The organism is Streptomyces sp. WAC00040, assembly GCF_056835925.1.
The window spans coordinates 803,951-917,192 of sequence record NZ_JAKQZE010000004.1 but is presented as its reverse complement, the minus strand read 5'-3'; the positions used below and the strand labels follow the sequence as shown (position 1 = coordinate 917,192).

Annotated in this window: 107 protein-coding genes, 6 pseudogenes and 1 riboswitch (2 of these 114 cut by a window edge); of the genes and pseudogenes, 63 read left to right on the top strand and 50 right to left on the bottom strand. The window is 71.3% G+C overall.

The features are described from left to right. A protein-coding gene (locus MDN94_RS34815; protein WP_482729801.1) for an acyl-CoA dehydrogenase family protein crosses the window boundary here: on the bottom strand, positions 1-452 show its 5' portion. 727 nt of this gene lie to the left of the window's left edge; 452 of the gene's 1,179 nt are visible here — the first part of the coding sequence; its start codon is at positions 450-452; its stop codon lies beyond the left edge, outside the window. Next, positions 452-1,309, bottom strand: a complete 858-nt coding sequence (locus MDN94_RS34810; RefSeq protein WP_482729800.1) for an enoyl-CoA hydratase — start codon at positions 1,307-1,309, stop codon at positions 452-454. Before MDN94_RS34810 ends, MDN94_RS34815 begins: the two co-directional genes overlap by 1 nt. A 103-nt stretch (positions 1,310-1,412) precedes the next feature. On the opposite strand from MDN94_RS34810, the gene MDN94_RS34805 reads away from it, so the two are divergent. The 6 genes and pseudogenes from MDN94_RS34805 (at position 1,413) to MDN94_RS34780 (ending at position 8,200) form a co-directional block, all read left to right on the top strand. Continuing rightward, positions 1,413-2,579: an acyl-CoA dehydrogenase family protein gene (locus tag MDN94_RS34805; RefSeq protein ID WP_482729799.1), complete on the top strand. Its 1,167-nt coding sequence runs from the start codon at positions 1,413-1,415 to the stop codon at positions 2,577-2,579. Continuing rightward, complete coding sequence (locus tag MDN94_RS34800) at positions 2,576-3,364, top strand: SDR family oxidoreductase (RefSeq protein WP_482729798.1); 789 nt, start codon at positions 2,576-2,578, stop codon at positions 3,362-3,364. Before MDN94_RS34805 ends, MDN94_RS34800 begins: the two co-directional genes overlap by 4 nt. Before the next feature lie 45 nt (positions 3,365-3,409). Further along, on the top strand, positions 3,410-3,997 hold the full coding sequence (locus MDN94_RS34795) for a TetR/AcrR family transcriptional regulator (protein ID WP_482729797.1): 588 nt from the start codon (positions 3,410-3,412) through the stop codon (positions 3,995-3,997). A gap of 28 nt (positions 3,998-4,025) precedes the next feature. Next, complete coding sequence (locus tag MDN94_RS34790) at positions 4,026-5,183, top strand: acetyl-CoA C-acetyltransferase (RefSeq protein WP_482729796.1); 1,158 nt, start codon at positions 4,026-4,028, stop codon at positions 5,181-5,183. Positions 5,184-5,484: 301 nt separating this feature from the next. Further along, on the top strand, positions 5,485-7,119 hold the full coding sequence (gene abc-f, locus MDN94_RS34785; RefSeq protein ID WP_482729795.1) for a ribosomal protection-like ABC-F family protein: 1,635 nt from the start codon (positions 5,485-5,487) through the stop codon (positions 7,117-7,119). Positions 7,120-7,197: 78 nt separating this feature from the next. Then, positions 7,198-8,200 (top strand): annotated as a pseudogene (locus MDN94_RS34780) (ATP-binding cassette domain-containing protein). Positions 8,201-8,210: 10 nt separating this feature from the next. On the opposite strand, the gene MDN94_RS34775 reads toward MDN94_RS34780, so the two are convergent. Genes MDN94_RS34775 through MDN94_RS34760 form a run of 4 tightly spaced genes read right to left on the bottom strand, consistent with a single transcriptional unit; the run spans position 8,211 to position 11,720 of the window. Beyond that, on the bottom strand, positions 8,211-9,344 hold the full coding sequence (locus MDN94_RS34775; RefSeq protein WP_482729794.1) for an NAD(P)H-dependent flavin oxidoreductase: 1,134 nt from the start codon (positions 9,342-9,344) through the stop codon (positions 8,211-8,213). Continuing rightward, on the bottom strand, positions 9,341-10,108 hold the full coding sequence (locus MDN94_RS34770; RefSeq protein WP_482729793.1) for a CoA-transferase subunit beta: 768 nt from the start codon (positions 10,106-10,108) through the stop codon (positions 9,341-9,343). The genes MDN94_RS34775 and MDN94_RS34770 overlap by 4 nt, the downstream gene beginning before the upstream one ends. After that, positions 10,105-10,968 carry a CoA transferase subunit A gene (locus MDN94_RS34765; protein ID WP_482729792.1) on the bottom strand — a complete coding sequence of 288 codons (864 nt, stop codon included), beginning with the start codon at positions 10,966-10,968 and terminating at the stop codon, positions 10,105-10,107. Before MDN94_RS34765 ends, MDN94_RS34770 begins: the two co-directional genes overlap by 4 nt. After that, on the bottom strand, positions 10,965-11,720 hold the full coding sequence (locus MDN94_RS34760) for an enoyl-CoA hydratase family protein (protein ID WP_482729791.1): 756 nt from the start codon (positions 11,718-11,720) through the stop codon (positions 10,965-10,967). The genes MDN94_RS34765 and MDN94_RS34760 overlap by 4 nt, the downstream gene beginning before the upstream one ends. Positions 11,721-11,797: 77 nt before the next feature. On the opposite strand from MDN94_RS34760, the gene MDN94_RS34755 reads away from it, so the two are divergent. The 10 genes from MDN94_RS34755 (at position 11,798) to MDN94_RS34710 (ending at position 22,839) form a co-directional block, all read left to right on the top strand. Then, positions 11,798-12,574 (top strand): SDR family oxidoreductase, encoded by a 777-nt coding sequence (locus MDN94_RS34755; protein WP_482729790.1) that lies wholly within the window; start codon positions 11,798-11,800, stop codon positions 12,572-12,574. A gap of 122 nt (positions 12,575-12,696) precedes the next feature. Further along, the gene (locus tag MDN94_RS34750; protein ID WP_482729859.1) at positions 12,697-13,608 is read left to right on the top strand and encodes an SDR family oxidoreductase; all 912 of its coding nucleotides are present in this window, start codon (positions 12,697-12,699) and stop codon (positions 13,606-13,608) included. Positions 13,609-14,188: 580 nt separating this feature from the next. Further along, positions 14,189-14,629, top strand: a complete 441-nt coding sequence (locus MDN94_RS34745; RefSeq protein ID WP_482729789.1) for a hypothetical protein — start codon at positions 14,189-14,191, stop codon at positions 14,627-14,629. A gap of 376 nt (positions 14,630-15,005) precedes the next feature. Continuing rightward, positions 15,006-15,437: an NfeD family protein gene (locus MDN94_RS34740; protein ID WP_482729788.1), complete on the top strand. Its 432-nt coding sequence runs from the start codon at positions 15,006-15,008 to the stop codon at positions 15,435-15,437. A gap of 3 nt (positions 15,438-15,440) precedes the next feature. After that, entirely contained in the window at positions 15,441-16,481 is a 1,041-nt protein-coding gene (locus tag MDN94_RS34735; RefSeq protein ID WP_482729787.1) for an SPFH domain-containing protein, read from the top strand. A gap of 1,146 nt (positions 16,482-17,627) precedes the next feature. Beyond that, complete coding sequence (locus tag MDN94_RS34730) at positions 17,628-19,025, top strand: alpha/beta hydrolase domain-containing protein (RefSeq protein WP_482729786.1); 1,398 nt, start codon at positions 17,628-17,630, stop codon at positions 19,023-19,025. Positions 19,026-19,477: 452 nt separating this feature from the next. After that, positions 19,478-20,182, top strand: a complete 705-nt coding sequence (locus MDN94_RS34725) for a hypothetical protein (RefSeq protein ID WP_482729785.1) — start codon at positions 19,478-19,480, stop codon at positions 20,180-20,182. Continuing rightward, positions 20,136-20,732, top strand: a complete 597-nt coding sequence (locus MDN94_RS34720) for an ankyrin repeat domain-containing protein (protein ID WP_482729784.1) — start codon at positions 20,136-20,138, stop codon at positions 20,730-20,732. The genes MDN94_RS34725 and MDN94_RS34720 overlap by 47 nt, the downstream gene beginning before the upstream one ends. Continuing rightward, on the top strand, positions 20,729-21,892 hold the full coding sequence (locus MDN94_RS34715; RefSeq protein WP_482729783.1) for a YncE family protein: 1,164 nt from the start codon (positions 20,729-20,731) through the stop codon (positions 21,890-21,892). The genes MDN94_RS34720 and MDN94_RS34715 overlap by 4 nt, the downstream gene beginning before the upstream one ends. 275 nt (positions 21,893-22,167) lie before the next feature. Further along, entirely contained in the window at positions 22,168-22,839 is a 672-nt protein-coding gene (locus MDN94_RS34710; protein ID WP_482729782.1) for a hypothetical protein, read from the top strand. A gap of 150 nt (positions 22,840-22,989) precedes the next feature. On the opposite strand, the gene MDN94_RS34705 is transcribed toward MDN94_RS34710, so the two are convergent. Continuing rightward, positions 22,990-23,268, bottom strand: coding sequence for a hypothetical protein (locus MDN94_RS34705; protein ID WP_482729781.1), 279 nt, complete (start codon positions 23,266-23,268; stop codon positions 22,990-22,992). Between the two features lie 197 nt (positions 23,269-23,465). Next, complete coding sequence (locus tag MDN94_RS34700; protein WP_482729863.1) at positions 23,466-23,720, bottom strand: hypothetical protein; 255 nt, start codon at positions 23,718-23,720, stop codon at positions 23,466-23,468. Here MDN94_RS34700 and MDN94_RS34695 point away from each other — a divergent pair. Together MDN94_RS34695 and MDN94_RS34690 are read left to right on the top strand one after the other, a co-directional pair. Further along, positions 23,696-23,964 (top strand): annotated as a pseudogene (locus MDN94_RS34695) (hypothetical protein). The gene MDN94_RS34700 and the pseudogene MDN94_RS34695 sit on opposite strands and share 25 nt — an antisense overlap. 426 nt (positions 23,965-24,390) lie before the next feature. Then, the gene (locus MDN94_RS34690) at positions 24,391-25,980 is read left to right on the top strand and encodes an ABC transporter substrate-binding protein (protein WP_482729780.1); all 1,590 of its coding nucleotides are present in this window, start codon (positions 24,391-24,393) and stop codon (positions 25,978-25,980) included. A 760-nt stretch (positions 25,981-26,740) separates the two neighbouring features. Here MDN94_RS34690 and MDN94_RS34685 read toward each other — a convergent pair. Further along, positions 26,741-27,316, bottom strand: a complete 576-nt coding sequence (locus tag MDN94_RS34685) for a TetR/AcrR family transcriptional regulator (RefSeq protein WP_482729779.1) — start codon at positions 27,314-27,316, stop codon at positions 26,741-26,743. Positions 27,317-27,400: 84 nt separating this feature from the next. Between MDN94_RS34685 and MDN94_RS34680 the strand changes: the two genes are divergently transcribed. From MDN94_RS34680 to MDN94_RS34670, 3 genes are all read left to right on the top strand, one after another. Beyond that, positions 27,401-27,823, top strand: coding sequence for a DUF1707 SHOCT-like domain-containing protein (locus MDN94_RS34680; RefSeq protein ID WP_482729778.1), 423 nt, complete (start codon positions 27,401-27,403; stop codon positions 27,821-27,823). Between the two features lie 145 nt (positions 27,824-27,968). Next, positions 27,969-28,373 (top strand): ASCH domain-containing protein, encoded by a 405-nt coding sequence (locus MDN94_RS34675; protein ID WP_482729777.1) that lies wholly within the window; start codon positions 27,969-27,971, stop codon positions 28,371-28,373. Between the two features lie 508 nt (positions 28,374-28,881). Further along, positions 28,882-29,442 (top strand): GNAT family N-acetyltransferase, encoded by a 561-nt coding sequence (locus MDN94_RS34670; protein WP_482729776.1) that lies wholly within the window; start codon positions 28,882-28,884, stop codon positions 29,440-29,442. Between the two features lie 3 nt (positions 29,443-29,445). Here the strand turns inward: MDN94_RS34670 and MDN94_RS34665 are convergent, their stop codons facing one another. Then, positions 29,446-30,591: a carboxylate-amine ligase gene (locus MDN94_RS34665; RefSeq protein ID WP_482729775.1), complete on the bottom strand. Its 1,146-nt coding sequence runs from the start codon at positions 30,589-30,591 to the stop codon at positions 29,446-29,448. A 301-nt stretch (positions 30,592-30,892) separates the two neighbouring features. Between MDN94_RS34665 and MDN94_RS34660 the strand changes: the two are divergent. The 6 genes and pseudogenes from MDN94_RS34660 to MDN94_RS34635 all read left to right on the top strand — a co-directional run bounded on the left by MDN94_RS34660 (position 30,893) and on the right by MDN94_RS34635 (position 35,793). Continuing rightward, positions 30,893-31,583, top strand: a pseudogene (locus MDN94_RS34660) (LLM class flavin-dependent oxidoreductase). A 199-nt stretch (positions 31,584-31,782) separates the two neighbouring features. Beyond that, positions 31,783-32,766 (top strand): BtrH N-terminal domain-containing protein, encoded by a 984-nt coding sequence (locus MDN94_RS34655; RefSeq protein WP_482729774.1) that lies wholly within the window; start codon positions 31,783-31,785, stop codon positions 32,764-32,766. A 305-nt stretch (positions 32,767-33,071) separates the two neighbouring features. Beyond that, positions 33,072-33,620 (top strand): DUF1062 domain-containing protein, encoded by a 549-nt coding sequence (locus MDN94_RS34650; RefSeq protein WP_482729773.1) that lies wholly within the window; start codon positions 33,072-33,074, stop codon positions 33,618-33,620. A 102-nt stretch (positions 33,621-33,722) separates the two neighbouring features. Continuing rightward, positions 33,723-33,921 (top strand): annotated as a pseudogene (locus MDN94_RS34645) (ABC transporter permease); the annotation flags it as partial. Positions 33,922-34,094: 173 nt separating this feature from the next. Next, positions 34,095-34,286, top strand: coding sequence for a DUF1272 domain-containing protein (locus MDN94_RS34640; protein ID WP_482729772.1), 192 nt, complete (start codon positions 34,095-34,097; stop codon positions 34,284-34,286). Positions 34,287-34,515: 229 nt separating this feature from the next. Continuing rightward, on the top strand, positions 34,516-35,793 hold the full coding sequence (locus MDN94_RS34635) for a wax ester/triacylglycerol synthase domain-containing protein (RefSeq protein ID WP_482729771.1): 1,278 nt from the start codon (positions 34,516-34,518) through the stop codon (positions 35,791-35,793). A gap of 44 nt (positions 35,794-35,837) precedes the next feature. On the opposite strand, the gene MDN94_RS34630 is transcribed toward MDN94_RS34635, so the two are convergent. Then, positions 35,838-36,227, bottom strand: a complete 390-nt coding sequence (locus tag MDN94_RS34630; protein WP_482729770.1) for a VOC family protein — start codon at positions 36,225-36,227, stop codon at positions 35,838-35,840. Between the two features lie 538 nt (positions 36,228-36,765). Between MDN94_RS34630 and MDN94_RS34625 the strand changes: the two genes are divergently transcribed. The 3 genes from MDN94_RS34625 to MDN94_RS34615 all read left to right on the top strand — a co-directional run bounded on the left by MDN94_RS34625 (position 36,766) and on the right by MDN94_RS34615 (position 38,326). Beyond that, on the top strand, positions 36,766-37,068 hold the full coding sequence (locus MDN94_RS34625; protein ID WP_482729858.1) for an ArsR/SmtB family transcription factor: 303 nt from the start codon (positions 36,766-36,768) through the stop codon (positions 37,066-37,068). Beyond that, on the top strand, positions 37,065-37,457 hold the full coding sequence (locus MDN94_RS34620) for a VOC family protein (protein ID WP_482729769.1): 393 nt from the start codon (positions 37,065-37,067) through the stop codon (positions 37,455-37,457). The genes MDN94_RS34625 and MDN94_RS34620 overlap by 4 nt, the downstream gene beginning before the upstream one ends. Before the next feature lie 152 nt (positions 37,458-37,609). After that, a complete protein-coding gene (locus MDN94_RS34615) occupies positions 37,610-38,326 on the top strand; it encodes an N-acyl homoserine lactonase family protein (RefSeq protein WP_482729768.1) in 717 nt (238 codons plus the stop codon). Positions 38,327-38,770: 444 nt separating this feature from the next. Here MDN94_RS34615 and MDN94_RS34610 read toward each other — a convergent pair whose 3' ends face one another. The 3 genes from MDN94_RS34610 to MDN94_RS34600 all read right to left on the bottom strand — a co-directional run bounded on the left by MDN94_RS34610 (position 38,771) and on the right by MDN94_RS34600 (position 41,830). Then, entirely contained in the window at positions 38,771-40,465 is a 1,695-nt protein-coding gene (locus MDN94_RS34610) for a multicopper oxidase family protein (RefSeq protein WP_482729767.1), read from the bottom strand. 291 nt (positions 40,466-40,756) lie between these two features. Then, positions 40,757-41,053, bottom strand: coding sequence for an antibiotic biosynthesis monooxygenase (locus MDN94_RS34605; protein ID WP_482729766.1), 297 nt, complete (start codon positions 41,051-41,053; stop codon positions 40,757-40,759). A 438-nt stretch (positions 41,054-41,491) separates the two neighbouring features. After that, positions 41,492-41,830, bottom strand: coding sequence for a YciI family protein (locus MDN94_RS34600; protein ID WP_482729765.1), 339 nt, complete (start codon positions 41,828-41,830; stop codon positions 41,492-41,494). Between the two features lie 315 nt (positions 41,831-42,145). Here MDN94_RS34600 and MDN94_RS34595 point away from each other — a divergent pair, with 315 nt between their 5' ends. The 3 genes and pseudogenes from MDN94_RS34595 to MDN94_RS34585 form a co-directional block, all read left to right on the top strand. Continuing rightward, the gene (locus MDN94_RS34595) at positions 42,146-43,558 is read left to right on the top strand and encodes an NF041680 family putative transposase (RefSeq protein WP_482729764.1); all 1,413 of its coding nucleotides are present in this window, start codon (positions 42,146-42,148) and stop codon (positions 43,556-43,558) included. A 573-nt stretch (positions 43,559-44,131) separates the two neighbouring features. Next, positions 44,132-44,536: a hypothetical protein gene (locus tag MDN94_RS34590; RefSeq protein WP_482729763.1), complete on the top strand. Its 405-nt coding sequence runs from the start codon at positions 44,132-44,134 to the stop codon at positions 44,534-44,536. A gap of 181 nt (positions 44,537-44,717) precedes the next feature. Then, positions 44,718-45,223: pseudogene (locus tag MDN94_RS34585) on the top strand (chloramphenicol efflux MFS transporter); the annotation flags it as partial. A gap of 151 nt (positions 45,224-45,374) precedes the next feature. On the opposite strand, the gene MDN94_RS34580 reads toward MDN94_RS34585, so the two are convergent. The 18 genes from MDN94_RS34580 to MDN94_RS34495 form a co-directional block, all read right to left on the bottom strand. Next, entirely contained in the window at positions 45,375-46,253 is an 879-nt protein-coding gene (locus tag MDN94_RS34580) for an energy-coupling factor ABC transporter ATP-binding protein (RefSeq protein WP_482729762.1), read from the bottom strand. Then, positions 46,250-46,999 carry a cobalt ECF transporter T component CbiQ gene (cbiQ, locus tag MDN94_RS34575; protein WP_482729761.1) on the bottom strand — a complete coding sequence of 250 codons (750 nt, stop codon included), beginning with the start codon at positions 46,997-46,999 and terminating at the stop codon, positions 46,250-46,252. Before cbiQ ends, MDN94_RS34580 begins: the two co-directional genes overlap by 4 nt. A 3-nt stretch (positions 47,000-47,002) precedes the next feature. Further along, entirely contained in the window at positions 47,003-47,410 is a 408-nt protein-coding gene (locus MDN94_RS34570; RefSeq protein WP_482729760.1) for an energy-coupling factor ABC transporter substrate-binding protein, read from the bottom strand. Beyond that, on the bottom strand, positions 47,407-48,096 hold the full coding sequence (locus MDN94_RS34565) for an energy-coupling factor ABC transporter permease (RefSeq protein WP_482729857.1): 690 nt from the start codon (positions 48,094-48,096) through the stop codon (positions 47,407-47,409). Before MDN94_RS34565 ends, MDN94_RS34570 begins: the two co-directional genes overlap by 4 nt. 30 nt (positions 48,097-48,126) lie before the next feature. Beyond that, positions 48,127-48,322, bottom strand: a riboswitch (cobalamin riboswitch). Positions 48,323-48,416: 94 nt separating this feature from the next. Next, positions 48,417-48,827 (bottom strand): PTS-dependent dihydroxyacetone kinase phosphotransferase subunit DhaM, encoded by a 411-nt coding sequence (locus tag MDN94_RS34560; RefSeq protein WP_482729759.1) that lies wholly within the window; start codon positions 48,825-48,827, stop codon positions 48,417-48,419. Continuing rightward, on the bottom strand, positions 48,824-49,450 hold the full coding sequence (gene dhaL, locus MDN94_RS34555) for a dihydroxyacetone kinase subunit DhaL (RefSeq protein WP_482729758.1): 627 nt from the start codon (positions 49,448-49,450) through the stop codon (positions 48,824-48,826). Before dhaL ends, MDN94_RS34560 begins: the two co-directional genes overlap by 4 nt. A gap of 55 nt (positions 49,451-49,505) precedes the next feature. Next, positions 49,506-50,498 (bottom strand): dihydroxyacetone kinase subunit DhaK, encoded by a 993-nt coding sequence (gene dhaK, locus MDN94_RS34550; protein WP_482729757.1) that lies wholly within the window; start codon positions 50,496-50,498, stop codon positions 49,506-49,508. 247 nt (positions 50,499-50,745) lie between these two features. Continuing rightward, positions 50,746-51,564, bottom strand: coding sequence for an endo alpha-1,4 polygalactosaminidase (locus MDN94_RS34545; protein WP_482729756.1), 819 nt, complete (start codon positions 51,562-51,564; stop codon positions 50,746-50,748). Beyond that, positions 51,561-52,223, bottom strand: coding sequence for a spherulation-specific family 4 protein (locus MDN94_RS34540; RefSeq protein ID WP_482729755.1), 663 nt, complete (start codon positions 52,221-52,223; stop codon positions 51,561-51,563). Before MDN94_RS34540 ends, MDN94_RS34545 begins: the two co-directional genes overlap by 4 nt. Further along, positions 52,220-53,140 carry an NAD-dependent epimerase/dehydratase family protein gene (locus tag MDN94_RS34535; RefSeq protein WP_482729754.1) on the bottom strand — a complete coding sequence of 307 codons (921 nt, stop codon included), beginning with the start codon at positions 53,138-53,140 and terminating at the stop codon, positions 52,220-52,222. Before MDN94_RS34535 ends, MDN94_RS34540 begins: the two co-directional genes overlap by 4 nt. Before the next feature lie 6 nt (positions 53,141-53,146). After that, the gene (locus MDN94_RS34530; RefSeq protein WP_482729753.1) at positions 53,147-53,860 is read right to left on the bottom strand and encodes a nucleotidyltransferase family protein; all 714 of its coding nucleotides are present in this window, start codon (positions 53,858-53,860) and stop codon (positions 53,147-53,149) included. Between the two features lie 33 nt (positions 53,861-53,893). Next, entirely contained in the window at positions 53,894-54,895 is a 1,002-nt protein-coding gene (locus MDN94_RS34525) for a GDP-mannose 4,6-dehydratase (RefSeq protein WP_482729752.1), read from the bottom strand. Positions 54,896-54,982: 87 nt separating this feature from the next. Continuing rightward, positions 54,983-56,386 (bottom strand): hypothetical protein, encoded by a 1,404-nt coding sequence (locus tag MDN94_RS34520; RefSeq protein WP_482729751.1) that lies wholly within the window; start codon positions 56,384-56,386, stop codon positions 54,983-54,985. After that, positions 56,383-57,939: a GT4 family glycosyltransferase PelF gene (gene pelF / locus MDN94_RS34515; protein WP_482729750.1), complete on the bottom strand. Its 1,557-nt coding sequence runs from the start codon at positions 57,937-57,939 to the stop codon at positions 56,383-56,385. The genes MDN94_RS34520 and pelF overlap by 4 nt, the downstream gene beginning before the upstream one ends. 88 nt (positions 57,940-58,027) lie before the next feature. After that, on the bottom strand, positions 58,028-60,160 hold the full coding sequence (locus MDN94_RS34510; RefSeq protein ID WP_482729749.1) for a hypothetical protein: 2,133 nt from the start codon (positions 60,158-60,160) through the stop codon (positions 58,028-58,030). A gap of 394 nt (positions 60,161-60,554) precedes the next feature. Beyond that, entirely contained in the window at positions 60,555-61,067 is a 513-nt protein-coding gene (locus MDN94_RS34505) for a hypothetical protein (protein WP_482729748.1), read from the bottom strand. Between the two features lie 374 nt (positions 61,068-61,441). After that, positions 61,442-61,897: a DUF6463 family protein gene (locus MDN94_RS34500; protein ID WP_482729747.1), complete on the bottom strand. Its 456-nt coding sequence runs from the start codon at positions 61,895-61,897 to the stop codon at positions 61,442-61,444. 6 nt (positions 61,898-61,903) lie between these two features. Further along, on the bottom strand, positions 61,904-62,518 hold the full coding sequence (locus MDN94_RS34495; RefSeq protein ID WP_482729746.1) for a DUF2867 domain-containing protein: 615 nt from the start codon (positions 62,516-62,518) through the stop codon (positions 61,904-61,906). Between the two features lie 94 nt (positions 62,519-62,612). On the opposite strand from MDN94_RS34495, the gene MDN94_RS34490 reads away from it, so the two are divergent. Then, complete coding sequence (locus tag MDN94_RS34490) at positions 62,613-63,170, top strand: TetR/AcrR family transcriptional regulator (protein ID WP_482729745.1); 558 nt, start codon at positions 62,613-62,615, stop codon at positions 63,168-63,170. A gap of 150 nt (positions 63,171-63,320) precedes the next feature. Here MDN94_RS34490 and MDN94_RS34485 read toward each other — a convergent pair whose 3' ends face one another. Next, positions 63,321-63,854 carry an ArsR/SmtB family transcription factor gene (locus MDN94_RS34485; RefSeq protein ID WP_482729744.1) on the bottom strand — a complete coding sequence of 178 codons (534 nt, stop codon included), beginning with the start codon at positions 63,852-63,854 and terminating at the stop codon, positions 63,321-63,323. 162 nt (positions 63,855-64,016) lie between these two features. On the opposite strand from MDN94_RS34485, the gene MDN94_RS34480 reads away from it, so the two are divergent. Then, positions 64,017-65,276: an MFS transporter gene (locus tag MDN94_RS34480; RefSeq protein WP_482729743.1), complete on the top strand. Its 1,260-nt coding sequence runs from the start codon at positions 64,017-64,019 to the stop codon at positions 65,274-65,276. Positions 65,277-65,377: 101 nt separating this feature from the next. On the opposite strand, the gene MDN94_RS34475 is transcribed toward MDN94_RS34480, so the two are convergent. The 3 genes from MDN94_RS34475 to MDN94_RS34465 all read right to left on the bottom strand — a co-directional run bounded on the left by MDN94_RS34475 (position 65,378) and on the right by MDN94_RS34465 (position 68,100). Next, positions 65,378-67,066, bottom strand: coding sequence for an alpha/beta fold hydrolase (locus MDN94_RS34475; RefSeq protein WP_482729742.1), 1,689 nt, complete (start codon positions 67,064-67,066; stop codon positions 65,378-65,380). 220 nt (positions 67,067-67,286) lie between these two features. Continuing rightward, positions 67,287-67,844 carry a TetR/AcrR family transcriptional regulator gene (locus tag MDN94_RS34470; protein WP_482729741.1) on the bottom strand — a complete coding sequence of 186 codons (558 nt, stop codon included), beginning with the start codon at positions 67,842-67,844 and terminating at the stop codon, positions 67,287-67,289. Between the two features lie 94 nt (positions 67,845-67,938). Beyond that, positions 67,939-68,100, bottom strand: a complete 162-nt coding sequence (locus tag MDN94_RS34465) for a hypothetical protein (RefSeq protein WP_482729740.1) — start codon at positions 68,098-68,100, stop codon at positions 67,939-67,941. A gap of 307 nt (positions 68,101-68,407) precedes the next feature. Between MDN94_RS34465 and MDN94_RS34460 the strand changes: the two are divergent. Continuing rightward, positions 68,408-69,022 (top strand): annotated as a pseudogene (locus MDN94_RS34460) (ATP-binding cassette domain-containing protein); the annotation flags it as partial. Between the two features lie 113 nt (positions 69,023-69,135). After that, positions 69,136-69,399, top strand: a complete 264-nt coding sequence (locus tag MDN94_RS34455; RefSeq protein WP_482729739.1) for a hypothetical protein — start codon at positions 69,136-69,138, stop codon at positions 69,397-69,399. Between the two features lie 75 nt (positions 69,400-69,474). Here MDN94_RS34455 and MDN94_RS34450 read toward each other — a convergent pair whose 3' ends face one another. Continuing rightward, positions 69,475-70,011 carry a Dps family protein gene (locus MDN94_RS34450; protein ID WP_482729856.1) on the bottom strand — a complete coding sequence of 179 codons (537 nt, stop codon included), beginning with the start codon at positions 70,009-70,011 and terminating at the stop codon, positions 69,475-69,477. Positions 70,012-70,296: 285 nt separating this feature from the next. On the opposite strand from MDN94_RS34450, the gene MDN94_RS34445 reads away from it, so the two are divergent. Together MDN94_RS34445 and MDN94_RS34440 are read left to right on the top strand one after the other, a co-directional pair. Further along, positions 70,297-70,917 carry an L-threonylcarbamoyladenylate synthase gene (locus MDN94_RS34445; RefSeq protein ID WP_441264479.1) on the top strand — a complete coding sequence of 207 codons (621 nt, stop codon included), beginning with the start codon at positions 70,297-70,299 and terminating at the stop codon, positions 70,915-70,917. 750 nt (positions 70,918-71,667) lie between these two features. After that, positions 71,668-72,240 (top strand): transglycosylase SLT domain-containing protein, encoded by a 573-nt coding sequence (locus MDN94_RS34440; protein WP_482729738.1) that lies wholly within the window; start codon positions 71,668-71,670, stop codon positions 72,238-72,240. A gap of 220 nt (positions 72,241-72,460) precedes the next feature. Here the strand turns inward: MDN94_RS34440 and MDN94_RS34435 are convergent, their stop codons facing one another. The 6 genes from MDN94_RS34435 to ctaD form a co-directional block, all read right to left on the bottom strand. Further along, positions 72,461-72,943 carry a nucleoside deaminase gene (locus tag MDN94_RS34435; protein WP_482729737.1) on the bottom strand — a complete coding sequence of 161 codons (483 nt, stop codon included), beginning with the start codon at positions 72,941-72,943 and terminating at the stop codon, positions 72,461-72,463. A 69-nt stretch (positions 72,944-73,012) separates the two neighbouring features. Continuing rightward, the gene (locus tag MDN94_RS34430) at positions 73,013-74,059 is read right to left on the bottom strand and encodes an MASE1 domain-containing protein (RefSeq protein WP_482729736.1); all 1,047 of its coding nucleotides are present in this window, start codon (positions 74,057-74,059) and stop codon (positions 73,013-73,015) included. Positions 74,060-74,147: 88 nt separating this feature from the next. After that, on the bottom strand, positions 74,148-74,972 hold the full coding sequence (locus MDN94_RS34425; protein ID WP_482729735.1) for a PP2C family protein-serine/threonine phosphatase: 825 nt from the start codon (positions 74,970-74,972) through the stop codon (positions 74,148-74,150). A 143-nt stretch (positions 74,973-75,115) separates the two neighbouring features. Beyond that, a complete protein-coding gene (locus MDN94_RS34420; RefSeq protein ID WP_482729734.1) occupies positions 75,116-75,997 on the bottom strand; it encodes an oxygenase MpaB family protein in 882 nt (293 codons plus the stop codon). A gap of 52 nt (positions 75,998-76,049) precedes the next feature. Continuing rightward, positions 76,050-76,412, bottom strand: a complete 363-nt coding sequence (locus MDN94_RS34415) for a hypothetical protein (protein ID WP_482729733.1) — start codon at positions 76,410-76,412, stop codon at positions 76,050-76,052. Further along, positions 76,409-78,169 (bottom strand): aa3-type cytochrome oxidase subunit I, encoded by a 1,761-nt coding sequence (ctaD, locus tag MDN94_RS34410; RefSeq protein WP_482729732.1) that lies wholly within the window; start codon positions 78,167-78,169, stop codon positions 76,409-76,411. The genes MDN94_RS34415 and ctaD overlap by 4 nt, the downstream gene beginning before the upstream one ends. Positions 78,170-78,446: 277 nt before the next feature. Between ctaD and MDN94_RS34405 the strand changes: the two genes are divergently transcribed. The 4 genes from MDN94_RS34405 to MDN94_RS34390 all read left to right on the top strand — a co-directional run bounded on the left by MDN94_RS34405 (position 78,447) and on the right by MDN94_RS34390 (position 84,379). Further along, entirely contained in the window at positions 78,447-80,933 is a 2,487-nt protein-coding gene (locus MDN94_RS34405) for a molybdopterin oxidoreductase family protein (RefSeq protein ID WP_482729731.1), read from the top strand. Beyond that, a complete protein-coding gene (locus MDN94_RS34400; RefSeq protein WP_482729730.1) occupies positions 80,930-81,421 on the top strand; it encodes a hypothetical protein in 492 nt (163 codons plus the stop codon). Before MDN94_RS34405 ends, MDN94_RS34400 begins: the two co-directional genes overlap by 4 nt. Next, positions 81,337-82,194, top strand: a complete 858-nt coding sequence (locus MDN94_RS34395; protein WP_482729855.1) for an SDR family NAD(P)-dependent oxidoreductase — start codon at positions 81,337-81,339, stop codon at positions 82,192-82,194. The genes MDN94_RS34400 and MDN94_RS34395 overlap by 85 nt, the downstream gene beginning before the upstream one ends. 718 nt (positions 82,195-82,912) lie before the next feature. Further along, positions 82,913-84,379: a membrane-associated oxidoreductase gene (locus MDN94_RS34390; protein WP_482729854.1), complete on the top strand. Its 1,467-nt coding sequence runs from the start codon at positions 82,913-82,915 to the stop codon at positions 84,377-84,379. Positions 84,380-84,418: 39 nt separating this feature from the next. Here MDN94_RS34390 and MDN94_RS34385 read toward each other — a convergent pair whose 3' ends face one another. Beyond that, on the bottom strand, positions 84,419-85,531 hold the full coding sequence (locus tag MDN94_RS34385) for an MGDG synthase family glycosyltransferase (RefSeq protein ID WP_482729729.1): 1,113 nt from the start codon (positions 85,529-85,531) through the stop codon (positions 84,419-84,421). A gap of 310 nt (positions 85,532-85,841) precedes the next feature. On the opposite strand from MDN94_RS34385, the gene MDN94_RS34380 reads away from it, so the two are divergent. The 8 genes from MDN94_RS34380 to MDN94_RS34345 all read left to right on the top strand — a co-directional run bounded on the left by MDN94_RS34380 (position 85,842) and on the right by MDN94_RS34345 (position 95,711). Continuing rightward, positions 85,842-86,702, top strand: coding sequence for a DMT family transporter (locus tag MDN94_RS34380; protein ID WP_482729728.1), 861 nt, complete (start codon positions 85,842-85,844; stop codon positions 86,700-86,702). Beyond that, complete coding sequence (locus MDN94_RS34375) at positions 86,696-87,442, top strand: polysaccharide deacetylase family protein (protein ID WP_482729727.1); 747 nt, start codon at positions 86,696-86,698, stop codon at positions 87,440-87,442. Before MDN94_RS34380 ends, MDN94_RS34375 begins: the two co-directional genes overlap by 7 nt. Before the next feature lie 113 nt (positions 87,443-87,555). Further along, positions 87,556-88,317, top strand: a complete 762-nt coding sequence (locus MDN94_RS34370) for a DeoR/GlpR family DNA-binding transcription regulator (protein ID WP_441266163.1) — start codon at positions 87,556-87,558, stop codon at positions 88,315-88,317. Then, positions 88,314-89,261: a 1-phosphofructokinase gene (pfkB, locus tag MDN94_RS34365; protein WP_482729726.1), complete on the top strand. Its 948-nt coding sequence runs from the start codon at positions 88,314-88,316 to the stop codon at positions 89,259-89,261. Before MDN94_RS34370 ends, pfkB begins: the two co-directional genes overlap by 4 nt. 129 nt (positions 89,262-89,390) lie before the next feature. After that, positions 89,391-91,385, top strand: a complete 1,995-nt coding sequence (locus MDN94_RS34360) for a PTS fructose transporter subunit IIABC (protein ID WP_482729725.1) — start codon at positions 89,391-89,393, stop codon at positions 91,383-91,385. A 269-nt stretch (positions 91,386-91,654) separates the two neighbouring features. Next, entirely contained in the window at positions 91,655-91,933 is a 279-nt protein-coding gene (locus MDN94_RS34355) for an HPr family phosphocarrier protein (protein WP_482729724.1), read from the top strand. Further along, the gene (gene ptsP, locus MDN94_RS34350; protein ID WP_482729723.1) at positions 91,930-93,651 is read left to right on the top strand and encodes a phosphoenolpyruvate--protein phosphotransferase; all 1,722 of its coding nucleotides are present in this window, start codon (positions 91,930-91,932) and stop codon (positions 93,649-93,651) included. Before MDN94_RS34355 ends, ptsP begins: the two co-directional genes overlap by 4 nt. 242 nt (positions 93,652-93,893) lie before the next feature. Next, positions 93,894-95,711 carry a PP2C family protein-serine/threonine phosphatase gene (locus tag MDN94_RS34345; protein ID WP_482729722.1) on the top strand — a complete coding sequence of 606 codons (1,818 nt, stop codon included), beginning with the start codon at positions 93,894-93,896 and terminating at the stop codon, positions 95,709-95,711. 58 nt (positions 95,712-95,769) lie between these two features. On the opposite strand, the gene MDN94_RS34340 is transcribed toward MDN94_RS34345, so the two are convergent. Next, on the bottom strand, positions 95,770-97,098 hold the full coding sequence (locus MDN94_RS34340) for a PP2C family protein-serine/threonine phosphatase (RefSeq protein ID WP_482729721.1): 1,329 nt from the start codon (positions 97,096-97,098) through the stop codon (positions 95,770-95,772). Positions 97,099-97,434: 336 nt separating this feature from the next. On the opposite strand from MDN94_RS34340, the gene MDN94_RS34335 reads away from it, so the two are divergent. Beyond that, positions 97,435-98,325 (top strand): HAD family hydrolase, encoded by an 891-nt coding sequence (locus tag MDN94_RS34335; protein ID WP_482729720.1) that lies wholly within the window; start codon positions 97,435-97,437, stop codon positions 98,323-98,325. A 2-nt stretch (positions 98,326-98,327) separates the two neighbouring features. Further along, positions 98,328-100,745 (top strand): glycoside hydrolase family 65 protein, encoded by a 2,418-nt coding sequence (locus MDN94_RS34330; protein ID WP_482729719.1) that lies wholly within the window; start codon positions 98,328-98,330, stop codon positions 100,743-100,745. A 97-nt stretch (positions 100,746-100,842) separates the two neighbouring features. Here the strand turns inward: MDN94_RS34330 and MDN94_RS34325 are convergent, their stop codons facing one another. After that, the gene (locus tag MDN94_RS34325; protein ID WP_482729718.1) at positions 100,843-101,328 is read right to left on the bottom strand and encodes an ATP-binding protein; all 486 of its coding nucleotides are present in this window, start codon (positions 101,326-101,328) and stop codon (positions 100,843-100,845) included. 213 nt (positions 101,329-101,541) lie between these two features. Here MDN94_RS34325 and MDN94_RS34320 point away from each other — a divergent pair, with 213 nt between their 5' ends. Beyond that, complete coding sequence (locus tag MDN94_RS34320; protein WP_482729717.1) at positions 101,542-101,781, top strand: DUF397 domain-containing protein; 240 nt, start codon at positions 101,542-101,544, stop codon at positions 101,779-101,781. Between the two features lie 90 nt (positions 101,782-101,871). Further along, complete coding sequence (locus MDN94_RS34315; RefSeq protein WP_482729716.1) at positions 101,872-102,774, top strand: helix-turn-helix domain-containing protein; 903 nt, start codon at positions 101,872-101,874, stop codon at positions 102,772-102,774. A gap of 135 nt (positions 102,775-102,909) precedes the next feature. On the opposite strand, the gene MDN94_RS34310 is transcribed toward MDN94_RS34315, so the two are convergent. Next, positions 102,910-103,719: an SAM-dependent methyltransferase gene (locus MDN94_RS34310; RefSeq protein ID WP_482729853.1), complete on the bottom strand. Its 810-nt coding sequence runs from the start codon at positions 103,717-103,719 to the stop codon at positions 102,910-102,912. Between the two features lie 165 nt (positions 103,720-103,884). Next, a complete protein-coding gene (locus MDN94_RS34305; protein ID WP_482729715.1) occupies positions 103,885-104,790 on the bottom strand; it encodes a LysR family transcriptional regulator in 906 nt (301 codons plus the stop codon). A gap of 119 nt (positions 104,791-104,909) precedes the next feature. On the opposite strand from MDN94_RS34305, the gene MDN94_RS34300 reads away from it, so the two are divergent. The 3 genes from MDN94_RS34300 (at position 104,910) to MDN94_RS34290 (ending at position 107,457) form a co-directional block, all read left to right on the top strand. Continuing rightward, positions 104,910-105,614: a type 1 glutamine amidotransferase domain-containing protein gene (locus MDN94_RS34300; RefSeq protein ID WP_482729714.1), complete on the top strand. Its 705-nt coding sequence runs from the start codon at positions 104,910-104,912 to the stop codon at positions 105,612-105,614. 317 nt (positions 105,615-105,931) lie between these two features. Then, positions 105,932-106,753 carry a VOC family protein gene (locus tag MDN94_RS34295; protein WP_482729852.1) on the top strand — a complete coding sequence of 274 codons (822 nt, stop codon included), beginning with the start codon at positions 105,932-105,934 and terminating at the stop codon, positions 106,751-106,753. A gap of 23 nt (positions 106,754-106,776) precedes the next feature. Next, positions 106,777-107,457, top strand: coding sequence for an HAD family hydrolase (locus MDN94_RS34290; protein WP_482729713.1), 681 nt, complete (start codon positions 106,777-106,779; stop codon positions 107,455-107,457). A 196-nt stretch (positions 107,458-107,653) separates the two neighbouring features. Here MDN94_RS34290 and MDN94_RS34285 read toward each other — a convergent pair whose 3' ends face one another. Beyond that, positions 107,654-108,691, bottom strand: coding sequence for an NAD-dependent epimerase/dehydratase family protein (locus MDN94_RS34285; protein WP_482729712.1), 1,038 nt, complete (start codon positions 108,689-108,691; stop codon positions 107,654-107,656). 176 nt (positions 108,692-108,867) lie between these two features. On the opposite strand from MDN94_RS34285, the gene MDN94_RS34280 reads away from it, so the two are divergent. The 5 genes from MDN94_RS34280 to MDN94_RS34260 all read left to right on the top strand — a co-directional run bounded on the left by MDN94_RS34280 (position 108,868) and on the right by MDN94_RS34260 (position 112,510). Next, positions 108,868-109,551, top strand: coding sequence for a HemK2/MTQ2 family protein methyltransferase (locus MDN94_RS34280; protein WP_482729711.1), 684 nt, complete (start codon positions 108,868-108,870; stop codon positions 109,549-109,551). Between the two features lie 52 nt (positions 109,552-109,603). Then, a complete protein-coding gene (locus MDN94_RS34275) occupies positions 109,604-109,750 on the top strand; it encodes a CDGSH iron-sulfur domain-containing protein (protein ID WP_364596112.1) in 147 nt (48 codons plus the stop codon). Positions 109,751-109,753: 3 nt separating this feature from the next. Beyond that, positions 109,754-110,767, top strand: a complete 1,014-nt coding sequence (locus tag MDN94_RS34270) for an iron-containing redox enzyme family protein (RefSeq protein WP_482729710.1) — start codon at positions 109,754-109,756, stop codon at positions 110,765-110,767. A 195-nt stretch (positions 110,768-110,962) separates the two neighbouring features. Then, positions 110,963-111,208: a DUF5133 domain-containing protein gene (locus MDN94_RS34265; RefSeq protein WP_482729709.1), complete on the top strand. Its 246-nt coding sequence runs from the start codon at positions 110,963-110,965 to the stop codon at positions 111,206-111,208. A gap of 99 nt (positions 111,209-111,307) precedes the next feature. Next, a complete protein-coding gene (locus MDN94_RS34260) occupies positions 111,308-112,510 on the top strand; it encodes an FUSC family protein (protein WP_482729851.1) in 1,203 nt (400 codons plus the stop codon). 54 nt (positions 112,511-112,564) lie between these two features. Here the strand turns inward: MDN94_RS34260 and MDN94_RS34255 are convergent, their stop codons facing one another. Further along, positions 112,565-113,242, bottom strand: the 3' portion of a protein-coding gene (locus MDN94_RS34255; protein WP_482729708.1) for a cytochrome P450. Its footprint extends 570 nt past the window's final position; 678 of the gene's 1,248 nt are visible here — the last part of the coding sequence; its start codon lies beyond the right edge, outside the window — the gene reads right to left on this strand; the stop codon is at positions 112,565-112,567.

Genomic DNA, 113,242 nt, shown 5'->3' with positions numbered 1-113,242 from the left:
AGCCAGCCGCCGTCGGCGCGTACGGCCGTGGAGCGCAGGCTTGCGAGGTCCGAGCCGGACTCCGGCTCGGACCAGGCCTGGGCCCAGACCACCTCGCCGCTCGCCATCGGCGGCAGGATCCTGGCCAATTGCTCGTCCGTGCCGTGCTCGAAGAGGGTGGGGGCGAGGAGATTGATGCCGTTCTGGCTGACCCGGCCGGGTGCGCCGGCGGCGTAGTACTCCTCCTCGAAGATCAGCCACTCGAGGACCGAGGCGCCCCGGCCGCCGTGCTCTTCGGGCCAGGAGACCACCGACCAGCGGTCCGCATACATTGTCCGCTCCCATTCCCGGTGGGCCGAGAAACCTTCGGCGGTCTCCAGGGAAGGCAAAGGCGCGGCCGGGACACGGGCGGCGAGCCATGCGCGTGCCTCGGCACGGAACGCCTCCTCCTCCGCGGTGAAGTCGAGGTCCATCAGGAGGAGGCCTCCTTCATCGCGCGGACGTCCATGCCGGCGAGCGGGTCGCTCGCGGTCTCGGCGTTGTGCGCGTGCGCCAGGTGGTGCAGCCCGAAGACCGAGTCCAGTCCGGCGTGCAACCCCTGAAGGTCCTCGGCCTGGTTGACGGCCCGCTTGGCCAGCGCCAGCCCCAGGCGCGGCATGTCGGCGATCCGGGCCGCCAACTCCATGGTGCGGTCGACCAGTTCGGTGCGGGGTACAACCCGGTTGACCATCCCGACCTCGTACGCGCGCTGCGCGCTCATCCGGTCGCCGGTGTAGAGGAACTCCTTGGCGATGCGCGGCGGCATCACCCATGGGTGGGCGAAGTACTCCACGCCGGGGATGCCCATGCGCACCACCGGGTCGGCGAAGAAGGCGTCCTCCGAGGCGATGATCAGGTCGCAGACCCAGGCCAGCATCAGTCCGCCCGCGAGGCACGCGCCCTGCACGGAGGCGATCAACGGCTTGGGCAGTTCGCGCCAGCGGCGGCACATGCCCAGGTAGACCTCCGACTCGCGGGCGTAGCGGCTCTCCGCTCCCTGCTTGTCCGAGTGGTCCCACCAAAGACCCGCCTTACGGTCGAACGGCAGGTGCGCGTCCCGCTCCGGGGTGCCGATGTCATGGCCGGCCGAGAAGTGCTTCCCCGCTCCCGCGAGGACCACGACCTTCACCGCATTGTCGTCGGCCGCGCGGTAGAGGGCGCGGTCCAGGGCGTAGGTCATCGCGGAGTTCTGGGCGTTCCGGTGATCGGGCCGGTCCATGGTGACCACGGCGACGGCACCGTGGCGTTCGTACCGGACGGGTTCAGCCGGTTCGGTGCGGGCAGCGGACATCCGCCCCCTCCTTCCCTAACAAGTGTTTGGTAGGTTAACGTACGAGCCATCGGCCGTCGAGAAGTCGGGCCGCCCCTTCGCCGCGAGCCGCCCGGAGCCGCCCATGAGCAGCGTCGAGGAGTTCCGCACCGGTTTCCGCGACTGGCTGCGAGCCAACCTCACGGGGGAGTTCGCGCATCTGCGGCGGCGCGGCGGCCCGGGCCGGGAGCACGAGGCCTTCGACGAACGCCTCGCCTGGGAGCGGCACATGGCCGCCGCGGGCTGGACCTGCGTCGGCTGGCCCAAGGAGTACGGCGGCCGGGGCGCCACCCTCGAGCAGCAGGTCGCCTTCCACGAGGAGTACGCCCTCGCGGACGCACCCGCCCGCGTGGGCCACATCGGGGAGCAACTGCTCGGCCCCACCCTGATCGCCTTCGGCACGCCCGGGCAGCGCGAGCGGTTCCTCCCCCGGATCGTCGCGGTCGAGGAGCTGTGGTGCCAGGGGTACAGCGAGCCGGACGCCGGATCGGACCTGGGAGGCGTGCGGACGCGGGCCGAGTTCGACGGCGAGGAGTGGACGGTCACCGGCCAGAAGACCTGGACCTCACTCGCGCACCGGTCCGACTGGTGCTTCGTCGTCGCCCGCACCGAACCCGGCTCCACCCGCCACCAGGGCCTGTCCTATCTGCTGGTGCCGCTGGACCAGCCGGGTGTGGACGTGCGGCCGATCACGCAACTGACCGGCACCTGCGAGTTCAGCGAGGTCTTCTTCGACAGCGCCCGCACAGCCGCGGCGAACATCGTCGGTACCCCCGGCGACGGCTGGAAGGTCGCCATGGCCACGCTCGGCTTCGAACGCGGTGTGTCCACCCTCGGCCAGCAGGTCGGCTTCCGCCGGGAGCTGGAGGCCGTCATCGACCTCGCCAGGCGCAACGGCGCGGCGGAGGACCCGCTGATCCGTGACCGGATCGCCCGGGCCTGGATCGGCCTGGAGATCATCCGGGGCAACGCACTCCGGATGCTCGACGGCGTATCGGCCGGCGCACCGGGCCCCGAGTCGTCCGTCGGCAAGATCTTCTGGGCGACCTGGCACCGGGAACTGGGCGAGCTCGCCATGGATGTCCACGGCGCCGACGGAATGCTGGCGGCCGGCGAGCCGTACGACCTCGACGACTTCCAGCGGCTGTTCCTCTTCTCCCGCGCCGACACCATCTATGCCGGATCGAACGAGATCCAGCGCAACATCATCGCCGAGCGGGTGCTCGGCCTGCCCAAGGAGGTTCGCCCATGACCTCGGCCCCGCCGCCGTACGTGCCGGGCCACCATCTGCTCGCCGGGCGTACCGCCGTCGTCACCGCCGCAGCGGGCGCCGGCATCGGCGGCGCGACCGCCAGGCGGCTCCTGGAGGAGGGGGCGAACGTCGTCGTGTCCGACGCGCACGCCCGCAGGTTGAAGGAGTCAGCGGCGGAACTGACCGCCCGATTCGGTGCGGACCGCGTGACGTCACTGCCCTGCGACGTGACCGACGAGACCCAGGTCACGGCACTCTTCGACCTCGCGGAGGAGCGGCACGGTCGCCTCGACATCGTGGTCAACAACGCCGGACTCGGTGGCACGGCCGATCTCGTCGACATGCCCGACGAGCAGTGGGAGAAGATCCTCGACGTCACCTTGAACGGCACCTTCCGCTGCACCCGCGCCGCTCTGCGCCGCATGAAGGCAGCGGGCGGGGGAGGCGTCATCGTCAACAACGCCTCGGTGATCGGCTGGCGGGCACAGAAGGGTCAGTCGCATTACGCCGCTGCCAAGGCCGGCGTCATGGCACTCACCCGCTGCGCCGCGCTGGAGGCCGCCGACTACGGCGTACGCGTCAACGCCGTCTCGCCCAGCCTCGCGATGCATCCGCACCTGGTGAAGGTCACCACCCCCGGACTGCTGGAGGAACTGACCTCCCGCGAGGCGTTCGGCCGCCACGCCGAGCCGTGGGAGGTGGCCAACGTCATCGTGTTCCTGGCCAGCGGCTACTCCTCGTACATGACCGGGGAGATCCTGGCCGTCAGCAGCCAGCACCCATGAGGCGAGAATGGCCGTGTGCCGAAAAGCAGCAGTAGGAAGACCACCATGAGCCCGTCGCCCGACCGGCGCGAGGAACTCCTCGCCACCGCGGCCGAGGTGTTCGCCGCACAGGGGTACAACGCCACCACCGTCCGCAAGATCGCCGACGCGGCGGGGATGCTCGCGGGCAGCCTCTACTACCACTTCGACTCCAAGGAGTCGATGCTCGACGAGATCCTCTCCACCTTTCTGGACGACCTGTGGGCCCGGTACGACGCCGTCCTCGAGGCCGGACTCGGACCCAGGGAGACGATCGAGGCCCTCGTCACCGAGTCCTTCCGGGAGATCGACCGGCACCGTGCCGCGGTCGCGATCTACCAGAAGGAGTCCAAGCACCTCCGCACCCAGCCGCGCTTCGGCTATCTCGCCGAGTCGCAGCAGAAGTTCGAGAAGGCGTGGCTCGGGACGCTGGAGCGCGGCGTCGCCGACCGTGTCTTCCGCGCCGACCTCGACGTCCGGCTCACCTACCGCTTCGTCCGCGACACCGTTTGGGTCGCCGCGTCCTGGTACCGGCCGGAGGGACAGCACAGCCCGGAGGAGATCGCCCGCCAGTACCTGTCGATGGTGCTGGAGGGGATCGCCCTCCGCGCCTGACACCGCAGACATCGGAGAAGGAGTGGCCATGGCCGAGGCATACATCGTCGAAGCGGTCCGTACCCCCGTCGGGAGGCGGAACGGCGGGCTGTCCGCCGTCCACCCGGCGGACCTCGGAGCACACGTCCTCAAGGCGCTGATGGCACGCTCGGGCGCCGATCCCGCGGCCGTCGAGGACGTCGTGCTCGGCTGCCTGGACACCGTCGGCCCCCAGGCCGGTGACATAGCCCGCACCTGCTGGCTGGCCGCCGGGCTGCCGGAGGAAGTGCCCGGTGTGACGGTGGACCGGCAGTGCGGCTCCTCGCAGCAGGCCGTGCACTTCGCGGCCCAGGCGGTGCTGTCGGGCACCCAGGACCTGGTGGTCGCGGGCGGCGTGCAGAACATGTCGATGATCCCGATCGCCTTCGCCACCCGCCAGGCCGCCGAGCCGCTCGGCCTGACCCAGGGCCCCTTCGCCGGCTCCGAGGGCTGGCGGGCCCGCTACGGCGACCGGCCGGTCAACCAGTTCGCGGGCGCCGAGACGATCGCCGCCAAGTGGGGCATCTCCCGCCGGGACATGGAGGAGTTCGCGCTGCGCTCCCACCAGCGGGCGATCCGCGCCATCGACGAGGGCCGCTTCGAGCGCGAGCTCGTCCCGTACGGAGATGTCACCACGGACGAGGGTCCGCGCCGCGACACCGGTCTGGAGAAGATGGCCGGCCTGAAGCCGGTGATCGCCGGCGGCAGCATCACCGCGGCCTGCTCCTCCCAGGTCTCCGACGGCGCGTCCGCCGTTCTGCTCGCGAGCGAGCGTGCCGTACGGGAGCACGGGCTGACGCCGCGTGCCCGCATCCACCACCTCTCGGTGCGCGGCGAGGACCCGATCCGCATGCTGACGGCGCCGATCCCGGCGACGGCGTACGCACTGAAGAAGGCCGGGATGACGCTCGACGACATCGACCTGGTCGAGATCAACGAGGCGTTCGCGTCCGTGGTGCTGGCGTGGCTGAAGGAGACCGGGGCCGACCCTTCGCGCGTCAATGTCAACGGCGGGGCGATCGCCCTCGGCCACCCGCTCGGCGCCACCGGCACCAAGCTGATGACCACCCTGCTGCACGAACTGGAGCGCACGGGCGGCCGCTACGGCCTCCAGACGATGTGCGAGGGCGGCGGCCAGGCGAACGTCACGATCATCGAACGGCTGTAGCGCCGAGACACGAATGCGTGGGCGGCGACCAGGACGACGCCGCCGTCATCGACCCCTTCCGACGTGCGACGTCCTCGCAACCCGGCCTCCACTGCTAGGCTGCGAGCGACGTAGATCGTGTATCGAGGAGAAGCAGACGTGGTGGGTGAAGACGACATCTCCGGGTGAGATCCGGATCTGACGGCCACCGGCCGGCGCTCAGGAGCGCTGCCGACGTGGTCCGTTTCGTCGTTCCCCTTTTCCCACGTCTGCCCAGGGCAGAGGTCCAAGCTCTGCCCTCAGTTCCTTCGAGGTCGCTTCCATGTCCGACGCAGCCGTCGTCTGCTCGAACCTCTCCTTCGCCTGGCCCGACGACACCCCGGTCTTCCACGACCTGTCCTTCACCATCACCACCGGGCGCACGGGGCTGGTCGCTCCCAACGGCTCCGGCAAGAGCACCCTGCTCCGACTGATCGCCGGCGAACTGAAGCCCACCACCGGCTCGGTGTCCGTCGGCGGCACACTCGGCCACCTCCCGCAGAGCCTCCCCCTGACCGGCAACCTCACGGTCGCCGAGGTGCTCGGCGTCGCCGCCGTGATCCGCGCCCTGGACGCCGTGGAGTCCGGGGACGTCAGCGAGGAGCACTTCACCACCATCGGCGACGACTGGGACATCGAGGAACGCACCCGCGCCCAACTCGACCGCCTGGGCCTCACCGAACTCACGCTGGACCGCGGCCTGAGCACGCTCAGCGGCGGCCAGGTCGTCTCGCTCGGCCTCGCCGCCCAGCTGCTCGAGCGCCCCGACGTGCTGCTGCTCGACGAGCCCACCAACAACCTCGATCTGCAGGCCCGGCACAAGCTCTACGACGTGCTGTCCGACTTCAACGGGTGCCTGCTGCTGGTCAGTCACGACCGCGCACTGCTCGACCGAATGGAGCGCATCGTCGAGCTCGGCAGCCACGAAGTGCGTTCCTACGGCGGCAACTTCACCGCGTACGAGGAGGCCGTACGCGCGGAGCAGGAGGTCGCGGAGAAGAACGTCCGCAACGCCGAACAGGAACTGAAGCGGGAGAAGCGGGAGATGCAGCAGGCCCGTGAGCGCGCCGAGCGGCGCTTGAGCAACGCCTCCCGCAACCTCAAGAACGCCGGCCTGCCCAAGATCTTCGCCGGCAACATGAAGCGGGGCGCGCAGGAGTCCGCGGGCCGGGCCGGTCAGATGCACGCCTCACGGGTCGGCGAGGCCAGGGCCCGCCTCGACGAGGCCGGACGCGCACTGCGCGACGAGCAGCGCATCACCCTGGACCTGCCCGACACCTGGGTACCGGCCGGCCGCAACCTCTTCCTCGGCGAGGGGATGCAGGTGCGCCTCGGGGACAAGGCCGTGTTCGCCGCGGGCGGTGTCGACCTGACCGTCCGGGGCCCCGAGCGCATCGCGCTGACCGGCCCCAACGGCGCCGGAAAGACCACCCTGATGCGGCTGATCACCGGCGAACTCGCCCCGTACAGAGGGGAGATCAAGCGCAGCGACGGCCGGATCGCCTATCTCTCGCAGCGCTTGGACCTGCTGGACCTGAACCGCACCGTGGCGGAGAACTTCGCCGCGTTCGCCCCCGAGCGACCCGAGGCGGAGCGGATGAACCTGCTCGCCCGCTTCCTGTTCCGGGGCGCGCGGGCGCACCTGCCCGCCGGCGTGCTCTCCGGCGGCGAACGGCTGCGCGCCACTCTGGCCTGCGTGCTGTGCGCCGAACCGGCCCCGCATCTGCTGCTCCTGGACGAGCCGACCAACAACCTCGACCTGGTCAGCGCGGGCCAACTGGAGAGCGCCCTCAACTCCTACAAGGGCGCCTTCATCGTGGTCAGCCACGACGAGCGGTTCCTCGCCGAGATCGGCGTGAACCGCCGGCTGCGGTTGGCAGACGGAAAGCTCACGGAGACGGGAGCCCCGGCGGTGTGATCCACCGCCGTGCGCAGTGGCCCGCGTCCGAGGTTGCGCCCCGCGGGCCGAAACACCGCTCACATCGGACGGATCCCCATGCCCCGGCCCGCTCTGCTCGCCCACAACCTCGTCCGCATCCTGGGCGGCCGTCGCGTCCTCGACGGAGTCTCCCTGACCGCCGCCCCGGGCCGCCGCATCGGCCTGATCGGGGAGAACGGCGTCGGCAAGTCCACGCTGCTGCGCGTCCTCGCCGGCGTCGACGAACCCGACGCGGGAAGCGTCACCCGCCTGCCCGGCCTCGGCTTCCTCCACCAGGAGATGCCGTACGACGCCGACTCGACCATCGCCGCGGTGCGAGGAACTGGAGCGCATCCAGGTCGCCGAGCCACCGCGCCCGCTGCGGTTCGCGGTCGCGGAACCGGCCACGACCGCCTAGGAGGGCCCGGAGCCCCTGGTGTCCCTCCTCGACGTGCGGGTGCCCGGCCGACTCGCGCTGGACGGCCTGAAGGTCTCGGCGACGGAAAGGCTGCTGATCACGGGCGGCAACGGGGCGGGCAAGTCGACGCTGCTCGCCGTGCTCGCCGGACGTCTCCCGGCCGAGGGCGAGGTGCACCGGCGGCGCGGGCTGACGACGGGGCTCCTCGCCCAGGACACCGCGTTCGAGCGGCCCGACCGCACGGTCCGGGACACCTACGAGCTGGCGCTGGGCGCGCAGCGGGCCGAGAAGGTGCCGCTCGGCTCGCTCGGCCTGATGCGCGAGGCCGACCTTGACAAGCCGGTGGGGCAGCTGTCGGTGGGGCAGCGCCGACGGCTCGCGCTGGCCCTCCTGGTGGCCCACCCGCCGCAGCTGCTGCTGCTGCTCGACGAGCCCACCAACCACCTCTCCCCGCGGCTGTGCGACGAACTGGAGGCCGCCCTGGGTCCGGGCCCCGGCGCGATCGTCGTGGCGAGCCGCGACCGCTGGCTGCGGCGACGGTGGCAGGGCCGCGAATTCCGCCTCGGACCGGGACCCGCCGCCGCGGACACGGCCTGGGGCGGCGTTGTCGCTCCGGGCCGAAGACGCGGAGGACAGGGTGGCCCGGTCGGCGGATCGGCGTGAAAGGAGCCGTTCATGGGAGTTCGACAGGGCTGTCCGTCCCGGTCCCGGCAGTGCGCTCCGTCCGCTTCACGCGTGCGCCGGTGCCCGCGAGGGGCAGGGAGCGGAGGACGGCGTGCGCCTCGGTCATCACGGACTCCACGAGTTCGGCGCAGGACGGCAGGTCGTCGATCAGCCCCGCGACCTGGCCGGCCGCCATCACACCGGCGTCGGCGCGACCTTCGACCATCGAGGCCTTCAGCATCATGGGGGTGTTGGCGGCCAGCAGCACCTGGCTCCAGGACAGCTGCCTGCCGTGCCTCATCGCCAGGCCGTCGCGCACCATCCGAGCCCAGCCAATGCCGCTCTCGCGCCGGAAGGCCGCGGCGTGGCGGGCCGCCCGCAGCAGCGAGGCGGTCCGGCCCGAGCGTTCCAGCGCGTCGACCAGCTCGGTGCGCAGCATCCGGTGGGGCAGGCCGTCCACCTTGGTGGTGACGGTGACGTCTTCGACGGCCGCGGCCAGGTATCTGGCCTTGACCGCGTCGGGGACGGTGCTGTCGGAGGTCAGCAGAAAACGGGTGCCCATGGCGATTCCGGCGGCGCCCAACGCCAGCGCCGCGACGAGACCGCGCCCGTCACGGAAGCCGCCGGCGGCGATGACCGGGATGTCGACGGCGTCCACGACCTGGGGGAGCAGAACGGTGGTGGCGACGCTTCCGGTGTGCCCGCCGCCCTCCGCGCCCTGTACCACCACCGCGTCGGCGCCCCACGCGGCGACCTTCTCGGCGTGCCGCCGGGCGCCGATGGACGGGATGACGACGACCCCCGCGTCCTTCAGCCGCGCGATCAGCTCCCGGGAGGGCGCGAGCGCGAACGAGGCGACCGCGACGCCCTCGTCGGCGATGATCCGTACCCGCTCGGCCGCGTCCGCCGCGTCCGCCCGCAGATTGACCCCGAACGGCGCGTCCGTACGGGACTTGACCTCGCGTACGGCCGAGCGGAGCCGGTCCGGGCTCATGGTGGCCGAGGCGAGGATCCCCAGCGCACCCGCGTCGGCGGCGGCCGAGACCAGACGGGGGCCGGCCACCCAGCCCATGCCCGTTTGCACGACCGGGTGCCGGACACCGGCCAGTTCGGTGAGCGGGGTCCTGATCGTGGCGTCGCTCATGAGGCAGGCACCTCCCGATCGCGCAGCGCCGCCGGGTCGACGACCTCCCGGATCAGCCGCAGCTCCTCGGCGGTGGGCTCGCGCGTGTACAAGACGCCGTCCGGGACGGTGAGCGCGAAGCCGGTGGCCCGGGCGACCTGCTCGACCGTGACGCCGGGGTGCAGCGAACGCAGGCGCATCGTCCGGTCCGGTGTCTCGAAGTCGAACACACCCAGGTCGGTGATGACGTCAGGGACGCGGTGGAAGCGGGTCGCGGCGGGGCCGGCCGCTGCGGCGCGGTCGTAGCCGACCCCGGACACCATGTCGACCCGCTCGACGAAGACCCTGGGGGAGTGCCGAGGAACCCAGTAACTCGTCGGGTTGTTCAGGGTGTTGACGGGGGCGCCCCGCACGCCCAGCAGCTGTTTCTTCGGCCGGGCCCAGTCGCCGATGCAGGAGATGTTCTGGTTGCCGTGCCGGTCGAGCTGGCTCGCGCCCATCATCACGTGCCGTCGGCCGGTGGCGACCAGGGCCAGGTGCTGCCGGTAGGGCAACCAGCCCTCCACCACCTGTGCCTCGGCGCCGACCGCCGGTACGTCGCCGACGAGCAGCGCTTCCCCGTCCGTCAGCAGCAGATCGGGGGAGAAGGTGAGCTTCGCGAGCCGGGCGCCGATCGTGGGGACGGTGCCCATCGGGGCGGCCAGGACCTCGCCCGCGCCCCGCCATGCCTCGGCGCACGCCACCACGCAGTACTCGGCCCGCGTCGCCGTCGTCCCCCCGCTCATGCCTGCTCCTCGTGGAAGGCTGCCACCGCGGCCCGGTACGCGTCCTCGTCGCCCGACAGGAACCGCTCGCCGAAGGCATGCCAGGCCTCGGGGTCGCGCGCCGCCCCGGCGTAGGCCCGCTGGAACGCCTCGTCCCGGTCGTGGTCGGGGACGCAGGAGGTGAAGTGCGCGCCGTTCGGGGCCTCGACGACGCCGTTCACGAACGCGCGCTTGACCAGCAGCGACTGCGGACCCGAGTCCTTGAGCAAGTCGGCCGTCTCGACGATGCGCTCGCAGGAGACGTACGCCGCGTCGGCGGCCTCGCAGAACAGATCGTCGAAGTACGGGTCCGGGCCCAGGTACTGGGCGTTGCCCTGCGCATCGGCCCGGTTGAGGTGGACGAGCGCGGCGTCCAGCCGCAGCGCCGGGACCGCGACCAGCTCCTCGCCGTCCGAGTACGGGGAGGTGACCGTGCGCAGCGACGGGTTGACGTTCATCACGTCGGAGGCGAGACCGGACCGGACCGGCATGAAGGGCAGCCGCTGAGCGGCGGCGGTGAGGCCCCACATGACCATGGCCTCGTCCAGCTCCACCATCTCGAACGCGGCGCGCTGCCGTGCCGCCCCGAAGTGCGGTTCGAGGGGGACGGAATCGAGAGTGGCGAATGCCGCGACCAGTTTGCGTATCTTCCCGGCGGCGGCGAGCAACCCGACGTCGGGGCCGCCGTAGGACACGACGGTCAGATCGGTGACGTCCGAGCGCAGCAGCGCGCGCACCAGAGCCATCGGCTTGCGCCGCGAGCCCCAGCCGCCGATGCCGATGGTCATCCCGCTCTCGAGACGGCCGGCCACCTCCTCGGCGGTCATCGTCTTGTCGCTCACCGTTCCTCCTCCTTGGACGAGACGAACGCTTCACGGTGGCGGTCGGCCACGCCGCCGAGGTTGGCCTCGAAGGTGAAGCCTTGTTCGAAGCGGTAGCTGCGGCGGACGTCCACGGGGTCGATCCCGTTGATCGCGGCCTTCGCGAGGCGGATCAGGGAGCCGTCCTTGGCGGCGATCTCCCGCGCCAGATCGAGCACGGCGTGGTGGAGACGCTCTCGCGGGACGACCCGCCACACCGAGCCGTGCCGGTGCAGCTCCTGGGCGGTGACGGTGCGCGAGGTGTAGTACAGCGCCCGCATCAGGTGCTGGGGGACCAGCCGGGCGAGGTGGGTCGCCGCGCCGAGCGCGCCCCGGTCCAGTTCGGGCAGTCCGAATGTCGCGTCGTCGGCGGCGACGATGGCGTCGGCGTTGCCGACGAGGCCGATGCCGCCGCCCAGGCAGAACCCGTGCACGGCGGCGACCACCGGGACCTCGCAGTCGTAGACCGCGGCGAACGCCTCGTAGCAGCCGCGGTTGGCGCCGATCAGGGCGTCGTACCCGGCCGAGCGCTGCATCTCCTTGATGTCGACGCCCGCGTTGAAACCGCGGCCCGCGGCCGTCAGTACCACGCAGCGCACCGTCGGGTCGGCCCCGGCGGCGCGCACCTCGGCGGCCAAGTCGTACCAGCCCTGTACGGGAAGGGCGTTGACCGGGGGGAAGTCCACGGTGATGACGGCGATGCCCTCTTGCGCGGCGGAGGTGGAGACACCCATGGGCACATCAGCTACCTTCCCACCAAACGTTTGTTAGGCGAAGGTAGCAGTGGATCCCTCGCTACGGGAGGTGTCAATTGGCAGCGATCACCGACCTGTCCGGTTCCGTCGCCGTCGTCACCGGCGGAACCCGGGGCGTCGGCGCGGGTGTCGCGCGCGCCCTGCTCGAAGCCGGTGCGCAGGTCGTGACCTGCGCGCGACGGGCACCGGAGAGGCCTGTCGAGGCGGCCGGGCGCACGGCCCGCTTCGTCCCGGTCGACCTCCGCGACCCGGACGGAATCGGCAGATTCTTCGAACGGGTGCGGAGCGACTACGGGCGGCTGGACACCCTGGTCAACAATGCCGGGGGGACGCCGTTCCGGATGCTCGACGACGGCGGTGCCGAAGACCACGCCCGCGTCGTCGAGTTGAACCTCGTCGCGCCGCTGACCGCCTCACTCGCCGCCTACAAGGTGATGCACCGTCAGGACAGGGGCGGGTCGATCGTGATGGTCGGCAGCGTCAGCGGCACCCGCCCGTCCCCGGGGACCGCGGCGTACGGAGCCGCCAAAGCGGGCCTGGAGAACCTCGCCCGCTCCATGGCCGTCGAATGGGCGCCCCGGGTCCGGGTCAACACGCTCGTCCTCGGCATGGTCCGCACCGAACGGGCCCATCTGCACTACGGGGACGAGGCCGGCATCGCCGCCGTCGGCCGCACCGTGCCGCTCGGCCGGCTCGCCGACCCCGCCGAAATCGGCGACGCCTGCGTCTTCCTCGCCTCCGACCGCGCCGCCTACATCAGCGGCGCCGCCCTGCACGTCCACGGCGGAGGTGAACGCCCCGCGTTTCTCGGCGCCGCCACGGTCAACAACTGACGCCCGCCAGGGGCGAGGCGTGCGTCAAGCGACCGCGGTCGCCGTCTCGCCATCGCTGTCGTGTAGTCCGCGCACCTGGCCAGGCGGCAGCAGGACAAGCTCACCGAAAGGACACAGCCATGATCACCGGAATCTGCGCGGGGCGCGTCGCCGTCGTCACCGGGGCCGGCCGCGGGCTGGGCCGTGCGCACGCCCTCGCCTTCGCCGCCGAGGGGGCGAAGGTCGTCGTCAACGACCTCGGCGTCGGCCTCGACGGCACGGGACGGGCCTGCGGCCCCGCCCAGCACGTCGTCGACGAGATCCGCGCACTCGGCGGGGAGGCGGTCGCCCACGACGGGGACATCGCCACCACCGACGGCGCGGCCTCGCTCGTCACCACCGCTCTGGACACCTTCGGCCGCCTCGACACCCTCGTCAACAACGCCGGGTTCCTGCGCGACCGCATGCTCGTCAACCTGGACGAGGACGACTGGGACGCCGTCATGCGGGTCCACCTCAAAGGCCACTTCCTGCCGCTCAAGCACGCCGTCGCGCACTGGCGCGCCGAGACGAAGGCCGGCCGTACACCCGAGGCCCGCGTGATCAACACCAGCTCCGGGGCCGGCCTGCTCGGCAGCGTCGGCCAGGGCAACTACGCCGCCGCGAAGGCCGGGATCGTCGGGCTGACACTCGTCGCCTCGGCGGAGACGGCGCGCTACGGCGTTCAGGTCAACGCGATCGCCCCGGCCGCCCGCACCCGGATGACCGAGCAGAGCTTCGCCGACACCATGACCGCCCCCGGTGACGGCACGTTCGACGCCATGGCCCCGGAGAACGTCTCCCCGCTCGTCGTCTGGCTGGGTTCCTCCGACTCTGCGGGGGTGACCGGCCGGGTCTTCGAGGCCGAGGCCGGCCGGATCACCGTCATGGAGGGCTGGCGGCCGGGTCCCACCGCGGACAACGGCGCCCGCCGGACCCCGGCCGAGGCGGGCCGGACCGCCCTGAAACTGCTGGCCGCGGCCGTGGCTCCCCAACCCGTGTACGGGGCGAGGTAGCCGCCGCCGTACCCGCCGTCGCCCCGAGCAGAATCGGTAATCCGGCATTCGGCGTGCCGGCCCACGGCGTCGAAGCGCCGGGCCCCGTCCTTGCTGATCTGGGCGGAACCCGCACCGGACTCTTCGTGCCCCGCGGCACGGCGGAGCACTGGGTCGTGACCGGAACACGCCCGGCAGGTGCGGGAACATGGATCGTCGTCCCCCGTCCTGGACGGGCGGCAGGCGGAATGCGCCGGCTCGTACCGCCCGACGGGACAGGGACCTTCAACGACCCCGTCCTGCTCGAACTCGCTCTGCATGAGGACGCGGCCCGCCCGGCGGAGAGAAACCTCCGATCCTGAACCGCTTCCGCTCCTGCGCCGGCCGCCACGCGTCGGACTGGACGCCCGGTGGGGCGAGCGTCCGCGGCCGAGCCGTCGTAGCCCTCGCCCGCGCCCACGGCTGCGACGTACCACGGACCTTGACAGTCCGGTGGACCGGAGCGCCGGTCGGCCCAGCGTCCGCTGCGCAGGAGGGGCCAGTCACGTCCGCATGCTGCCGTGAGAGAACGGGTGTCAGAGCCGCGTCGGACAATGCGTGCGTGAGCCTGTACTACGAAGTGGTCTTCGCCTGTTTCCTCCGGGACGCGACACCCGAACCGGTCCTCGCCGCGCTGCGGTGGCACACAGGCGAGAGCACGGACCGTCCGTCGCACCTCGATGCGGACGAGCACCCGTACCCGCTGCTCGTCCCGAGTCCGGACAGCCGTCTGCCGGGTGGGGAATCCGCGTCCCTCCAGCGACAGTGCCGCGGGAACCAGGATGCCTGGGGACTGTTCACCCGTAACCGCTGGCTGGACGACGACATAGGTGAGCTGGTCACGGTCCTGAACCTCCTGGCGCCCCACGTCGAAGGCTCCGGATACGGCGGATACATGCGAGAGGAGGGCGACGTCACGCCGTCGGTCTTCGCGTTCCGCGACGGGGCGTACGGCCTGGAGACCGGCGGAGAGCCGGCACGGGATCCGGCGACACCGAAGTGAGCCACCACGCCGCTCCGGTCGGTGACGGTGCGCGGAGCGGCGGGGAGCCCGCCCTCGTCCCCCACCACCGGTGCGCCGGGCGAGCCCGGTCGGCCATGCCCGTCCGCTCTCCGACGCAGCAACTCCACTCGGGCCGCCCGTCGCCCCTTCAGCGCACGCGCGACGCCGGCACCGACTCAGAACCCGGCGCGCCGCATGCGGCCGTCACGATCAAGGGCCGGACCCGTCCCATCGAAAGAAGCCAACCACCCAGAACGGGTAAAATAATCCTAAAGCGGCAAAGTTGATTCGAGTGCCGCTCGCTCACCCGCCATGACGCGGCCAAGGGGCAACGGATCGTCCCTTCGAACACCCGCACTCGTCAGGAGGGCTGCTGATGGAGCTGTGGCTCATCTGGTTGATCATCGCAGCGGTGTTGGCTGTGGCGGAGATCTTCACACTCACCGCAGCCCTCGGAATGCTGGGTGGAGCGGCATTGGTCACGGCGGGATTCGCCGCCGTCGGACTTCCGCTGCCGTGGCAGTTCCTGGTGTTCACCGCTGTCGCCACGGTCAGCCTGCTGTTCGTGCGCCCCCTCGCGTTGCGTCACGTGCGTCGGCCGCAGGCGGCGCGGTTCGGCGTGGACGCTCTGGTCGGCAGGGCCGCTTATGTGGTCTCGGAGGTGACGGCCCTGGGCGGCAGGGTGCGCATCGGCGGCGAGGAGTGGACGGCCCGCCCCTATGACGAGACGCTGGTGATCCCTTCCGGAACGACCGTCGACGTCATCGAGATCAGCGGCGCCACCGCGCTCGTCCACCCCCGGGAGTGAAACATGGAAGTCTCGGCGCTCCTCGTCGCCGGCCTGCTCGTCGCGCTCTTCGCCGTCTTCACCGTGGTGCGGGCCGTGCGCATCGTGCCCCAGGCGCGCGCACGCAATGTCGAACGGCTCGGCCGCTACCATCGCACCCTGCAACCCGGTCTCAACGTCGTCGTCCCCTACATCGACCGCGTCCATCCACCGATCGACCTGCGGGAACAGGTGGTGTCCTTCAGACCGCAACCGGTCATCACTGAGGACAACCTGGTCGTCGAGATCGACACCGTGATCTACTTCCAGGTCACCGACCCACGGGCGGCTGCCTATGAGATCGCCAACTTCCTGCAGGCGGTCGAGCAGCTCACCGTCACCACTCTGCGCAATGTGGTCGGGTCGATGGACCTGGAGAAGACCCTCACCTCGCGTGACACCATCAACAACCAGCTTCGTGGCGTGCTGGACGAGGCAACCGGCAAGTGGGGGCTGAGGGTCAACCGGGTGGAGATCAAGGCCATCGACCCCCCGCAGTCCATCAAGGACGCCATGGAGAAGCAGATGCGGGCCGAGCGCGACAAGCGGGCCGCGATCCTCGGCGCAGAAGGACAGCGCCAGGCACAGATCCTCACCGCTGAGGGCGACAAGCAGTCCGCCGTCCTTCGCGCGGAAGGCAACCGTACCGCCGAGATCCTCAAGGCCGAGGGCCAGTCGCGAGCCATCGACGAGGTGTTCCAGGCTGTGCATCGCAACGATCCCGACCCCAAACTGCTGGCCTACCAGTACCTGCAGACGCTGCCCCAGCTCGCTCAGGGCCAGGGCAGCACCTTCTGGATGATCCCCAGCGAGGTCACCTCCGCGCTCCATGGTGTGGCCCGTGCTTTCGGCGAAGCGCTGCCCCAGTCGCCGGCGACCCGGGAGAAGACCTCCGACGACAAGGCCGCCGGCGATGCCGCTGCCGACGACGCGGCACGGGCCGCGGAGGCGGCTGCCGAGGCCCTCGCCGACGCAGCGAAGGCGGATGGCGCTTCCGAAGGCCTCCACCCACCCGGCCCTCGCTGACGGCCGGCAGCACCGCTCGAACAGGTCCGCGATCAGGGCCCCGGCTGTCCAGGTATGACCGGACTTCGGCGGGCCGGTCCACGGCGTCACGCCCGAGGCGGCCGCCCGTCCGGGAAGCCACAGGAGAGCGCTCGCCCGACGTGCGGCGCGGCCTTCAGCCGCCGTCCCGGCCGCGGTCGGGCTCGTGGATGTCGGGGATGGCGTTGGCGTTCTCGTCCCGGTGCTCCCACCCAAAGGCTGCGGTAGGTGTCGTCGCGGCGTTTGAGGAGCAGTGCCGGCCGGCGGCGATCAGTGGTCATGTACCGAGTCGCCGAGGGCTTCGCACCGGGCCACGGGCGACTGCCCCGCCGTGGCCTGTCCATCGGCGGAGACCGTGCTTCGGCACGGACGGAACGCTCTGGATCTCCACCGGCGTCTCGGGCCACGCCCTCAGCGGTCCCGCCGACGTCCACCGCACGGCCGGAACGACGCCCTGCCGGCCGCCGACCCCACGACCGCGAAGGCCCGCCGCTACCCCACCCCGCGCGGCGCCGAGTCACCGGAGTCACCAGCCCCCCGGACGGACAGACACTCTTCCACTCTTCGTCAAGATCCAGCATCCCAGGGAGCGCACCGCACGGGGCCCCTCAGCGGAGGACCCCCGCGCCGTCAGCCCCTGGCCGGACCACAGGCCCGGGCGGCCGCCCACGATCCGCCACTGTCGCCGTCCAGCCACACGCTCACCAACCTGCGGAGAGCGAGTCGGTGGGGGAGCACCGGGCGCGTGCGCCCTCCACGGATTCCAGAATCAAGTGCCCTGCTTCCAGAACGACTTCTCTGCGCATCGATCGCCGGTACGACGAGCTGTTCGACCACGCAGACGCCGCGCAGTGCGCCACCGGGCCGGCGAAGTCGCCCGTCGACCGGACGGCGCTGCCCGAACACCCGTGCCGGCGCACGCGTTGCGGTCGCGCCCAACCACGATCGCGACGTCGACGACCGGCACCTCCCGCCTGCCGTTGCCGCGCCTTCAGAACCGCCGCGTGAAGAGCGCGGCTCGCTCTTTCGGGCCACGCCGGAAGGCCGACGCGGACAGCAAGTGATCGGCTGACTCCAGCGCCAGTGCACCGAACGAGTGCTCCCCGGCGCAGACGGAGGAGTACCCCGATGTTCAGGCTGTGTTTCCGAGACAATGATCCCGCTCCGGGCCGCGGGCGAGCGCGTGTCCTCCAGGTGGGTGCGCTGCTGCTGGCCGCCCTGTCGCCCGCCCTTCCGGCTTCCGCCACCCAAACCTCTCCCGACACCTCCCTGCCCGCCCAGGCTCCCCAAGCTGTCGTGAGCACGCCGCCGGGCGAGGCCGAGGACCGGCTCGGCACCCCCGTGGCCACGCCCCTCGGGAAGTTCGGTGGAATCCGCTACGTCCAGTACGACGGTGTGTTCGAGGGCGAGACATCGACCGGGCGGTTCCGAGTGCCCTACCGGATCAGCGCTCCGGCCGACCCCCACCACAACAACGGCACCGCTCTCGTCGAGCCGCCGCACTTCGTGGTCGGACTCGGCATGCTCGACGTCTACCTGCGCAGGGACTTCCTCTTCCGGCAGGGATTCGTGCACGCCGGCGTCGGCTGGAGCACACTCGGCAACCGCATCCTCGACCCGTCGGTGCCCGGCACATTCATCGACGGCGGGTTCGAAGAGGACGGCGCGAGGGTCGACGACGAGATCATCGCGGACTTCTCGAAGGCGCTCTCCTCCCGCGCTTCCGACGCGCGCCCGCTGGTCGGAACAGTGCACCGGCGCTACGGCACCGGCTTCTCCGACAGCTCGTACCCGCTCCTTCGCCTCGTCAGTTCCGGTGACGCCACGCGCGCTTTCGACATGGTGCTGCCCGTCACCACGGAAGGCTTCGACCCCCAGGCAGACATCGCAGCGGGCCGCTACAAAGGCAAGGTCCTCATCGTGAACTCGGAGGCCGACGATTCGACGAACCTGACCGACCGCGGCGTCGTCCCCAAGCGGTACCGCTACTACGTCGTCGCGGGAAGCCCGCACATTCCGGATCCGCTCGACGCGCCGCTGAACGTGCCGTTCCCGGTCAGGGGATCCACACCGGCCGGCTTCGTGCCCGCGCTGCGCGCACACTTCCTCCAGGGCCACGCCTGGGTCCGCAAGGGATCACCGCCGCCGACGAGCACCCAGCTGCGCACCGAGGGCGGCGGCATCGTCCGGGACGCCAACGGCAACGCCATCACCGAGGATCGCACCGGCCGGCGCGTGCCCCGGCTGCCGTTCGTCGAACTCGGCGAGGCCCGCTACATCGCCGGCTTCATCGGCAGTTACGACAACGTGCGCACGGTGGAGCAACTCGGCTTCAGCAGCCACCGCGCCTACCTCAGAGCCTTCGCCGACAAACTCCGGGACTACCGGAGAGCCGGCTTCATCCTGCGGGAGGACGCCGACGACATGCGCCGCCGCGCCCAACTGTGCCCTCCTTCGACGTTCACCGAGACCTACCGCGACCACTACGCCCAGTTCGTGGCGATCCAACCCTGCACCGCACGCTGAACCCCGCCGGCCCTCACCCGGCCGGCGACACGGTGCGGACACCGGCTGCCCTGCCCGGTGCCGAGAACCGTCACAGGAAGCCGCAGGCCGGATCCCGCGTGGATGCGCGCGATCCGGTCTGCCGGTGTGCACACGCTGAACCCGCCGCCGGCCCGGGAGCCGGCGAGGCAAGGGGAACGCCCAGCGGCCTGGTTCCAGGGCCTGCCCTGTCCCCGTTCCGGCGTCCCGCTACAACGTGTCGGGCCCTGCTGCCGGACCTGCCCTGCGGGCGCTCGTGGCCGAGGGCCTGCTGACGCCGCGGTCGCGGTCCTGGGCGCTCGTACCGGAGTTCACCCCCAGCGACATCGCCGACCTCGACGCGGACTCTAAGCCGCTCGCGCCGGTGACGCGGTGCGCGCCGGCGTGCGGCGGCGGACTTCCATCTGACGGTCGCCTCGCTGGCCGCCAGCGAGTTGCTGACCGAACTCGAACCCGGCCTGCTCAGCAGGTTGCGCCGGCTGCTGGGCCGGCACGACGACCGGCTGGCCATCGCGCGGGAACACGAGGAACTCTGCGACGCCATCGCCGAACGGGACGTACCGCGGCTCGAGGCTGGTGGCGCAGCACCTGGTGAGCAGCCGGACCGCGGCCATGGCACACCCGAAGCAGAACAGGTCCGAACAGGACCCACCGCATTCGTCCGTTGCCGGAGCCCGCCAGGCATCCTGACCAGCCCTGCCAACAGGACCCGGCGAGGAGTCCGGCCAACCGGTCGCGCGCGTGGTCGCCCGGGTCGGTTCTCTGTCCGGCATGGTGCCGACCGTCCCGACGGGCCTCGCGGGGTCAACCGATCGGATGACCCCGACATCCGCCGCTCGGCGCGCCGCCTCCAGCCGGTCCGTCGAGGGGGCGGGACCGGTCCCGCGCCCAGGATCGATGTAGAGCGGGACGCCGGGAACCGGGAACCACCGGGCAAGCCGAGCCTCCTCGACAAGCACCGCCGACCGGTGTCCCAGCCACCTTCACCGGATCCACCTCGCCGCGGTCACCGCGGCCGGGATGTACAGGACCCGATCGACCCTGGCCGGACTTCCCCTGCCCGGGGAGCCGACCGCCACCAGGAAAGCCGCCATGAATCCGCACAACCGCGCTCTGCTCGACGCCGCCGCGTTCGGTGACGCCGACGCCGTAAGGGCCGCCCTCGCCGCAGGCGCCGAGACGGAGGCCCGCGACCCGAACAAGCGCACGCCGCTGTTGCTCGCCGCCCTCCATGACCACGTCGCCGCCGCCGAGGCACTCGTCGCCGCCGGCGCCGACCCGGACGCCCAGGACGACCGCGACGACAGCCCGTGGCTGGTCACCGGCGTCACCGGCAGCGTCGCCATGATGCGGGCGCTGTTCCCGGCCCACCCCGACCTGAAGGTCACCAACCGCTTCGGTGGCATCTCCCTCATCCCCGCCGCCGAGCGCGGCCACGTCGACTACGTACGGGCGCTGCTGCGCGAGACCGACATCGACGTCGACCACGTCAACCGGCTCGGCTGGACCGCCCTACTCGAGGCCGTGATCCTCGGCGACGGCGGCCGCACACACCAGGAGATCGTGGAACTGCTCATCACCGCGGGCGCCACCCCGGATCTGCCCGACGGCGACGGCAGCACCGCCCTGGAGCACGCGGAGCGCCGCGGTTTCCAAGACATAGCGGGTCTGCTGAGGGCCGTACGGTGAGGCGCCCCACGGCCCTGGGGCGTCGCGCCACGGGACGCGCCGCCCGCGGCGGCGCCCTGGCGCTCGCATCCGCCGCCCTGCTCGCCGGCTGCGTGACCGCCGGCGAGACCCCGGACGGGGCTACCAAGCAGGAGAGTTCGGCGTCGGCGCCCGCGACGCCCGGTCCCGGGCCGACCGGCAGAACCCCCGAAGGCACCCTCCTGGTCGCCGACTTCGGTGCCGACACCGTCACGTTCGTCGACCCGGACCAGGGCCCGGTCGACTCGGTGACGGTCGGTGAGGCACCCTACGGCCTGGTCGTCGGCGAGGACGGCCGCGCCTGGGTCGCTACCGGCGAGGGTGTCGCCGTCGTCGACACGCACCGGCGCGAGCGCCTGGACCTGATCCCGTACGGGACGAAGAACCTGGGCCCGGCCACCGACGGCGACTACCGCGGCGGCGGCATGGGCATCGCCCTCGCTCCCGACGGAAAGCACGTCTACGTCGGCGTCAACGTGCCCTCCGCCCACGGGACCCTGGAGACCATCGACACCAACACCCGTCAAGTCACGGACACGACCGAGGTGGGCCGGCGGCCTTTCGACGTGGACGTCTCACGCGACGGCCGAGAGGTCTACGCGACCGGCCACGACTCCTTCGACGTCACGGTCGTCGACGCGCGCTCGAACGACGTCCGCCGCATCGAGGTCGCGCCGTACGGCACCGAGGGCGGGCTCGGCTCCTGGCTGAAGCCGCACTACGCGGCCGTGCGCCCTTCGGACGGCAAGCTGCTGCTGCCGTTCGAGGGCGAGAGGCTCATCGTGCTCGACCCGGAAACCGGCCGCTCGACCATCGAACCGATGACAGCCAACACCCACCAGCACGGCGTCACCGTCACCCCCAGTGGCACACTCCTGGCCGTCGGCACGGGTCCGATCGACCCCTCCGAGGGCGGGGGCCCGTCACTGACCGTCCGTACGAAGGACGACAAGGAGAAGGTGATTCCACTGGAGGGTCCTCACGAGTACGTCGCCGTCTCCGCGGACCAGCGCACCGCTTACGTCACCGGTGGCTTCACCCGCGACGGCTACTGGAACGGCATGACCGTCGTCGACCTCGACACCGGCGACACCCGCCGACTGGCCGCTGGGGAGCGGCCGTTGGGCATCGTCGTTCTCTAGTGCCGTCACCGGATGGGACTACGGTGGCCGACCGCCCCTGTCCGGCGGCGAGCCGGTGCCTCGCACAGCCGCTCGACGAACCGGCTCGAAGGGATGACCACGGTGATCTTCACGCCGTTCCGGCGAGTACGGTGCGCCGGCCGGACCGGCGCTGACCACGTCCGTGCAGCCGGCACCGTCTTGCCCATCGGCTGGATCGCCGTCGGGGATCCCCGGACGCCGAGCGGGTAACGCGCGTCTGTGTCCAGCCTGGTACCGCTTCTACAGTGCTCCCCATGCCGATATCCGTACACGCCCTCGCTCACCGGCCGTTGACCGCAGCGGCGGTCGCCGAACTGGTCGCTCTACCAGCCGTACCGACGCCCCCCGACGACGAAGCACTCGACGCGGAGATGCGGCAGCGAGGGTGGAGCTGGGAGCACGAGCTGGTCTGCGACTCCATCCGCACCAGTCACGCACACGTCCTGTGCACCGACACCTACGTCCCGTTCGGCTGTCCCGACGCCCGGCACTTCCTCGTCTTCGGCGAGCTCTACCCGGTGGACGCCGAAGACGAGAACATGACCAACGGTCCATGGCTGTACCGCCTCATGGACGGCTGGCAGCAGTTGCCCGGCTGGATCGGCCGCCGAGCTTGCGGGACCGAGGACTGCGAGGGCATCCTGGCTCAGGCGACGCAGGCGGTGACCGAACACGTCGGCACAGCCCCTGAGCGGACGATCCTGTCAGCCGCGGCGGTGCTGGAGTCCGCGCCCGCGCTCACATACCGCGTCTGGCGTACACACACCCACGCTCTCGTTCTGGGGCCGGCGTCCGACAATGGACCCTACGGCTACCTCACCCACCTCCAGCTGTCCTACACCCCTCTTGGCTGCGCGTCCGAGCTGCCCCCTGAAGGGGACGACGACGGCTTGGCCAAATGGATCAGCGCTCACGTCGACTGGTAGGAGCCGGAGACGAGAGGGGCAGCGCCTGACCGCCGGCCAGGGCAACTCCTGTCGGGAGAACTCCGGTTCGCTGCGGGCACGGGGAGGTCCGGCGCAGTCGTCGCTGATCAGCCCGCATTCGCGCGCGGGGCTGTGCGGCACGACGGCTGATCAAAACAGAGCCATCTCGTCGTCGGGCGCCAGTGCGGGCACGTCGATCTCGATCTCGAGCTGGACGCTTGGAAGCGGCAGATCCACGATGGTCAGCGAATCGGCGCAGGACACCAGGACACCTTCAGCGTCGCGACGCGCGCCGGGTGCGTCATGCCGCCACAACCGGCCCTTCGACATCCGGCCGGCGACAGGCCCGGCCGCGATCGCACGGCCGCAACGCGGGCACTCCACACGAGGCAACTTCTTCACCTGGCCAGTGTGGTCGAACGCTGCCACGCGTGCACAGCGGACCGCTTCGTGAACTCCGAGACGCACCGGCCCCTCGGCACCCGCAACGGCGAGAGAGAACGCAGGTACTCAGCCGGCCGCGTGGGAGCTCGTCGAGGCGCTGCGCCATGGGCACAGCGCGGAGCCGCCCGGTCGACCGCGGCCCCGCCCGCTGCCCACCGGAAGAGGTCTCGGCAGTCGCCTGATCACGTGCGCTCCACCAATCGCGCGGCCACGGACCGCGCCGTGTCCAGCGCTGTGCCGCCGTCCACGCCGTGCTGGCCGAGGACGACGCGGGGGCTCGGCCCGTCCACCAGGGAAAGGAGGCGGACGCCCTGGCCGCCGCATCGGGGCCCGTGGCGAAGCGGCCCTGCCGCGAGGAGCGATTCGAGGTCCTCCTGCCGGCTCCGGTCGATCTCGGCCTGGGCCTCGCGCAGTGCCATCTGTCTGGCGGACCTCACGTCGCTGGCATCTTCCTTTGGACCTGTCCGAGGACGCCCTGTTCATGCTGATCGACGACCTCAACGACACGGACAACACCTTTGTCGTCATCCAACCCGGCCAGGACGACCCTGTCTGGTTCGCTCCCTTGCCGTCCTGGAAAACGGCGGATACGAGATCGTCCGCCGCGACACCACCCGCCACGAACACGACGTCGCCGCCACCAGCACCGACCACATCGCGGGCGACCTGACCAAGGGCTGACCGCCCGCGCTTCCCAAAGGCCCGGTCTCGGCGGTCCCTTTCGCCTTCCGTGGCCGATGTGGGTCATCACGCTCCGCTGGAGCCGAACAACGGCCGGACACCGGGCGAGCAGGCGCCCGACCTTCCTGCGTCCGCCAGTGCGGCCACCGAACCCGGTCCCTCCACGGCCGGTGCCGGCACCACCGACCCCGATGCCGCTGCCGTGGCCGCCACGGCGGGTCTCGGGGAGCGGACATCGGCCCCGCCGAGCACGACCTGCCCGGCCCATTCGCCACCGGCAGGACTTCCGTCGACAGGCAGGGCGCCTCCCAGGTCGTGCGTACGTTCTTCGTCCGGACCGGACGGCCGAAGCACTCGCGTCCGACTTGTAGCATTCGGCGGGGCATATCACCGCCCTATGGCACAAGAGATCAGAGGCACGGTTCTGTGAAGGCACGTAACAAGTGGCTGACCATCCCGCTCGCGGCGGGGCTGGCGGCCGGCCTGTTGAGCGGCTGCGGCAACCAGGAGGGCGGTGCCGGTTCCGACGGCAGCGACTCGCTGGTCATAGGAATGTCGGACGAGATCCTTGCGACCGATCCGGCGGCAGGCTACGACCCCGGTTCCTGGCTGCTGTTCAACAACGTCTTCCAGTCGCTGCTCAGCTTCCCCAAGGGCAGCTCCACCCCACAGCCCGAGGCGGCCGAGCGCTGCACCTTCGACGAGGGTGGCAGCACCGTATACCGCTGCACACTCCGCGACGGTCTGACATTCAGCAACGGCAACACTCTGACGTCGGAGGATGTGAAATTCTCCTTCGAACGTGTGCGGAAGATCGCCAGCGAGGCGGGACCCTTGCCTCTGCTCTCCACCATCGACAAGATCGAGACCCCGGACGAGAAGACGGTCGTCTTCCGGCTCAACGCCCCCGACGCCACCTTTCCGAGCAAGATCGCCTCGGGCGCCGGCTCCATCGTCGACCACCGTGAGTACGATGCCGACGCGCTGCGCACCGACGGCAAGGCAGTAGGCTCGGGGCCGTACAAGCTCGACTCGTACGGCAAGGACGAGGCGGTCTTCTCGCTCAACTCCGGATACCAGGGCACCGCCAAGGTGCAGAACTCGGGCATCGTCCTCAAGCTCTTCCACAGTGACCAGAAGGCGCTGGCATCGGCGCTCGGCGAGGGGCGGGTCGACATCGCCTACCGAGGACTGACTGCGGACGACATATTCGGGCTGCAGGGCTCGGCGTCGGCCGACGCCCAGGGGATCGAGGTCATCGAGGGCACCAGCGCAGAGGTGCAGCACCTCGTCTTCAACCTCAACGACCCGGTCGTCGGCAAGCTCGGCGTACGCAAGGCCATCGCATATCTCATCGACCGCGACGCCCTGGTCCGGGACGTCTACCAGTCCACGGCAACCCCGCTGTACTCGATCGTCCCGGCCGGCATCACAGGCCACAACACCGCCTATTTCGACATGTACGGCGGCACTCCGCAGCCGGAGCGGGCGAGGCAGGCACTGCGCTCGGCAGGTATCAACGACAAGGTGAAGCTCACCCTCTGGTCCACGCCGAGCCGCTACGGCCCCGCCACCGACCAGGAGTTCAAGGCGATCGCCCAGCAGCTCAACGAGAGCGCCCTGTTCGATGCGACTGTCCGGTCGGTCGGATTCGAGCAGTACGAGAAGGACATCACGGCCGGGAAGTACGGCGTCTACGCGAAGGGCTGGATCCCCGACTACCCCGACCCCGAAAACTTCACACAGCCCTTCTTCGGCCGGGACAACGTCCTCGGCAACCACTACCAGAACACGAGGATCACCGGCTCGATCCTCCCCCGGGCCGCCGCCGTCGCCGACCGGGCCGCCACCGAGCAGCAGTACGGGGAACTCCAGGATCTCGTCGCGGAGGAACTGCCCATCCTGCCGCTCTGGCAGGGCAAGCAGTACGCGGTCGCCTACCGCAACATCACAGGTCTGGAGTGGACCCTGGATGCGTCGACCGTCTTTCGCTTCTGGGAGATCAAGAAGGCCTGACATCTCTCTAGGCGGTTTGACCTGCACTTTCGCGGGTCGCGCCGCTCAGCCGTCCGCACCCGGTCCGCAGTCCGCCGAGCACGGCGTCCGTGACGGCCCGGGTGCGCACCGCCGACGTTGACCGGCGGTACCGACTGACCATGGCTGCGGCTCCTCCCGGCGGAGGGGCCGCTGCTGTCGTTGCCACCTCAGGATCGAGCGTCCGGCCGGCCAGCGGAGCCGCCCGGTCAAGGGGCAGGTAGCTGAGGGTGGACACTCCGGCGCTCGAAGTGTCGCCGCGCCGCGTAGGGCAGTCGGCCGGACCGGGGACGGCGTGCAGGCACTGCCCGCGGCCCCTGCGGCAACCGTGCGCCGCGGCTTGGTCCTCTGCCGATTCACCGGACGAGCCGGCGGCGGCCGGGGGACGGTAAGCGTTTGGGGGCGCGGGCCAGGCGAGCGTGCTCGACAGGGTGGGGTGTTCACGAACAGGTCAGTCCAGGCATGCTGCTGGCGAAAGTACGGGGCCCTCCTGCTCGATCACACGCCACGCAAGGACTTCGTTTCCCCGAGCAGAAGCCACGAAATCCCTGTCGCCACGTGGTCCAGCGCGTGACATGTCAGCAGCATCTCCGCGCCGGCGGCATCGCACAACAAGAAGTTGGTGGACTGTGCCGGCGTGATCACTTCTGTCGGCGCCACGGGCATCGGAAACGGCTCGAGCGGTACGACAGTACCGAGGGCCGGTCGAGAACCAGCTGCCTTCGGGCAGTGTGACGGCTTGTCACTCATGCGCCGGGACCAGCGTGTCCAGCGCTCGGCCCAGGACGGTGAGCAGGTGCTCGCACTCCTGCGGGGAGTACAGCATGCGCAGTGCCAGGCCGTCGGACAGTGCGATGACGGTGTCGGCGACGGCCACCGCGTGGGCCTGGTGACCCGTCGAATCCAGCCAGGTGACGAGTGCCTGGCGGACCTCCTGGTCGACCTGTCGGCGGATCTCGGCGAGGCGCGGGTGGTGCGCCGCATGGACGGCGAAGGCCAGTTGCACGGTGGCCTCTGCGCGTCGCTCTGCGTCCACGGGGAGCGTGGTCAGAATCAGTTCGAGCAGCGCGTGGCGGAGCGGCAGTGCGGTGTCCACGTCGGCCATGCGGCGCTCGATGCGTTCGCCGGCCAGTTCGGCGGCGAATGTGAGCATCTCGTCCTTGGTGCGGAAGTACTTCTGTACGGCTCCGGGAGAACGGCCGGCGGCTGCGGCCACGGTGCGCACACTGACCTCGTCGAGGCCGCGGTCGGCGACCAGTTGGAGCAGGGCAGCGCCGATCTGCCGGCGCTGTTCCGCCCTGTCGACGGTCTTGGGCATGGGACACAACTCCCGTCTTAGGAATACGATCGTATTCTATAACTCATCGGTTCAGGCGCTCCACAGCGCCGAAGGGGGAAAGTGATGGACCACCGACAGGAATCACCCGGAACTGCTGTGCGGGTCGCCGACCACGACCGCGATGACGTGCTCGCTGTGCTGGCGGCGGCCTTGGCCGAGGGACGTATCGACCCGCACGAGCATGCCGTCCGTTCGCAAAGCGCCCTGCGGGCGCGTACCGCCGATGAACTGGCCGTGCTCACGTCCGACCTGCCCGCACCGTCGCCGACCCGGGCGGAGCTGGACCGCAAGGACCTCAGGGAATGGCTGGCCGAGTGGCGCTACTGGCTCGGCGGGGCAGTGATCATGTCCGGGATCTGGGGTGTCCGCTGTGCGCAGAAGGGGGAACTGACGTCCTACTGGCCGCTGACCCCGCTGGGCGTGTGGGCGGCCGTTCTGATCGCCGTCGCCATCTGGCCGCGTGATGCGGACGAGGCCCGTGAATAGGGCGGCGACCGCATTGTCCTGGTGAGCCGCGGTCCGAGCGTCCCGCGCGCGGGAGCTCCCGTCGAGCGGAAGGCGGTCGGGGCGCCCGTCGCCGTGTGCGCACTGCGGCTGCTGGTCCGGCCGGACACGTCGTAGGCTCGCGATCATGTGGACACGAATCGACGGACTGCGGGCGCTCGATCTCGGCACGCCCGGCGAAATGCGTGACCGGCTCAACGCGTTGGTGCTCTCCGGGGCGAAGCGGGCGACGGCGGGACTTCTGGAGCCCGACTACCGTGCGGAGGGCGAGGAGCCGGAGTACGCGGGCGAGCGTCTGGTGCTCATCGGCAACGCCGATGAGCGCATCGCTGAGGTGGTCGTCGAGTCGGTCGAGATCGTCCCGTTCCGCTCGGTGACATGGGACTTCGCGCAGGCCGAGGGTGAAGGCTTCACGAGCCTCGCGCACTGGCGCGAGGCGCACGCCGACTTCTGGCAGAGCGCGGCGCACACGGTGACCGACGACACGCAGGTCGTCTGTGTCCGCTTCGCCCTCGCGCCCCCGGCTCCCTGAGCCGGGGGGACCGGTACCAGCCGTGGAGTGCCATGCGCGCACTTCCTCGGCGATGCGCACGGCGGGAAGCGTGCGCCCGGCGCTGCCCGGCGCTGCCCGGCCGTGCCGGTCGGCACGCAGATATGTGCCGCCGGACGCGGTGTCGTTGCCGGCGCGGAGGGGAGGCTCGTGCTTATCTATGGGGGACACAAGCGGTGGCCCAGCCCTGGCGGGTGACCACGGTACGGTCCTGGGTCCTCTTCTCCCCAGGGCCGTTCGTCGTTCCAGGCACGCGGCTGTGGTCGCTGTGAGCACCGGAGCCGACCCAGGGCTGCTTCGCTCGTGGAGCCGCCCGCAGCAGTGGCAGGCTGCGCACGCACGCCACTCCCGTCGCCCCCGTCCGCGCCGGCGCACGCTTCGAACGCGGTCGGCTCGTCGAACGCCCCGATGCGGGCTGCTCGGACGGTCGCCCGCCGGCCCGCTGCGAAATCCGGTGGCGGACCCTGTGGCCGGTGGCGAAGATCGCGACATGCATGTCTTCCTGGAGACCGAACGGCTCGTGCTGCGCCCGTTCACCGACGATGACGCCGACCACCTCTTCGCACTGGACAACGACCCCGAGGTCGTGCGCTTCATCACCGGCGGCAAGCCGACAAGCCGCGAGACGATCCGGACGCGAACCCTGCCGCGGCTCATGTACGACTACCGGTGCTTCGGCACCCGCGGCTACTGGGCCGCTGAGGAGAAGACCACTGGAGTCTTCCTGGGCTGGTTCGAGTTCCGGCCGCTGGACGAGCACAGCGCCGCCGTGGTCGAGCTCGGCTACCGGCTGAGCAAGGCCGCCTGGGGCAAGGGGTATGCCACAGAAGGAGCGCGGGCCCTGATCAGCAAGGGGTTCACCGACCTCGGGGTGGAGCGAGTCACCGCGAACACCATGGCGGTCAACACCCGGTCCCGTCGGGTGATGGACAAGGCAGGCCTGACCTTCCTGCGGCACTTCACCGGGGACTGGTCCGAAGCGATCGAAGGGTCCGAGCACGGTGAGGTCGAGTACGACCTCACCCGGACCGGCTGGGCGCAGCGCCGGTAGCCGTCAACTGCCGTACTGGTCGTTACACTCCGGCACAGGTCCGGCTCCAGATTTCGTTTCGCTGAGCAACGCGTCGACGACGTCTGCCAGTTGCCTGGTGCGATTCAGCACCTCGTACTGGCGACGGGCCGACGTTCCATGGCGCTGCGCGTTTTCCAGGAGCGCCACCACTTCATCCCAGTCGCCCGATTCCTCGAGGGCGTCACGCAGGTATTCGAGCAGTCGCGTCAGCAGCACCGTCGACGGCACGCTCTCCCCTCGGGTCGCGTCGACCAGCTTGCCTTCGAGCCCACTGCGTGCCGCCCGCCATGTCGCGGCACGCAGCAACTCGGGATGCAGAGAAGGCAGCGGCTGACCGCGTTTTGTTTCCTCGATGCACGTGAGAACCAACGCCCGGCACAATCCCGCCTGCAGGACGGTCTCGTCGACAGTGGTGCAGGCATCTGCTATCCGGAACTCCAGCGTCTTGTATCTGACACCCAGGCGGGCGTCCCAATACACGTTGCCTTCGTCGAGGATCGCCCCTGTTTCGACAAGCCGCTGAACTGTTGCCATGTACTCTTCGTAGGATTCGTGGAGCACAGGAGAGCCCGCCACCGGAAATCCTCCCCAAAGCAGACTTCGAGAACTGTGATAGCCCGTATCGGCTCGCTCGTAGAACGGCGAACTGGCCGAGAGGGCGAGCAGGACCGACAGCCACGGCCGGACCCGATTCAGCACCTGGACGGCAAGGTCCCGGTCCTCGATGCCGATGTGGACGTGACAGCCGCAGGTGATCCGCCTTTGCACCACCTCGCGATAGTGCTCGGAGATTTCCTTGTAACGAGGCTTGTCTACGATACGAGCAGTACGCCAGTCGGCAAGCGGCATGGTCCCGGAGGATAGGACGGCCAGCCCGTGATGCGATGCTGCCCGGGTCAATGTGCATCGCAGTTCGTTCAACTCGGTGCGCAGTTTTCCCAGACTTTCACAGACCCCGGTCCGGCTCTCCACTACGGCTGACTGAAACTCGTGATCGAACCCCTGAATTCCACTGTCTTCGTGTGATCGGTTCTGCTGCGGTGAAAAATCGGGAAGACCGTCAGGGGCAAGGTCTCGTCCCACAGGATCAACAACGAAGAACTCTTCTTCGACCCCAATTGTCAGCATCCCTCTACTCTACCGGTGGAGGCAACAGCGCAATTGAGCCATGCACAGCAGCTGATTGTGCGGGGGATCCCGGACACACCGGCCCGGGCTCGGGATCAGGCGTTCACTCGCTCCAGCGGCACTCTTCGAGGAGCAGGGGACGCGTGCGAACGCCACACGCGTGGCGCGATTGCTTCCGGCGTAATTGTCCAACATGCCATGGAGTATCGGGACAGTTGTCGCACTGGCTCACATGATCGAGAGCGGTCGAGCACAAACATGTCCAGGACGCCGCTCTCGCCTCCATCGGAAGGTGGCGCCCGTGAAGTTCAGCTACGCCATGCTCCCCGACCACCCGCTCACCGGGTCACTGGTGTCCATCCGGCTCGCCGATGCACTCGGCTTCCACGCCTGTTACGCCGCCGAGAGACCTGGCACAAGGACCTCTGGCTCCTGTTCGCCGCCGCGGCCGGGCAGACCAGCCGTATCCGGCTCGGCCCGAGCGTCTCCCCGCTGACGCTGCGCGAGCCGACGCTGATCGCGCAGGCCCTCTCAACACTGGACGAACTGACCGACGGACGCGCCGAAGGCGTCCTGTCCGGCGGCAACTTCGGCCTCCTCGCCCAGTACCGCATCGACTGGGCCCGCCGCACGCACGCAGCATGGTGGGCATCTACGCCTCCTCCATGCCGGAGGAGCAGTTGCGCCGCAACGGCGTGGACCCGGCGGAGCTGAAGCCGGTGAGCGACGCGATCGCCGCGGGTGACCTGGCCCGTGGCATCGAGCTGACGTCGCCGAGGTCGCCGAGCGGCTGTCCCTGTCGGGGACGCCCGAGGAGTGCCTGGAGAAGAATTCGGCGGGACATCGCGCCCAGCGGTGTGAACCACATGATCTGCGCGATCACGGACCGCGCGCTGGTGAAGTCGTTCACGGGCCGCGACCTCACGGACGCGGCGGATGTGAACACGCAGCCGCGCCTGATCAGTGAGCGGATCATGCCGGCGTTCGTCTGACCCTGTCCGCTCACTGGTCCTGGCCACCGTCCTCGGCCAGGAGCGGAATCGTACGAGCTGTGCGGGGCGCTTCGCTGCGTGGGCCGGGAAGCCTGATGCCCGTCGAATCGTCGCTCGCCCGCTTCGGCAGGGACAGAGGTTCCCACGGTGGTTGGGGAAACCGGCGCATGGGTCCGACCTGCCCAGGAGAATGAGCGACATGACCATGGTGAAAGACATCGATCTCCGCGGCATGCAGCACTGTGAGACGACGGCGCTGGGCGTTCTTCTGCGGCACGAGGGAATCGACCTGTCCGAGCCCATGCTGTTCGGGCTCGGCTCCGGGCTGTCCTTCATCTACTGGGACAGCAAAGGCATGGACTTTCCCTTCGTGGGAGGCCGGGTGAAGCCGTTCGAACTCACCAGGAACCTCGCCGCCGTACTCGGTCTCGAGCTGCTCGTCGAGGAGACGACCTCCCCGCGCAAGGCGTGGCGGAACGTGACGGCGCCCATCGACGCCGGTCGGCCGGTCGGCCTTCAGCTGGACAGCTACCACCTGGACTACTTCAGCACCAAGGTGCACTTCGGCGGGCACGTCGTGGCCATGTACGGCTACGACGAGGAGGATGCCTACCTGGTTGACACCGCCCCGCAGGGCGGAGCCGTCTCCACCAGTCTCGACGCCCTGGCCAGGGCCCGGGCCGAGCGCGGCCCCATGACTGCCAAGCACCGCTCCTTCACCGTCACAGCGGCCGGCAGCCTGACGCCCCCGCAGGACCGGATCGTCCCCGCGATCAAGTCCTGCGCCGACGCCTTCCTGAACCCGCCCATCGCGAACCTGGGCCACCGGGGCATCGAGAAGACCGCCAAGCACGTGACGAAGTGGCTGGAGCGCAGTGACAATCCGCAGGAGGATCTGCCACGCGCTGCCGTCCTCATGGAGAGGGCAGGCACCGGCGGCGCCCTGTTCCGCAATCTCTACCGGGACTTCCTCGCCGAGTGTGCCCACCTGATCGACAGCGGCCTTCTGCGCACCGGCCACAGCCTGTACACCGAGGCCGCTGCCCTCTGGACACAGGTGGCCGCGCTCGTAACGGCAGCAGGCGAAGCCGGCGACGCGGAGAACCTCGTGCAGGCCGGCGCAATCCTCCACGAGCTCTCGCGCATCGAGCACGATGCGATGCGGGCGCTCAGCATGCTCTAGGGGCCTGTCCGGCGCGTCCTGGTGCGAAGCCGGAGCCGGTACGAGGCCGGCGCCGCGCGCCGTCGCCGCGACCGGCTCCGGGTGCGTCCGTGACCCCGTTGGCCGGCACCTGGCGTTGAGACGTCAAAAAACCGGTGGAGCAACGCCGTTGTGCGCCACTACCGTGCTGTCGGACCGAGTCGCCCGAACAAGGATGTGCCGTTGTACACCGTGTGAGACCTCCCGAGAGCTGATTTGTCGCGCGTCGCGCATCTGCGCCGCGCTCCTTTTTGCTGCGGACTTCTCACTGGAAACGGTGTACCTCTGTGCTCAACAACTGGGTGGTCATGCCCACCTGCCTGCCGCTCGTTCTCCGCCGCTGCCACGCGTGCGCGTCCGAGCGCTTCAGGACGACCGGTAAATTTCGCGTCAACGCAAACCACAAGCTCATCGACGCCTGGCTCCTCGCGCTCTGTACCGGATGCGGGGAAACTTCCAAACTGACCGTCCTGGAGCGGATGAACGTACGCTCCGTCCGGCCTGAGCTGCTGGACCGGCTGCATGACAACGACCCTGGCCTGGCAGCCGAGCTGCTCCAGGATCCGTTCATGCGGCGCCGTAATCGCATCGCCCTCGACTGGGACAACGCCTGGCGCCTCGACACCGGCGGGTGGGATCACCTGGACTGCGAGGTGATCGACGTCGCGGTCCGCTTCGCGGCGCGGATCCCTGTACGGCCGGTGCGACTGATCGCTGAAGGCTGTGGTCTTTCGCGGGCCGAGGTCGAGAGACTGATCAAGGACGGGAAGCTCGTTGCCGCGGTCCGGCTGAGCGGCAAGCTCTCCGGCGACTTCACCTTCACGCTCAAGCGCTGAGCCCTGCTCAGCACCAGGGCCTGTCCGGCGATTTCAGCCGGACAGGCCCTGGTGCGAAGACGTTGGCGACTTCGGTCCCTTGCAGCACGCGACACGAGCACCATGCTGCTCCGCAACCTCCCGCACGGCGCCGCTGCCCGTCCCTTACCCTGAATCTGCTGCTCACGCCGATGATTCTGCTGCTCTTCGTCTACATCTTCGGCGACGTGATGAGCGCCGGCATCGGTGGCGCCGACCGCTCGGCGTACATCGCCCAGACCTCGTGCCGGGCCTCCTGCTGATGACTGTCGGCAGCACCGTGCCGAGCCGGAGCGGGCGCCGAGGCACGCCGGATGCCGGGCCCGGGCGGGGCAGCGGCGGCCGGATCCTGTGCGGGGTTGTCCCTCATGACGCTGGCACGCCAAGATCCCCGTGCGGAGAATCGAGTTCCTCGTGCCCCCTTGGGCACTGGGTTCCCGAACAGTTAGGAAAGCCATGGCTCTGGAGATGCGCGACCGCTGCGAACGGTGCGAAAGCACGATGCTGCCGCCGGACTCGTCCGCCGCCCGCATCTGCTCGTACGAGTGCACGTTCTGCGTCTGTTGCAGCCGCAGCATGCAGGACACCTGCCCCAACTGCCGCGGCGAACTCGTGGCACGCCCCCGCCGCGGCACCCCTGCCACATAGGAAGGGCTCGGTCGGCCTCGCATGCCCAAGCCGATCTCCTGCAAGGAGCTACTCCGATCGCCGCCTTTGCAGGCGATCACAGTCGCGTCGACCTCGCCGCGACGCTCGTTCTTGACTGCTTCCTCCCGGCTCGTCGTCGTGGGGGAGTCTCGTGCTGTCGAGTGATCGCCCGCCCCCGCCGAGCGCCGCAATCCAGACCGATGGACGCGCTGCGGCGTAGGGTCGGCGCGTGGACGGATCGAATCGACTCAGTGCCGACGACGCCCGGCTCCTTGCGCTCGAGTCGGCGGCGATCGCCGGTCATACGCTGAAGATGATCGTGCTCGAGCCGAGCCATGTTCCGCTCGACCTCGATCGATTTCGTGAAGGCGTCGACGCGAGGCTCCGGGCCGGATCACGCGGCCGCGAGCGGGTGGCGCTCCCCGAGGCCCACTGGGTCACCGACGACGAGTTCGACATCGCCGCTCATGTCCGCCGCCGCGACGGCACCGCCGGCATCGACGAGCGGGGCGCCTGGGCCGTGGCGGGCGAGCTGATGGCCGAACGCCTCGACCACCGTCGCCCGCTGTGGGCGTTCGACGTCCTCGGTCCGCTCGCCGACGGCCGCGAGGCGGTCGTCGCCCGCATCCACCACGCGATGGCCGACGGGATCAGCTGCCTGCGCTTCCTCGACGAAGTCATGTGGGAGCCGTCGGGCGACGTGGCGTCACCCCCTCGTGGGGGTGCCCCCCTCCCCGCGGCGGCCGGTTCGCGCGGCCACGAACTGCGCCGGCTTCCGGCAACGCTCCTGCGCGAGCTCGGACACCGGGCGGGAGGTTCGGTGCTCGACCGCAGGATCGGCACGACCCGCGAGCTCGCGTTCGCCACCGCGCCGCTCGTCGAGCTGAAGGCGATCGGTGCCTCGCGACCCCGCCGGGCCACGGTCAACGACGTCCTGCTCGCCTCCGTCTCCGGCGGCTTGCGCGCCTGGCTGGCGGCCGCCGGCGAGCGCGTCGGCAGGCTGCGGGCCCAAGTGCCGGTCAGCCTCCACCGTCGCGACGAGGGGCCGGCCGAACTCGGCAACCGCGACTCGTTCCTGAACGTCGACCTGCCACTCGCCGAGGCCGATCCGCTGGCCCGCCTCGATCGGATCAGCGCCGGGACCGCCGCCCGCAAGGCGGCGGGCGACGCACAGGAGCTCTACGACCTCTTCCACGCGCTCGCCCGCTGCCCGCCGCTCGAGCGCGCGGTCGAACGCATCGCCGCCGGCCCCCACGAGTTCAGCCTCGCCATCTCCAACGTGCCCGGCCCGCGCGCGGCGCTCGCGGTGGCCGCCCGACCGGTTGAGAGGCTCCACTCGGTCGCCGAACCGGCGCAGCGCCATGCGCTTCGGGTCTCGGCGATCTCCTACGCGGGGACGGTCGGCGTGGGGATCTGCACCGATCCTGAAGCGCTGCCCGGGATCGCCGGGCTGGCCGACGCGATCAGCGGCTCGATCGCCGAGCTGCGGCGGGCCGCGATCGGATAGCACCCACGCGGGCGAGGTCCAGGCGCGGGGTGTGGCGCCTCGGGTCAGTGGCGGCGGCTCGCAAGGACGCAGAACTCGTTCCCCTCCGGGTCGACAAGGGTGACCCAGCTCTCATCACCCGTTTGGCCCACGTCGGCGTGCCGGGCCCCCAAGGCGAGCAGTCGGCGGACCTCTTCGTCCTGCTCCCTGTCGGTCGGGTTGACGTCGATGTGCAGCCTGTTCTTGACGATCTTTCCCTCGGGTACCTGTGCGAAGGTCAACACCGGCGGCACCGGACCCAGTTGATTCATGCGTTCAGGCGCCACAGGGGGGCCGATGGTGACGATCTCGTCGTCTTCGTCCTGCACCTCGTAGTCGAGGACGGAGCACCAGAAGAGGGCGAGACCTCTGGGATCGGCACAGTCGATGGCAAGCTCGGTCAACTTACTGGCCATGTGTCAGGACCTCCCGGTCGGGTAACGGGTTCGCCGAAGGCCACGCTAGTCGCTGCGGAGGTGTTGCCGTTGCCGATGGGTACGCACGACCGGGCGGTCCCACGCGCCCCTGCCGAGCGTGCCCGGAGGGGCGTGGATCCTTCAATATCGGCCCGCCTCCCGAGCCAAGGCGGGCCGGCCGGCGGGCGCTGTGGGGGTCGGCCTCACCAGAGGCCCAGGAAGCTCCGGACATCATCGAAACCGTGGAGTGCTCGCCCGTCCACGTCCGACGGATCCGCCCGCGAGACCACGCATTCGACCGCGGCACCCGGTCCCCATGCGTGCGCGCACCCGCGGAGGTGTCGCCGTCGGCGACGATCCGGCACAGCGTTCGCGACGACCGGGTGCACTGACCGAGCGGGTCCGCATCGAGGCCGCCCGGCAGCGGCACGAGGGTGCCTTCGGCGTGCGGGACCAGGGCACGCCCGGACCTGGGCCGCCACGGTTCACGGCGGGTTTCGACTTGATAGGCAAGTGGCTGCTTGCCTATGCTGTGGTTGTGGCCGACGACATCTTCAAAGCTTTGGCCGACCCCACCCGCCGTACCATCCTCGACGAGCTGGCGGAGAAATCCGGACAGACACTGTTCGAGATCTGCTCCCGCCTGAGCATGAAGCACCAGCTCGGCATCTCGCGGCAGGCGGTCTCCCAGCACCTCGCCGTGCTGGAGGCCGCCGGGCTCGTCGGGACCAGGCGGGAGGGCCGCTACAAGTTCCACGACCTGAACACGGCCCCGCTGCGGCAGATCGCCGAGCGATGGCTCGTGTCGGACACGCCCGGACCGGAAGAGAGCACCCCATGAAGATCCATCTGACCAGCGTCTTCGTCGACGACCAGGCCAAGGCCGAACGCTTCTACACCGAGATCCTCGGCTTCGTGAAGAAGCACGACGTCCCCGTGGGCGGGGAGGACCGGTGGCTGACCGTCGTCTCGCCCGACGAGCCCGACGGCACCGAACTCCTCCTGGAGCCCGCCGGCCACCCGGCCGTCAAGACCTACCGCGACACGCTCGTCGAGGACGGCATCCCACTCGCCCAGTTCGCCGTCGATGACGTGAACGCGGAGTACCAGCGCCTGCGCGACCTCGGTGTCCGCTTCACCCAGGAGCCCCTGGAGATGGGCCCCGTCACCACCGCGGTCTTCGACGACACCTGCGGCAACCTGATCCAGATCGCGACCAAGCCGCAGTAGCCGTGGCCGTGTGCGCAGCTCGGCCGCCGCGGCGACCGGCGCTGCGCCGCCCGGCGGCGCATCACCCGCGCCGTCGCGCCACGCGTCGCGGTCGCGGTTCTGCTGTCGGCAGACCGGCTGGACAGTACGTCGCGGACTGTCAGAGTGGCCGTATGGGGATGAACACGGCAGTGCGCCGACTCGACCTGGGCTACTTCGTCCGACCGGCTTCGGAAACAGGCGGGCCGCAACCGCGAGTTGAGCCCGTGCTCGCCTATCTGGTGCAGCACGACCAAGGACTGATCCTCTTCGACACCGGCATCGGCAGCGCCGACTCCGGGACCGAAGCGCACTACCGGCCCCGGCGGCGTCCGCTGGAAGAGGCGCTGGCGGGAGCAGGAGTCACCCTCGGCGACATCTCTCTGGTAGTGAACTGCCACCTGCACTTCGACCACTGCGGCGGGAATCCTCTCCTCCGCGGCAAGCCGATCCTGGTGCAGGACGTCGAGCTGGCCACCGCCCGCCGGGGCGACTACACGGTTGACGAGCTTGTCGACTTCCCCGGCGTGACCTACGAGGAACTCTCCGGTGAGGTCGAGATCAGGCCGGGCGTCTGGATCGTCCCGACCCCCGGGCACACCCCAGGACATCAGTCGCTGGTCCTCCGACAGGGCGACGGCACGGTGATCCTCGCCGGCCAGGCGCACGACTTCGCATCCCGGTTCGCGTCCGACCACCTGGCCCGCCGGGCCGCCCTTCACGGCGTTGAGCAGCCACTGCCCGACTACGAGCCTTGGTTGGACCGGCTCGCGGAGTTCGACCCGCGGCGTGTGCTCTTCGCCCACGACTGCTCGATCTGGGAACCCTCGCACAGCAACTCCTGGACCTGACCGAGCGATTTTGACCCGCCGGTTCTCCGTTCCACAGGTCACCCGTGCCCGCTGGGCGGCGGTGGGGCAAGCACTGCGCGCCGTCGGGTGAGCATCACTTGCCGTTGCTTCCAGGGCTCCGCGTCGACCGGGTTCGAGGCCGGTCCATCCTGGTCGCCGGCAATGCTGGCGAGGGCTTCGTCGGCGATCGTCCCAAGGTCGTCGGGAAATGTGGGCATGGGTGCTTCCGGGGCCGTGGGCGGTGTCGACCGATTCCCCTCCGGGGCATTGCGCCGCGATCAGGCCGCGGCACCAACCGCCTCGTCTGCCTCCGCGAGGTGGCCGGTGGCGTCGATCGCCCGGGTGCGGGCGCCTCCGATCAGGGCTTCCGGTCCGGGGCCCGCCCGATGCCCGGCCCCGGCCCTCCTCGGACGCCGGACACGGCAGCCGGCGCCGGCGGGCCGGTCACGGACGGTAGGTCAAGGTGGTCATCATGCCGGATTCCGAGTGGTAGATGTTGTGGCAGTGGAGCATCCACAGACCGGGATTGTCGGCGTCGAAGTCGAGGACCAGTTTGTTGTGGGGCAGGACGGTGGCCGTGTCCTTGCGGGCCCCCAGGGAGTCGATGCCGGCGAGGGCGTACGTGTGGCCGTGGAGATGGACGGGGTGCCACATGTCGGTCGCGTTGATGACGACGAGGCGTACGCGTTCGCCGCTTTCGATGTGGTGGACGCGGTCGGGTGAGTAGGGGAGGTGGTCGCTGCCCCAGTCGTAGTCCTTGATGCCGCCGGTGAAGGTGATTTTGACGATCCGGTCGGGTCTGCGCCGGCCGAGCTCGACGGATTCGTGGGGCCGGAGCCTGCGCGCCGAGGGCAGAACGTCGCGCCGCAGTTCGGCGGGGCGGGCGGCGGGGCTGGGCAGTGCGCCTCCTGCCGTGCGCAGGACGGCCATGGCAGCGCCCTTCTTGCCTTCGGCGAGCGCGGTGAGCGGGAAGACGCCGTCCTTCGCGGTGATGAGTACGTCGTACCGTTCGCCCATCCCGAGGAGCAGGGAGTCGGTCCGGTGGTGGCGCACGGGGAAGCCGTCGCTGTGGGTGATCGTCATGCGGTGACCGCCGAGTGCCACACGGAACGGTGTCTCGGCGCCGGCGTTGATGATGCGCAGCCGGATCCGGTCGCCCGCTCTGGCCCTGAACTGGGACGGGTCGTCGGGTGTGCGCCCGTTGATCAGGTAGTGCGGGTAGGCGACATCGCCGGCGTGACCGCCGAGCAACGGGCTCTCGGCGCCCGTCATCAGACGGCCGGGTCCCTTCCTCTTCCGAGCGGGTGACGCGTCGTCCCGCTCCGGCGCGCGGGCCGCCGGCGGACCGTACCCGGCCGCGATTCCCCCTGAGGGCCTCGACGGTGCGGCCCCGGATCCGTGGCCGCCCCCACGCCCGTGCGGGGAGCCGTGTCCCATGGCGGGCTTGCCCTTGCGGAGCTGGTCGAAGACGTCCTCCGGGCTTGAGCCGTCGATCCCGTCGATCCAGTCGTCCAGCATGACGATCCACTCCGCGTCGTAGGCGAGAGGCTCGTTGGGGTCGTCCACGATCAGCGGTGCGTACATCCCGCGGTCGATCTGCAGGCCCATATGCGGGTGGAACCAGTACGTGCCGGGGTGCGGCGTCCGGAAGCGGTAGGTGAACGAGCCGCCCGGCTTGATGGGCGGCTGCGTCAGCTCGGGTACGCCGTCCATGTCGTTGCGCAGGGCGATCCCGTGCCAGTGCACCGTGGTGGCTTCGGGCAGATGGTTGGCGAGCGTCAGCTCGAGTGTGTCGCCGGCGGTGACCCGGACCTCCTTGCCCGGCAGTTCGCCGTTGTACGTCGAGGTCCTGACGGTGCGTCCGCCGCCGATCCCGACCGTGGCCGGTGTGGCCGTGAAGGTGAGGCCGCGGAGCTTGCCTTCGGGGCTGGGTGTCCATGTGGGCCGGAGCTTCTTGCCGTCCGCGACGGCGGATCCTTCGGCGCCACGGGCCGCGGCCTCCCGTCCGGCGCCGCCTGCGTGGTCCGCGCCGCTCCCCGAGCAGGCAGTGGACAGCGCGGATCCCGCCAGTGCGATCCCGGCGCCGAGCACGGCGCGCCGGGTCGGACAGGCGGGACGGGTGTGATCCTGGCGGTACATGGTCCTCCGTGGGTCGGATCCGCGGGTCCCGCCCCGGCCGAGAGGGACGGTGCCCCGGGCGGGGCCTGACGCGGCACGAACCAGCATGGAGCATCACGCCGAAAACATGCTGTAAGTCCGCATATGTCCTCTCTGTGGTGCCGCCGGGAATCCCTGTGTGACCGCGCGTCGCACCATGGACGGCAGATCGGCTCACGCCCGTGGCATCACCGACGAGGGCCGCGGGCGAGCGCCTGCGAGCTCTGCGCCGCTGTGCGCAGGTGCCGACAGCCGAAGTCCCGGCGGGAGAAGTCAGCTCAGAGACGCGAGCGTGAAGTGCCGCACCTGGAGCGGTGCAACCAGATACTCGTCCTCGCCCGGCAGGACCACGGCCTGGTCACGCCAGTTCTCGCCTGCGTATCCGACCAAGTCTTCTTCGCCGCGCCAGCGGCTGACGTACAGCAGTGAGCCGGGCGGCGCGAGCAGCACCTCGTGGTCCACCAGCCCCGCGTATCGGCCGGGGAACTCCCTCACGGCGGAGACGACCATGTCGCGGAATGCTTCGAAGCGTTCAGGACGTACGTGTGCCTCACTCACCCTGACGATCACGGCCAGAAGAGTGGCACACAAGCAGACCGGACGAAAGTGATTTGACCGGCTGCCTCGATGATTGGTTGTGAGGTCCGGCTGGGGCCCGTTTCTGCGCCGGAGAGTGTTCGGCCTCGCGACGGTGCCCTCACCTGTGGCGGACGACAGGCTTGCTCCGCCGTCGATCGACCCGACGCCAAGCCGCGGCGCCTTGGACGGGAGCGGTCGGGCCACGTGGCGCGCAACGGGCCCTCGCCGTCCTCGGCCCCGGACTTCGCGCGGCCGCGGAGCCGAATGATTCGACCGCTTGGCACGAGAGTTGATCAGGTGCACCAGGACGTGCATCGAAACTGGACACGCGACCGTCACGCGGCGGGATCCACGTTCCACGCTCCGCAGATCACTGCCGCAGAAGACGCAGACGAGAACCGGGCCCCGGCCGCAGCACGTCGTCCTCGATCAGACGGTCGGGTCGGGCATGATCTCCCGGACCTCTTGCGCGCAGCGGCACGCAGCAGCGATCTTGGCAGCCCACTCCAGCGCCGCCTCACGTGAGGGCACATCGATGATCGAGAACCCGCCGAGCACTGCCTTGGTCTCCGGGTACGGGCCATCGGTGACGGTCCCGTCAGTGAACACGACGCTCGCCTGCTGCCTTTCCAATCCACCACCGAAGACCCATACACCGGCGTCCTGAGCCTCACGCACCACCTCCCGCGAGGCCTCGGCCACGTGGGGCAACTCCTCCTCCGGGAAGGTCATCGCACCGTCATCGAACGAGATCAGATACCGCGTCATACAAGGCTCCCGTGGTCGTCGGCCCGTTTCGGGCGGCCCTCACCATATGAGGAACGCCACCCCTGAGAACCGGCACTTTCACCGGCTTCCGAAACAGGCGCTGATCTTGTCGTTTAACCTGCGACGTCGAACGCGGGTCGAACTTGATCAGTGTTTCCGCTGTTCACAGGACATGAGAGCGGCCTTCGTCTGATCCTTTGCTCCGTCACAGAGACAGAGGAAACAGTACGAAGGCCGTGGTTATGAGTGTGGGGATCAGGGTGTCCTGCGGGATGCGTTCGTGGAAGTATCACGCCTCCGGACGGAGTTGTACGCGTGTCTGACACGAGGAGCGACGCGCTGTTCGGCCTCACCGACGCGTTGCTGCGCACGGACGGGCCGGTGCGGACACTGGTCGACCTGGCGCTCGCGCCGGAACACCGTCGCGGGCATGGTGCCCTCTACGGGGGCGTCAACGAGGGGCGTATCGATGTTGCCCGGTTGCGACGCGCGCTGGCCTCTCTGCCGTTGCCCCGGACCGTGGACGGTCGGATCGTGCTGGCCGCGGACGTGTCGCCGTGGCTGCGGCCGGAGGCTAACACCTCTCCGGACCGGTCCTTCTGCCACACCTTCGGCCGTGGTGAGGGCAAACATCAGATGGTCCCGGGCTGGCCGTACTCGATCGTGGCCGCGCTAGAGACCGGCCGGACCTCCTGGACGGCAGTGCTGGATGCGGTCCGCCTGGGGCCCGGCGCAGACGTCGCCGCAGTGACCACGGTCCAGATCCGTGAGGTCGTCGAGCGCCTCGTTGCCGCCGGCCAATGGAAGCCGGGCGACCCCGAGGTCCGGGTTGAGCTGGACGCCGGATACGACGCACCCCGCCTCGCCCACCTACTGGGCGACCTGCCTGTGCAGATCCTCGGCCGGCTCCGCTCCGACCGCGTCATGCGTCGGTCGACGCCGCCACGGGTCTACGACCCGAAGGGTGGCCGACCGCCCAAGCACGGCGGCGAGTTCATCTTCGGTGACCCGGCCACCTGGCACACCGAGCAGGCCGTCACCGTCACCGACACACGCCTCTATGGGAAGGCCACCGCGCAGGCCTGGGACCGGCTGCACCCGAGGCTGACCCGCCGGGCGGCCGGGCTCGAGCACGACGGACCGCTGCCCATCATCAAGGGCACCGTCAACCGGCTGACCGTGGAGAAGCTGCCCAGCGGCGGGGTGAACAAGCCGGTCTGGCTGTGGTGGTCCGGCACCGGCGCCACGTCCACAGACGTCGACCGCTGCTGGCAGTCCATCCTCCGCCGCTTCGACCTGGAGCACAAGTTTCGCCTGTTCAAGCAGAGGCTCGGGTGGACCAAGGCGCGGCTGCCTAGCTCGGAGGCGGCCGACCGGTGGACGTGGCTGGTGATCGCAACCCATGCCCAGCTGCGGCTTGCCCGCCCCTTGGCCGCCGACCTCCGCAGGCCCTGGGAGAAGCCGGCAGAGCCGAACAAACTCACGCCCGCCCGGGTCCGCAGGGGTTCAGAAACCTGCGCACGAAGGCCGGCTCACCGGCTGGTGCACCGAAACCCGCGCGGTCGGGCCCCGGGAGGCCAGCGGGCTCGAAGAACCGCCGCACGGCCATCCGCCACGACGTGGGCCGCGTCCTCGCCACCGGAGAGGCCTTCAGTCGCCCCGCCCACCACAAGAAGGGCACCAAGCCCAGGCGCATCCGCACCACGCTGCCGGATGAGACGCCTATGACCGAGTAGCTACGGCAGCGATGCCAGATGCCCGCAACTTCCGGGCCAGCAGTTCCGTCTCAGGAAGGGTCCCTGAGTAGTCACCGCTCAGCACGTGGCGCAGCACAGCCTTCGCGTTGACCAGGTCAATGCCAAGTTCAACTCGCAGCACCCGCATGATCACGACATTGTTCGCCGACGGACTGACCACCTGCAGCCTCGCCGGCCCATGCTCGGACAGCATCTGATCCCGTCGTTCGCTCGGCAGGTCCCCACCACACACGGCGACCGCGAATCCACAGGCGGAACACGTTGACTCGACATCCCACCGCAAGCGGCCGTCCACGAGGGCCTGGACACCGCAGCACTCCAGCTCCGCACCACAGTCCTGACACATCGAGGAGTACCCAACGGATTCGAAAACGGCCTGCTCCATCCCACCCCCAACGGGGACGAGGTTAAACGACAAGCTGATCGTGCCCCTGAAAAGGCAACGGCCATCGTGCAACGCTTCTGGCAACGGCTGAGAACTCCTGACGGAATGACTCTCTGGGTCGGCTCCTCATCGCGGGGCCCTGTCAGGCAGCATGGGGCGATGCACTCCGATCAGCCACTGCCTCGCGAGGTGAAAGTCATCGATTCGGCCTGGCTGTTCAGGCTGGAGGAGCGAGCGTATGACCTCCGCCTGAACGCGCGACTGGACCCGGTGTGGGTGCAAACGAACGCGGCGCCCGACGGCACCCACTACCTGTGGCCGGCCCTGTGGAACAGCCTGTCCCACCGCCCGGATGTCCCGCGTCATCTGCGGTGCGAGGTGTTGATCACTCTACGAGCGGGAGAGCACGTGGTGAGCTGGCTGGACGTGCTTCCGGACGACTTCACCCCGCTGCCCCGGGTGACCTCGCGCGAAGAAGGCATGCAGGTCAGCCGGGCCCTGGACCAGGCTCCTTCGGTCAGGGAATGGCTACTGCAGGAGGGCGAGGGTTCGGGTCGGCTGTGACAGGTGTCGCCAGCGCGGACAAGGCGGCGGTACCTGTTGTGGTCGTAGCCGCGGTCGCCGAGCACGATGTCGGGGCGGTGCCGGGGCCGGCCGCGCTTGCCCCGCACGGGCGCCATTGCCTGGAGCAGTGGGACGAGCTGGGTGACGTCTGCGGTTGCCACCCGTCAGAGTGACGGCGGGTGGGATGCCGGTGGCAACGGTGACCTATCTGAGCTTCACCTCCCCGCCCCCGTCGTCACCGACACGGCCGGGCTGGGAAAGCTGTGGATCTCCGTCGCCCTGATGCTCTTCTCCTCGCCCTGCTGGACCTCGGCGGCTCGCGCACCGCCTTCGCGTTTTCGGTGCCGGCGCGTTCGCCGGGGTCACCGTCGCCGGACGGCTGTCCGACCGACCCCGGCCGTGTCGTCGCGATCGGCGTTCCGTTGCTCCTCACCGGCTGGCCGGCCCTGGCCGCGCTGGCCGACAGGCCGGTCGCTCTGTTCACCCTCATGTTCGTCCAGGGCACGCTGTCGTTCGCTCTGGGCAGCACGCTGATCACGCGGGTCCTGTACGAGGCCGCGGGAGCCCCCACCCATGGCCGGCTCCTGCGCGACCGCCGCACTCGACGCCGGTGCTGCCGCCGGCCCCGTCGTCGCCGCGACCACCCTCGGCACCACGGCCGGGGACCTCGGGCCGCTGTGGGCGAGCTGACTCCCCGTCCTGGTCGCGCTGCTGGTCGCGATCCCCCTGCGTCGTGCGATCGCAGCCGGCCGCGGCAGCGAGGTGCTCCACTGACACCCGCGAACGCCCCGTGAGTGTCGGCGGGTGGCAGCTTCCGGACCTCCGCATCACGCCCGGATCAGACCTGCACCCCGCCGTGCCCCGGCGTCGTGGCACCCCGGCTCCACGCCGCCAGGGCCTCGGGCGTGCTGGGTCCCTCGTCGGAGGGGCCCAGCAGCCCATGGGCGCGGAGCACCTCCGCGACCGCCGTGCCCCACGGTCTGCGCAGCCGTGCCGAGTCCAACAGGGGCTGATCGGAGAGGAGTTCACCGACCGGACCGGTGCGCAGGCCGTCCGGCGAGAGTACGGCCGCGTCGTCGGCCCAGCGCAGCGCCAGGTCCACGTCGTGCGTCGCCATCACGACCGTCGTCCCGGAGCTGCGCAGCCGGCCGAGGACCTCGAGCAGCCGCTCCTGGCCGTGCGGGTCGAGTCCGGCGGTCGGTTCGTCCAGGATGAGCACCCTCGGCCGCATCGCCACGGCGCCGGCGATCGCGGCCCGCTTGCGCTGACCGTACGAGAGGAGATGCGTGGGCCGGTCCCGCAGCGCCGCGATGTCCATCGCGGCCAGCGCCTCGTCCACCCGGGCCCGTACCTCGTCCTCGGTGAGGCCGAGGTTCATCGGGCCGAACGACACGTCCTGCTCGACCGACGCCGCGAAGAGCTGGTCGTCCGGGTCCTGCACCACCAGCTGCACCGTCGTACGGAGCCGGGTCAGACCGGCCCGGTCGTAGGCCACCGGCTCACCGTGCAGGCGCAGTCGGCCCGTCGCGGGCCGCAAGCCGCCGCTCAGCAGCCGCAGCAGGGTCGTCTTGCCGCTGCCGTTGCGACCCAGCAGCGCCGTGGAACGGCCCTCCGGGAGACCGAGATCGACGCCGCTGAGCACGGAGGGCCCGTCCTCGTACGCGTAACCCGCGTCGACGAGCTCCACGACGGCGGGGCCCGCGGGGGAGTGGTTCATGGCAGACACCTTTCGAGCACGAGAGTGAGGGCGACGATCCCGGACAGCAGCGCGGCGACCATGGCGAGGAACGGTCGCGACACCGCTGCCCGCGGTACCAGCACCCGCAGCGTGCCGTCGTATCCGCGGCCCGCGAGCCCGGCCTGCAGCCGGCCGGCCCGGTCGAAGGCGCGCACGAAAGCGGTCGCGCCGAGGCCGGCCAGCGACCGCCAGGCGGCCGCCCTGCTCGTATGGCCGAGACGGGCGGCCTGCGCCTGGCGGATGTTGGACACGGCGTCCAGCAGCAGGAAGCTGATCCGGTACATCACGAGCGCCACGTCCACCACGGCCGGTGGCACGCCGGCGCGCACCAGCCGCGGGAGCACGTCCGACACGGGTGTCGTGAACGCGAACAGCAGCACACCCAGCGACGCGGCGGAGGTGCGCAGCAGCAACCGCGCCGCGTCCCCGGGCCCGCCGGGCGCGAAGGCCACCATGCCGTCCGGACCGCCCACCGCGAACAACAGCGGTACGGCTCCGGTGACACAGAACCCGAGCGGGATGCGGAACGCCCGCCACAGTTGGCGCGGTGCCACACCGGCCGGTCCGAGCAGGATCACAACCGTCGCGGCGGCGACGAGGACGGCACCCGGCCAGGGCGGCAGACAGACGGCCGTGACGGTCAGACCGAGGCCGAGGACGGCCTTTTCGCAGGGGTGGCGGCGGCGCCAGCGACTGCTGTGCGCCGCCGCGTCGATCGGCAACATCCGCTAGGGCGCCGTCGTCGCGGGGTCCGGGCCCTCGCTCCGCGAGCCGGGGACCGACGGGGCGGGTGCCGCGCCGTCCGGCGTCCTGCTCGCGGCCCGCTCGGCCGCCGCCCGCTCCTCGCCCTGCCGGCGGCCCTTGCGCAGCCCGAAGTAGTACGCCAGGACGCCCGCGCCGAGGGCCGCCTGGAGGGAGAACAGCGCCGACTCGATCTCGCCGGACGGCGGTTCGTACAGGGGGGTGAACCACGGCTCGTAGTCCGGCTCGAGTTCCGTGATAGCCGCCTCCGCCTCGCCGTCGGCGCCGGTGAACGGCTCCTCCTTGTGGTCCCCGAGCCCCAGGACGAGCGGCAGCACGGCCAGCGCCGCGACGGCCAGCAGCAGCAGGGTGTTGATCCTCGCGTTACGGCTCATCGGGCCGACGCCTCCTTCTTCGCACCCGTGACCAGCACACCGAGCCTGGTCAGTTCACCCTTGCTGGACCGGCTGAGCAGCCGCATCACCAGTACGGTGAGCAGTCCCTCGCTCACCGCCAGTGGAAGCTGCGTGACGGCGAAGATGCCGCCGAACTTGGCCAGCGCGCCGGGGATGCCACTGCCCGGGTCGGGGAAGGCGAGCGCCAACTGCACACTGGTGACGCAGTACGTGGACAGGTCGGCGACGAACGCGCCGAAGAACACGCTCACCATCAGCGGCACGTCGAAGCGGCGCAGCAGCCGGTACACCCCGTACCCCGCCCACGGCCCGACGACCGCCAGGGAGAAGACGTTGGCGCCCAGCGTTGTGAGTCCGCCATGGGCCAGCAACAGGGCCTGGAACAGCAGCGTGATGGTGCCGAGCACCGCCATGATCGGCGGTCGGAACAGAATGGCCCCGAGGCCCGTGCCGGTCGGGTGCGAGCAGCTGCCCGTAACCGACGGGATCTTCAGTGCCGACAGGACGAACGTGAACGCTCCGGACGCGCCGAGCAGCAGCGTCGACTCGGGATGGGACTTGACCTCGCGTTTCAGGGCGCGTACGCCGTGGACGACGAACGGGGCGGACGCGGCGCCCCAGGCGACCGCGTGCAGCGGGGGCAGATACCCCTCGGCTATATGCATGATGTGGGAGACCCTCTCCAGCACCTCGTGGATGGACAACGCACCTTGGCCGGTCTCCTGGCTGACGGGTCATGCCGCCCGGACTCCGCCTTCCCGGGCACCGCGCGTACACGCGGTGACCCAGTGGCTCCCCGTGAGGGGGTGGAGCCGGACTTCCCGATCACAGTGGCGAGGGCCGCACCGGTACCGCACCGGTTTCCCGAACACCAAGGCCCCGTGACAGTAATGCTCCGACCAGTGACATCACAAGCCGCGCACGGGCGCACCGGCCGGCGGCGGGGTGAGCCGTTCGCCACACCCGCCGCCGCGCCGCCCGTCCGTCACTGCTTGCGGTAGCCGTACGCCTCCGACGCCGCGGCCTCCACCGCGTCCAGGTCGGCACCGGCGGAGGCCGTCACCACCGCCGCGACAGCGCCCTCCACGAACGGCGCGTCCACCAGGCGGGTACCGGCGGGAAGTTCGTCACCCTCGGCCAGCAGCGCCTTGACCGTCAGGACGGCGCTGCCCAGGTCGACGAGGACGGCGACGCCCGCGCCGCCGTCGACCTGCTCCGCCGCGGCCGTGATCAGTTCGGAGCTGGTGCCGAGGCCCCCGTCGGGTGTGCCGCCCGCGGCCGCCACCGGGGCCGTACCGCCGCCGCCCGCGAGCCCTTTCGCCATTTCGGCGACCGCGGTGGCGACCTCCCTGCTGTGCGAGACCAGCACGATGCCGACCTGCTTGCCGTCGCTCATCCGGCCGCCCCCTCCGCCGGGTCCGCCGTCTCGGCGAGCGCCGCTAGCAGCAGCGCCGACGACGTGGCGCCCGGGTCCTGGTGGCCGATGCTCCGTTCACCGAGATAGCTCGCCCTGCCCTTGCGCGCCTGCAACGGCACGGTGTCCGAAGCTCCTTGCTCCGCAGCCTCGCGGGCCGCCGCGAACGACTGCGTGCTGTCGCCGAGCGCCGCCACCGCCGGCTCGAGAGCGTCCAGCATCGTCTTGTCACCGGCCTTCGCCCCGCCGAGCTGGGCCACCGCGGCGACGCCGGCCCGCAGTGCTTCGGCGAGCTGCCCCGGTGTCACCTGGGCGTCGTCACCCAGCGCTTTGCCGGTGCGCCGCAGCAGCGTCCCGTACAGCGGGCCCGACGCCCCGCCGACCGTCGACACCAGCTGCCGTCCGGCGAGCATCAGCACGGCGCCCGGTGTCGCCGGGGGCTCCTTCTCCAGCACCGCTGCGACGGCCGTGAACCCCCGTTTGAGGTTGCTGCCGTGGTCCGCGTCGCCGATCGCCGAGTCCAGCTCGGTCAGTCGGTCCGCCTCCCGGTCCACCGAGACGGCGACCGCGGCCAGCCAACGGCGGAAGAATTCGGCGTCGAGCACAAGCACTCCCTGGAATCGGTCGGTTCGAACGGTGTGATCTCGAGGCCCCAGGCTCTCAGCGTCCCCATCGCAGCGCCGGAGTCTGCACCGGCGCGTCCCACAGCCTGAGCAGCTCCTCGTCCACCTGGCAGAGCGTCACCGAAGCGCCGGCCATGTCGAGAGAGGTCACGTAATTGCCGACGAGGGTGCGGGCCACCGCCACGTCCCGCTCCGCCAGCACGCGCTGGACCTCGGCGTTGAACCCGTACAGTTCCAGCAGTGGCGTCGCGCCCATCCCGTTGACCAGGGCGATCACCGGGCCGGAGGGCCGCAGGTCCTCCAGAACGGCGTCGACGGCGAAGTCGGCGATCTCCCGCGAGGTCATCATCGGGCGCCGCTCCCGCCCCGGCTCGCCATGGATGCCGATGCCCAACTCCAGCTCGCCAGGGGGAAGATCGAATGTGGGGCCGCCCTTCGACGGCGTGCTGCACGCGCTGAGCGCCACGCCGAAGGTGCGCGAGGAGTCGTTCACCTGCCGGCCGATCGCCTCGACCCGCTCCAGCGGTGCCCGCTCCTCCGCGGCGGCCCCGGCGATCTTCTCCACGAACAGGGTCGCCCCGGTGCCGCGCCGCCCGGCGGTGTACAGGCTGTCGGTCACCGCGACGTCGTCGTTGACGAGAACCTTCCCGAGCCGCACCCCCTCGTCCTCCGCGAGCTCGGCCGCCATGTCGAAGTTCAGCACGTCACCGGTGTAGTTCTTCACGATGAACAGCACGCCCTCGCCGCTGTCGACGGCGGCGGCGGCCCGCACCATCTGGTCCGGCACCGGGCTGGTGAACACCTCTCCGGGGCAGGCGCCGTCGAGCATCCCGTGCCCGACGAAGCCGCCGTGCAGCGGCTCGTGCCCCGAGCCGCCGCCGGAGACGAGCGCCACCTTCCCCGCGACGGGCGCGTCACGCCGCACGATGACCCGGTTGTCCACGTCCACGGCCAGATCGGGGTGGGCCGCAGCCATCCCGCGGAGGGCGTCCGCGACCACGGTCTCGGGAACGTTGATCAGCATCCTCATGGGTATCTCCTGGGAAGCTCGGCAGGGGTGGGTGCCTGCGCCGGCCGTCTGCGTATCGGAGGGAGCCCTGCAGGGGCAGTATCGACCTTGCCGCTGCGAAGGTCACGTCGGGAAACATCCGCGTGTGCCGCCCGCTCCGCCGCCGTGCGGTGGCACGGCCGGGCTGCCGGCGGCCACCGAGACCGTGGGCGCCAGGGCCGGCGGCGGCACCGGGCCGCGTCTGGTCCTGTGCGCCGGATCCGCCTGGTCAGCAGGGCTCACGCCAGGTGCCCAGTTCCGGCTTCTTGAGCATCGACGACAGCCGCAGCCCGCGGGCCGCCGGGCAGAAATCGGCCGTGCGCTCCGCGTACTCCACGTGGAAGACCGCCTTGCCCGCCGCGATGAAAGGCTCGAGCAGCGCGCATTCGCCGTACTGTGCGCACTCCTCGTTGACCGCGAAGTCGAAGTCGTCCAGCAGGTGCGGAATCTGCGCCAGGTCGTTCTTGAGGCCCACGGCCAGACCCCGCTCGTGCGCGATGTCCGCGATCATGCGGTTGTACCGGAGCTGGTCGTGCGCCGTGAGCGGGAAACCGGTGTCGTTGCCGTAGCCCTCGACCAGATCCGGTTCCACCGCGTCGAAACCCTTGTCCCGGCACATGTCGAACCGGCGCTCCATGACGGGCCGCAACGCCGACACCTGGCGGATGTCCAGCCAGCGCTCGCCGTGCCATCCGTTGGGCCTGCCCAGCACCTCGCGCGGGAAGGCGTGCCGGTCGGGGCGGAAGTCCTCCCAGGCTCCCACGTTGACGTAGCAGATCACCTTGCGGCCGTCCCGGTGCAGACCGGCGACGTCCGAGGCGGTGTTCTCGAAGCCGTCGATGTCGTAGACGGGCACGTCGACCGACGGGTCGACCCTGCCGTCGAGCTGCCACTGCCAGGCCAGTCCCGGGTGCGGCTGCCACACCGGGCCGGCGCGCCTGCCGGCCGCGCCGCCGTGGCCGCCGGAGCATACGGCCAGAGCGGCAACGGCGGCCAGCGCGGCCATGACGGCCACAGCGGCGACGAGGGCCGGCGGGAGCCGCCTCATCGGTCCGTCGCGCTCAGCGCGGGCGTCAGCCGGGACCAGGGGTTGGGCGGTTCTCCCGTCACGGGACCGCACACGGCCGCCCCCCGCTCGCGGGCAGTGCGCACGGCGAGCGGCACGAGCAGTTCGGGCACGCCGTAGACGAGGTGGCACAGCCGCTCGGGCGGCTGTCGCGCGGTCCACGAGGGGCGGTTGAACGCCGACACGTAGGTGGACCAGTGACCCTCGAAGGTGACGGTCAGGTCGGCGAGCCGCGCGTAGCCGGGAGCGGGATGCACGCCCGGGTTGAGGACGACGGTCGACGCGCCGAGGCGGCGGACGGACCGCACCAGCCGGCGGCAGGCCGGCAGCCCGTGCGGCCCGGCGGTCACCTGGTCCAGGAAGCAGCCGTCGATGGCGTACCACTCCTGGTGCCTGCGGACATCGGCCGCGACACGGGCCGGGTCGCGTGCGCCGTAGTCCGTGTCGACGTAGCCGAGCAGCCGGGCCCCCGCCGTGCGCAGCGCGGCGGCCGCGGCGGCGAACGCCGGATCCAGGACGTGACCGGGCCCGCTGGCGGGGTTGAGCACGACGGCCCAGGTGCGGGCGGCCCGGGTGATGAGCCGGTGCCACGCGGCCGGGTCCTCGGCCGGATGGACGTACAGGGGAATCAGCAGGCTCACCGCGCCGAAGCCCTCTCCTCGCTGCGGGAACCGGCCGCCCACAGCGCCGCCAGCGATGCGTCGAGGGAATACGACGGCCCCCAGCCGAGGGCGTCGCCGGCGGCGGTGATGTCCGAGCACTGCCACGACACCCGCGGGGACCGCGCGGAGCCGCCCGCGCCGCCCTCCTCGACGATCCGCCCCCCGAAGCCGGCCACGCCGGCCAGCGTCCGCACCAGCTCACGCACCGGGACCGCCTCGCCGCCGCCTATGTTGAGGACCGGCGGCAGCGGTCCAGGCGTGGTGGCCGCGAGCTCCGCCGCCCGGGCCACGTCGCGTACGTCCACGAAATCCCGGTGGGCGGACAGGTCACCGAGCCGCAAGGTCGCGTCCGGATCGCGCCCGGCGTTCGCGAGCAGGGCGGTGACCCGGCCGGGCAGCCCGGTCCGCGGCGCTCCCGGACCTACCGGGTTCCCCACCCTCAGCACTACCGCGTCCAGGCCCGATGCGCCCACAGCCACCGTGCCCGCCAGCTTCGTCGCACCGTACGGGCCGGCCGGGCGGGTCGCCGCCGACTCCGCCACCCGCCGGCCGGGAGTGCCGGGGCCGTACTCGGCGGCCGACCCCAGATGCACCAGGCGGGCCGCGGGAGCGGCGTGACGCAGCGCCGCGCACAGCACGGCGGGGCCGCGGGCGTTCACCTCGGCGAGGGTGACGGCGTCGGCGCCCGTCTCGCCCGCGCAGTTGACCACGGCGTCGGGCTCCGCCGACGCCAGCGCCCGCGCAAGCTGCCGCGGGCTGTCCGACGCGAGGTCGACGGCGACGTCGGCGGCGGGTGAGCGGCCGCCGACGAGCACCCGGGTGCCCGGCAGGGCGCGCAGTCGCTCGGCGACGTGGCCGCCCAGGTAACCGGTCGTGCCGAGAACGAGGATGCGCATGTGTGCTCAGGCTCCCTTGAGCAGAAGCGACTTGCGGCTTGTGAACTCCGCGTTGGCACGGTCGTAGTCGTCGGGGCGGCCGATGTCCAGCCAGTAGCCGTCGAACTCGTAGGCGTGCGGCGGCCGTCCGGCGGCCAGCAGGTCCAGCACCAGTTCGTCGAAGCCCAGCGGCAGACCGGGTGTGTAGCCGTCGAGGGTGGCGCGTGAGACGCCGTAGACCCCCATGGACACCCGGTAGTCGATGCTGGGCTTCTCCGTGAAGGCGACGACCCGGCTGGCATCCGTGGTCAGCACACCGAAGTCGATGTGCACCTTGCGGGCGTAGGTGGCGATCGTCAGGGGCGCGCCCGACGTCTCGTGCCGGCGCAGCACCTCGGCGTAGCAGAGGTCGGTGAGCACGTCGCCGTTCATGACCAGGAAGTTCTCCGGCAGACGGTCGCGGAGCGTGAGCAGCGGGCCCATGGTGCCCAGCGGGCTCTCCTCGGTGGCGTAGTCGATGCTCATGCCCCACTGCGAACCGTCGCCGACGTAGGCGCGGATGATCTCGCCCAGGTGGCCGATGGCGATCGTGCAGTGGGTGAAGCCGGCCGTGGACAGTTGGCGCAGCACGATCTCCAGGATGGTGTGCTGGTCGCCGATGGGGACGAGCGGTTTGGGGAGCGCCGTGGTGTACGGACGCAGCCGGACGCCCTTTCCTCCGGCCAGGATCACTACGTGCATGGGAGTACCTCCTGCGAGTGGGAGCCGGTCGGGTCAGATGTTGTAGATGCCGGTCTTGTAGCGGGCCAGGTTGGCCGGATCGCCGAACCACTTCACGGTCAGGGCGATGCCTTCCTCCAGCGTGTGGCGGGGCTGCCAGCCCGTCGCCGCCGTCAGCCGGGTCGCGTCCGCGACGAGCCGCATCACCTCGGAGCCGGCGGGCCGCAGGCGCTCGGGGTCCTCACGTACATCGAGCGGGACGTCCATGACCTTGCCGATCAGCGCGACCAGGTCGCCCACCGAGATCTCCCCGCCGGTCCCGGCGTTGAGGGTGCGGCCCACGACCTGCTCCGCCGGTGCGGTGCCCACCGCGAGGAACGCCCGCGCCGTGTCCTCGACGAAGGTGAAGTCCCGGGTGGGGCGCAGGTCGCCGAGGGTGATGGTGCGCTGCCCGGCCGCCACCTGCCCGATGACGGTGGGGATCACCGCGCGCATCGACTGGCGCGGCCCGAACGTGTTGAAGGGCCGCAGTGTGACCACGGGCGTGCCGAAACTGGCGTGGTAACTGTCGGCCAGCCGGTCCCCGCCGGCCTTCGAAGCGGCGTACGGCGACTGGGTGTTGACGGGATGCTCCTCGGTGATCGGCACGGTCTGCGCGGTGCCGTACGTCTCGCTGGTCGAGGTGTGCACCAGGCGCGGCGTCCCCAGCGCGCGCACCGCCTCCAGCACGTTGAGGGTGCCGGTGACGTTGGTGTCCACGTAACTGTGCGGCGCCTGGTAGGAATACGGGATCGCGATGAGCGCGGCGAGATGGTACGCGCAGTCGGCGCCGTCGAGCAGGCCGCGCACCGAGCCGGGGTCGCGTACGTCGCCGAGGACGATCTCCACGTGGTCGAGGACGTCGGCCGGCAGGGTCTCCAGCCATCCGTAGGAGGAGAACGAGTTGTACTGGGCCATGGCTCTGACGCGGTGGCCGGAGGCGACGAGCGCCTCCGTGAGGTGCGAGCCGATGAATCCTTCTGCCCCGGTGACGGCGGCGAGCGGTGCGGAGGTCAACTCATGGGTCCTTTCGTCCGGTTGGGCGGGATGGCTGGATGACCGGTGTACTTCGCGTCTGCGGGACGCATCGTGCGTGAGCGGTGGTCAGGCGTGCGGGGAGGGTCTGCCGAGAAGGCGGATCGCGCAGGCCGCGAGACAGACCGCGGCCACGCCGCACGCAAGCGGCAGCACGGCCGGGCCCGGCGGAAGGTCCAGCCAGGTGACCGCTCCGGCGCTGCCCGCGGCCAGCAGGCAGAGCACGGCCGGCGGCCAGGCGACACCGAACGCCTGGAGGAGCAGAGCGGTCCACAGGGCCGCCGCGAGGAGCAGCAGCGCGGCCGGGTCGGAGCCGGTCAGGAGCGCCGCCGGCAGCAACAGCAGGAGATAGCCGGTCAGGCACAGGCCCAGCACGGCGGCCGAGCGCAGCCCGAACGCCGCGGGCGTCGCGCTGACCCGCAGGGCGGCCACGGACCAGCCCCGGTAGCGGTACAGCAGCCACTCCGCCGGGCCCATGCTGAGCGTCAGCGCGATCACCGCGTAGGGGTGCCGTCGGCCCTCCAGCACGACGAGCACCGCCGCCGCCAGCCCGAACAGGCCGTACGGAAGCGAGGAGTTCAGGCTTGGCCGCGGACCGTCGGAGGCGGCCGGGGCGGCCAGGCCGGCCCACAGGACCCGTGCGCAGGCGGCGAGCGTGGCCAGCACCGCCAGCAGGGGCAGGCCCGTGCGCAGCAGGGGGCCGGGCTCCCACCACGGCAGCACCGCGGCGCCGGCGATCAGCGGACCGAGCGCCGCCAGCAGCAGCCGCTCCCGGCCCAGGACGAGCAGTACGCCCGCCGCGGCCAGATACAGCGACTGGGCGGCGGCCACCGCGGTCACCGGACCGCCGCCGGCGGGCAGCGCGGCGAGGCCCGTCGCCACCGCCGCGCCCAGCACGGAACCGGCCAGCAGGGTGCGGGCCGCCTCCCGGCGTCCCGACACCACCCGCAGGTGCGCCCGGTGGCCCAGCGCCTGCCCCCACGCCCAGGAGGCGACAGCCGCCACGATCAGGACGGGGGCGTGCCGGTCGACGCGCCACAGGGGAGCGGTGAGGAGGTACGCCAGGGACGGCAGCGCGAACAGCACGCCCCGCAGCAGGCATCGCACCGTGTCCGGCCGCCAGGGGTCGGCGGCGGCCGGCGGTTCGGGAAAGGTGCGGGGCACCCTTTCGTACAGCGCAGAGGCGAGCGAGAAGACATTCTCGTGTCCGTACCGGTGGCGGAGCACCTCTGCGGAGAGCCCTTCGGCCTCCAGCAGCGCGGCCACCTCGTACGGGTGGACGGCCGGGCCGACGCGGTCGGCGAGGTCGGCGGCGAGCCGGTTGACCGCCTCCTCGTCGGGGCCCTGTTCGGGCAGCCGCAGGGTGAGTGTGCTGTCGTCTCCCCGGCCGAAGAGCCGGCTGGATCCGGCGAGCCGCAGGGCCAGCGTGTCCTGCTCCGCGCCGCCCGGCTCCAGGGCCATCGGTCCGCTCACAGCGCCACACTCCGTGTCTCCGTGCCGGCCGGCGACCGCGGGTCCGGCGGGGCAGGGGCGGCGGTCCAAGGTCGCTCGGGCGCTACGACGGCGGGCTGCTGCACGGCCGCCGGCGCGGCCGACAGCTCCTGATAAATGGAGCGGAAGGTGTCGATGGTCCGGCGAAGGGTGAACTGCTCCATCACCCGCAGCCGGGCCGCCTCACCCATCGCCCGGCGTCGTGCGGGGTCACCCAGCAGCTCCAGCGCGGCGGCGGCCATCGCGGCCGGATCGCGCGGCGGCACCACGAGACCGGTGTCGCCGACGGCCTCCCGCACTCCGCCCACGTCGGTGGAGACGGTCGCCCGCCCGCACGACATGGCCTCGATCAGCGTGAAGGGGAAGCCTTCACTGATGCTGGACAGCATCACCACGTTCCCCGCCGCGTAGGCGTCCTTGATGTCGTCGACGCGCCCCTCGAAGGTCACGGCGTCCGCATGTCCCAGCTCGGCGGCCAGCGCCTCGCAGCGCTCCCGGTAGCCTTCCCCGCCCCGGGGCGTCCCGCCGAACAACCGCAGCCGGACCCCGGGAAGCTCTGCACTGACGAGGGCGAACGCACGGATCAGCGTCTCCAGGTCCTTGATCGGGTCGACGCGCCCGGCCCAGCTGAGGGTGGGAGTCTCCGGCTCGGGTCCGGCCGGCGGGAAGGCGGCGGGGTCGACGCCGTTGTACACGGTGCGGATCGACGCCGGGGCGGCACCGCCCCGTTCCTCCCAGAGCCGGTTGTAGCGGTTGCCCGGCGTGATCAGCGCGGCCCGGCGGTAGGCCTCCTCCGCCAGCAGCCGGAAGAATCCCAGGACCACCGCCTTGACCGGCCAGCGGTAGGGGGCGGTGCGATAGCCGAGGTAGCGCTCGCGCAGGTAGACGCCGTGCTCGGTCAGCAGCAACGGAACACCGTGCCGCTCGAGGGCGGCCAGCCCCGGCAGCACGGCGACGCCGCCGCTGACGGCGTGCGCGACCCCGTCCTCGGGCGGTGGCGCGGCCAGCGGGCGCAGGGCGTGCTCGAGCAGCGAGGTGGCGGTGAGCGCGTCGTGCAGGGTCGGCCCCGCCTCGCGCACGGCCGTACCGGGGCGCGTCCACACGGCGGTCAGGATCGCGATCGCCGTGTCGCCGCGCAGGAAAGGGCCGAGCAGGCCGTCCGCAGCCGCCCGCGCCATGGTGTGCAGGGCGGGTGCGAAGCCGTCCTCGGCGCAGGGGTCGACCAGCGAGGTCAGGAACCGTTCGTACGCGCCGGCGAGCCGGCGGCGGGTACGGCCGCGGGGCGGCCGGCCCGGCGGCGCCTCGCCCCACATGGGGACGGAGAGCACGCCCGAGACATGGCCCGGCAGATCCCATACGAGCGGCTCCCGCCCGGTGCCGGTGACGGCGATGACGTCGAAGTCGATGTCGGGCATGCCGGTGACGAGCTGGTCGCACCAGACGCTCACACCGCCGTGACTGTGCGGATAGGTGCCTTCGGTGAGCAGGGTGACGCGCGTGGCTGCGGAGCGTCGCGCGCCGTGGTGAAGGTGCATCGGTGTGCTCCACGGCCGAGGTGTGGGGTGGTCGTGCCGGCCCCGGCCGCGCGTGTGCGGCCGGGGCCCCGCTGCCGGGTCGCGCCGGTCAGCTTCCCGCGGCGGGGGAGACCGGCTCGGCCACGCCCTCGGGCACTCGGGTGTCCGGTGCGGGGCCGGTGACCGGTGCGGAGGCGCCCGCGTCGGTGGCGGTGGCCGGGGCGGCGGACGGCGGCAGCGTGAGGGTGAGCGGTGCGGGAGCGGAGGAGGTCCACCCGGAGCGTTCGCCGGCGTAGGCCTCGCCGAAGGGGGAGGCGGCCCGCGTGGTGCCCTCGGGCATCGTCGCGGGGACAGCCACCCCGTCCGGGCCCTCGACGGTGACGGTGCCGCCGACGCGGTAGGCCGTGATCTGTCCGCTCTGCACGGCCACGCGCCAGGCGGCGCGCCGCCGGAGTTCGCTGCCGATGTCCTTCATCCGCGGATTGACCACCGGGGTGTTCTCCGCGAAGAGCGCGTCGTACGTGTGCAGGACGCCGTCCAGGACCGGGTAGGCGATCCGGTCCTCCGCCAGGTTCGACTGGTGGATGAAGTGCGGCTTGGGGTCGTTGGCGAGGACGTGCCCGACGGCGATCCGCCGCTCCAGGGGAACGATGTGGTCCGTGTAGCCGGTGGCGGTGTCGAGCGGGGCGGGCAGGCAGGTGGTGGTGGCCGGATTGTCCTCGCAGATGCCGCTGCCGCCCTGCGCGCGGCTGGTGTAGATCCAGTTGTACTCGTCGACCTGCTCGGCCGCCCGCCCGGCGTTGTAGAAGATGTTCATCGGGTGGCGCGGAACGGTCGTGGCCGCTCCGACCCGACGCTGGCCGGGCTCGCGGGAGTTGTCCGAGGCCAGCCAGGTGATGCCGTTGTCGGCGAGGGCGGGCGCCAGATTGGGGTTGTCGGCGGACTGCTGGGGCAGGACCCGCAGCCCGGAGTGCTCGCCGGTGACCAATTCGCCGTCGTCCAGGGGCAGTCCGGCGATGCGGCCCCAGACGCGGTTGTGGGCGATCTCGTCGGAGAGGTCGTCCCTGCTGACCCACTTGGTGCTTCCGTCCGCTTCAGTGGCGCACCGCCAGGGCACCACCGTGGTGTCCTGCTCGCAGCCGAGGAAGGCGTGCGTGTAGGTGTGGTTGATCCAGCGGAACGCGCCGCGCTCGGCGATGAACCTGTCGGCGAGCGGGTCGGCGCCGTTGTTGTCCTCACGGTGGTCGACGCTGCCGGCGCCGTTGTAGGCGAGGTCGAGGGTGAAGTCGTGCTCGCGCTGCCAGGCGGCGGCGTGGTCGACGTCGGCGGGCGTCATCCGGATCGGGTCGGGAGCGGCGTTCGGATCGGTGCAGTCGACGTCGCCGGGTGTGCAGTTGAGGGTGGAGTTCCAGCGGTCGTCGGCGGCGAACACGTCGTCGACGTGCACGGCGAAGTAGTTGCGGGAGAGGCCGAGGTGCACGCCGCCGGTCATCCACTGCACGATGCCTCGTGCCAGCAGCCGGAACTGCTGCTGGTACCGGTTGTAGACGAAGGTGACGACGAGTTCCCGCCGTCCGTCGTGCCGGTATTCGCCCACCAGGGAGCCCCGCCGGGCCGTTCCCGGGATCGGGGCCTCGATGTACGGGGTGAAGTCGGCGCCGGCGACCGGCGTCGACAGGTACGCGTAACTCTCCCCCACGGTAGGCGAGTTGTCCTCGAACGGCACCGTTCCTTCGAGGTACCCGAACGGTCCGGAACGGCCGGCGTCGGTCACCTCGGCGCGGGTGCCGTCGACGCTGCCGGAGTAGCCACCGTACACCGGGTACTGGAGCCCGGCCTCGGGGCGGGCGTAGGTGTACGCGTCGACCTGCGGGATGTCGTAGGTCTGTTCGTAGGCCACGAGCGCGGCCATCTCCGGCGAGTTCGCCGGAAACGGATTGTCGTTGGGCAGGACGACGGCCTGGAACCGGGCGCGCTGTCGGCCGTCCACGGTGTCCGCGAGATATTCGGCGTCGATCACGGGCCGGTCGGCCCGGGCGAGGTCGATCTCCGTGTACGGCGTTCCGGCGGTGTCCAGTTCGGCCGCGATGGCGTCGGTGGACGGGCCACCGTCGCTCACGATGAGCACCCGCAGATCGATGCGGGGAGCCGGGGCGTCGGCGTGTGCCGCCGTGGTCGGTACGCCGAGTGCGGCGATGAGCGCGCCCGTCGTGAGCAGAGTGGTGCGTATGGTCCGCTTCATGCGGTGCTGTCCCCTCCCAGGGCAGGGGTGAGCACTGCTCCGCGGAGCGGACGCACCCCCTTGCGCGACGCCGGCTTCCCCCTCAGAGGCCGGTCGTCGACGCATCCGTCGCGTCACATCGTGAGGTGTCTGTGTAGCTTTTGTGGTCATGCTGCGAAACCTGACGGAAAAGTGCAGGTGTGCAACGGGCCTCATTGCGAGGCGAGTTGCGCGTGCGGCGACCCGCCGCGGACGCCCGCCGGCGTCCGGCTTCAGCGGGTGCCGCCCCAGGCTGGAGGGGATTGCGCCGCGCCGGCGGGCCGATGGGACCCCCCGGCGCGAACGCAGTCGGTACAGACCGGTCTGCCGGGCGGGCGTGGGCCGGTTTCCGGTCACCGCCCTGCCCGGGGCGAGGTCAGGAGCAGAGGATGCGGGTCTCGGGTGTGTGGACCGGGCCGCCGCTGGTGTTGGTGCTGTCGCTGAACTCGGCGTAGAAGTACGAGTAGAAGCCGATGTTGCCGTTGCAGCCGGAGTCGGCGGCGATCTGGAGCGTCAGCGTCACGGTCCGGCTCTGGCCGGGCGGGACGGGGGCGCCGTAGTTGGTACCGAGGTTCGCGGGGCCTGTGCCGGAACAGGCGGAGCTGCCGCTGGCCGTGGCGAGGCTGCAGCCCGCGACGGAGTACTTGAGGTCGGGGCGCTGCGTGGTCAGCCAGGTGGGGTCGATGGTCTGGTAGACGAACCAGATGTCGTAGGTCTTGTTGTTCGTCAGCGTCATCGACAGGTTCACCGTGCCGCCCGGCGTGGTGGTTGCCGTGTCGGTGGTGAACGTCAGCTCGGCGGGGCCGGGGGCGGCGGCGCTCGCGGAGGGCGCCAGGCCGAACACGGCGAGGAAGAGGGCGAGTACGGCGGGGAGACCGAGACGTCTCATCAGAGGTGATCGCATGGCCCGGGAGGCTAGGCAGGGGGCGGGCGCGCCGTCTGCCCCGCTCCGGCGGCGCGGTACCGGGAACGACCGAAAGTGTGCCTCGTGTGAAGGATGTGCGGCGAAAGTGTGGCGGACGGTCGCCGATCACATACGTGCACGGTGGAGCCGGTGCGGCGGGCCGGCCGGCGCGGAGGCGGCGCCCGACGCCTCGACGGGACGGCGGTGCAGCTATTGGCGCGTACCTGTTGCGCCCCTCCCGCGCACGGGCACCACCCCGTGTGCGGCAGCTGCGTCAGCCGATACGAGATGCACTGCCCGGTCCCCACGGCCCGCCGCGGGCTCCGGCCGACGCCGCGCTGTTCATGGCCGGGCGCGGTTCACACTGGTTCGTCCTCCCGGCCGCGGGCCGTCCCCGAGCGGGCCTCCTTCCGCGCCGCCAGGATGACGAGCGCACCCGAGACGACGCCCACGAAGTACGGGGACGGCACGAGCAGGACGCCGCCGACGAAGCACCACGCCGCGAGGCCCCAGCCGGCCCAGGCGGGCACGGTCACCCCGCGGCCCGCGAGGTGCCACGTCAGGCAGCCCAGCAGGATCAGGGGCACGGCGAAGCTTCCCGGACCGGCCCAGAAGGTGACCTCGTTCTGCAGGGACTCCACCGTCCGGTCGGCCGACCCCTCGTTCGCCGCGAGCGGGACGGCTGCCCACACCCCGCGGTCCGCCCAGCCGCTGATGTCTTTCCAGGCGAACAGGGCCAGCAGCGACAGGTGCCCCGTCCCCAGGCCGACCATGATGCCGCTCGCCCAGCGCAGCAGCCGCTTCTCCGCGTTCATCGTCGGTCAGCCCCGTTCCCCGTGCCGCACCGCAAGGTTGTCGCGGTCGCGCCAGGCCCGTTCCCACTGCCGGGCCAGCGCCGGGTAGACGATGAGATGCCGGAAGGGTGCGATGGCGGCCATGTAGAGCCGCCCGAACCGTCCGTTGGGCTTGACGAGTACGGCCATCCGCAGCTCGTGGTCACCGTCCGCCCCCTCCACCCAGCTGAGGTGCATCACGGTGTGCACGGTCTTGTTCGCCAGCTCACGGGCGGACTCCGTGGGGAGTTCGTAGAGCGCCTTCAGGGGCATGCTGTCGTTGTCCTCGCCCCGGGGTGCGTCGCGGAGGTCGCCGGGAAGGCGGTCGCTGAGCGAGGCGACCCGCGCACCGACGCCCGCCGCCGGGTCGTCCCAGCCGAGGAGCGCACCGAGCTTCCACCGGACGGCGAACAGGAACCGCACCGGCCAGGCCTGTTCGGTGAGGCTGCCGGCCGTCCGCATCGCCATCAGCATCGTGGGGAAGTCGTCGGGCCCGGCTCCGGGGGTCCGGAACGCCCACACGTCCTCGACCTCGAAGTCGGAGGTGAATTCGTGGATGCGCCACCGGTGCTTGGTAAAGGTGGATTTCGCGAGTCGTGCCACGCCTCGGCCTCTCGTTCTGTACGGAGCCGCACATTTCATCTGTACGGTACCGTACAGAACCCGTGGAACGACACCCCCGAGAGCAGGTGAGCAGGTGCCCCCCGTCGCCCGAACCCCACGAAGTCGCTGGATCGAAGCGGGACTTGACGCCCTTGCCCGGGGCGGACCGGACGCTGTCCGGGTAGAGGCGCTGGCTGCCGGGATCGGCGTGACGAAGGGCGGCTTCTACGGGTACTTCGACAGTCGTGCCGCGTTGCTCGCCGAGATGCTCGACGAGTGGGAACGCCGTTGCACGGACAGCGTCCTCGAGCAGGTCGAGTCCGAAGGCGGGGACCCTGCGGAAAGGGTGCGGCGGGCCGGCCGGCTGACCTTCTCGGACGACCTGCACCGGATCGATCTCGCGGTCCGCGAGTGGGCCCGGCAGGACCCGTCGGTCGCCGAGCGACTGCGGCGGATCGACAACGTCCGCATGGAGTTCCTTCGTTCGATGTTCCGCAGCTTCGTGGCGGACCCGGACGAGGTCGAGGCGCGCTGCACGCTGGCCTTCGCGCTCGCGATCGGCCGCCACTTCATCGCCGCGGAACATCCCGGACGCACCAGGCGTGAATCGATCCACCTGGCCGGAGAGTTCCTCCTGCGCCCCGGGCCGTGAACGCCTGAGGCTTTCGGGACCCGTGCGCCGGGCAGTGAACGGTTCAGGCTTTCCGCTCCTGGCGCGGGCGTCCACCGTTGCGCAGCCCTGGCGTCTCCGCCGCACGCCCCGCCGACGCGCACGGCGCTCCGGCGTCGGCCCGTGCGTTGCTCAGGACGGATCCCGGTCGGGGGCGACGCCCGGCGCGTCCTGCAAGGGAAAGGCCATCAGGCTCAGGCCCACGGGCAGCGTTCCGGGCGTGCGGGGCGGGCGCGCGGCGTCGTGGAGCTCGGCCGCGATGCCGGCGAGCTGCCGCCTTGCCGCTTCCCAGACTTCCGGTTCCACCCACAGTTCGGCATCGACGGTCACACCCTCGCTCTCCGGCGCCCGGCGCACCGCGCGTTCCTGGAGGGTGTGGGCCAGGGTGGCGGCCAGCAGTTGGGTCCCCTCGCGCTGGTCGGACAGCGGTGATCCGTGCACGGTGCGGTAGCGGCGCTCACGGCCCCCGCGTCGAGTGCGCTCCTCGGCCAGTTCGACCAGCCCTGCGGCGTCCAGGCGCCGCAGGTGCCCGCTGGCCAGGGCGTGAGAGACGCCCAGCTCACGCGCGAGTTCGGCGGCGGACATCGGCCCGGGCCACATGAGCGTGAGCATCCGCAGCCGCAGGGGATGGGCGAGCGCCCTCAGAACGGGGTCCGGATCAGTCACACCGGCAAGTAAAGCGCATCCCGGCGAGCGGATCCCTACCCCCAACCAAGTGATTGGGGGTAGGGTGCCGCGCAACCCGGACCGAGACATCGGAACGGGATGTCGAAGCAAGGGCAACCAGGCAAGGCGTCGAACGAGGCACGGAGTCAAGGGGGTTCGCGCATGGCCGCGGGCGTGTTCACGGTGCTGCGGAATCGCAACGCCCGTGTCTACCTGGCGGGAGTGATCATCTCCGGCTTCGGCGACTCGGCCATGCTGCTTGCCTCCGCGGTCTGGGTGAAGGAGCTCACCGGCTCCAACAGCCTTGCCGCCCTCGTGACCTTCTGCGCCTGGGCACCGGCCCTGGCCGGACCGTTCATCGGAACCTTGGCCGACCGCATGCGCCGCCGCACACTCCTCATCGTGACGAGCCTGGCGCTGGCGGTCGTGATGACCGTGCCGGTCGCCGTGCGCTCTCCCGAGGACGTCTGGCTGCTCTTCGCCGTACTGACCCTGGTGGGCACGGGAACGGTGCTGATGGACGCCGCCGAGACCGCGCTCATCACCTCCGCCGTGCCGAGCGACCTCCGCGGGGACTTCAACGGCCTTGCCAGGACCGCGATCGAGAGCACGAGCCTGCTCGGCCCTCTGATCGGTGCGGGCCTGTTCACCGTACTCGGCGGACCCACCGTCGCCCTGCTGAACGCCATGTCCTTCCTCCTGGGCGCAGCCGCGTTCAGTCTCATCCGCGCGCGTGAATGCGCGCCCGCCGCCCGGTCGCGGCAGAGCTGGACCGCCGCCTCCGCGGAGGGAATCCGCCACCTCTGGCGTCACCCGACGCTCCGCCCCTTGGTGGTCGCGGGCGGCTGCGCCATGACGGCGTCGAGCCTCAGCAGCACGGCCACCTTCGCGCTCCTCGACATCGGACTGGGCCGGGCCGCCGCGTTCGCAGGCGTCCTCAGCTCGATCCAAGGGCTCGGATCGGTCGTCGGTGGTCTGGCGGCCGGCGCACTCCTGCGCCGCATGCCGGCACGCGTCCTTTCGGTGATCGGCCTCGTCGTCTTCTCCGTCGGCGTGCTGGCCCGGATCAGCGGATCGGTGCCCGTCGTGTCGGTCGGCAGCCTGCTCATCGGCCTGGGCCTGCCGTGGCCGCTCATCAGCGCTTTGACCACCGTCCAGAAGGAGACACCGGGCGAACTGCTCGGCCGGGTCGCAGCCACCGCGAACACTCTGGTCTTCGCGCCGACCGGCCTGGCCCTCCTCGCCGGCACAGCCATGGTGGCCACCCTCGACCACCGGGTCCAGCTCCTCGCCGCCGGCTTCCTGGGTCTTGCGGCGGCCGCGCGGCTAGCGGTCGGCGGCCGTGCCCCGCGCGGTACGGATCCCGCCGAGGAGCGCGAGGCCGCTCACCGACCGCGCGAAGCCGACGCCGTGGACAAGTGATGCCTACGCCGTGGACCGGTGACGAGGAGGAAGGGTGCTCCGGGCGTCTTCGCCCGGAGACCGGCAGCAGGCCCAGATCCACCGGCCGGCCCCTCCGAGTGTCACTCGCCGACCGGAGTGGCGGCAGCGCCGAGGTGGCCGGTGAGCTCGGCGGGGTGGGTGAGTTGGGGGTAGTGCCCGGCACCGTCGATCCCGGTCACCGGGTGGCCGGCGGCCACCAGCGACGGCTCGGTGGAACCCGCGACGATCCGGACGGGGACGCCGACCCGGCTCAGCAGTGTCCGCGACCGTTCGCGCTCGGCGGCGTCCGCGCGCAGAGCCGCGACGACACGGCGGGCCACCCCGGGGCGGCGCAGGTCCGCCGCGGCGCTCGCCACCTCCGCGCCCTCGGGCACGCCCAGTGCCCGTGCCAGCCGGGCGGCGGACACGCGGCGCAGCATCGCCACGGCAAGACCGGACCGGGCGAGCCACGGGCCGGGTCCTGCCTGCAGGAACGACGGCGAGACGAGGACGAGTCCGCTGACGCGGTCCGGATGCTCGGCGGCGAAACGCACCGCGGGGGCGCAGGCCAGCGAGTGCGCGACCAGCACCGGGCGGGTGCGCACGGGGCTCATGAGGCCCTCCAGCCACACGTCCACCGACCCGGTCGCGGTGGCCGAGCGCCCGAGGCCCGGCAGGTCGGCGGCGAGGAACGGGCCGGGCAGGCGGGCGGCGACGGGGGCCCAGGAGTCGGCGTTCAACGGCAGCCCGTGCAGCAGGACATGACGGGGGCGGCGCCGCTCCCCGGTCACCCAGGTACGGCTGCCCGCCACGTCCTGGAAGCCGTAGGGCCTCGACCAGGGTGACGCCGTCCCGAAGCGGGCGGCCACCAGGTCGTCGGCCCATGTGCGCAGGGCGTCGGCGGCCGGCGGCATCGTCAGGCCGGCGCTTGCCGCGAAGGCGTGGGCGGAGGCGGTGGGATAGCGGTCTGCCGACAGGAACGACAGGGTCTCGGGATCGGCACGCGTCAACGCGCGCGGCAGGCGCCGCAGCAGGGCGACGGGTACGGTCCGGCGGGGCGCCCGAACACCCATGTGGTCGGCGATCGTCCCGATCAGCTCGGGCAGCGGGGGAGTGGTGTCATCGAGCACCCAGTGGCTCTCGCCCGGCGGCGACGCGGGGACCTCCGCCAGGAACCGCGCGAGGTGACCGACCGTGACGATCGGGACGAACGTGTCGGGGCCGCCGGGCACGGCGGGGAGCCTCCCGTTCCACAGGTCGCCGACGAGACCTGCGAGCCCGATGTACTGCCCCGGCCCGATGACGGTGCTGGGATTGACGACGGTCAGCGGGACGCCCAACTCCCGTGAGCGGGCGCGTACCGCGAGATCGCCCTCCTGCTTCGACGCCTCGTACGCCCCCGGCGCGTTGTCACGGTGGTGGCCGCCGGCCGCGCTCACCCGGTACCCGCTGATGTGCACCAGCCGTCGCAGCTCAGGTAGCGCGGCGGCCCGTTCGAGGACGTTGAGCGCCCCGGTGACGTTGACCGCCCGTGCCTCCCGGCTGTCGAGGCCGAAGGCGAAACGTGCCGCCGTGTTGTAGACGTCCCGCGCTTCGGGCAGCTTCGGAAGCGGTCGAGTGACGTCGGCGGTGACGATCTCCAGCCGGTCGATGTCGACGCCCTGGGAGGTGAGCCACGGGGTGAGGGTGTCGTTCCGTACGGCTGCCGCCACCCGTTGCCCCCGGGTGAGCAACTCGGCCACCAGGGAACGGCCGATGAAGCCGGTCGCACCGAAGACGATCGCGTCCATGATGAGACTCCTTAATAGATCGGTCTACATATTTTCGAGACAGAAGGGAGCCCGCCGACCGCGGCGGGCACGTCGGTTCTGCGGTCAGGGCCGGTCGTTCGGCAGCAGGGGCGTCCGCCGGGCGTTCAGGTGGTGCCGGTCGGGTGTTCAGGCCCAACCGGCGGAGTGTGCAGGGTGGTCGGCCGGGTTTTCGACGAGGGGCGGCCCGGCCGAGTCGGGGTCAGCCCAGCAGGGCGGTGACCTGGCGGGTGACGCGGTCCAGCGGCTCCCTGCTCCGGTGGGCGCGGGCGAGCAGAAGCGCCCCCTCGATCAGGGCGAGGATCGTGACCGCCAGGTCGTCCGCGTCCGGACGGCCCTCCAGTCGTGCACGCAGAGCCGCCTCCCATGAGGTGTAGACCTCCGAACAGGCCTCTTGCAGCGGGTCGCTGGTGGCGGCCGTCTCCAAGGCCACGGTGGCCACCGGGCATCCCTTGCGCCATCCCGACTCCGCCAGCCGGTCGCCCAGCTGCCGCAGTACTCCGGCGACGAAATCCGTGAGTGGCGGGCCGTGTTCGGCCGGACCCCCGAGCGTGTCGGCGATGGCCCGACCCGCCCGCCGCACTGACTCGCCGACCAGCTGGTCCTTGCCGCCGGGGAAGTGGAAGTAGAGCGAACCGCGGGGCGCGCCGCTGACGGTGACGACGTGATTGAGACCGGCGCCGAAGTATCCGCCGGTCTCGATCAGTTCTTGTGTCGCGTCCAGCAGGCGGTCGCGCGTCTCGGCGCCCTTCTTTCCCATGCCGTCAAATTAGACCGGTCTACATATTCTTTCAAGTGCCTCTGTGCGCCGACCGGGATCTGGTGGGCAGTGGATGACACTCGGCGGGCAGTGGTCACTCAGGACCGCTGTCCGGCTCGTCGTCGCGGTTCTCGGGGATCGTGGACGGGTCCGGGGAGGGGCTCGGTGAGGAACGGGACAGGAAGTCCTCGAACATTTCCATCCCGAGCAGGAGCAGCATCATCGCGATCGGTACGCACAGGGCCAGCAAGACCATGGGGCCTCCCTGAGGAAGCGCGGACTTTCTGCCTGGGGCCGGCGCGAGGGCCGGCGGACCATTCATCAGTGTGGAGCCGAACGGAGTAACCCGCATCCGGGCGCCGTGGGTCTCGTCCGCCGGGCACTTCATCCGCTGAGCCTCGACCTGGCTTCACCGGGAAGGAAGAAGGAGTCAGTAGTTGAGTATGATTATCATCTGCTGGCGTCCTCGTCGCACAGGTCACCCGTCAGACGGAGATGAAAAACCTTATCCGCCGCCCCAAGTCCCTGCCTGACGTCTCCGGGCTGTCGCCTCCGCGTCGCTCATGACGGGCTGCTTCGCCTCCGATGCGCCCGGCGCATCCGGTGGTCCCGTCTCCGGCGACGAGCGCATCCGTGTGGTGATGCCGTACGCAAGAACCGGAACCGGTGGCGACGGCCGGCGGAGAACACATGGTCTCCTGCCACCACTGGACCGACGTGCCCGACTCCGCCCGCGACCTCTTCCCCCTGAACGGTGCCGCATGAACGCCTTGTTGAGCGTACGGGACCTCACCGTGCTCTACCGGGGACACGCGCGGCGCTCCGCGCCCGTCCTCGCCGTCGACCGTGTCTCCTTCGACGTGTCCGCTGGACAGACCCTGGCGCTCATCGGCCCGTCCGGCTCCGGCAAGTTCAGCGCGGCGGCCGCGGTGCTCATGCTGCGCCGGCCGGAAGGCGGGGAAGTCCGATTCGAGGGGCGCGAGTTGACCGCCCTCGACGGGAAGGAGCTGCGTTCCGTGCGTCCGGCGGTCCAGCCGGTCTTCCAGGACCCGTACGGCTCGCTGAGCCCGCGCCTTCCCCTACGGGACGCGGTGGCCGAGCCCCTGCGCGTCCAGGGACGGTGGGATCCCGTGGCCGGTCCGCGGCGGGTGGCCGAACTGCTGGAGACGGTCCGGCTGGACAGGCGGCTCGGCGAGCGGCTGCCCCACGAGCTGTCCGGCGGCCAGTGCCGGCGTGTCGGCACGCGCGGGCACTGGCGAGCGAGCCGCGGCTTCTCGTCCTGGACGAGCCGGTGTCGGCCCTCGACCCCTCCGTACGGGCAGGCGTCATCAACCTGCTCGTCGATCTTCAGGAACGGCAGGAACGGCTGGGGCTGGCGTATCTGTTCATCTGTCACGACCTGCCGCTCGTTCGTCACTTCGCCCACCGTGTGGCGGTCATGGACAGCGCCCGCATCGTGGAGACACTGCCCGCGAGCGCCCTGTACACGAGCGGCCGGTCACGTGCCCGGGAGCGGCACAGCAGGTCCGCCGACGGGATCCGCGCAGGTTCCTGAGCGGAGCGCGTCCGCCGCGAGTGCGGACCTGCCTGCTTCGGGACGGCCGCGCCTCGCGAGGGGCGCGGCCGGGTCTCAGGGGCGTCCGCGCGCCTCCTCCGCGGCCTGCTCGGCGGCCTTCCGCTCGGTCCGGGCGTCGGCGGTGCTCAGCCGCCCGCCACTGCTCTCCAGGTGTGCGCGCACGAACCACTGGAACAGCTCCAGCCCGCGCAACTGCTCGATGAGCATGTCCTGTGTGACGGGGTCGGGTTCGTCGGTCGCCTTCATCGCGGCGCGGTGCTCCTCGATGATCGACCTGTACACGAGGTCGAGAGCACCGAGGTGCTCGATGGACTCCGCGCGGCCGATCGAGTAGTCGTCCCACGAACGGTCCGAGACGAGTGCGCCAGGGGTGCCCTTCGGTACGCCGCCGAGCGTGGAGATGCGCTCCGCGAGGTCGTCGATCATCTCCCGGACCTGGTCCACCTGTGGGTCGATCATTTCGTGCACCGCGATGAAGTGGGGTCCCACGACGTTCCAGTGGATGTGCTTGAGGGTGAGGGCCAGGTCATTGAGTGCGTGCAGACGCATCTGCAGCATCTTGATGATCGCTGCGCCGTCCTGCTTCGACATGCCCGGCACGGTGTAGGCGGGGGTTTCGGATGTCACGATCGCTCCTTGCTCTGCGGTTCCTCCCGTCAGGCAATCACCGGCGGCGGTGTCGCGCCCGGCCAGAACGAGACGGCGCTGCTCCGAACAGGCGACACGGGGCCGGCCCGCCGCGGGCGGCGTCCCAGGCCCTCGGCACGAGAACGCCACGCACCCGGAGGGCGTGCCCGCGGAGCCCATGCCTCCCGCCGGTGCCGCGGGCGGCGTCCGAAGGCGGAGCCGCCGGTCTCAACGGCCTAGACTCGGCGGATGGCGAAGTATTTCGACGTGCATCCCGAGAATCCTCAGCGGCGCACCATCAGCACTGTGGCCGACAGCATCCGATCGGGGGCGCTGGTCGCGTACCCGACGGACTCCTGCTTCGCACTGGGGTGCCGGCTCGGCAGCCGTGACGGCATCGGCCGGATCCGGTCGATCCGGAATCTGGACGACCGCCACCACTTCACCCTTGTGTGCCAGAACTTCGCGCAGCTCGGCCAGTTCGTGCACGTCGACAACGATGTGTTCCGTGCGATCAAGGCGGCGACCCCCGGCAGTTACACCTTCATCCTCCCCGCGACGAAGGAGGTGCCCCGCCAGCTGCTGCATCCGAAGAAGAAGACGGTCGGCGTACGGATCCCCGACCATGTCGTCGCCCAGGCCCTGGTCGCCGAACTCGGGGAGCCGCTGCTCTCCAGCACGCTGCTGCTGCCCGACGAGGACGAGCCGCTGACCCAGGGCTGGGAGATCAAGGAACGGCTCGACCACGCGGTGGACGCGGTGGTCGACTCCGGCGACTGCGGCACCGAGCCCACCACGGTCATCGACTTCTCCGGCGGCGAGCCCGAGATCGTACGCCGCGGCGCGGGCGACCCTTCGCGGTTCGAGTAGCAGGACCCTCCCGGCGGCCGGGGCCAACGGCACCCGCCTTGACCGATCGATTGACAGCAATGCCGGTTCGGACACGCCGGCGCACCGCTGACCCGCCGTCCTGCGGTGCGCCCGTAGGGGACGCCGCCGGGCCATCCACCGCCGCCGACCGCCCGCGGCACCGGCGCGACTTCCCCTTTCCAGCCCGCGTGACCTCTACGTCGGCGACGGACACCGCTTCAGCCCGTGCGGCCGCCCCGGCCGCCGTCCGGGCTCCTTCCTCGGCAGGGACATCGCCCGCGCCCGCCCTGCCGTTCGCCCGCTCACGCCGGGTCCCGGGGGCCGGCGAGCGGCCGGTCGGTCCCGCCAGGAGAACCGGGCCCGTACCGGCCCGCCGCCGTGCGTACGGAGCGTGAGACCTGCCTGCTCACGGTGATTCCGGAGCCCTCGGGATGCCGTGCGTTGTGATGCCGCGCATAGGGGCCAGATCACTTCCTAAGGGCGGTAGTGGACACCGCCCCCCCGATGCGCGAGGGCGCGGGCCAGGAAGCGACCTTTCGGGCATTTCTCTTAAGTGGGGTAGTAGGTCACATTCTTGCGCCCCGCCACGACCGCCCCTAACCATGGCTGACGTCCCGGGAAGCGCATGAACCGGACAGGGCGTCCAGCCCGTCCGACCGTGCCGGGCCACATGCGGAGAGTCTCTCCGCCCCGCCGGACCGCACGTCGGTCGGCCGCCCTGATGTCCACTGTTTGGAGAGTCCCATCCGTATGACCGCCTTCACCCAGACCAGCCGTACCGCCCGTCTCCGCAAGCTCTCGATCACCGGCATGGCCACAGCCGGCGCCGCCGCACTGGCGCTCACTCTGGCCCCCTCGCCCGCCAGTGCGGCCCCGGCCGCCGCGGACGCGTCGAAGGTCGCGGTCTCGGTGGCGGCCGACGCGCCGGCGGTGAAGACGGCGGAGAGCGCGAAGGACGCGGACAAGGCCAAGAACGCCAAGAAGGCCAAGAAGAAGGTCTACGCCGACAACCTCGACGGCTGGATCAAGGAGGCCCTGGACATCATGAAGTCCGAGGGCATCCCGGGCAGCTACGAGGGCCTGCACCGCAACATCATGCGTGAGTCCAGCGGTAACCCGAACGCCCAGAACAACTGGGACGTCAACGCGCAGAACGGCACGCCGTCCAAGGGTCTGCTGCAGGTCATCCAGCCGACCTTCGACGCCTACCACGTCGACGGCACCCCGCACGACCTGACCGACCCGGTCGCCAACATCACCGCGGCCGCGAACTACGCCGCCGACAAGTACGGCTCCATCGACAACGTCGACTCCGCCTACTGATCCGCGCCACCACGCGCGGACGCCCGCACCCGACCCGGTGCCGGCGCACCGTCACCGGGTCCGACGCCGCTGTCAGCGCTCTGCGCGGGGGCGGCGTCCCTGGTTCCGAGCCGCCCTTTCCGCCCGACGCGGCGGCCCCCCGCGCCCGTCGGACGTGACCGGCGCGGCGCGAGGCGCACCACACCCGGCGTCAGCCGGAGCGTGGTGCGCCTCGCGTTCGTCAGCGTCCCGCGCGGAGGCGGCGGTGCAGATCGCGCACCTGGCCCGCGAGCTCCGGTACGGGACCGTGCACCTCGAGGCCGGGCACGATCTCCTGGACCGGGAGGGTCCGCACCGGCGGGGCCGGTGCCCCGAGCTCAGCGAGCCACTCGCCGAGCTGTCGCGCCGACACGATGTAGACGATGCGGCCGAGCCCCACCCAGCCGTGGGCGGCCGCGCACATCGGGCAGTGCTCACCCGAAGTGAAGACCGTCGCGGCCCGCCGCTCCTCCGCCGTCATGTGCTCGGCTGCCCACCGGGCGAGTGCGAACTCGGGATGCCGTGTCTGGTCGGCCAGCGACGTCTCCCGGTTGCGGTCCTCCGCGAGAACCCTGCCCTCGCCGTCGACCAGCACGGAACCGAACGGCTCGTCACCGGCTTCCAGCGCCTCGGCCGCCAATTCCACGCAGCGCCTCAGGTGCCGCAGCTCGGACTCGTCGGTCATCGCAACCCCCATGGTGTGCTTCGTTCCGCCCGCATGCGCGGGCTCGTGCGGGGACGTTACCCCGCGTCATCACCCCGGTGTCATGTCCGTGCGGCCGGGCCCCTCCCCGGGCTTGCGGCGGTCCTCGGTACGTCTGCCGCCGTCGAGCGGCGTCGGCAAATGGGCCACGTCGCCCGGCGCGAGCTCCTCCACCACCTCCGCCAGGTCCGAGCAGACCTGCTCGATCTTGCGGCGCACGGCGTTCTGCTCCGTGACGATCGACGCCAGCAGCAGACCCGTGAGCGCCGCGCACCCGTTCAGCGCCTGGAGCACCACCATGACCTCCAGCACGCTGCGGCCGGCGAACGGGCCCACGCCGTCGGTCGCCGCGGAGATCGCCAGCACCGAGATCAGCAGCGCACACGGTGCCGAGCCGGGCAGCTGGAACCGCAGCGCCGCCCAGATCAGCATCGGGAAGACCAGGAACAGAAGGGACAGGTTCACCCGGGTGGCGAGCAGCGTCACGGCGACCGACGCCAGACCGAGGGCCGCCGCCTCCGACCACCACCACGCCCGTGTGGCGCGCGGCAGGTGCGCCCGGCGCAGCACCAGCAGCAGCGGTGTGATCACCAGGACGCCCATCGCGTCCCCGGCCCACCACGCGGACCACACCGGCCAGAACTCGCCGGGCGACAGCGAACCGCTCAGGATCAAGGTGCTCGCGCCGAACGTCGCGCTGACGAGCATGCCGCCCAGCGCCCCGAGGAACACCAGCGCCAGTCCGTCCCACAGCCGGTCCAGGCCGGTGCGGAATCCGACCTGCCGCAGCATCAGATAGGCGGCCAGCGGAGCGCACGTGTTGCCGACCAGGACGCCCAGCGTGGCGAGGCCGACGGAGTTGATCGTCGCGATGGTCAGCAGCGCGCCGAGGAGGATGCCCGGCCAGATCCGTGCCCCCATCCACAGCAGGCAGGCCAGCGCGATCCCGGTGGGCGGCCACAAGGGTGTGACCACCGCTCCCTCCACGACCACCCGCTGGAGCAGGCCGATCCGGCCGCCTGCCCAGTAGGCGGCGGCGACGGCGAGCACACGCAGCACTGCTGCGGCCGGACCCCGGACTTGTTCGCTGCGGACCACGCATGTCATCACACAGGAGCGGCGCCGCCGCGTCCTCGTGACACGCGCTGCCGAGGTGCCCAACTTGCCGAGAGCCCGGCGCGCCCGTCTACGCGGGTTCGTGGAGGAGGACCAGCACGGCCGCGTCGTCCGTGTGGTCGGTGAGCGCCGCCGTACCCATCACCTGCGAGGCGAGTTCCCCCACGTCCGTTCCGTCCCGGACCGCGGCGCGGACCAGCTCGGCGACCGCGTCCAGTCCCGCCTCGATCGGATACGAGGGGCCCTCCACGACGCCGTCGGTGAGCAGCACGAACGCGCTGGCCTCGGACAGCCGCCGGCTGGACACCGGATACACCTCGCCGGGCAGGATGCCGAGCGGTACGCCCGCCTCGTCCGCCAGGATGCCGCCCTCGCCGCCGGACGTCGCCCACACGGCCGGCACATGACCCGCGCGGGCGCTCTGCAGCCCTCCGGTCGCCGGGTCGTAGCGCAGGAAGCTGCACGTCGCGAAGAGCCCGTGGTCGACGGAGAGCAGCAGTTCGTTGGCGCGGCGCAGCACCTCGCCCGGGTCGGTCGTGGCGGTGGCGACGGCGCGCAGACCTATCCGGATCTGCCCCATGAAGGCCGCGGCGTCCACGTCGTGGCCCTGCACGTCTCCGATGGACAGGCCCAGCGTGCCGTCCGGCAGGTAGAAGCCGTCGTACCAGTCGCCGCCGATGTCCAGACCGTTCCTGGCGGGCGTGTACCGGGCCGCGAGCCGCAGCCCGGGCACCATGGGAAGCTCTGCCGGCAGCATGGAGCGCTGCAGGGCCTCGGCGAGTTCGACTCGTGCCTTGTGCCGTTCCGCGCCTTCGCGGGCACGGTCTGTGAGGCGGCCGAGCGTGGCCAGCATCTCGTCCGCGGTCGCCGATCGCACGGGACGACGCCGGGTCATGGACCTCTCCGCAGTGCCTTGGAAGGTCGACCGGCCCGGTCATGTGCGGCGCACAGGGGGCATCGGCCGGCTGGGCCGTACAGCCCGCCATCATTGTATTTCCGCGGCCCCGGACTCGCTCGGGGTGCGCCCTCCGCGGCCGGTCAGGACGGCTCGGGGGGCGGGGGAGGCGGTGCCATGGCCCACCGGATCGCGCCCGTGAGCAGCGTCCCTGTCGGGCTCACGCAGCACTTCTCGAACACCGGCGCGTACGGCAGCCCGAGCGGCTTCCGGGCCCACGGCGGCAGAAGGGCGACGGCGTTGGCTGCCAGGACCGCGTAGGGGACCCGGGCGGGCAGGGGCAGCGGCGGATGCTGGAGCATGAAACGGGCCGCCTCCAGGGCCTCCCGCGAGGGGCGCAGTTCGGGGCGGTACGCGGCGATCCGCTCGGCCAGTCCGGCGCGGTCGCGCGGCGGGTCGCTCACTCCGAGGGCGGCGGCGACCCGCGCCGTGTCGGCGAGGTACCCGTCGCAGCCTGCGGCGTCCAGAGGGCGGGCGCCGAAGCGCTGATGGGCGCGCAGGAAGCTGTCGACCTCGGCGACATGCACCCAGCCGAGCAGATGCGGGTCCGCGGCACGGTACGGCTCACCGGCAGCGGTCCGGCCCGTCACACTCTCGTGGACGGCCCGAACCGTGTCCACCGCTTCCTGGGCGTCCTCGGCCGTGCCGTACGTCGTCACGGCCAGGAACGTGCTCGTGCGCTGCAACCGCCCCCACGGATCGCCCTGGTACCCGGAGTGGGCGGCGACGGCCGCCATGGCCAGCGGATGGAGCGACTGCAGCAGCAGGGCGCTGAGCCCGCCGATGAACATGGACGCATCGCCGTGGACGGTACGGATGGGCCGGTCCGGCCCGAACCAGCGGGGCCCGGGCGTGTCATGGATACGGGCACGCGTCTGAGCCGCCGCGGGGCCTGCGACCCGGGTGAAGATGCTGCTGCCGAGTTGCCGCCGCAGACCGCGGATCCGGGACGGTGCCTTGCTCACGCCACCAGTATCCGCCCGGCGACGGGCGGGGTCCCCGCCTGCCGTGCCCCTGTCAGCGGTGGGCGGCCAGCATGCCTGCGAAGGTGCACAGGACCGCGGAGACGAGGACCGCCGCGACACCCGCGCACAGCAGCCGGCGCCGTAGCTCCTCGTACCGCGCGGTGTACTCGAGCCGCAGCTCGTCGGCCCGGGCCACCAGAGCCTCCAGCACACGCCGTGACAGGGCGATCCTGTCCTGGGTGTAGACCCGGACGACCTCCTCGCGCTGCGCGCTGGTCAGCCACGGCATCCGGCCGGCGAAGGCCTCCGCCTCCTGACGGGCTTCCTGGAGCCGGCTCTGCGCGAGCAGATAGCCCTCGAGCCTGGCGATCCCCGCGGCGACGTCCGACTCCGTCTGCCGCACCGGGCCCCTCACCGGTTGTCCTTCCCCTCGCCGAGGGGCGGGGCGATTCCCTTCCCTGGTTCGACGACGTCCCGCCGACCGGTGTCCGAGACCTCGTCGAGGGTGGCGATGGCCGGGTGGTGGAGGTCGAACGCGGGCGATTCCGAGCGGATCCGGGGGAGCGTGGTGAAGTTGTGGCGCGGCGGCGGACAGGAGGTCGCCCACTCGAGCGAACGGCCGTAGCCCCAAGGGTCGTCGACCGTGAGCTGCCGACCGTACTTCGCCGTCTTCCAGACGTTGTACATGAAGGGGAGCATCGACAGGCCCAGCACGAACGACGCGATCGTCGACACGGTGTTGAGCGCGGTGAAGCCGTCGGCGGCGAGGTAGTCCGCGTACCGACGGGGCATGCCCTCGGCCCCCAGCCAGTGCTGCACCAGGAACGTGCCGTGGAAGCCGATGAACAGCGTCCAGAACGTGATCTTGCCGAGCCGCTCGTCCAGCATCTTGCCCGTGAACTTCGGCCACCAGAAGTGGAATCCGGCGAACATCGCGAAGACCACGGTGCCGAAGACGACGTAGTGGAAGTGCGCGACGACGAAGTACGAGTCGGAGACGTGGAAGTCCAGCGGCGGCGACGCCAGGATGACCCCCGTCAGACCGCCGAACAGGAACGTCACGAGAAAGCCGATCGCCCAGAGCATCGGTGTCTCGAACGACAACGACCCCCTCCACATCGTGCCGATCCAGTTGAAGAACTTCACACCGGTCGGTACCGCGATGAGGAACGTCATGAACGAGAAGAACGGCAACAGCACGCCGCCTGTGACGTACATGTGGTGCGCCCACACCGTCACGGACAGGCCGGCGATCGCGATCGTCGCCCCCACCAGACCGATGTATCCGAAGAGGGGCTTGCGCGAGAAGACCGGCAGGATCTCGGTGACGATGCCGAAGAACGGCAGGGCGATGATGTACACCTCCGGGTGCCCGAAGAACCAGAAGAGGTGCTGCCACAGCAACGCGCCGCCGTTGGTCGCGTCGAAGATGTGGGCGCCGAACTTGCGGTCCGCCTCCAGGGCGAACAGCGCTGCCGCCAGCACCGGGAAGGCGAGCAGGACCAGCACACCGGTCAGCAGCACGTTCCAGGTGAAGATCGGCATCCGGAACATCGTCATGCCGGGAGCGCGCATGCAGATGATCGTGGTGATGAAGTTGACCGAGCCGAGGATCGTGCCGAAGCCGGAGAAGGCCAGACCCATCACCCACATGTCGCCGCCCACCCCCGGGGAGTGGATGGCGTCGGACAGCGGGGAGTAGGCGAACCAGCCGAAGTCGGCCGCACCCTGCGGGGTGAGGAAGCCGGCCACCGCGATCAGCGAGCCGAAGAGGTACAGCCAGTACGCGAACATGTTCAGACGCGGGAAGGCCACGTCCGGCGCGCCGATCTGCAGCGGCATGATCCAGTTCGCGAAACCGGCGAACAGCGGCGTCGCGAACATCAGCAGCATGACGGTGCCGTGCATCGTGAACGCCTGGTTGAACTGCTCGTTCGACATGATCTGAGTGCCCGGCCGGGCCAGCTCGGCGCGCATGAAGAGCGCCATCACGCCGCCGATGAGGAAGAACAGGAACGACGTACTGAGGTAGAGCGTGCCGATCGTCTTGTGGTCGGTGGTCGTCAGCCACTTCACGACGACATTGCCGGGCTGCCTTCGGCGTACGGGCAGCTCGTCCTCATAGGCGTCTTCCGACTGCACATCGAGGCGAGAACCTGACTGAGATGCCACACGAACTCCCGTACGTTCGGGTGCCGTCTGCCCTGGCTCCGGGCGCGGTTGCACCCACAGGCGGCGACCCCAAGGACATATACCGGTGCAATGTATATGTGCGGGACCCAAGGGGCTATTTACGACATCTGCCGTTCGGGTGACGGAGCGTCGGGCCCGCTTGACGGGGTCGTCACCGGCGCCGCCCGCGAGCACCGGGCGTTACGCCCCGCCGATCCCGGGTACTTCTGTGCGGTCGGTACGACCCGTACCGCCTCATGCGACGAGGGAGGTCGACGTGGAAGATTCGGTGGACCGCATCGCCGAGCCCTGGGGCGGGCGGACCCCGTACCCGCGGCACGGGGCATGGCCGACCCGCGTCGACACACACCTCGCCGAAGGCGTCGCGGAGGAGGAGGTGCAGCGGTGGGTGCAGTCGGCCTCGATCCTGCACTCCGACGGGGACGCCATGGACATCGCCGTCAAGAACGGCCGCATGGTCGGTGTGCGGGGCAGGGCGGTCGACCGGGTCAACCGGGGCCGGCTGGGGCCCAAGGACCTCTTCGCCTGGCAGGCCAACGCCTCGCCCGACCGGCTGACGAGGCCGCTGATCCGCCAGGGCGGACGGCTGGTGGAGACCGACTGGCCCACCGCGATGGACCGGGTCGTCGCACGCTCCCGAGAGCTGCTGGAGGAACGCGGTCCTGGCTCCATCGGCTTCTACACCACGGGCCAGCTGTTCCTGGAGGAGTACTACACCCTCGCGGTCCTCGCCCGGGCCGGCATCGGGACGAACCACCTCGACGGCAACACCCGGCTTTGCACCTCCACCGCCGCCGAGGCCCTCAAGGAATCCTTCGGCTGCGACGGGCAGCCGGGCAGCTACGACGACATCGACCACGCCGACGTGATCGCCCTGTTCGGGCACAACCTCGCGGAGACCCAGCCGGTGCAGTGGATGCGCGTCCTGGACCGCCTGGAGGGGGCCGACCCGCCGCGGCTCGTCTGCGTCGATCCGCGGCCCACCCGGGTGGCACGCCGCGCCACGGTGCATCTGGCGCCCCGCGTCGGCACCAACGTGGCGCTCCTGAACGCCCTGCTGCACGAGACGATCCGTCACGACCGGGTGGACCACGCGTACATCGAGGCGCACACCGTCGGCTTCGAGGAACTCGCCGCCCGCGTCAAGGACTGCACCGCCGAACGGGCGGCGGCCGTCTGCGACGTGCCCGCCAGGCTGATCGTCGAGGCGGCGGAAGTTCTCGGCGGCGCCGACCGACTGCTCTCCACTGTGCTTCAGGGCGTCTACCAGTCCCATCAGGCGACCGCGGCCGCCGTACAGATCAACAACCTGCACCTGATCCGCGGGATGCTCGGACGGCCGGGCGCCGGCGTGCTCCAGATGAACGGGCAGCCCACCGCCCAGAACACCAGGGAGTGCGGCGCCAACGGAGACCTGCCGGGATTCCGGAACTGGGAGAACGACGAGCACGTGGCCGACCTCGCCAGGGTGTGGAACGTCGAACCGGCCACGATCCCGCACTACGCGCCGCCCACCCACGCCATGCAGATGTTCCGCTACGCCGAGCAGGGCTCCCTCCGGATGCTGTGGATCAGCGGCACCAACCCGGCCGTCTCACTGCCCGAGCTCGCACGGATCCGCTCGATCCTGTCCGGCGAACGGCTGTTCGTGGTGGTGCAGGACCTGTTCCTGACCGAGACCGCCCAACTGGCCGACGTCGTCCTGCCGGCGGCGACATGGGGCGAGAAGACCGGCACCTTCACCAACGCGGACCGCACGGTGCACCTGTCCGACAAGGCCGTGGAACCGCCCGGGGAGGCCAGGCCCGATCTGGACATCTTCCTCGACTACGCCGCTCGTATGGACTTCCGCGACAAGGACGGCGGCCCGCTGATCCACTGGCACGACCCCGAGTCGGCGTTCGAGGCGTGGAAGCGCTGCAGCGCCGGCCGGCCCTGCGACTACACCGGTCTGTCGTACGGCCTGCTGCGTGGTGGCAGCGGCATCCAGTGGCCCTGCACGAAGGACGACCCCTCCGGCACGCCGCGGCTGTACACCGACGGGATCAGCTGGGCGCACCCCGACGGCTGCGAGTCCTACGGCAAGGACCTGGTGACCGGCGCGTCGTCCGGTGTCGTCGAGTACCGCTCGCTCAACCCGGACGGAAAGGCCATGCTCAAGGCCGCCGAATTCATGCCGCTGCACGAGGCGCCGAGCGAGCAGTACCCGTTCCAGCTGACGACCGGTCGGACCGTCTACCACTTCCACACCCGCACCAAGACCGGCCGCACACCGCAACTGAACGCGGCGGCGCCCGATGTGTGGGTGGAGATCTCCGAGGCCGACGCCGCAGCACGCGACCTCGCGGAGGGCGACCTCGTCGAGGTCGGCTCCCCGCGCGGCTCCCTGCGGGGGCGGCTGCGCGTCACCGGACTGCGGCGGGGAACGCTGTTCGTGCCCTTCCACTACGGCTACTGGGACACTCCCGCCGGGTTCGGCCCCAACGCCACGGTCCCGGGCCGGGCGGCGAACGAGACCACCGTCACCGACTGGGACGCGGCCTCCAAGCAGCCGCTGTTCAAGACCGCCGCCGCGACGCTCACCCTCGTGGAGAAGGGCGGCGGACAGCATTCGCCCGCCCCCACCACCACCGCCTCGGAGCCGGGCCGTGACTCCGCAGTCCCCGCGACGGAAGGCGGCCCGGACGCCCGCGTGCGGCAGACGACGGACGACGGACCCACGAGGGAAGGGGGCCGGCAGTGAACGGCATCGGTCTCACCCTGCGCGTCCTCCACCACGGCGAGCGGCACCTGGCGGAGGAACTGCTCACCGTGGCGGACCGGCACAGCACGGAGCACGAGGTCCACCACGTCGCCAAGGACCTCGCCGGCTGGTCCCGGGAGCACGTCGAACGGCTGGCCGTGACCGGCCGGGCCTACGGACTCGAACTCGACGAATCGCCGGCCAAGCCATCGCCCGGACTGCTGACCATGATCCGGGAGAAGGCGGCGCAGGCCGTCGGCAACCGCCCGGAGCCCGGCCTGCTGCTCCTGCGCGACCTGCGGGACCTGCATCTGGACGCCGCGGAGAACTCGCTCTACTGGGAGATGCTCGCGCAGGCGGCACAGGCGTCCAAGGACGCCCGGCTGCTCGATCTCGCGTCTTCCTGCCACCCGCAGACGCTCCGGCAGATGCGCTGGACCAACACCATGATCAAGAACATCTCGCCGCAACTGCTGACGAGCCTGTGATGCCGGAAGGACAGGGCACAGCGAAAGGGCCGGTGATGCTGATCACCGGTGCGTCATCGGGGATCGGGGCAGCCGTCGCGACCCGCTTCGCCGCCGTCCCCGGATGGCGGCTGCTGCTGCACGGACGGGACGCGGAACGACTGGACCAAGTGGCGGCGCGCACGGGCGGAACCTCCTTGCGGGCCGACCTGACCGACCCGGCGAGCGCCGGGCGGATCGCCGCTGAGGCCCTCGGATCCGCCGGCCGGGTGGACGTCCTGGTGGCGGCGGCCGGCGTCGGCTGGGCAGGGCCGTTCACCGCCATACCGGCTTCGGCGATCGACGAGGTGCTGGCCGTCGATCTGGCGTCCGTGGTGCACCTGGTGCGTTGCCTCCTCCCGCAGATGGTCGAGCGGGGCAGGGGCCGGATCGTGCTGCTGGGCTCCATCGCCGGTGCCGTCGGCGTCGGCGACGAGGCGGTGTACTCGGCGGCCAAGGCGGCGCTGGGCGCGTTCGCCGAGAGTCTCGCGTACGAACTGAGAGGGACCGGTGTGACGATCTCCCTGGTGCTGCCGGGCATCGTCGACACGCCGTTCTTCGAACGGCGCGGCACCCCGCCTCGCCGCACGGGCCTGAAGCTCCTCACTCCGGAGCAGGTGGCCGAAGCTGTCCGGCGTGCGGTGACGCAGCGGCACCGGGCCGAGATCTTCCTGCCGCGATGGCTGCGGATGCCGGCGCGTATCCATGGCGCGCTGCCCCTCGTCTTCCGGCGCCTGGCCGAGCGCTTCGGCTGAGCCGTCAGGCCGATGCCGCCGTCCGCGCCGGCCTCAGGGCGCCCGGCGGCCCGCCTCGGTCCTCAGAGGGTTTTCTGAGAGCTTTGCTCCGCCGCCTCACCCACACCTCCACCCGACCTGGTGCTACCCAACCCCTGGCGGCCGACTCACACAAGGAGCGGGAGCGTCGATGAAGGACCTGCTGGAGGAGATCGAGACCCGGCAGCGGCTGGTCCGCGAGACCGTCGAGCACGTTCGTGAGCAGATCACCCGGCTCACCGAGCAACTCGCCGCCGCGGAGAAGACCTTGGAACGCCTGGAGATCACCCTCGAGACCGTCCTGGGACTGGCCGCCGAGGACGGTCTTCCGCCGCCCGAGCCGCTCCCGCCCGGATACCACGAGATCCTGGCCGCCTTCGAGAAGGCCGACGGCGCGCTCCGCGCGAAGGACATCTGCCAGGCACTGGGCAGCGGGACGGAGCTCCGTCACGTCGACGCTGTCCGGGCCAAGCCGAAACTCCTGGTCGGCCGAGGCGTCCTCGCCCGATCCGAGCCCGGTCTCTTCGTCCTGCCGCCGACTGCTCGCCCTGCCTCGCAGCCCGCAGACCCAGGAGTCGATGGCTCGCAGTCGATGAGGCAAGGGCCAGGCTCGGCCAGAGCCGGGCGGGAAGACTTCGGACAGCATGGCTTGCTTCGTACGGCAGTTGACAGCCCGAACGCAGCACGTCAGAGTCCCGGCGTGAGTGAGACCAACGATCTGACGCCGGCCGAGGTGCGCATCCGGCGGGCCTTTCCGCGAGGCGAGTCCGTGGACTTCCGCGCCGCCGAGAACGAGGATCCGGCGCTCGGCAACACCTGGGGCGCCGAGCGGACCGTACGCGCGAGCGTGCTGCGGGCGCTGCTGCTCAAGGCTCCGCAGGAGGAGGGGGAGATTGCCGCGCTCAAGATCACGGGGGCGCGGATCACTGGCGTGCTGGACCTGAGGTACGCCACGATCGACGCCGCCGTCCGGCTGAGCCACTGCCAGTTCGACGGTGTTCCCGACCTGTACGGTGCCCAGTTGCGCCAGCTCAATCTGAGCAAGTCCGTTCTGCCGGGCCTGACCTCGGCGACCTTGCGGGTCGAGGGGGTGCTGCGGATGACGGACTGCCGTATGCAAGGGCCGGTCCGGCTCGGTGGGGCGCAGATCTCCGGGGCGCTGTTCATGGAGCGGGCCCAGTTCACGGCGCCGGACGACTCTGAGCCGGTTCTGCAGCTCAACCAAGCCGCGATCGGGGACGACTTGTGGGCGCCAGAGATGCGCGCGCACGGCCAGGTACGGCTCACCGGCGCCTCCGTCGCCGGGCGGATCAACGTTCAGGACGCCGAGTTCAGCAAGCCCGGTGGCACCGCGCTGGACGCGCAGAACCTCAACGTGGGAGCCCATGTACGGGCGCGGTGCGTTCGAGTGCAGGGGCGGGTCGAGCTCCGAGGATCGCGCATATCGGGCCGTCTCGACCTGCTCCACGCCCGCCTCTCGCATCCGGGCGACACGGCACTGCGGGCGAGCAGTTGTGTCATCGGCGAACTCTGGCTGCGCAGCGGTGATCGCATCGAGGGCGCCTTGAATCTACGGCGTTCTCAAATAGAGATCCTGACCCTTGAACCGGAGATGCTGCCGGACCAGGTGTATCTCAGCAACCTCACGTACACCGTACTCACCCCGCACGAGCCCGCCGAGCGCCGCCTTCCGATGCTTGAGCGGGACGGCGAGCGGTATGAGCCGTACGGCTACGAGCAGTTGACGGCCGCCTACCGCCACGTCGGTGACGACGACGCGGCCCGGCTCGTCCAACTCGCCAAGCAGCGCCGCCGACGTGCCACGCTCACTTGGTACGGACGGCTGTGGGGGTACGTCCAGGACGCCACCGTGGGCTACGGCTTCCGCCCGTTGCGTGCGGCCGTCTGGCTGCTGTCCCTCATGACCATCGGATCGATAGCGTACGGCCTGGACCACCCACGCCCCATCAAGGCGGACGAGGCCCCTGACTTCAACTCGGTGTTCTACACCCTCGACCTGCTCCTACCGATCATCAACTTCGGTCAGGAGGCATCGTTCGCCCCTGACGGCTGGCACCAATGGCTGTCGTACGCCCTGATCATCACCGGCTGGATCCTGGCGACGACGGTCGTCGCGGGGGTGACACGTATGGTCAACCGCCAATGACCCGCTCCAGAACTCCCGAAAACTTCGCAGAACGCTGTCTCAGACGTCCAGCGGCCCGCCGCCGGGGAGAGCGGCGACGAGGCGCGCCGCGTCGTCACGGAACAGGGCGGCGGCGCGAGCGACCTGCCCGTCCCTCACTGGACCCGGCACGACCAACTCAGCCACGCGAGCCAGCAGTTCCACGGTGTCACCCGCCCACGCCGCCACACCCTCTGCCGCCATCGCGCGTACGCCTTCGACGCCGTGGCCGGCGATCGGCCGGTAGCCGATGACGGGAACACGAGCGGCGAATGCCTGCACGGCGGTCTGACCGGCCGCGTTGTCGATCAACAGCCGTGCGTGGGACATCAGTTCCGGAAGATCGTCCACCCAGCCGAGCGCGACCGCGCCCGGCACCGTGGCCGCCCGGCGGCGCAGCCGTTCGTCGCGGCCGCACAGCAGCACGGGGAGGCAGCCGTGCCGCGCCAGCACCTCCGCGGTGCGCCTCAGCCCGGACCCCACGCCCCAGGCGCCGGTGCAGATGAGCACCGGCGGCCGGCCGTCGGCCCAGCCGGGCGGGTCCTTCGCTGCCGGACGACCGAACTCCGGCGGCACCACGGGCCCGGGGGCGGCCGCCGGCCGGCCGGTCGCCCGGTGCACCGCTTGCGCGCACGTCTGTGTGACGCACAGATACATGTCGTTGCCGGGATGGAGCCAGCCACGGTGGACCGCGAAGTCCGTGACGAACACGGCGCTCGGGACCGCCAGGGTGCCGCGGTCGCGCATCCGGCCGGTGATCTGACCCGCCAGATGGAAGGTCGAGACCACGGCGTCGGGGCGCCGGTCGCGGACGAGCGCCCTCAGTCGGCCCTCCGCGAGCGCGGCCAACGGCGTCATGTCCGGGACCGTGCCGCGGCGTGACCGCGGCCGGCCCGCGCCGTTCCGCTGCTCGAGGAACACCGCGTGGACGCCCGCGTAGAGGCCCGGAACATGCCGTACGGAGAACCGGTAGGACGACCGCAGTGCCCGCCCGGCGCCGGGTGGCAGGAGGGTCAGCACGTCCCGTATCAGCACCTCGTGGCCCGATGCGGCGAGCCGGCGCGCCATTTCGCCGGCGACCGCGTCGTGGCCGGCCCCCATGCCCGCACTGAGCACCATGAAGCGCCCGCCCATGGGGCCACCTCCTCGCGGCGCGAGCGACGGACAGATCCGTCCGCTCCATGGTGGCCCCGTCGGTGCTCCGGGAGGGCGCCGGGGGGACCGATCGGGTGAACCGGGGACCGCTGCGCCTGCCGTCGGGCGGCGCCCGGACCGTTCCCCGACAGGCTGGACCCGTTACTCGACAGGCTGGACCCGCTCGGTCCGTGATCCGGGAGGTCCGCATGTTCCGTCGGTCCCGTGCCGCCACTGCGATCCTCGTGCGGGGCCCGGCGGACGACGCCGTGCGGGCGGGCCGCCCGGCGCGCCGGCGGGACGTGCGGCGATGACGGCACTGTCCGTCTGCCTCGCGTTGCTCGCCGCGCTCGCCAACGCAGCGGCCTCGGTGCTGCAGAGGCGGGCCCTCGCCGACCTCGCCGGTGCGACGGCCATGGCGCTGCTGCGCCGGCCGGGGTGGGTGTGGGGCGCGGCGATGCTCGTCGTCTCGGGAGCCCTCCAGGCGCTGGCGCTGGCGACCGGGCCGCTCGCCGTGGTGCAGCCGGTGATGAGCACGGAGCTGCTGTTCACCCTGGTGGTCGGAGGCATCGCCTTCCGGCGTCGCCCCGACCCGCGGACCCGGGTGGCGTTCGTGGCGATGGCGGCCGGCTTGGGCGGGTTCCTCGCGCTGGCCGCACCGTCCGGCGGCCGGGACACGGTCCCGGCCGCGTACTGGGCATGGGCCGGGCTCTCGCTGGCCGCCGCGGTCGCCTTGCTGGTCGCCGTCTCGCTCAGGCTTCCTTCCTCACCGCGCGCGGCGGTGCTGGGCACCGCGACGTCCATCGGCTTCGCCTGCACCGCCGTGCTGATCAAGGACGCGCTGGGCCGACTGCCGGAGGGTGTCGGGGCGGTGTTCACGACGTGGCAGCTGTATGCGGCCATGAGCGTCGGCCTCGGCAGCTTCCTGCTGCTCCAGGTGACGCTCCGGGCGGGCTCGCTGGCGGCGTCCCAGCCCGCTCTGACGCTCGGTGACGCGCTGCTGAGCGTGGTGTTGGGGGTGGTGCTGTTCCAGGAGGACGTGCACATGGGATGGCGTACGCCGCTGGAAGTGTTGGCACTCGGTCTGCTGATCGGCGGCTGTGTGGAACTGGCCAGGTCCCCGCTTTTGGCGGAGGACGCCCAGAGCACGGAGGGAACGGGGAAATGGTGAAGCCCATGAGCGGCGGGGCCACCGCCGCCCTGGCGGTGACGGGCGCGGCGCTCCTCGCGGCCGGCGCGCACATCGGGCCTGCGGCGACCTGGCTTCCCGGCGTGCGCGGCGCCCTCGCCCCCGTCCTCGACGGGCGGGGGCACCACGACCGGGTGGCGCTGACGTTCGATGACGGCCCCGACCCCGGCACCACGCCCCATTTCCTGCGGGCCCTGGACGAACTCGCCGTACGGGCGACCTTCTTCGTGCTCGGCAGCCGGCTCGCACAGCATCCCGGGCTGGGCAGGCGTATGGCGGCAGAGGGCCATGAACTGGCGGTGCACGGCTGGCGTCACGAGAGACCGTGGTATCCGCGGCCGTCGCGGGACGTACGGGACCTGGCGCGGACGGCGGACCTGGTCACGGAGATCTCCGGCGAGCGGCCGCTCTGGTACCGGCCCGCCTACGGGATCCTCACCGGTGGGCGGTGGTACGCGGCCAGGGCCAACGCTCTGCGACCGGTGCTGTGGACATCGTGGGGCCGTGACTGGACGGCCGCGGCCACGCCGGGGAGCGTCCGCGCGGAGCTGGGCAGGACCCTCAGGGGCGGGGCGACGGTGCTGCTGCACGACTCCGACGCGCTCAGCGCTCCCGGCGCGTGGCGGGCGGCCCTGGGGGCGCTCGGTCCGGTCGTGGCGGACTGCCGGGCGCGTGGCCTTTCCGTCGGCCGGCTCCGCGACCACGGTCTGCCCACTCGCTGAGCCTCGGGCCTGTTTCTGTCCGTTTGCATGCCCGGATCTGTTTACATCCCCGTGGTTCATGCGTAGCATTAAGGAAAACCACAGACTCGGTCATGGAACGGATGTAAAACCACATGTTCGCAGCGGAGCGTCAGCAGGAGATCATGCGCCTGGCCCGCGAGAGCGGTCGGGTGGATGTGCTGTCCCTCGCCGAGGAGTTCCAGGTCACCGCGGAAACCGTGCGGCGCGACCTGAAGGCCCTCGACCGGGCGGGGCTGGTGCGGCGTGTGCACGGCGGTGCCATCCCCGCCGGCAACCTCGACTTCGAGCCCGACCTCGCGGAGCGCGACACGGTCGCCGCCGACGAGAAGGAACGCATCGCGCGCGCCGCGCTGGGCGAGCTGCCCGGAGACGGCAGCGTGATCCTGGACGCCGGCACCACGTCCGCCCGACTGGCGGCCGGCATCCCGGTGGAATCCCAGCTGACGGTCGTCACGCATGCGCTGCCCGTCGCCGCCCGCCTCGCCGACCACCCGGGCATCGCCCTCCACCTCGTCGGCGGGCGGGTCCGGCACCGCACGCGTGCCGCCGTCGACGCCTGGGCCCTGCGCGCGTACGGCGAGATCAAGGCCGACGTCGTCTTCCTCGCCACCAATGGCTTCGACGCCGAGGGCGGCCTGACCACCCCGGACCTGGCGGAGGCGGCTGTCAAACGGGCCGCGATCGCCGCCGCACGCCGGGTCGTTCTGCTGGCGGACTCGACCAAGTTCGGGCAGCAGCACTTCGCCCGCTTCGGCGACCTGGCGAACGTGGACCTGCTGATCACCGACACGGGCCTCAGTCCCGACGACGCCCGCGCCATCGAGCGGCAGGGCACGGAGGTCGTCCGCGCATGATCCTCACCGTCACCCCCAACCCGAGCCTGGACCGCACGTACGAACTGCCGTCCCTGGACCGCGGAGCCGTGCTGCGCGCGGCCGTGGACCGGGTCGACCCCGGCGGCAAGGGCGTCAACGTCTCCCGGGCCGTGGCCGCCGCCGGCCACCGCACCGTCGCCGTCGTACCGCTCGGGGGGCCGGAGGGCGCGCTGCTCGACCGGCTGCTCGGCGAGCACGGCATCGAGGCCGCCGGCGTCCCCGTCGCCGGTTCGACCCGGGTCAACATCACGCTCGTCGAGCGCGACGGCACCCTCACCAAGGTCAACGCGGCCGGACCCGACCTCACCCCTGCGGAGGCGGAGGCGCTGCTGGAGACCGTCCGCACCCGCTCGGCCGAGGCCGACTGGATCGCCTGCTGCGGAAGCCTGCCGCGCGGCCTGCGTCCCGAGTGGTACGCCGAACTCGTGGCGCGGACGCACCGGGCCGGCGCCCGTGTCGCCCTCGACACTTCGGGCGCCGCCCTCACCGCAGCCCTGCGGGAGCGCCCCGACGTGGTCAAACCCAATGCGGAAGAACTCGCGGAAGCCGTCGGCCGCCCCCTCGCCACCGTCGGTGACGCCGTCAAGGCGGCGGAGGACCTGCGTGACCGGGGCGCCCGTGCGGTGCTCGCCAGTCTGGGAGCGGACGGCCAACTGCTCGTCGACGACACCGGCGTCTGGTTCGGCCACGCCCCCGCCGACGCCGTCCGCAGCAACGTCGGAGCCGGGGACGCCTCCCTCGCCGGCTTCCTCACCGCCGGCGGTGCCGGCCCGGCCGCCCTGGCCGCTGCCGTCGCCCACGGCACCGCCGCCGTACAACTGCCGGGCAGCGTCATGCCGACACCGGCCGACCTGCACCCGCAAGCGGTGACCGTCACCGCTTCGGTCCCCCTCGACCGCGTCCTCGGGGAGCCGGCGTCATGACCGTCCTTCCCGTGCGGGCCCACCGTCCCCCACGTACCGGCGCGCGGTCCTGCGGCCGTGTCGGCGCCGGGGCCCGCCCACCACGTCCCACCACCGCCCCCGGGCGGTTCGCGAGCAAGGAGCCGCGTGATGAGTGAGTTGATCACCGCAGAGCTGGTCGACGTCGATCTGGCCGCCGAGACCAAGCAGGCCGCCACGCGGTCCCTCGCGGAGCGCATGGTCGCGGCCGGCCGCGTCACCGACCTCGACGGCTTCCTCGCCGACGTGGCGGCCCGCGAGGCACAGATGCCGACCGGCCTCGACGGCGGCATCGGCATTCCCCACTGCCGGAGCGAGCACGTCACCGCGCCGACCCTCGCCTTCGGCCGCAGCGCCGGGGGGATCGACTTCGGCGCCCCGGACGGGCCCGCCGATCTGATCTTCCTGATAGCCGCGCCGGCGGGAGCCGACGACGACCATCTGACGATCCTCTCCGCTCTGGCCCGGCGGCTCATGGACGCCCGGTTCACCACCGCGCTGCGCGCCGAGCACGACCCGGCGGCGGCCGCCGCCCTGATCCGCGGTGAGGACGCCCCGGCCCCCGAGGCACCCCCTGCGGAAAGCGCGGACAGCGCGGCCCCGCCGGCCCCGGCGTCCGCCTCCGCCCCGTTCCGGATCGTTGCCGTCACCTCCTGCCCCACCGGCATCGCCCACACCTACATGGCCGCCGAGGCGCTCCGCCAGGCAGGCGAGGCCGAAGGCGTCGAACTAGTCGTCGAGACCCAGGGCTCGGCCGGCTTCACCCGCCTCGACCCGGCCGTCATCGCGGCCGCCGACGGCGTGATCCTCGCCCACGACGTCGAGGTCAGGGAGCGGCACCGGTTCGCCGGCAAGCCCACCGTCGACGTCGGTGTGAAGGCCGCCGTCAACCGGCCCGCCGAACTCGTCGCGGAGGTACGGGCCAAGGCAGAACGCGGCGAGACCACCGCTCCCGTCACCACCACCGCGCCCATGGACTCCGGCGCGCCGGGCGACCACTTCGGCATCCGCCTGCGCACCTGGCTGATGACCGGCGTCAGTTACATGGTGCCGTTCGTCGCCGCGGGCGGTCTCCTCATCGCACTGGCCTTCGCCATCGGCGGGTACGAGATCAACAGCGCCCCGTCGGTCGCCGAGCACTTCGTGTGGACGGAGGCCGCCAGCTGGGCCGCTCTGCTCTTCCAGGTCGGCGGCGCCGCGTTCGGCTTCCTGGTTCCCGTCCTCGCCGGATACATCGCGTACGGCATGGTCGACCGGCCCGGACTCGTGCCCGGCATCGTGGGAGGCGCCATCGCCGTCACGATCAACGCGGGCTTCCTCGGCGGACTCGCCGCCGGTCTCATCGCGGGCGCGGTCGTGATGGCGATCCAGCGGATCCATGTGCCGACCGTGCTGCGCGGTGTGATGCCGGTGGTCGTGATCCCGCTGATCTCCGCCGCTGTCGTCGGGTTCCTGATGTTCATCGTCGTCGGCAAGCCGATCGCCTCGCTCCAGAAGGCCATGACCGACTGGCTGAGCGGCCTGTCCGGCGGCAACGCCGTGCTGCTCGGCGTGCTGCTCGGCCTCATGATGTGCTTCGACCTCGGCGGCCCGGTCAACAAGGTCGCCTACGCCTTCGCCGTGGGCGGGCTCGCGAACCCCACCGACGGCAGCCTCAAGGTCATGGCCGCCGTGATGGCCGCCGGCATGGTCCCGCCGCTGGGCATGGCCCTGGCGACGACCGTGCGCGCGAAGCTTTTCACCAAGGCGGAGCGTGACAACGGCAAGGCGGCATGGGTCCTCGGCGCCTCTTTCATCAGCGAGGGCGCGATCCCGTTCGCCGCGGCCGACCCGTTGCGGGTGATTCCGTCCGCGATGGCCGGCGGCGCGGTCACCGGCGCACTGTCGATGGCGTTCGGCGCCACGCTTCGCGCCCCGCACGGCGGCATCTTCGTCGTACCGCTCATCGGCCGGCCGCTGCTGTACCTGCTGGCCATCGCCGCCGGCACCGTGGTCACCGCCGCCCTGGTCGTCCTCCTCAAGAGCCGCCGCAAGCCGGCCGGCCCCGCGGCCACACCCCCGGCCGTCTCCGAGGCCGCGGACCCCAAGGTCCCGGCCGCCGCCTGAAACCCCTCGCCCGTGTCCGTTCCGGGCCTGCCCGGAACGGACACGGCAGGCCCGGACGGCCGGACGCAACCGGCCCCGGACCGGTCCCCGAACAGGTCCCGGCAGGTCCGGGGTCAGGTCCCCGGACAGATCCGTGGACGGATGCCCGGACCTCTGTCCAGGCCCTTCCCGGGCCATCACCCGCCCAGCGGCCCAGCGTTGTGCCCTTCCACGGCGGACAAACACCCCACCGGCAGCCTCGTCCCCCATCCCGTAGGAGTGTCACCCCCATGCCCCAGCGCACTGTCGTCATCGGCTCCCGCTCCGGACTCCACGCCCGGCCCGCGTCGGTCTTCGTGCAGGCCGCCGCCCGCCAGCCCGTCCGCGTGACCGTCGCCCGCGACGGAGGCGCACCGGTCGACGCCCGCAGCCTGCTGTCGGTGCTCGCACTCGGCGCCAAGCACGGTGAACCCCTTGTGCTGTCCGCCGAAGGCGACGGTGCCCAGGCCGCCATCGAGGAACTCGCCACGCTGGTCGCCGCCGACCTCGACGCCCAGGAGCAGCGGTGACGACCGGCACGACCACCTCAGCCGCACCCGCACCCGCGGCCGCGGCCGGCGGGGTGCTGGGCGGCATCGGCGTCGGTGGAGGCAGCGCCGCCGGACCCGTCGCCCGGATGGCCCAGCCGTCCGTGCTTCCGCCGCCGCGCACCGTGGATCCGGCCGACGTACCGGCCGAGGCGGCAGCGGCCCGTGCCGCGCTGGCACGGGTCGCCGCGGACCTGGAGGGTCGGGCGGCCGCCGTCGGCGGCGACGCCGCGCACGTCCTCTCCGCCCAGGCGATGATGGCCGCCGACCCGACGCTCGCCGATCAGGTCGGTGAACTCGTGGCCGGCGGGTCCGACGCGGCCCACGCGCTCGACCGGGCGTTCCGTGCCTTCCGCGCGTCGCTCGAGGCGGCCGGCGGCTACTTCGCAGAACGCGTCTGCGACCTCGACGATCTCCGCCACCGGTCGGTCGCGGCGGTACAGGGTCTCGCGATGCCCGGCCTGCCGGCCCCCGGCCACCCGTACGTCCTCGTCGCGGACGATCTCGCGCCCGCGGACACCGCTCTGCTCGATCCGGCCGAGGTCCTCGCCCTGGTCACCGAACGCGGCGGCCCCACCAGCCACACCGCCATCCTCGCGAAGATCCTCGGCCTGCCGGCCGTCGTGGGCTGCGCCGCCGCCGCGGCGCTGACCGACGGCACGCCGGTGCTCGTCGACGGCGCGGCCGGTACGGTCGTGACCGACCCGGACCCGGACGCGGTAGCCGCGGCCGCCGCGAGGGATGAACGCCGCCGTCTGGCCGCGGCCCGGGTCAGCGGCTCCGGCCGGACGGCCGACGGCCACGCGGTCAAACTGCTGGTCAACCTGGGCGCCTTGCCGGAACTGGACGCGGCCGCGACGGCCGACAGCGAGGGCGTGGGGCTGTTCCGCACCGAATTCCTCTACCTCGACCGCGAGCAGGCCCCCACAGCGGAGGAGCAGACCGCCGCCTACCGCGCGGTCTTCGACGCCTTCGCCGGGCGCCGGGTCGTCGTACGGACCCTGGACGCGGGGGCCGACAAGCCGCTGCCGTTCGTCACCTCGGCCGACGAGCAGAACCCCGCCCTCGGCGTGCGCGGCCTGCGGACCGCCCGCCGGGACCCGGAGCTGCTCGAGACGCAGCTCGCCGCGATCGCCGCTGCGGCGCAGGACACGGAGGCCGACGTATGGGTGATGGCGCCCATGGTCTCCGTGCCCGGTGAGGCAGCGGCCTTCTCGGCACGGGTGCGGGCCCACGGCCTGCGGACCGCGGGCGCCATGGTCGAGGTACCGGCGGCGGCGCTGCGGGCGGGCGACCTCGCCCGGCAGTGCGACTTCCTCAGCATCGGCACCAACGACCTGGCGCAGTACGCGTTCGCGGCCGACCGCACCCTGGGCACGCTGGCCGAGTTCCTGGACCCTTGGCAGCCGGCCCTGCTCGAACTCGTGCGGACGGCCGCCGGGGCGGGAGCGGCCTGCGACCGCCCCGTGGGCGTCTGCGGAGAGGCCGCGGCCGACCCGCTGCTCGCCCTGGTCCTCGTAGGACTGGGCGTGAGCAGTCTCTCGGCCGCGCCGAGCTGCCTGGGTGACGTCCGCGCCGCGCTGGCGGCCCACACCCTGGACGACTGCCGGCGGCTCGCCGGACTGGCACTGGCGGCCCCGGACGCGACGGCGGCACGCGCGGCCGTGCGGGAAGGTACGGCGCGAGAGGCCCTCGCGTAGCCCTGCCGCGGTCGGGCGGGCAGGGGCCCGCGGTCGTCCGGCGCCGACCCGGAGGGCGGCCGGGCCCCTGACCGTGCGGACCCCGGCCCGGTCGGGGGCGCGGTCCCCGCGGTGTCCCCGCCCGCCCGGGGCGGTGGAGCAGCGCGCTGCCGCCCCGGATGCGAGCATGACCAAAGGGCCGTCGACGACGCGCCCGCGCCGGTGCGGCGCAGGAGGAACGGGCGACCCGGGGATGGTGGGGCGTGAACGGCGCTGACCGGCCGCTGGAGCTCGACTTCCTGCGTGCCGTGTTCGAGAGCGTGGGTGCCGGGCTGTTCATCACCGACACCTCGGGGCGGCTCACGGCCTCGAACCCGTGGGCCGACCGCCTCCTCGACCGCGACACCGAGCGGATGCTGGGTCAGGACCTCCACGACCTGTTGCACCGGCAGGCCGACGGCAGGGTCATCCCCCGGAACGAATGCCGTGTGCTCTCCGTGCTGAGGGACGGCAGTCCGGCCGAGGGAAGCGACGAGTTCTACCTGCGGGCCGACGGCACGACCGTCCCGATCATCTGGGCCGCCACGCCCCTGGCGCGGAAGGGGAAGGTGGAGGGCGCGGTGATCGTGTTCCACGACTTCAGCCTGCACCGCCGGGCCGCCGACCAGCAGGCGACGCACCTCGTGGCACTGGAGGAACTCACCGAGCGGCTGACGATCGTCGCGGAGATCTCCGCGGTGCTCAGCTCCACCCTGGACGCCCCGAGAATGCTGCACCGGCTGGTGCGTCTGCTGGTGCCGGAGCTGGGCGACTGGGCGGCGGTCGATCTTCGTACGCACCCTCAGGCCGACGACATGCGCCGGATCGCCGTGCATTGCGAGGACCCCGGCGCGGAGGACGACGGCGGGACGCTGCTGGGACAGTTGCCGCCGTTGACGGAAACACCCTCCGCCTCTGTCCTCGCCCGTGTGATGCGGGGCGGCCGGCCCCTGCGGCTGAACGCCGAGGACCTCACCGCGCAGGCGCCGCTCGCGCGGGCGCACCGGGACCTGTTCGACCGGCTCGGCGGGCACTCGGCGGTGGTGGTGCCGCTGAGCACCACGCGGCAGGTCTTCGGCGCGCTCACTGTGGCGCGCAGCGGCGCACGTCCACCCTGCACGGAGGCTGACCTGCTGGTGCTGGCCGACATCGGCCGCCGGGCCGGACTGGTGCTGGACAACGCCCAGCTGTTCGACCAGCAACGGCAGCTCGCGGAGACCATGCAGCGTCAGCTCCTCACGCCGCTGCCCCAGGTCGACCACCTCCAGATGGCCGCCCGCTACCAGCCCGCGGAAAGCGCCGCCGAGATCGGGGGCGACTGGTACGACGCCTTCCTCCTCGCCGACGGTGCGACGACGATGGTCATCGGCGACGTTGTGGGCCACGACCTCAAGGCCGCCGCACACATGGCCGAGGTACGGAACATGCTCCGCGCTCTCGCCTGGGACCGGCAGGAGCCTCCCAGCCTCATCATGAGCCGTCTCGACGAGGCGATGACGCACACCAGCGACGCGCCGATGGCCACCGCCGTCTTCGCCCGGATCGAGGGCCAGGAGGGAGGGCCGTGGCAACTGCACTGGGTCAACGCCGGCCATCCGCCGCCTCTGCTGGTGACCCACGACGGACAGGCCCGTTACCTCGAAGCGGGCCATGGGCCGCTCCTCGGTATGGCTTCCGCGCTGCACATGGGCCTGGGATGGCCGGACGCCCGCGAGAGCCTCCCCGCCCGGTCCACCCTGCTGCTCTACACCGACGGCCTGGTCGAGAGCCGGACCCGTCCCATCGACCGAGGACTCGCCCAGCTCCGCCGTCACGCCGCCGAACTCGCCCACCGGGACGTGGAGGACTTCTGCGACGAACTCCTCGCCCGCATGGAGCCCAGTGGGGACGACGTCGCCCTCCTCGCCCTGCGCATCCCGGCACGGGGCGAGGGCCGCGACGGCGGGCCGCCACCGCGCCACTACTCGCCCAGCCCGGCCGCGCCCGACCGCGCCGCTCCCGGCTCCCAGGTGGAGGACAGCGAGGTACGGGACATGTCCTGACCCCTGGCACCGCCCGGAGCGCCGGTCCACCGGGCCGGACCGGCGGACCGGGCCGGCGTCAGGAGGCGAGGCGGGCCGCGAGAAGGGCGACGTCGTCGTGGAACGCGTAGTGGCCGTGCGCGAGGAGAGCGTCGCACAGCTCGGACAGCGGGGCGGAAGCACGCACGGCCGCGATGCCGGTGGCGTCCGCCATCCCCTCGTCGATGGACCGGCGGGGGTGCTCGACCAGCCCGTCCGTGTGCAGCAGCAGTGTGCTGCCGGGAGGCAGCACCTCCGTCTGGTCCTCGCGGTCCATCGCCGGATCGACGCCCAGCGGCAGGCCGGTGTCCGTCGCCAGGTAGCGGGCCCGGTGGTCCGGTGTGACCAGCAGCGGCGGCAGGTGGCCCGCGCTGGACCAGCGCAGCCGCTTGCCGTGGGCGCTCGGCTCCAGCCTCGCGATGATGACGGTGGCCATCGGGCCGCCGTGCAGTTCGTGCAGGACCTCGTCGAGCCGGCGCAGGATGCGGCTCGGGGGCTCCTCCTCCTCGAAGGCGATCACCCGCAGCATGTTGCTGATCTGGCTCATCACGGTGGCCGCTTCGAGGCCGTGGCCCATCACGTCCCCGACCATCAGACATGGCACGCGGCCCGGCAGCCGGACGAGGTCGTACCAGTCGCCGCCGATCCGCGGTGCCTCGGTGGAGGGTTGGTACCTGGCCTCGAGCTCGAGGTCCTCCCGACGCGGCATCCGGGGCAGCAGTCTGCGCTGGAAATCCTCCGTGGCGTGCCTCAACCGGTCGTACAGACGGGCGTTCTCGATGGCCACACCCGCGGCCCCGGCCAGTGCCACGACGATGTTCTCGTCGTCGTCCGTGAACGGCTCGCCGCTCTCGCGGTCGGCCAGGTAGAGGGTGCCGTAGAGCTTGTCGCGGACGCGGATCGGCACGCCCAGCAGAGTCGTCATCGCCGGGTGGCCCTGCGGGAAGCCGATCGCGTGCGGATGTTCCGCCACACGATCGACGCGCACCGGGTGCGGATCGCGCACCAGCTCACCGAGCAGGCCACTACCGTGCGGCAACTGGTCGCCGAGGCCGGCGAACTGGTCGCGGCCGAAGCCGGAGGTGATCAGCTCGGTGAAATCACCGGAGTCGTCCAGCACCCCGAGCGCGGCGTAACGGGCATGCGCCAGCTGCCGGGCGGTCTCGTTGATGGTGCGCAGCACGGAGTCCAGCTCCAGTTCCTTGCTGATCGCGAGAACCGCGCCCAGCAGTTCCCGCACGCGACCGTGCGCGTGTGCGACCTGCTGGAGGCCGTCCTGGATCTGGTCCAGGTAGTCGCCCTGGGAAGACGGGAGGGCCGGAGCAGGGGACTGCGGGTCCTCGGGACCGTCCGGAAGTCGTTGAGCCATCGAAAAGCCCTCCGCCCGGGTTTCGTGGCGGGCAGCTCCTGCACGGCGGGTACCCATCCGCCGTGCAGCGACTCACGGCGGCGGGAGCCCTGCGGACCTTCCGGCGCCGCGCGTCCGTCGGCCCACGGCGGAGCGCTGCCCGGGACAGGGCCCGACTGCGCCCGCCGCCACCCGCGGCGCATACGCGGCCGTCCCGGGGGGCACCTGCATGCCACAGGGTTCAGCGCGCAGAGCACGGGATACGCGACCATCCTTGAACGCGTGGCTCCCTCCACCGGGCGACGGCGGCGGCCCGCGCCGACGGGGCCGCCGAGCAGGGAGGACAGACATGAACGCATGCGTGGGCCCCGCACCGCCCGGCCGGGGCGGAGAGCCGGACACGCGGCCGTGAACGGCCCCCGCTGGCGCGGCGTCGACGCAGTCGTTCTCGACACCGACGGCGTCATCACAGACTCCGCCCGGATCCACGCCGCAGCCTGGAAGACGGCCTTCGACGCCTGCCTGCGGGCCCATCCTCCGGACGACCCCGCGGCCCGCCGGCCCTTCGACGTCCGGGACGACTACCTGCGCCACGTCGACGGCCGCTCGCGCCAGGACGGGGCGGCGGCGTTCCTGGCCTCACGCGGGCTGCGGCTGCCCAAGGGGGGCGCTGACGACGCGCCGGGAACGGACACGGTGGGCGCCGTCGCCGCGTACAAGGAGAAGCTGTTCACCCAGCGGCTGCGCGAGCAGGGCATCGACGCCTACCCGGGCACCGCACGACTGCTGCGGATGCTGCGCGCCCGTGCCGTCCCCCTCGCGGCCGTGTCCGCGTCCCGTCACGCGCGTGAACTGATCACCCGGGCCGGGGTCCTGCCCTGTTTCGACGTCATGGTCGACGGCGCGGAGGCGGCCCGACTGCGGCTTCCGGGAAAGCCGGAGCCGGCACTGTTCCTCGAGGCGGCCCGGCGGCTCGGCGTCCCCCCGCAGCGGGCGGCCGTCGTGGAGGACGCCCTGGCCGGCGTCGAGGCGGGCAGACGCGGCGGTTTCGCGCTCGTGATCGGCGTGGACCGTACGGCGGGCCCGGGGACGGGCGACGCCCTGCTCGAGCACGGCGCGGACCTCGTCGTACGGGACCTCGCCGAACTGCTCCCCGCCGGCGCCGACCGGTCCGGCGAACCGGCCGGGCCCACGGAACCCCACGCAGCCCGGGCCGCGCCCGAGACCCCAGTGCCCCCGGAGGACTGACCATGCACGAGTGGATCTGGACGTACGAGGGATACGAGCCCGCGCGCGAGCGGCTGCGCGAGGCGCTGTGCACCCTCGGCAACGGCTACTTCGCCACCCGGGGAGCCGCGCCCGAGTGCACCGCCGACGAGAGGCACTACCCGGGCACGTACGCGGCGGGCTGCTACAACCGTCTCACCTCGACCGTCGCCGGCCGGCAGGTGGAGAACGAGGACATGGTCAACCTGCCCAACTGGCTGCCCCTGCGCTTCCGTATCTACCGCGTCGCCGGCGACGCCGCATGGTTCACCCCGGACAGCTCGGCACTGGCCGAACACCGCCAGCGCCTCGATCTGCGGTCGGGCACCCTGGAGCGCACAATGCGCTATGTGGCCGAGGACGGCCGTGCCCTCACCGTGCGCCAGCTCCGGCTGGTCCACATGGCCGATCCCCATCTCGCCGCGCTCCGCACCCAGTTCACGGCCGAGGGCTGGTCCGGCGACATCGAGGTAGAGGCCGCGCTCGACGGAGCGGTGACCAACAGCGGCGTGGCGCGCTACCGGGAGCTCAACGGCAGCCATCTCGTCCACGTCAACGCCGGTGACGGCGAGCCCGACACCATGTGGCTGCGGTGCCGCACCATCACCTCCGACATCCGGATCGGCATGGCGGCCCGCACGATCGCCGACGAACCCACCGACGAGGAACGCGCCCGCAACGCCCATGAACCGCTGCGTGCCGTGCAGTTGCTGAGGTTGACGCTCCCGGGAGGTGTCACCCGGACGGTCGACAAGACGGTCGCGCTGCACACCTCGCGGGACCCCGCGATCAGCGACCCGCTGCACGCGGCCGTCGGCCGGGTGGGCCGGGCGCCGGGCTTCGAGGCACTGCTGGAGTCGCACCGGACGGCGTGGCGGCAGCTGTGGCGGAGAGGTGAGCTGGACGTGCCGGGGGAGGCGGGCAGCATTCTGCGGCTGCACCTCTTCCATGTGCTGCAGACGCTGTCGCCGCACACGGCCGACCTCGACGTCGGCGTGCCGGCCCGGGGTCTGCACGGCGAGGCGTACCGCGGCCACATCTTCTGGGACGAGCTGTTCGTCCTGCCGTATCTGAACCTGCATTTCCCCGAGGTCTCCAGGGCTCTGCTCATGTACCGGTACCGCAGGCTGGAACAGGCCTGCGTGCTGGCTCGCGACGCCGGTCACACCGGCGCCATGTACCCGTGGCAGAGCGGCAGCGACGGCCGCGAGGAGACACAGGAGCTGCACCTCAACCCCCGGTCCGGCCGCTGGCTGCCGGACCATTCCCGCCTTCAGCACCATGTCGGGTCCGCCATCGCGTACAACGTGTGGCAGTACTGCGAGGCGAGCGGCGACGCGGAGTTCCTGCACACCAAGGGCGCGGAGATGCTCACCCAGATCGCCCGGTTCTGGGCCGGATCCGCGCAGTACGACGAGCAGTTGGAGCGCTACCGCATCCGCGGTGTGGTCGGTCCTGACGAGTACCACGAGGCGTACCCGGGCTCCTGCCTGCCGGGGCTCGACGACAACGCGTACACGAATGTCACCGCCGTGTGGGTGCTGGCCCGCGCCCTCGAGGTGGTGCGCGAACTGCCGGAGCCGCGCCGCCGCGAGCTGTACGAGCGTATCGGCCTCGACCGCGGCGAGCTCGCCCGCTGGGAGGACGTGTCGCGCCGGATGTACGTACCCTTCCACGACGGTGTCATCAGCCAGTTCCACGGCTACGGCGACCTGGAGGAGCTCGACTGGGACGGCCTGCGCGCCCGGCACGGGGACATCCGCCGTCTCGACCGGGTGCTGGAGGCCGAGAACGACACCGTAAACCGCTATCAGGCCTCCAAGCAGGCCGACGTCCTGATGCTCGGCTACCTCTTCTCGCCGGTCGAACTGAGCGGTCTCTTCAGGAGGTTGGGCCATGTACTCGATGAGGAGACCTGGCACCGGACGGTCGACTACTACCTGAAGCGCACCAGCCACGGCTCGACGCTGAGCGGCCTGGTCCACGGGTGGGTGCTGGCCCGCGTGCGGCGGGAGGACGCGTGGACCTACGTCAAGGAGGCACTGGAGGGTGACATCGCCGATCTGCAGGGCGGCACCACCGAGGAGGGCATCCACCTCGGGGCGATGGCGGGCACCCTCGACCTGGTGCAGCGCGGTCTGACCGGGATGGAGACCCGTGGCGGGGCGCTGTGGTTCGACCCCGTGCACTCACCGCAGCTCGCCGAGTACGGCTTCTCCGTCCGCTACCACGGCCACTGGGGGGTCCGGGTGCGGATGCGGCCCGGAGAACTGCACATCGGCGTGCCGGCCTCTGACGGGGGACCGATCGAGGTGCGGCTCCCGGACCGGACGGTGTCGGTCGAGCCGGGCGGCTCGCGGCTGCTGATGCTGCCCGACGACGGGCATCGGCCCTCGCCCTGACCGGCCTCGCCCGAACGGAGCTCACAGGTCCGGCCGTACGGTCGTCGCCCTGTAGGGATCCTCTGCACCGGCGGCCGGTGCCGCCGGCCCATGCGGCTCAGTTGGAACCCTGTTGTCCCGGCAGGGGCAGGCACGCCCAGACGGTCTTGCCCGCAGGAGGTGTCGGCCGCCAGGACCAGCTGTCGCTCAGCGAGTTGACCAGGAACAGACCGCGTCCGCCCGAGGCGGCCGGGCCGGGAGGGTCCAGACGCGGCGGCGCCGGACTGGGGTCGGTAACCGCGCAGACGAGGTGGCTGCGGTAGCGGAGGAGACCGAGCCAGACCGGGTACTCGTCGGCGCTCGGCGGGGCGGGCGGCAGGGCGTGCCGCACGGCGTTGCCGACGAGCTCGCTGACGATCAGCTCGACGTCCGCCACCAGAGGCCGCAGGGACCACTCGTGGAGGGTGTTCGCGGCGAACCTCCTCGCCTGCGCCGCGTTCCTCGGGCGGCCGTCCAGTCCACACGCGGAGAAGCCGCCGGGGACGACGGGTTCCTCCGAGCCGTACTCCGGCGCGTCGGCGGGCATGCCGGGCGGGCGTTTCACGCCAGACTGCGTGAGACCGCTCCCGAACCCGTGCCGTACATCGGTTCCCGAGAGCGCCGGCATGTGAGTCGTCACTGGTCATGTCTCCCTGCAGGCTTTGCCGTTCGACAGCAGACGCAGGGCGAGTATTGTCGAGCCGACCCGCGGATGCAATTGCAGATGGGATTGCATCGATGGGATCCGGACCAAACGTGTGCGAGCAGTGAGGAGTTGATGGGCGTGGAGTTCGTCAACGGAATGCAGGCCAGTGCGCTGGAGTCGGTGACGTGGATCAAGAGCAGTCACAGCAACGCCACCGGGAACTGTGTGGAGATGGCGTCGCTGCCGGGCGGCCGGGTCGCGATCCGGAACTCCCGGGACCCGCACGGGCCGGCGCTCGTCTGCACACGCGACGAGTTCGCGGGATTCGTGGCGGGAGCCCGTGAGGGTGGTTTCGATGCGGTAATCGGCTGAAAACACTCGTTGAGTGGGCGACTTCCCCATGGCCTCGCCACGCGAGTGCTGGATACTGTCGTCGTCCCTATTCCTCCGCAGGAGCGCCTGATGGCTGCAGTCGAACCGAGTCCGTCGTTGTTCGTCCGGCCGCTGGGAGCGGTCGAGAACAACCCGACCGCCCTCAGGCTGATCCTGGGTGGCAAATTGCGCCAACTGCGGGTGAACGCCGGGCTGGACCCTGCGGACGTCGACGCCCGGCTGGGTTTCTCGCGTTCCAAGACCAGCCGGATCGAGCTGGGCCGCCACGGCTGCAAGCCGGCCGACGCGATGGCACTGCTGAATCTGTACGGCGTCGGGGCACAGGAGCAGGTCGATGAGTTCATGCGGCTGGTGACGCAGTCCCGCCAGACCGACTGGTGGCGCTCCTTCAGCGACGTCCTCTCCGACTTCTTCGAGCCGCTGGTCGCCCTGGAGGGCGCCGCGGCGACAATCCGTACCTACGAGCCGTTCTATGTGCCCGGTCTGCTCCAGACCGCCGCGTACGCCGAGGCGGTCGTCCGGTCAGGGCCGGGGCACCTCCTGACGCACGATGTGCGGCGCCGGGTCGAACTGCGTCAGGAACGCCAGCGGCAGCTCGACACACCGGAGGCGCCGCGCCTGTGGGCCGTCATCGACGAGTCCGTGCTGATGCGCACGGTGGGCGGACCGCACGTGATGCGCGAGCAACTGCTGTACCTGGTCGGGATGATGGAGCGGCCCCGGGTGACCCTGCAGGTCGCGCCGCTGGAGGTGACGGCCTCCGTCGGTGTCGGGACGGGCGTGACCTACCTGCGTTTCGCGCTGAGCGACCTGAAGGACGCGGTCTACATCGAGCACCTGACCGACAGCACCTTCTCCCAGAAGCCGCAGGCCGTCGAGCAGTACCGTGACATGCTCGACCGGCTGGGCGCGTGCGCCCTCACTCCCAAGCAGTCGCTGGAACTGCTCCAGCAGCGCATCAAAAGCCTCTGACGGTCGGAGGGTTCGACCGCGGTCCGGTGGTCCTGCCTTCGGTGTGCGCGCCTTCGAAGCCCGTGCCGCGTGGCCCGGCCGGGCGCTCCTTCGAGCCGGGTCGCCGGGCCGCCGCCCGCGCAAGGTGCCGTGTCGCTACGAGATGCGCGCGACCCCGCCCCACTCGATCCACTCGTCGGTCTGCTGCACCGGTGCCAGATCGTTGTCGGGTCGCCAGGTGGAGACCTCCACCAGTCCTGGCTCCAGTATCTCCATGCCGTCCAGGTAGGCGGCGACCTCGTGCTCCTCGCGGACCCGGCCCCAGTGGTTGTCCGTGGCCTGCGCCATGAAGTCGGTGACGAACTTGCGGATCTCCGGCCGGTCGCTCACCAGTTGGCAGACGACCAGGAAGCTGCCAGGGGCGAGTCGTTCCGCGACCCGGCGCACGATGCCGGCCGGGTCGTCCTCGTCCGGGATGCAGTGCATCACCGATACGAAGAGCGCCGCGACAGGCTGGCTGAAATCGATCAGCCGCCGCGTCTCCTCGTGGCCGAAAATATCGTCGGTGTCGCGCATGTCGGCCTGGATGACCGTGGTGCGGTCGTTCTCGTCGAGCAGGGCCCGCCCGTGCGCGAGCACGATGGGGTCGTTGTCGACGTAGACGACCCTGGACGCCGGATCGACCGACTGCGCGACCTGGTGGACGTTGTCCTGGGTCGGCAGACCGGATCCGTGGTCGATGAACTGGCGGATGCCGTAATCGGCCGCCAGCATCCGCACGACACGCCGCAGGAAGCGGCGGTTGTTGACGGCTAGTGTCTTCGAGCTGGGGACCTGCTTCAGAAGTTCTTCGCAAGCTTCGCGGTCCGACTGGTAGTTGTCGTCGCCCCCCAGCAAGTAGTCGTACATACGTGCCACGCTGGGCACTTTGGTGTCGATGGCGTCGGGGCGCCACGAACTCTGCATCCAGTCCTCACCCGCGTCGATGGAGATCCGGTTCTGTGGGAGCCACATGCTAGGGAGACCCCGCACGGCAGTACAGGTGGACAGCGGGGGCAGCGCTCCGGTACGTCGGCATTCGGCCATGGCGCTCCGTCCCGACCGCCCCACCCTCGCCAGGCGTTGCGCCGGTCAAAGCGTGCCCCACGAGTGCGCGCGGGTGCGGAGGTGGTCGTGGACGAGCGCCAGGGGCGGATGGACGAGGGCCCCGGCCCTGGTCGCCAGGTAGAGCGTGTTGAGCGGCGGCGCGGCGGGTTCGTGGAGCAGTTCGACGGAGCCCGCGGAAAGGGCCGGCTCGGCGAGATAACGGGGGAGGGCGCTCACCCCCGCGCCCGCGACCACGGCGGCCAGAACGGCGCGCAGGTCCGGGACGATCACGGAAATGGGGTTCGGCGGCCGACGCGCGAACTCACTCAGCCAGTAGCGGCGGACGATGGGCAGGTCGTCCGCGTAGCCGACCAGCGGGAGATGCGCGAGGGCGTCCACCGGGTCGCCGGCCAGCCGCGCGCCGTCGACGCTGCGGGCCAGGGACGGCGCGCCGACGAGGACGAACTCCTCGTCGATGAGCGGCGTGGCCACGATGTCCTGCTGCGTCGGCCTTATGGCGGACACCACCAACTCCACGTGTCCCTCCGTGAGGGCGGCGAGCAGGTCCCGAGCGAGACCCAGCGTCACATGGATCCGCAGCCCCCTGGACGTCAGCGGCGCGAGCGTGGGCAGGACACGCATGGCCATCAGCTCGCCCGGACCGGCGATCCGCACGGTCCCCACATGCGCCGCCCCTGCTCGCGACGGTTCGAGCGCCGCCCGCAACTCGTCCAGGTGCGTGCCGACGCGGGCGGCGAGATCGGCCGCGTGCGCGGTGGGGGTGACGCCCTTGCGGGAGCGGACGAACAGCTGCTCACCCAGTTGGTCCTCCAGCCTGGCCAGCTGTCCGCTCACCGCCGGCTGGGTGAGCCCGAGGCGCTCGGCCGCGGCGGAGATCGACCCGCAACGGTAGATCTCCACGAAGGTGGACAGCAGATCGAGTCCGGGCACGCAACCCTCGTTCCATAAGAGAAGTTATGACGCTCATGATGCCCGCGGATGATCCGGGGACAAAGCTGGGGTTGTCCCTGTCCAACAGCAAGACACCCGAGCCACGTAAGGACTGCTCCATGTCGAAGATCCTCATGGTCGTTTCCGGCGCCGACAGCCTCAAGCTGTCCGACGGCACCAGCCACCCCACCGGCTACTGGGCCGAGGAACTGGCCGCCTCCCACGAGGTGCTCCTGAAGGCGGGCCACGACGTGGTCATCGCGACCCCGGGCGGCGTCCGGCCGACCGTGGACGCCATCAGCCTCGACGAGCGCGGCGGCGTCCAGGAGGCCGACGCAAAGAGGTTCCGCGCCTACCTGGACGCCATCGACGCCGAACTGGCCAGGCCCACCGATCTCTCCACGGTGTCGGCCGGCGACTACGACGCGGTGTACATCCCGGGCGGGCACGGCCCGATGGCCGACCTCGCCTTCAGCGCCGACCTCGGCCGGCTGCTGACCGACGCCGACGCCCAGGGCAAGATCGTCGCGGCGCTCTGCCACGGCCCGGCCGCGCTGCTCAGCGCGGTCGGCGAGGACGGCTCCTTCGCCTTCTCCGGGCGCGAGATGACGACGTTCAGCGACGAGGAGGAGCATCAGGGCGGCCTCGGCGACAAGTCGCCGTACCTGGTCGAGTCGCGCCTGCGCGAACTGGGCGCCGTCGTCCGGCCGGGCGAGGCGTGGACGAGCCGGGTCGTCGTCGACGGCAACCTCGTCACCGGCCAGAACCCGCAGTCGAGCGCCGACACGGCGCAGCAGGTGGTCGAGGCGCTGGCACGCCGCTGACCCGGTTCTCCGTTCCCGCGAAAGGCCCCGGCCCGGTTTCCCCGGCCGGGGCCTTTGCCCTGTCCGCCCCGAGGCCGGCCGGCCCACCCGCCACGCCCGGGAGGCGCAGCGCCCCGTACGGATTCCCGACGCTGCCGCCGCTCCGGCGTTACGGATGGCCGTCACCAGGGCACTCGAGTCACGAAAGCACAGCCGGACCGGGTGACTGAATGCTCCTATTCGCCCACGGAATGTGACGACCGCGTTGGCCGGAGGCCGCCCGGGGGAGCACCATGGAACCGGCCCGCGTGAACCGCCCACGACCGCCGGACATGGTGATGAACGAGAACTCGACCCCGACCGTGACCGCCGCCGCTGCCGCCTCCGCCGCGGTGTTCGGCGCGCCCTGCTGGGTCAGCCTCATGGCTCGTGACCTGCAGGCAGCCCAGGACTTCTACGGGGCCGTGCTCGGCTGGAAGTTCCGCAAGGGAAGACTGGGCGACCAGTTCAGAGTCGCCGTGGTCGACGGTTCGCCGGTCGCCGGGATCGGCGCGCTGGCACCCGCGCTGACCGTCGCCGTCGCCTGGACCCCCTACTTCGCCGTGGAGGACGCCGACCGGACCGCGAGTCGCATCCGGGAACGCAGCGGCACCGTGGCGGTGGGGCCGCTGACCCTGTCCATGGGGCGCGGCGTACTCGCGGCGGACCGCGACGGCGCCGTCTTCGGCCTCTGGGAGGGCGAACTGATGCGGGACTGGCCCGCCTGGCGTGACAAGGCGCCCGCGTGGATCCGGCTGCTGGCCAAGGACGCCTTCGAGTCGGCGATCTTCTACGGCGAGGTGTTCGACTGGGCGTCCGACCGGGCCGGCTGCTGCGAGGTCAGCTACCTGGAAGGCGCGGTCGTGCTGCACCGCGAGGGACGGGTGCTCGCCAGACTCACCTCCGGAGCGGACGGCACCGCGACGAACCCCCTGCTGCATCCCCGCTGGCACGTGCACTTCGCGGTGAAGAACCTCGAGGAGACGGTGCGTACGGCCGACCGGCACGGTGGCACCGTCCTCGCCGAGCGCACCACCCCTCACGGCGCCGAGGTCACCCTGCGTGATCCCGACGGCGCCATCTTCAACGTGACCGCCACGGACAACGCCGTACCGCAGTAGCACCTGGGGAAGGACCTGCAGACATGGACCGCGCCGCTGTGTTCGACGTCGACGGGACGCTGGCCGACACCAACCATCTCCATGTCGTCTGCTGGTGGGAGGCCTTCCGGCAGGCGGGCCACCACGTGACCATGGACCACATCCACCGCTCCGTCGGGCTGGCCGGCCAGGACCTGGTGGAGCACGTGCTCGGCGACGACCGCGACACCGCGCAGGACGAGGCGATCAAGGCCGCCCACAAGGCCCTCTACGGGACGTACTCCGACCGGCTGCCGGCGTTCGACCAGGCGGGAGACCTGCTGCGCGCCCTGGCGGGCGACGGCTGGACCGTGGTGCTCGCGAGCTCGGCCGGCGGATCGGAGCTCGCGGCGCTCCGGCGGGCCGTCGACGCGGACGACGCCATCTCCGCGATCGCTGGCGCCGACGACGTGACGGAGGGCAAGCCCGCCCCCGACCCCGTCGAACACGCGCTGGAACTGGCCGGGGTCCCGGCCGACCGCGCCGTGTTCGTCGGCGACACCGTGTGGGACATGCAGGCCGCGTCCCGGGCGGGGGTGCGGTGCGTCGCGCTGCTGTGCGGCGGGATCCCGCGTACCGCCCTGGAGGCGGCCGGCGCTGCGGCGGTCTTCGACGATCCGGCGGATCTGCTGGCGCGGATCGGCACGGGCCCGTTCGCCGACCTGCTGGAGCCGTCCGGCCGTTAGGCCGCCGGGGTCTTTCCGTGTGCGTCGGCCGGGGCCGCTGCGTGCGCGGCACTCCTGCGGGGCATGGAAACCACGCGCGGGGTGCTCCGTGGCGCGGCCGGCGTGCACGGCGTGCGAGGGCTGTTCGGTCTGCGGGCCGCGCGCGGGCCGGGGCGGGCCTCGGTGGCCCGGTCAGGACCGGCGGCGGACGCCGCGCTCAGTGCGCCCGGTGGCCGACCAACGGCGCCGTCCGCTCGCCGGAGCCCTTGCGGACGCCGCGCAGGAATTCCTCCAGCGCCGCCGTGGCCGTGTGCCGCGGCTGCCAGTCCAACTCTTCCCTGGCCCGGGCCGTGCTCATCACCGGCATCCGCAGCAGCGCGTCGAACAGCTGCGGCGACGCCGGAACGGCGCGCAGTCCCCATGCGGCCGACACCACGGCGTGCGCGGCCTGCCGAGGGACCCGCACCACGCGGGCCTTGAGCAGCTCACCGAGGGTCTGCGCGTCGACGACCGGCTCGGCGGCGAGGTTGAAGGCCCCGCGCGCGTCGAGGAGGACGGCGAGGAGATACGCGTGCGCGGCGTCGTCGGTGTGCAGCGCCTGGAAGCGCAGTCCCTCGATGTCGGGCACGAAGGGCAGCAGCCCCGGCCTGATCAGCGGTCCCGGCAGGAACTTGCCGGCGAAGATCCGGCGCTGCTCGCTGGCCGAGGTCTCCTTGAACATGAACGCCGGACGCATCCGTGCCACGCGGATCCCGGTGTGCCGCAGTTCGAAGGCGTCGAGCGCCCGCTCCAGATAGGACTTCTCGAGGCAGTAGGCCGCCTCCGGCCAGCCGTGCGTGGGCCACGACTCGCCGACCCCGGGACCGGTCTTCGGCCCCGGCGCGTAGGCGCCGACCGACGAGGCGTGGATCAGCGCCGGGACCTGCGCCGCGGCCACGGCGTCGAAGAGCCGCAGCGACCCGAGGACGTTGGTCTGCCAGGTCGTGGCGGGGGAGTGCGTCGGCTGGAAGCGCCATGCCAGATGGATCACGGCGTCGGCGCCCTCGAGATGGCGCACGAGCCCTTCGCCGGCGTCCTCGCGGGCCAGGTCGACGGCCGCCCAGGACGTCCGCGAGATGTCCAGGTCGGGGACGCGCCGGGCGAGGCCGAGGACCGACGCGATCCGCGAGTCCTCGGCGAGCGCCCGCACCACGCTCGTGCCCACGTTTCCGGTGGCCCCGGTGACCACCACCCGCAGTCCTGTCTTCACGCTCATCAGCCACTCCGTGGGGTTCCCGGATCACCGGCCGGCTGCTGCCCGGGTCCCCGGCGGACGCGGACCGAAACGGATGAAACGCGCGGTGCTGGGCACACGGGATCAAAAGCCGGGCTACGGGATCAAGAAACCACCGGCCGGCGGTACGCCGGCACAGTCTGCCGAGGGAGTCGGGAATGACCAGTCTGCCGGGAGTGGACCGGGGCGGGGCCGCGATGGTGCTCGCCCCAGGTGTGTACGCCCCGCAGAGCGACACGTTTCTGCTCGCGGACGCGCTCGAGCGTGAACCGCTGAGGCCGGGTGCCGAGGTACTCGACGTGGGCACCGGGGCCGGGGCGCTGGCCCTCACGGCCGCCCGGCGCGGCGCCCGTGTGACGGCTGTCGACAGCTCATGGCGGGCCGTCGCCGCCACCCGCGTCAACGCGCTGCTCGCGCACCGCCGGGTGCGCGTCCTGCACGGTGACCTGCTGGACCCGGCCATGGGCCGGCGCTTCGACCTGATCGTGTGCAACCCGCCCTACGTGCCCGCACCTCACGCCCGCCCGCCACGGCGCGGCGCGGCCGTGGCCTGGGACGCGGGCCACGACGGCAGAGCCGTCCTGGACCGGATCTGCGACGGTGCCGCGGAGCTGCTGAAGCCGTCGGGAGCCCTGCTGATGGTGCACTCGGCGCTCAGCGGGGTCGGAGCGACCCTGGAACGGCTGCAGGACGCCGGCCTGGACGCCGCCGTCGTGGAGCGTCGTCTCGTTCCCTTCGGGCCCGTCCTGCGTTCGCGCAGGAAGTGGCTCGAGTGGCGGGGGCTGATCGCTCCCGGCGAGGACAAGGAAGAGCTGGTGATCATCCGTGCCGATCGAGCATGAGGACCGAACGGCCCCGGAGCCCTGCCGTGTGACGGTGACCCGGGAGGGCCCGATGCTGGTGGAGGGCCCCGTGGAGGTCGTTCTCGACGACGGGACCACGGTGCGGTCCGACCGGTTCACCGTCGCGCTGTGCACGTGCCGGCGCAGCCGGACGTACCCCTGGTGCGACACCAGTCACCGCCGACGGGGCAGGAGGTGAACGATGACGGACACGGTCACGGCCACGGAAGCGGCCCTGGAGGGCGAACTGCCGGACGCACGGGGCGAACTGTCGCACGGGGTGCTGCATGCCCTGCGGGACCCGGCCGGTGCGCCGCTGCCGGACCCCGGCGCCACGGAGAGCGCCGACCCCTTCGGTGACGACCTGCAACTGGCCCTCTACGTCAGTTACGAGCTGCACTACCGGGGCTTCGCCGGTGTCGACCCGGCCTGGGAGTGGGACCCGGGGCTGCTCGCGCTGCGCGCGGCAATGGAGCGGCGCTTCCTCGAGGCGCTCCGCAGGCGGGTCGCAGGCCACACGGACGTGTACGAGGCGCTGGAAGAGCTGCTCGTCGAACCGGTGGACGGCACCGGAGTGTCGTACTTCCTCAAGGACGAGGGCCGGCTCTGGCACCTGCGCGAGTACGCCGCCCTGCGCTCCCTTTACCACCTCAAGGAGGCCGACCCGCACGCCTGGGTGATCCCACGGCTCCAGGGCAGGGCCAAAGCCGCCTTCGTCGCGGTCGAGTTCGACGAGTTCGGCGGCGGACGCGCCGAGCGGGTGCACGCCCGGCTCTTCGCCGGGCTGATGACCGACCTCGGTCTCGACCCGTCTTACGGCCGGTACCTCGACGCCGCCCCCGCGGAGATGCTGGCGAACGTCAACCTGATGTCGCTCCTCGGGCTGCACCGCGCCCACCGGGGCGCTCTGGTGGGGCACTTCGCCACCGTCGAGGTGACGTCCTCACCCGGTTCGCGCAGGCTCGCCGAGGCGATGCGCCGTACCGGTGCCGGGCCCGCGGCCGAGCACTTCTACGCGGAGCACGTCACCGCCGACGCCGTGCACGAACAGATCGTGCGCCGCGACGTCATCGGTGGACTGCTGGCCGACGAACCCTCGCTCGCGTCCGACGTGGCTTTCGGTATAGCGGCCACGACGTGCCTGGAGGATCTCCTCGGGGACCGGCTCATGGCCGCCTGGCGGAACGGCGCCACAAGCCTGCGGACACCGCTGTGAGACCTGGCAATTGTGAGAACCGGCCCGGCGGCGGTGAACGCTCCGTCCCGGCGTGCCGTGACCCCTCCATACCAGCGACTACCTACAGTAGCCAGCTGTGTGGCGGACAGGACCGCTCCGGTTCACAATGAGGCACCGGACGGACCTCGCTCCGCCGTGTCAGGGGGCCGCATACACCGGGAGACCATGATGCTGATGCCCGACGTGAGTGTGATCACCAGGCTGATTGCCCGCTACCGGGCGCAGGAACATTACGTCCTCGCCGCTCCCCACGACGACTCCGCGCGGAGACGGTTCGAGGACACCGCCTACACATTGTGTGTGCTCATGTGCGAGCGCACGGCCCGCGACGCGCTCCTGGCGGCCGAGACCTATGTGGGCCGCCGGATCCGGTCGGCCGCACCGGTCGTCGGCGAGGGCGCGGCATCCGGCGGGCGCTGAGGGGGATCCCGGACAGACCGGCACGCACGGGTTTGGACGAGGGAGCGGGGAAGGACGAAGGTGTCTGAGGTTGAGGCCCGCACGAGGCTGCGAGCGCCGATGGCCCGCATGGCCAGCTGGAGCAAGGATCCGGCCGTCGTGCAGACGGTGCGATCGACCGCGGCGGCGACCATCTCGTACGTGGTCGCCGTGCAGGTGCTCGACAGTCCGGTCGCCCCGCTCACCGCGCCCCTGACGGCGCTGCTGGTCGTCCAGGTCACTCTCTACTCCACGCTCACCACCGGCGTTCGCCGGGTGAACTCCGTTGTCGTCGGTGTCCTCATCGCCATCGGCTTCAGCGCGCTCGTGGGCCTGACCTGGTGGAGCCTCGGGTTGATCATCCTGGCCTCGCTGGTCGTCGGCAGATTCGTGCGGGTCGACGAGTTCCTCCCCGAGGTCGCGATCAGCGCGATGCTCGTGCTCGGCGTGACCCAGGTGGGCAGCGCCGCGTGGGACCGGGTACTCGAGACGCTCATCGGCGCCGTCGTGGGGCTCCTCTTCAACGTGCTTTTCGTTCCGCCGGTATGGGTGGAGGCCGCCGGGGAGTCGATCGAGGACCTCGGGCGCCGCATGCGACGGCTGCTCCTGCGGATCGGTGAGGAGCTGACGAGTCCGACCCCGGTCGAGCGGGCGGCGGCCCGGCTCCACGAGGCGCGCAGGCTCGACAACGACATCGCGGACGTGGACGCGGCGCTGCGCCAGGCCGAGGACAGCCTCCGCTTCAATCCCCGGGTCAAGGAAGGCCTGTTGCACCGCATCGTGCTCCGAACCGGCCTCGACACCCTGGAGATCTGCGCCGTCGTTCTGCGGGTGCTGGCCCGCACCATCACCGACCTCGCCAAGGAACGACGGGAGGAGGAGCTGTTCTCCCACGAGGTCGGTGTCGCACTCGAGGAGCTCCTCTCGCACGTCGCGGACACGCTGGTGAGCTTCGCCGTCCTCGTCACCACACAGACCAGCGAGAGCGCCGACGCCGCGGAGGAGCGGCTCACCGGGGAGCTCGCCGCCGCCCGTGCCAGCCGCGACAACGCCGCCGATCTGCTGCTCAAGGGCGTTCAGCGACAGCCGCGCGACTGGCAGTTGCACGGCGCGCTGCTGACCGAGATCGACCGCATCCTCGACGAGCTGGACATGGACCACCGGTCACGGCGTCTCATGGAGGAGCTCGACCGCCACACCCGGGAACGGCGGGAGAAGCGCCCGCGGTTGTCCGCCCTCCGCGACTGGCTGTGGGGCAGGACACCGCGCCGCCGGATCCCCTGATCCGACGCGGCGGGGCGGCGGCCCGGGCCCGCCGCCCCGCCGCCGTGCGGTGCGTCAGCCGGCGGCCGGCGGGCGGGGCGCCAACAGGAAACCGTCGACCGGGCGGGTGGGGATCCGCCGCAGCGGGATCGACATGTCCTGCGGCGGAACACCGTATTCCAGCCGCGCCAGCTGTGGTACCAAGGCCTTCAGCAGCGCCACGGTGATGTCCTCGCCCGGGCACCGGTGGCCGCTCCCCGAGTCGCCGCCGCCCTGCGGGACGAGCAGGTCCGCTCCGGCCGGCCCGCCGTCGGCGAACCGCGCCGGCTCGAAGACGTACGGGTCGGGCCAGAGCTCCGGATCGTGATGGTGGCCGTAGACGTCGAGCAGCACGAGCATGCCCTCGGCGATCCGCTCGCCCCGCCACTCGAGGTCCCGCACCGCGACACCGCCCAGGAACGGGGCGAACGGATAGAAACGGCGAACCTCATGGGCGAACGCTTCCGCTTGGTCGGGGCCGCCGTCCCGCAGCAGCTTCCGCTGCCGCGGCCATCGGTTCATGGCGTGCGCGGCGAACGCCATGAACCAGGCCACCGCTGCCGTCGGCCGGATGATGTTGAGCACCTCGACCGCGGCGGTGTGCGGGTCCAGCAACATGTCGTCGTCGCGGTGAAGTGCCACAGCGTGCAGCGCCGCGTCGGAACTCTCCGTCCCGCTCCGGCGGATCTCTTCGATCAGGGCGCCGAGCCGCTC

Coding starts and splice junctions, on each gene's coding strand:
- MDN94_RS34300 (WP_482729714.1), top strand. CDS start 104,910: ATGTCGAAGATCCTCATGGTCGTTTCCGGCGCCGACAGCCTCAAGCTG.
- MDN94_RS34445 (WP_441264479.1), top strand. CDS start 70,297: ATGGCGAAGTATTTCGACGTGCATCCCGAGAATCCTCAGCGGCGCACC.
- MDN94_RS34630 (WP_482729770.1), bottom strand. CDS start 36,227: ATGGCCAGTAAGTTGACCGAGCTTGCCATCGACTGTGCCGATCCCAGA.
- MDN94_RS34280 (WP_482729711.1), top strand. CDS start 108,868: ATGACCAGTCTGCCGGGAGTGGACCGGGGCGGGGCCGCGATGGTGCTC.
- MDN94_RS34590 (WP_482729763.1), top strand. CDS start 44,132: ATGCACTCCGATCAGCCACTGCCTCGCGAGGTGAAAGTCATCGATTCG.
- MDN94_RS34790 (WP_482729796.1), top strand. CDS start 4,026: ATGGCCGAGGCATACATCGTCGAAGCGGTCCGTACCCCCGTCGGGAGG.
- MDN94_RS34370 (WP_441266163.1), top strand. CDS start 87,556: ATGTTCGCAGCGGAGCGTCAGCAGGAGATCATGCGCCTGGCCCGCGAG.
- MDN94_RS34500 (WP_482729747.1), bottom strand. CDS start 61,897: ATGAACGCGGAGAAGCGGCTGCTGCGCTGGGCGAGCGGCATCATGGTC.
- MDN94_RS34290 (WP_482729713.1), top strand. CDS start 106,777: ATGGACCGCGCCGCTGTGTTCGACGTCGACGGGACGCTGGCCGACACC.
- MDN94_RS34435 (WP_482729737.1), bottom strand. CDS start 72,943: ATGACCGACGAGTCCGAGCTGCGGCACCTGAGGCGCTGCGTGGAATTG.
- MDN94_RS34475 (WP_482729742.1), bottom strand. CDS start 67,066: ATGGACGCGATCGTCTTCGGTGCGACCGGCTTCATCGGCCGTTCCCTG.
- MDN94_RS34640 (WP_482729772.1), top strand. CDS start 34,095: ATGGCTCTGGAGATGCGCGACCGCTGCGAACGGTGCGAAAGCACGATG.
- MDN94_RS34615 (WP_482729768.1), top strand. CDS start 37,610: ATGGGGATGAACACGGCAGTGCGCCGACTCGACCTGGGCTACTTCGTC.
- MDN94_RS34330 (WP_482729719.1), top strand. CDS start 98,328: ATGCACGAGTGGATCTGGACGTACGAGGGATACGAGCCCGCGCGCGAG.
- MDN94_RS34425 (WP_482729735.1), bottom strand. CDS start 74,972: ATGACCCGGCGTCGTCCCGTGCGATCGGCGACCGCGGACGAGATGCTG.
- MDN94_RS34655 (WP_482729774.1), top strand. CDS start 31,783: ATGACCATGGTGAAAGACATCGATCTCCGCGGCATGCAGCACTGTGAG.
- MDN94_RS34665 (WP_482729775.1), bottom strand. CDS start 30,591: ATGCTGACAATTGGGGTCGAAGAAGAGTTCTTCGTTGTTGATCCTGTG.
- MDN94_RS34470 (WP_482729741.1), bottom strand. CDS start 67,844: ATGGGAAAGAAGGGCGCCGAGACGCGCGACCGCCTGCTGGACGCGACA.
- MDN94_RS34320 (WP_482729717.1), top strand. CDS start 101,542: ATGGGCGTGGAGTTCGTCAACGGAATGCAGGCCAGTGCGCTGGAGTCG.
- MDN94_RS34530 (WP_482729753.1), bottom strand. CDS start 53,860: ATGCACGTAGTGATCCTGGCCGGAGGAAAGGGCGTCCGGCTGCGTCCG.
- MDN94_RS34360 (WP_482729725.1), top strand. CDS start 89,391: ATGAGTGAGTTGATCACCGCAGAGCTGGTCGACGTCGATCTGGCCGCC.
- MDN94_RS34680 (WP_482729778.1), top strand. CDS start 27,401: ATGGACCACCGACAGGAATCACCCGGAACTGCTGTGCGGGTCGCCGAC.
- MDN94_RS34265 (WP_482729709.1), top strand. CDS start 110,963: ATGCCCGACGTGAGTGTGATCACCAGGCTGATTGCCCGCTACCGGGCG.
- MDN94_RS34770 (WP_482729793.1), bottom strand. CDS start 10,108: ATGAGCGGGGGGACGACGGCGACGCGGGCCGAGTACTGCGTGGTGGCG.
- MDN94_RS34355 (WP_482729724.1), top strand. CDS start 91,655: ATGCCCCAGCGCACTGTCGTCATCGGCTCCCGCTCCGGACTCCACGCC.
- MDN94_RS34285 (WP_482729712.1), bottom strand. CDS start 108,691: ATGAGCGTGAAGACAGGACTGCGGGTGGTGGTCACCGGGGCCACCGGA.
- pelF (WP_482729750.1), bottom strand. CDS start 57,939: ATGCACCTTCACCACGGCGCGCGACGCTCCGCAGCCACGCGCGTCACC.
- MDN94_RS34450 (WP_482729856.1), bottom strand. CDS start 70,011: ATGTCGAAGCAGGACGGCGCAGCGATCATCAAGATGCTGCAGATGCGT.
- MDN94_RS34295 (WP_482729852.1), top strand. CDS start 105,932: ATGAACGAGAACTCGACCCCGACCGTGACCGCCGCCGCTGCCGCCTCC.
- MDN94_RS34510 (WP_482729749.1), bottom strand. CDS start 60,160: ATGAAGCGGACCATACGCACCACTCTGCTCACGACGGGCGCGCTCATC.
- MDN94_RS34760 (WP_482729791.1), bottom strand. CDS start 11,720: ATGGGTGTCTCCACCTCCGCCGCGCAAGAGGGCATCGCCGTCATCACC.
- MDN94_RS34315 (WP_482729716.1), top strand. CDS start 101,872: ATGGCTGCAGTCGAACCGAGTCCGTCGTTGTTCGTCCGGCCGCTGGGA.
- pfkB (WP_482729726.1), top strand. CDS start 88,314: ATGATCCTCACCGTCACCCCCAACCCGAGCCTGGACCGCACGTACGAA.
- MDN94_RS34480 (WP_482729743.1), top strand. CDS start 64,017: ATGGCCGCGGGCGTGTTCACGGTGCTGCGGAATCGCAACGCCCGTGTC.
- abc-f (WP_482729795.1), top strand. CDS start 5,485: ATGTCCGACGCAGCCGTCGTCTGCTCGAACCTCTCCTTCGCCTGGCCC.
- MDN94_RS34610 (WP_482729767.1), bottom strand. CDS start 40,465: ATGTACCGCCAGGATCACACCCGTCCCGCCTGTCCGACCCGGCGCGCC.
- MDN94_RS34545 (WP_482729756.1), bottom strand. CDS start 51,564: ATGAGGCGGCTCCCGCCGGCCCTCGTCGCCGCTGTGGCCGTCATGGCC.
- MDN94_RS34570 (WP_482729760.1), bottom strand. CDS start 47,410: ATGAGCCGTAACGCGAGGATCAACACCCTGCTGCTGCTGGCCGTCGCG.
- MDN94_RS34375 (WP_482729727.1), top strand. CDS start 86,696: ATGGTGAAGCCCATGAGCGGCGGGGCCACCGCCGCCCTGGCGGTGACG.
- MDN94_RS34340 (WP_482729721.1), bottom strand. CDS start 97,098: ATGGCTCAACGACTTCCGGACGGTCCCGAGGACCCGCAGTCCCCTGCT.
- MDN94_RS34385 (WP_482729729.1), bottom strand. CDS start 85,531: ATGGGCGGGCGCTTCATGGTGCTCAGTGCGGGCATGGGGGCCGGCCAC.
- cbiQ (WP_482729761.1), bottom strand. CDS start 46,999: ATGTTGCCGATCGACGCGGCGGCGCACAGCAGTCGCTGGCGCCGCCGC.
- MDN94_RS34800 (WP_482729798.1), top strand. CDS start 2,576: ATGACCTCGGCCCCGCCGCCGTACGTGCCGGGCCACCATCTGCTCGCC.
- MDN94_RS34440 (WP_482729738.1), top strand. CDS start 71,668: ATGACCGCCTTCACCCAGACCAGCCGTACCGCCCGTCTCCGCAAGCTC.
- MDN94_RS34270 (WP_482729710.1), top strand. CDS start 109,754: ATGACGGACACGGTCACGGCCACGGAAGCGGCCCTGGAGGGCGAACTG.
- MDN94_RS34560 (WP_482729759.1), bottom strand. CDS start 48,827: ATGAGCGACGGCAAGCAGGTCGGCATCGTGCTGGTCTCGCACAGCAGG.
- MDN94_RS34275 (WP_364596112.1), top strand. CDS start 109,604: ATGCTGGTGGAGGGCCCCGTGGAGGTCGTTCTCGACGACGGGACCACG.
- MDN94_RS34720 (WP_482729784.1), top strand. CDS start 20,136: ATGAATCCGCACAACCGCGCTCTGCTCGACGCCGCCGCGTTCGGTGAC.
- dhaK (WP_482729757.1), bottom strand. CDS start 50,498: ATGAGGATGCTGATCAACGTTCCCGAGACCGTGGTCGCGGACGCCCTC.
- MDN94_RS34505 (WP_482729748.1), bottom strand. CDS start 61,067: ATGAGACGTCTCGGTCTCCCCGCCGTACTCGCCCTCTTCCTCGCCGTG.
- MDN94_RS34380 (WP_482729728.1), top strand. CDS start 85,842: ATGACGGCACTGTCCGTCTGCCTCGCGTTGCTCGCCGCGCTCGCCAAC.
- MDN94_RS34310 (WP_482729853.1), bottom strand. CDS start 103,719: ATGCAGAGTTCGTGGCGCCCCGACGCCATCGACACCAAAGTGCCCAGC.
- MDN94_RS34675 (WP_482729777.1), top strand. CDS start 27,969: ATGTGGACACGAATCGACGGACTGCGGGCGCTCGATCTCGGCACGCCC.
- MDN94_RS34795 (WP_482729797.1), top strand. CDS start 3,410: ATGAGCCCGTCGCCCGACCGGCGCGAGGAACTCCTCGCCACCGCGGCC.
- MDN94_RS34335 (WP_482729720.1), top strand. CDS start 97,435: ATGCGTGGGCCCCGCACCGCCCGGCCGGGGCGGAGAGCCGGACACGCG.
- MDN94_RS34535 (WP_482729754.1), bottom strand. CDS start 53,140: ATGCGCATCCTCGTTCTCGGCACGACCGGTTACCTGGGCGGCCACGTC.
- MDN94_RS34740 (WP_482729788.1), top strand. CDS start 15,006: ATGGAGCTGTGGCTCATCTGGTTGATCATCGCAGCGGTGTTGGCTGTG.
- MDN94_RS34810 (WP_482729800.1), bottom strand. CDS start 1,309: ATGTCCGCTGCCCGCACCGAACCGGCTGAACCCGTCCGGTACGAACGC.
- MDN94_RS34260 (WP_482729851.1), top strand. CDS start 111,308: ATGGCCCGCATGGCCAGCTGGAGCAAGGATCCGGCCGTCGTGCAGACG.
- MDN94_RS34580 (WP_482729762.1), bottom strand. CDS start 46,253: ATGAACCACTCCCCCGCGGGCCCCGCCGTCGTGGAGCTCGTCGACGCG.
- MDN94_RS34710 (WP_482729782.1), top strand. CDS start 22,168: ATGCCGATATCCGTACACGCCCTCGCTCACCGGCCGTTGACCGCAGCG.
- MDN94_RS34685 (WP_482729779.1), bottom strand. CDS start 27,316: ATGCCCAAGACCGTCGACAGGGCGGAACAGCGCCGGCAGATCGGCGCT.
- MDN94_RS34565 (WP_482729857.1), bottom strand. CDS start 48,096: ATGCATATAGCCGAGGGGTATCTGCCCCCGCTGCACGCGGTCGCCTGG.
- MDN94_RS34805 (WP_482729799.1), top strand. CDS start 1,413: ATGAGCAGCGTCGAGGAGTTCCGCACCGGTTTCCGCGACTGGCTGCGA.
- MDN94_RS34775 (WP_482729794.1), bottom strand. CDS start 9,344: ATGAGCGACGCCACGATCAGGACCCCGCTCACCGAACTGGCCGGTGTC.
- MDN94_RS34465 (WP_482729740.1), bottom strand. CDS start 68,100: ATGGTCTTGCTGGCCCTGTGCGTACCGATCGCGATGATGCTGCTCCTG.
- MDN94_RS34600 (WP_482729765.1), bottom strand. CDS start 41,830: ATGACGCGGTATCTGATCTCGTTCGATGACGGTGCGATGACCTTCCCG.
- MDN94_RS34670 (WP_482729776.1), top strand. CDS start 28,882: ATGCATGTCTTCCTGGAGACCGAACGGCTCGTGCTGCGCCCGTTCACC.
- MDN94_RS34730 (WP_482729786.1), top strand. CDS start 17,628: ATGTTCAGGCTGTGTTTCCGAGACAATGATCCCGCTCCGGGCCGCGGG.
- MDN94_RS34620 (WP_482729769.1), top strand. CDS start 37,065: ATGAAGATCCATCTGACCAGCGTCTTCGTCGACGACCAGGCCAAGGCC.
- MDN94_RS34735 (WP_482729787.1), top strand. CDS start 15,441: ATGGAAGTCTCGGCGCTCCTCGTCGCCGGCCTGCTCGTCGCGCTCTTC.